Source organism: Deinococcus ficus (assembly GCF_003444775.1).
GTDB lineage: Bacteria > Deinococcota > Deinococci > Deinococcales > Deinococcaceae > Deinococcus > Deinococcus ficus.
The window spans coordinates 580,019-690,177 of sequence record NZ_CP021081.1; the positions used below are offsets into that span (position 1 = coordinate 580,019).

Genomic DNA, 110,159 nt, shown 5'->3' on the forward strand with positions numbered 1-110,159 from the left:
GCGAGGACCCCCGCATGACCCAGCCCACCGCCGACATCACCGACATCCTGAAGTTCGCCGCCGAGAAGGGCGCCTCCGACGTCATCCTGACCGCCGGTCTGGCCCCGCAGTTCAAACTGCACGGCACCTACGACTCGCAGGGCTTCCCGGAAATCGGCCCGACCGACACCCGGAAACTCATGTACAGCATGATGAACGAAAAGCAGCAGCGCACCTTCGAGGAAAAACGCGAACTGGACTTCAGTTTCGCCCTCGGGGAACGCGCCCGCTTCCGCGTGAACGCCTTCATGCAGCGCGGCCACGTGGGCGGCGTGATGCGCCTGATTCCCACCCAGGTCAAGACGGTGGGGGAGATGGGCCTGCCCAGCCAGGTGGTGGACCTCGCGAACGCCCCGCGCGGGCTGGTGCTCGTGACCGGGCCCACCGGGTCGGGGAAAAGCACCACGCTGGCCGCGATGATCGACCACATCAACATCACGAAGAAGCTGCACATCGTGACCATCGAGGACCCGATCGAGTTCATGCACCAGCACAAGGGCTGCATCGTGAACCAGCGCGAGATCGGCTCCGACACCCTGGGCTTCAACGAGGCGCTGCGCGCCGTGCTGCGTCAGGCGCCGGACGTGATCCTGGTGGGCGAAATGCGTGACTACGAGACCATCAAGGCCGCCGTGACCGCCGCCGAAACCGGGCACCTGGTGATGGGCACCCTGCACACCAACAGCGCGCCCGAATCCATCGACCGTATCGTGGACGTCTTCCCGGAAGAGCAGCAGGCGCAGATTCGCGTGCAGCTCGCGAACAACCTGGTGGGCATCATGACCCAGCAGCTGCTGCCCCGCCTGGACGGCGCCGGACGCATCCTGGCGTACGAGCTGCTGATCGCCAACCCGGCCGTGCGCGCCCTGATCCGCGAGGGCAAGACGTACCAGATCACCAGCGTCATGCAGACCGGCGCGCGCGAGGGCATGATCACCATGGACGCGTACCTCGCGAACCTGTACCGCCGCCGCCTGATCAGCTTCGACATCGGCGCGGACCGCGCCGTGGACGCCAAGGAGTTCGCGCGCCTCGCGAACGACCCGAACGCGCCCATGCCCACCCTGGGCAGCGCCTCGAACGCCGCGCAGGCGGGCCTGAGCGTGAACACCCCCAGCGGAGCGCGCGGGTCCACCCCCGCCAGCGCCTACGCCACCGACCCGGGCCTGACCGTGCGGCCGGTGAACGAGACGGGCCGCAACTCGGCCACGCCCGCGCCCGCCGGCGGGAATCCCTTCGGCCGCCGCTGAGCAGCCAGGATCATCAAAGCAAACGCCCCCGCCAAGTGCGGGGGCGTTTCATGTGCTCGGTCCTTACGCGCCGGGCTGGGTGACTTTCGTAACGGCCGGGGGAATGGTGGCCGGTGCGTCCTGCGCGGGGCGGGGCAGCAGCAGCAGGTCCAGCACCTGACCCACGCGCTCGACGGCATGGATGGTGAGGTCGCCGCGGATGCTGTCGGGCACGTCCTGAAGGTGCGGTTCGTTGTCCTTCGGGATGATGACCTCGCGGATGCCGCCCTGGTGCGCGGCGAGGAGCTTTTCCTTCACGCCGCCGATGGGCAGCACGCGGCCGCGCAGGCTGATCTCGCCGGTCATGGCGACGTCCAGGCGCACCGGGCGTCCGGTGATGGCGCTGATCACGGCCGTGGCGATGGTGATGCCGGCGCTGGGGCCGTCTTTCGGGGTGGCGCCGTCCGGGAAGTGCACGTGCAGGTCCAGCGTCTTGTGGAAGTCGGGGTCCGCGCCGTACTCGTGCGCGTGGGCGCGCAGATACGCGATGGCCGCGGCCACACTTTCCTTCATCACGTCGCCCAGGCTGCCAGTCATGTTGATCTTGCCGGTGCCGGGGGTGGCGAGCGCCTCGACGAGCAGCATCGTACCGCCCACACTGGTCCACGCGAGGCCCTGGGCCACACCGACCTGCGGTTCTTTCTCCATGCGGTCGGGCTTGTGCAGCGGCACGCCCAGGAAGTCCGGAATCTGGGCGGCGTCGATGACCTTCACGCCTTCCCAGGGGGTCTCGAGCAGTTCACGGGCAGCCTTGCGGGCCAGCTTGCTGATCTGCCGGTCGAGGTTGCGTACGCCGCTCTCGGCGGTGTACTCCTCCACGATGCGGTTCAGGGCGGCGTCCGTGATCTCCAGGCGCCCGACCAGGCCGTGCGACTTGATCTGCCGGGGCACGCGGTAGCGCTTGGCGATCTCCACCTTCTCCGGCTGGGTGTAGCCGGGAATCTGGATGACTTCCATGCGGTCCAGCAGCGGGCGGGGGATGGTCTGGAGGCTGTTGGCGGTGGTGATGAACATGACCTGCGACAGGTCGTAGGGCACTTCCAGGTAGTGGTCCTGGAAGGTGTGGTTCTGTTCGGGGTCCAGCACTTCCAGCATGGCGCTGCTGGGGTCGCCGCGCCAGTCGCTGCTCATCTTGTCGATCTCGTCGAGCAGCACGACGGGGTTCACGACGCCGGCGGTCTTCATGCCCTGGATGATCCGGCCGGGCATGCTGCCGATGTAGGTGCGGCGGTGGCCGCGGATCTCGCTCTCGTCGCGCACGCCGCCGAGGGCCATGCGCACGAACTTGCGGTTCAGTGAACGGGCGATGCTCTTACCCAGGCTGGTCTTGCCGACCCCGGGAGGGCCGACGAGGCACAGGATCGGCGCGCGCAGTTCGGCGTCGTCGGTGCGTTCCTCGGCGGTGCGTTCCTGGCGCTGCTCCTCGGTCTCCTCGGGGCGGTGCGTGAGCTGGCGCACAGCCAGGAATTCCAGGATGCGGTCCTTCACGTCCCCGAGGGCGTAATGGTCGGCGTCCAGGATCTCGCGGGTGCGGCCGATGTCCAGGATCTCCTCGTCGCGTTTGCTCCAGGGGACATCCACCAGCCAGTCGATGTAGTTGCGCACCACGGTGCTCTCGGGGCTGCCGCCGGGCGTGCGTTCCAGGCGCTGCAGTTCCTTGAGGGCCTTTTCCTTGATGCTCTCGGGCATGCCGGCCGCCTCGATCTTCTCGCGCAGGGCCTCGACCTCGGCGGGGCTGTCCTCGCCGCCGCCGAGTTCCTTGCCGATGGCCTTCATCTGCTCGCGCAGGTAGTACTCGCGCTGGTTGGCGTCCATCTGCTCTTTGACGCGCCCGGCGATCTTCTTGTCCATGTTGAAGCGCTCGGTGTCGCGGGTGAGGAGCTTCAGCACGGCTTCCAGGCGGGCGCGCAGCGTGGCGGCCGACAGGACTTCCTGCTTTTCCTCGGTGGTCCAGGTGGCGTGGTGGGCGACCTGGTCACTCAGGGCGCCGGCGTCGGTCAGGGCCTTGAGGTTTTCGAGCTGGTAGTTGTCCAGGCGCAGGTTCTTGTTCTGGCGCTGGTATTCCTCGAACGCGGCCTTGATCTCGCCGGCGAGCACGACCACCTCGCGGCTGTCGTCCTGCGCGGCCGGCTGCGTTTCGGCGCGCACGCGCAGGTAGGCGCTGGGCACCTCACCTTCGACCTTGGCGCGTTCCTGCGCTTCGACGAGCACCTGGTAGGTGTTGTCGGGCATGCGCACGACCTGCTTGATCACGCCGAGCACGCCCATGTCGTACAGTTCGCCGAGGGTGGGGTCGTCGGTGCGGGCGTCGCGCTGGGTGAGCAGCAGCACGCGGCGGTCGGCGGCCTGGGCCTCGTCCACGGCGCGTTTGCTCTTGGGACGGCCCACGTCGATGTTCTTGGTGACCCCGGGCAGGATCACTTCGTTTCTCAGTGCGAGTACGGGAAGTTCCCAGATCATGCTTGCTCCTTGAGGCTCTTGTGACTGCGCCGGGGCGCAGGGGAGATACGAGAGTGTGGCACGGGCGGGATAACACAAACGGCACCCCCGCCCAGGGTGTCCGGTGATTCTAGGAGCCTGGGCGGGACAGTGCTGTAATCTACGCTGCTATCAGGCAGACTTCTTGAGTCCCTTCGACTCAAGCAGTGTCATGGGCTGGTCGATGTTCTCCGCGTCGAAGACCAGTTCCTCCAGGCCCTCCACCGGCAGCTCGAACAGCAGGTCCGTCATGGCCTTCTCCAGCACCGCCCGCAGGCCACGTGCGCCGGTCCGGCGTTCCTTGGCCCGGTGCGCCACCTCGCGCAGCGCGCCCTCCGTGAACTTCAGGTTCACGTCCTGGAACCCGAACAGCGCCTGGTACTGTTTCACGATCGCGCCCTGCGGCTCGGTCAGGATCCGCACCAGCGCGTCCTCGTCCAGATCTTGGAGCTGCACGACCAGCGGCAGGCGGCCCACGAACTCCGGAATCAGCCCGAACTTCACGAGGTCCTCCGGGAGGAAACGCAGCTCGTCCTTCTCCTCGCCCTTGTGCTCGGCGCCGAAACCCACGCTGCGCACGTTCGTGCGCGCCCGGGCGATCTCGGCCATGCTCTCGAACGCCCCGCCCACGATGAACAGGATGTTCTTCGTGTTCACCTGCACCAGTTCCTGCTGCGGGTGCTTGCGGCCCCCCTGCGGCGGCACCTGCGCGACCGTGCCCTCGATGATCTTCAGCAGCGCCTGCTGCACGCCCTCACCGCTCACGTCCCGGGTGATGCTTGTCCCCTCGGACTTGCGGGCGATCTTGTCGATCTCGTCGATGTAGATGATCCCGCGCTCGGCGGCCGCCACGTCGTACTCGGCCGCCTGCAGCAGACGCACGATCACGTTCTCCACGTCGTCGCCCACGTAGCCGGCTTCGGTCAGCGTGGTCGCGTCGGCAATCGCGAACGGCACCTCCAGCATCTCCGCCAGCGACTGCGCCAGCAGTGTCTTCCCGGTCCCGGTCGGCCCGATCAGCAGGATGTTGCTCTTCTGCAGGTTCACGTCCGGGTGCGCCAGCCGCTGGTAATGGCTCACGACCGCCACCGCCAGCGCCTTCTTCGCCTCGTCCTGCCCGATCACGAACTCGTCCAGGTACGCCTTGATGTCCTTCGGGCTGGGCAGTTCCTCCAGCCGGAACTCACTCCCGGCCTTCTTGTTCTGCTTGACCAGCTCACTGGCGCGCTCCGTGCACTCGTTGCAGATGAACGCCGCGCGGCCCGGCGCCTCGATCAGCTGCGCGATCTGCGGATGCTGCCGTCCGCAGAACGAGCAGCGGTCCCCTCCTTTCGTCATCCTTCGCCCCCCAGTTCCCGCGTGTTCTCGATCACGCTGTCAATCAACCCGTACTTCTGCGCCTCGGCGGGCGACATGAAGTAATCCCGCTCCATGTCCCGCAGCAGCTTCTCGTGCGGAATGTCGGTGTGCTTGTGGTAGATCTCCACCAGCTTGTCCCGCAGGTGCAGCACTTCCTTGGCCTGCACCTCCAGGTCCGGGGTGTTCCCGCGGAACCCGGCCGAACCCTGGTGAATCATGATGCGGCTGTTCGGCAGCGCCATGCGCTTGCCCTTGTCCCCGGCCATCAGCAGCACGCTGCCCATGCTCATGGCGATCCCCACGCAGATGGTGCTCACCGGCGCCTTGATGTAACGCATGGTGTCGTAGATCGCCAGGCCGGCGTACACCTCCCCGCCGGGGCAGTTGATGTACATCTGGATCTCCTGCTCGGGGTTCTGGCTGTCGAGCAGCAGCAGCTGAGCCACGATGGTGTTCGCCATCTGCGACTCGATGGGCGTCCCCACGAAAATAATCCGGTCCTTCAGCAGCCGCGAGTAGATGTCGTACATCCGCTCGCCGCGCCCGGTCTGCTCAATCACGTAGGGAATCACACTCATAACCTCCATTATCGCACGCCCGGCCATGAGCACCGTAAGCGAAGTGCACAGCGGCACTCCTATGGCCGGGAGCATGGAGGCGGCCTGAAGAGCCCAGATATCAGGTCGCCCGGGAGACTGGGGAGGCAGTGGCGTCGGTCAGCGCTTCAGAGGCATGCAGGCGATGGGCATGGGGGCCTCGCCGACGCGGGGGCAGGCGTCCACACCAGTCTTCTGAATGAGTTCCGGGCGGCTCTGGGCGCTGCCGAGGGTGCCGGCCAGGGTGATCAGCAGAAGGGCGGCGAGGGCGGCGGCGGGCAGCAGGGGAGAGCGGGAACGCATGGTGCCTCCGGTACGTGGGGAGCGCTGTGGGCGTTCCGGGCTGGCGAGGTAGGCTATTCATATTACCCGGGAGATATTGACCCAGGGATTTCGCCCGGGTACTATTTACCCATGACCCCCGACCCCACCTACACCGCCTTCCAGGGCCAGCAGCGGCTGATCACCGGCCCCCTGCGCGACGTGCTCACCCACCTCAAAACACTGGTGGATTCCGGGCAGCGCAACCCCAACCACCTGCTGCTGATCTTCAACGACCAGACCGGACGGGTCGCGGACTTCAACCTGAACGGCACCCTCCAGCAGGTCCTGGACCGCGAGGCGCCGCTGCCCCGCACCGGCCCCGGCCGCCCGAAACTGGGCGTGGTGTCCCGCGAGGTCTCCCTGCTTCCCCGCCACTGGGAATGGCTGGAAAGCCACCCGAACGGCGCGTCCGCCGCGCTGCGCCGCCTGATCGACGAGGCCCGCAAGGCCGATCCGGCGGGTGAGCGCCGCCGGCAGGCCACCCTGCCCACCGACCGCTTCCTCACGGTGATGGGCGGCGACCTGCCCGGCGCGGAGGACGCCAGCCGCGCCCTGTACCAGGGGGACGGCCCCACCTTCCGCCGGCTGGTGCAGGGCTGGCCGGACGACATCCGCCAGCACGCCCTGCACCTGTCCGCCGGCGCGTTCGAGGACGACGCATGACCCGCGCCTACAAGGGCTTCACGCCGCGGATGGGCGTGTACCGCGTCACGCACGTGCCCAGCGGCCGCACCCTGCTGGGCCACAGCACGCACGTGGAAGGCCTGCTCAACCGCTTCCGCTTCCAGCTGACGCACGGCTCGCACGCGAACCGGGCCATGCAGCGCGACTGGCAGGCCACCGGCCCGGACAGTTTCACCTTCGAGGTGCTGGACGACATCACCCCGACCACCCCCGGCGAGGAACCCGTGGACGACCTCAAGGAGCTGCTGAGCCTATGGCAGGAGAAACTGAACATTCCCCCCGGCCTCCAGTACTGACCGCGCGGTCCACCGCGGACGAACTCGCCAGCCTGTCCCTCAGCGCCGACCCCGCCGTGCGGGCCGCGGTGGCCGTGCACCCCAACACCACGCCGTACATCCTGGGCACCCTCGCCGCGGACTTCCCGGCCGAGGTGCTGCGCAACCCGGCCCTGCCACTGCTGCGCCTCGCGAACCCGCGCTTCATGACCGGCTGGCCGCAGGCGGGCCTGATCGCCCTGGTGCGCCACCCGGACGCGCCCGCCTGGCTGCGCGCCCTGGCCCTGACCCATCCCCGCACCGAGTACCAGGTGGCGGTTGCCTCGCACCCGGCCCTGACCGCCGCGGAGCGCGCGCAACTGGCCGCGCACCCGGCGTGGCTGGTCCGCGCCCGCATCGCCGCGCGGCCGGACACGCCCCCGGACCTGCTGGACGCCTTCGCGCACGACCCAGATTACGGGGTGCGCCTCGCGGCCGCGTCCCGCCCGGACCTGCCCGAACGCAGCGTCGCGGCCCTGCTGAGCGACCCCTCACGGCTGGTGCAGCAGGTGATGCGCCAGACCCTGGGCGCGCCCAGCGCGTCCCGGCGGCCGGGCTGAGCCGCGCCTCATGCGGCGGCCTACACTGAAAGCAGAAGGGGACGCCGCTCCTCGACCATCCGGGTGGGGACCACGCGCCGCTTCGTTTGCCCTGGAGGAGACTATGACCGCGAAGACCGCCGCTCAGATGGTGCAGGAAGCCAGGCAACGCGTCGAGAATCTCACTGTGGCCCAGGTGGCCCGGGAGATGCAGGAGGACGGTGCCCTGCTGGTCGATATCCGGGAGCCCGGGGAGGACCAGAAGGAAGGCGTGATTCCGGGGGCGATCGCCGCGCCGCGCGGCATGCTGGAATTCTGGGCGGATCCCAGCAGCCCTTACCACCGCAGTGAGTTCAGCCCGGACCGCCGCGTGATCCTGCACTGCGCGTCCGGGGGGCGCTCGGCGCTGGCGGCCGACACGCTGCGGCAGCTGGGGTACAGCCGGGTCGCGCACCTGGACGGCGGGATCCGCGCTTGGGCGCAGGAGGGTCAGCCGGTCAGCCGGCCCGGCACCTGATTTCTTGCACTGATTCCCTTCCGCTGCAACGAAAAACCCCCAGCCCTGCGGCTGGGGGTGCACTCCGGTGGGAGACGAGTTACTTGAGTTCGACCTTGGCGCCAGCGCCTTCGAGCTGGGCTTTCATCTTCTCGGCTTCGTCCTTGGTCACGCCTTCTTTCAGAACGCCGCCCTTCTCGCTCATGTCCTTGGCTTCCTTGAGGCCCAGGCCGGTGATGGCGCGGATTTCCTTAATGACGTTGATCTTGCTGGCGCCGGCGTCGACGAGAACGACGTCGAATTCAGTCTTCTCTTCGGCAGCGGGAGCGGCGGCACCGGCGGCGGGGCCGGCGGCGACGGCGGCGGTCACGCCCCAGGTTTCCTTCAGACCGTCGATGAGGTCCGCGAGTTCCATGATGGTGAGGGTGCCGAGCTGGTCGATCAGAGCCTGTTTGTCGTAAGCCATGTTGTGTTCCTCCGGGATTGGATTGGTGTGGTGCGCTGGAAGGTGAGGCCGGGCCGGTTAGGCGCTCTGGCCTTCGCCTTCGAGTTTGTCTTTGTACGCTTCGAGGATGCCCACGAAGTTGCTGAGGTGCGCGCTGAGCACGCCGACCAGTTCGGCCTGAAGCTGCTGCTTGCTGCCGAGGCTGGCGAGGCGTTCGACGACCTTCACGTCAACCTTGTTGCCTTCCACGAACCCGCCCTTGACGGCGGGGATGCCCTTGTCGTTGCCTTTGGCCGCGTCAGACAGGGCCTTGGCGACGCCGGCGGGGTCTTCCTGGGCGAGCACCAGAGCGCTGGGGCCCTTGAGTTCGCCGGTGAAGTCCTTGCCGCCGTCTTGCAGGGCGAGGTTGATCAGGGTGTTCTTGGCAACGATGAGCTGCCCGCCCTTCTCGCGGATGTCCTTACGCAGTTTGCTCAGCTGTCCGGCGGTCAGGCCCTGGTAGTCGACCACGTAGAACGTGTCGATGCCCGTGAGGCTGCCTTTGAGGCTGCTGAGGGTCTGCTGGTTCTTTTCGTTCGCCACGCAGTACCTCCTTGGTGGTGAACAAGTCCAGGTGCAGGGTCGCAGCCTGGCAACTCGGCGGGATGTTTAAACCTGGCAAGGGTCCCCGCTGTCTTGGGTGCCGGAATGAAAGGGCTTATTGGAAAGGTGCGACTGCACCGGGGTGCCGAAGTTCGGGGTGGGGGAGAGGCGGGCCCTCCCCCGGGGTCACCATAGTGGGCTCAGGCTTACGCCTGGGCGCCGCTGCTCAGGGTCAGCGGAATGCTGGGGCCCATGGTGGTGGTCAGGTACGCGCTGCGCAGGAAGGTGCCCTTGGCGCTGCCGGGTTTGGCGGCTTCCAGGGCGCTCAGCAGCGCACCGAAGTTCGCGCTGAGGTTGCCTGCGTCGAAGCTGGCCTTGCCGATGGGGGCGTGCACGACGCCGGTCTTGTCGTTGCGGAACTCGATCCGGCCGGCCTTGAGGCCCTTGACCATGCCGCTCACGTCGGGACCCACGGTGCCGCTCTTGGGGTTGGGCAGCAGGCCGCGCGGCCCGAGCAGACGGGCGAGCTTCTGGCCGATCTGGGCCATCATGTCAGGGGTCGCCACGACGGCGTCGAAGTCCATGAACCCGCCGGCGATGCGCTCGATCAGGTCCTCGCTGCCGACCACGTCGGCGCCAGCGGCCTCGGCGGCCTGCACGTTCTCACCCTTGGTGATCACGGCGACGCGCACGGTGCGGCCGGTGCCGTGGGGCAGCGCGACGGTGCCGCGCACGTTCTGGTCGCTCTTGCGGGGATCGATGCCGAGGCGGAAGTGCACTTCGACGGTCTCGTCGAACTTCGCCGTGGCGATCTCCTTGACCAGCGCAGCGGCTTCGTCAATGGTGTACTGCTTGTCGCGGTCGACCTTGCCCACCAGGGCCTTGTAACGCTTGCCGTGCTTAGGCATTCGGGGCCCCCTCGATGGTCACGCCCATGCTGCGGGCGGTGCCGGCGACCGTGTTCGCGGCGGCTTCAACGCTGCCGGCGTTCAGGTCGGGCATCTTGGTCTTGGCGATTTCCAGAACCTGGTCCCAGTTGAGCTTGCCGACCTTGGCCTTGTTGGGGGTCGCGCTGCCCTTCTGCAGGCCGGCGGCCTTGCGGATCAGGTAGCTCATGGGGGGGGTTTTGGTGATGAACGTGAAGCTGCGGTCCGCGAAGATGGTGATTTCCACCGGGATGATCGCGTCGCCCTTGTCGGCGGTCTGGGCGTTGAACGCCTTGGTGAACTCCATGATGTTCGCGCCGTACTGACCGAGGGCGGGACCGACGGGGGGGGCCGGCGTGGCCTTCCCTGCCGGGAGTTGCAGCTTGACAATTCCCATGACTTTCTTCATGCGTGTGCCTCCTTAGCTCCCCCAGCCGGTCAATCTCAGGTGGTCTGGGGTGCTGGCGCTAAGTTCCGTCGTTGTCCCGGGTCGGCCCCGGGGTGACAGCAACTTTTCTACTTTACTTCACCCGCCCCCTCCTGCCAAGAGGAGGGGGAAAGGCTTACTTGCTGACCTGCGAGAAGTCCAGTTCCACCGGCGTTTCACGGCCGAAGATGCTGACCAGCACCTTGACCTTCGCCTGCGGAATGTTCACCTCGCTGACCACGCCGCTGAAGTCCGCGAAGGGCCCGCTGGTCACGCGGACCATGTCGCCGGCCTTCAGGTCGATCTTCACGCGCGGCGCGCTGACCTCTTCCTGCACGGGCTGGCGGGCCACGCCCACCGACGCGAGCAGGCGCTCCACTTCCTCCGGGGAGAGGGGCACGGGACGCGTGGCGGTGCCGACGAAGCCGGTCACGCCGCTGGTGCCGCGCACCACTTCCCACGACTCGCCCAGTTCACCGGGCGCGTCGTCGTCTTCGACGTCCATCTGCACGAAGACGTACCCGGGGAAGAGCAGGCGCTCGACCTCTTCCTTCTTGCCGCCCTCGCGCAGCTCGACAGCTTTTTCCTTGGGCTGAAGCACCTGGAAGATCTTGGTGCCGCGCATGCCGAGCTTGGTGGCGCGTTCCATCAGGTGCTGCTGCACGCGGTCTTCCTGACCCACGTAGGTGTGCACGGCGTACCACTCGATGCTCACGAGAGCACCGCCTTGATCGCCGAGCCGAACAGGAAGTCAAGCGCGAAGATGATCAGGGTCAGGCCGATCACGAAGATCAGCACAGCCTGCGTGCCTTCGATGACCTGCTGCCGCGTGGGCCACGAAACGCGGGAGAGTTCCGCACGGGAGTCCCGCAAGTACTGCGTTAAGTTCATGTGGTCACCTTCGAAGAGAGGCGAGGGCCGATGTTACCGCCAGTCGCAGCCGCCCGGAACCCGGGGGCCGCGGGCGGAATCAGACCTTCTTCTCCTTGAAGACCACGTGCTTTTTCGCCACGGGGTCGTACTTGCGCAGTTCCATCTTGGCCTGCGTGTTGCGGCGGTTCTTGGTGGTCGTGTAGTAGAAGCCGGTGCCGGCGCTGCTTTCCATTTTCACGATGATGCGGGGGCCGTCTTTCGCCATGATCGGTGCTCCTTTACGCAGGGTGCCTGCCCCCTGGGGGCGTGCCGCGCCTGCTCCCAGCGCCCACTTCCGGTGCTTCAGTGGGTTGAAGAACGCTGGTAAAAGCCCGCCGTCTGGCGGGCAACATTCGAAGTATACGGGCCCAGGCCCCAGGTGTCCACCACAGACAGGACTTCAGCCGGGATTCGCGCGCTTCCGCCGCCATTCCTCTCCCGATGCAGGCCGCGTTCAGCGGGGTTCACCACGTGAGGCCACTGGACTCCGCCCAGCCAGATCACAGAACGGCTGGCTGGCCTGTGGCAGGGGAGACAGCCTCCGCCATCAACTGACTCTTTCCAATGAGAAAGGAGGCCTCACGGCCTCCTTTCTCGCTGAGAACGTCAGCGTTATTCGAGAACTTTGGCGACGACGCCGGCGCCGACGGTGCGGCCCCCTTCGCGGATGGCGAAGCGCAGGCCTTCTTCCATGGCGATCGGCTTGATCAGTTCCACCGTGAAGGTCACGTTGTCACCGGGCATCACCATTTCCACGCCTTCGGCCAGTTCCACGATCCCCGTCACGTCCGTCGTGCGGAAGTAGAACTGCGGGCGGTACCCACCGAAGAACGCGCTGTGACGGCCACCTTCGTCCTTGCTCAGGATGTACACGCTGGCTTCGAACTTGGTGTGCGGCTTGATGCTGCCGGGCTTGGCCAGCACCTGACCGCGCTCCACGTCGTCACGGGCCACGCCGCGCAGCAGCACGCCCACGTTGTCGCCGGCCATGCCGCTGTCCAGCAGTTTGCGGTGCATTTCCACGCCGGTCACGGTGGTCTTCTTGGTGTCGCGCAGGCCGATGATTTCCACTTCGTCCTGCACCTTGACGATCCCGCGCTCCACGCGGCCGGTCGCCACGGTGCCGCGGCCGGTGATGGTGAACACGTCTTCGACGGGCATCAGGAACTGCTTGTCGGTGTCGCGTTCGGGGGTGGGGATGTAGCTGTCGAGCGCGTCGAGCAGTTCCCAGATCTTGTCCACCCACTGGTTTTCGCCGCGGGCCATTTTGGGGTTGGCCTGCAGGGCTTCGAGGGCCTGCAGGGCGCTGCCCTTGACGACCGGCAGGTCATCGCCGGGGAATTCGTACTTGCTGAGCAGTTCGCGCACTTCCATTTCGACGAGTTCGAGCAGTTCTTCGTCGTCGACCATGTCCACTTTGTTCATGAACACGATGATGTAGGGCACGCCCACCTGGCGGGCGAGCAGGATGTGCTCGCGGGTCTGGGGCATGGGGCCGTCGGCGCTGGACACCACCAGGATCGCGCCGTCCATCTGCGCGGCGCCGGTGATCATGTTCTTGACGTAGTCGGCGTGGCCGGGGCAGTCCACGTGGCTGTAGTGGCGCGCGGGGGTCTGGTATTCGACGTGCGCGGTGTTGATGGTGATGCCGCGGGCTTTTTCTTCGGGCGCCTTGTCGATCTGGTCGTAGGCCAGCGTTTCGATGGTGGGGTCGGCGGCGGCGGCCGTGAAGGTGATCGCGGCGGTCAGCGTGGTCTTCCCGTGGTCGACGTGTCCGATGGTCCCCACGTTCACGTGCGGCTTCGTGCGCTCAAACGTTCCTTTAGCCATGATGCTTTCCTCCTGAGTGTGGAACTGCCTGGGCCTCGTGGCCTGTTCAGGCAAGCCTTGCCAGTTTACTCGCCTGCGCCGCGTACGGCTAGAGCTGCCGCGCTGTGCAGGCAGGCGTGGGCCACTCACGTGGCCTTGAGAGAACCCGCAGCCTGCACGGGGCGGGCTGCGGGTTTCGGTGTGGAGCTTCTGGTCGGGATTGAACCGACGACCTCTCCCTTACCAAGGGAGTGCTCTACCACTGAGCTACAGAAGCGACTTGGAGCGGGAAACGAGACTTGAACTCGCGACATTCAGCTTGGGAAGCTGACGCTCTACCAACTGAGCTATTCCCGCGTGAATCGTGGTGGGCAGGGGCGGATTCGAACCGCCGTACTCTTACGAGAACAGATTTACAGTCTGTCGCCTTTAACCACTCGGCCACCTACCCAGTTGTCACATTCCGCAAAGAACATGTGGAGCCACCCAGGAGAATCGAACTCCCAACCTTCCGATTACAAGTCGGGTGCTCTACCAGTTGAGCTAGGGTGGCACCGATCTGAGGCGGAAACTAAGGCTGGGGTCGCCTCTTAAGCGTCGGAAGTTTCGCGCTCTCGCGGTCACTTCCGGCTGCGAATAGTAGCACCCACCCCCAAGGGTGTCAAACGCCCCACCTTGCCCGCGCCTTCACCCCCTCCAATGGGCTCCGGAGTGCGCCATTTAGCGCATGGGCCCCCTGAGCAAAGCGGCGTATGCTGACCCCACTCGCGGCCCGCCCCTGCCTTCCTCCCCATTCGCCCGGGGTGGGCCGCCGCCTGCCCGCCCTTCCTGCGCCTTTCCTCACGTCCTCTCCCGCCGCTTTTCCTGACCGGTTTCCGCCCTGCATTCCCGGCCCGTTGGACCGCCCACGAGGTTTTCCTTGGACAGTTTCCGCACGCTTCTCCCGTACCTCAGGCTGCACCTGAGGCAGTACGTGATCGGCATCGTCGCCGTGATTATCGCCAACGCCGCCAACCTGCTCCCGGCGTACTTCATCCGCAAGACCATCGACGGCCTCACCGGCCAGACCGACGCCCGGGCGGCCACGGCCGGCATCACGCTGGACCAGGCCCTGCTGTACGCGGGCGGCACCGTGCTGGCCGCCCTGGTCGCCGGGGGTTTCATGCTGCTGATGCGCCGGCAGATCGTCGTGGCGTCCCGGCAGATGGAGTACGAGATCCGGCGCGACATCTTTGCCCACCTGCAGACGCTGGACAAGAACTACTACGACCGCGCCCGCACCGGCGACCTGATGAACCGCCTGACCGGCGACCTGGGCGCCGTGCGCGAGATGATGGGCTTCGGCGGCTGGCAGGTCGTGAACATCGTCGCGTCGTTCAGCACGGCGCTGACCGTCATGTTCAGCCTCAGCTGGAAACTCACATTGATCGTGCTGCTGCTCATCCCGGTGATCGTGGGCATCCTGGGCTACATGGCGCGGCTCATCAACGCCCGCCACAAGGCCGCGCAGGAGCAGAACAGCCTGATCGCCGCCAAAGCCCAGGAGAACTTCAGCGGCGCGCGCGTCGTGAAGGGCTACGCCATCGAGGACCGCGAGATCGCCGACTACCGCGCCATGAACCTCGAGCTGCTGCGGCGCAACATCGCCCTGACCAAGGTGGACGGCCCGCTGCGGTCCTTCACCACCCTGCTGATCGGCGTGGCCTTCGCGGTGGTGCTGTGGACCGGCGGGCGCATGGTGCTGGGCGGCGACCGGACCTTCACGATCGGGATGCTGGTGCAGTTCCTGCTGATGCTCGGGCGCCTCGCCTGGCCGATGATGATGGTCGGCTGGATCACCGGCGTGGTGCAGCGCGGCCTGGCGTCCTGGGTGCGCCTGCGCGAGATGCTCGACGCCCGCCCGCACGTGTACGACGACCCCGGCCGCACCGACCCCACCATCAAGACCCTGCGCGGCGACATCACCTTCCAGAACGTGACCCTCCAGTACGGCCGCACGCCGGTGCTGCAGGACATCAACCTGCACGTGCCGGCCGGCACGTTCCTGGGCCTGACCGGCCCCACCGGCAGCGGCAAGACGGTCCTCACGCAGCTGATCACCCGCAGCATGGACCCCAGCAGCGGCGTGGTGAAGCTCGACGGGCACGACATCCGCTTCATTCCCCTGCAGGTGCTGCGCGAGCACATCAGCGTGGTGCCGCAGGAGCCCTTCCTGTTCAGTGACACCATCGCCAACAACATCGGCTTCGGGCTGAACAACGCCGGCCTGCCGCCTGTGCCCACCGGCGTGAGCGTCGTCGGGCTGCCCATGCCGCCCGAGATACCGCAGCAGCCCGACCCGGCCCGCGTGCAGCGCGCCGCCGCCCTGGCCGGGCTCGCCAGCGACATCAACGACTTCCCGAAAGGCTACGACACCATGCTCGGCGAGCGCGGCGTGACCCTCAGCGGCGGGCAGCGCCAGCGCACCGCCATCGCCCGCGCGATCGTCCGCGACCCCGCCATCCTGATCATGGACGACAGCCTCAGCGCCGTGGACACCGAGACCGAACGCAAGATCATCGACGGCGTGCGCGAGGTCGCGCAGGGCCGCACCGTGATTCTCGTGGCGCACCGCGTCAGCACCCTGCGGCACGCCGACCACATCGTCGTGCTGGAGGACGGCCGCATCACCGAGCAGGGCAGCCACGACGACCTGCTCGCCCTGGGCCGCCACTACGCCGAACTTGAACGCCTGCAGCGCCTCGCCAGTGACCTCGACAACGACGACGGTGACGTGCAGCCCGGCCGCAGCCCCGCCGAGAACGAGACCGTGCGCGCCGCCGCCACCATCGCCACCGCGCAGGCCGGCCGCGACCTGCCCGAACCGGCCCGGCCCGGCGTGGTCCAGGCCGACCTTCTCCCGGAACCCGAGCAGGTGACGAAATGACCCAACCCGACGACGCGCTCAACAAGGGCTTCGACCTGGACCTGACCAAACGCATCCTGCGCTACGTCCGGCCGTATATGAAACTCGCCGTGGGCGGCGTGCTGCTCGCCCTGTTCACCGCCGCGCTGCAACCGGTCCCCGCATTCCTGCAGGGCTACGCCATCGACAATGCCCTGACGCCCTTCGTGAACGGCGAGAACACGGACGCCGCGGCCCTGACCCGCCTGCTGGGCCTGATCGTGATCGGGTACGTGCTTGTGCAGGCCACCGAGTTCGGCCTGACCTACGCCAGCACCCTCACCATCGGGTACCTGGGCCAGAACGTGCTGCGCGACATCCGCGCAAACGTGTTCACGAAACTCCAGCGCCTGCCGCTGGCGTACTTCGACGCCAACCCGGTCGGGCGCCTCATCACCCGCGTGACCAGCGACGTGGACGCCATCAACCAGTTCATCACCGGCGGCCTGATCAGCATGATCACCAGCACCTTCCTCATCATCGTGTACATGGGCGTGATGCTCAGCATCAACTGGAAACTCGCCCTGATCGCCTTCACGGTCCTGCCGGTGCTGTTCGTCGTCACGAACTTCTTCCGGCAGAAGATGCGCGAAACCTTCCGCGAGAACCGCCTGCAGCAGGCGATCGTGAACACCAAACTCAACGAGAACATCACCGGCATGCAGACCGTGCAGCTGTTCGGCCGCCAGCGCCGCAGCGCCCTGGACTTCGACCACAGCAACCGCGCGCTGCTGACCGCCAACAGCAACGGCGTGAAGTGGTTCTCGCTGTTCATGCCGGCCGTGGCCGTGCTCGGACAGGTCAGCATCGCGCTCGTGCTGTACTTCGGCGCCCGCCTGATCCTCGGCGAGAACGCCGTCGGCACCGGCGTGGGCGCCGCCCTCACGGTGGGCACCCTGTACGCCTTCGTGCAGTGGACCACGCAGCTGTTCCAGCCCATCCAGGACCTCGCGGACGTGTTCAACAACCTCCAGGCCGCCATGGCCAGCAGCGAACGCATCTTCGGGGTGCTCGACACCCACGAGGACATCCAGGACAAGGAAGGCGCCCGGGAAATCCAGCACTTCGAGGGCCGCGTAGACTTCGACGGCGTGTGGTTCGCTTACGACGGCGCCGTCACCGCCGACGCCTCCGACACCGACGACCGCTGGATCCTGCGGGACTTCGACCTGCACATCCAGCCGGGTGAGAGCGTCGCCCTGGTCGGCGCGACCGGCGCCGGCAAGACCAGCGTGACCGCCCTGGTCAGCCGCTTCTACGACGTGCAGCGCGGCGCCGTGAAGGTGGACGGCGTGGATGTCCGCGACTACGACCAGCACAGCCTGCGCAAGCACATCGGCCTGGTCCTTCAGGACGTGTTCCTGTTCGCCGGGACCATCGAAAGCAACCTCACCCTGAACAACCCCAACATCCCCCATGAACGCGTGGTGGAGGCCTGCAAGTACGTCGGCGTGCACGAGTACATCCTGGGCCTCGAGCAGGGCTACCAGACCGAGGTCCGTGAACGCGGCGCCACCCTCAGTACCGGGCAGAAGCAACTGCTGGCCTTCGCCCGCGCGCTGATCCAGAACCCGGACATCCTGCTGGTGCTCGACGAGGCCACCGCCAACGTGGACACCGAAACCGAACTGCGCATCCAGGACGCCCTGAAAAAAGTCATGGAAGGCCGCACCAGCATCATCATCGCCCACCGCCTCAGCACCATCGAGCACTGCGACCGCATCATCGTCATGCGCAAGGGCCGCATCGTGGAACAGGGCACCCACGCCGAACTGCTCGCCCGGGGCGGCTACTACGCCAAACTCAACCAGCTGCAGTACGCCCAGGGCGACGCCGCCGACTGAGCGCGGCCGGCGCATGAGGCAGGGGAGAGCGGCGCGTGGCCCTCTCCCCTCGACCATTCCCGGACCCTGATTACAGGTAGTGCAGCGCCCAGTCGGCCGCGCCGTGGTCCACCCCGGCTCGCAGCAGCGCCAGGCCGTCTGGCACTCCGTGATCCAGGTGGGGCAACTCCCCCCGGCCGGCCTCCAGCGCGTCCAGGGCCTGCTTCGCGGGCGGCTGCACCACGCCGGTCACCACGCCGCCGCGCACCTCGTACGTCGCGGCGTACACGTTGCCCTTGCGCGCGTCCAGCGACACCACCTGCCGGCCCTCCCCGCGCACCAGGGCCTCCAGCGTGGGCACGCCCACCACCGGCGCGCCCCACACCCGCCCCAGGCCCAGCGCGTAACTTGCGCCCACCCGCACGCCCGTGTACGACCCGGGCCCCGTGCCGATCACGATCCGGTCCGCGCGGAAGGGCAGGCCCGCCCCCGCGAACAGCTCGCGCGTCGCGCCGGCCAGCCGTTCGGCGTGCGCGCGGCCCACCTCCAGGGACACCTGCCGCTCCCCGCCCGGCCAGGCCAGGGCCAGGGTCAGGAACGGGGTGGCTGTATCCAGCGCGAGGACAACAGGGGCTTGGGCGGCGGTCATCGCCGGGCATTCTAGTGTGCCGGCCACGGCGCACCCACCGGCCCGGAGCGGCCCGGCGCCGCGCCAGACCGGCCTGCCCTGTCACCCTGCCGGGAACGTGACCGGCTCCTGCGCCTCTTCCCCCCGGTGGTATCGTGTTTGAACTATGACGATGATCGCCAAGGGCCTTGAAGGCGTCCTGTTCACCGAGAGCAAACTCACGTTCATCAACGGGGCCGAGGGCGTCCTGACGCACCTGGGCATCCCGATCCAGGAATGGGCGGAGAAGAGCACCTTCGAGGAACTCTCCCTGGCGCTCCTCGACGCCGAACTCCCCACCGCCGAGGAACTCGCCAGGTTCGATGCGGAACTCAAGGCCAACCGCGCCATCCCCCGCGAGGTCGAGGACCTGATCCGCAACATGCCCAAGGGCGTGAACCCCATGCAGGCCCTGCGCACCGCCGTGTCCTACCTGGGCCTGACCGACGCGGAGTCCGAGGACGTCACCCCCGAAGCCCGCCGCGCCATCAGCATCCGCCTGATCGCGCAGTTCGCCACCATCATCGCCGCGATCAACCGCGTGCAGGAAGGCCAGGACATCGTCGCCCCCCGCGCCGACCTGACCCACGCCGGCAACTACCTGTACATGCTCAACGGCAAGGAGCCCACGGCCGAACAGGCCCGGCTCTTCGACATCGCACTGATCCTGCACGCCGACCACGGCATGAATGCCAGCACCTTCACCGCCATCGCCACGAGCAGCACCATCAGCGACATGTACTCCTGCATCGTCAGCGCCATCGGCGCCCTCAAGGGCCCGCTGCACGGCGGCGCCAACGAGCAGGTCATGGTCATGCTGGACGAGGTGGGCAGCCCCGAGAACGCCGTGGACTACATCACCGACAAGCTCAACCGCAAGGAAAAGATCATGGGCGTCGGGCACCGCGTGTACAAGAACTTCGACCCCCGCAGCCGCGTCCTGCGCGACTACGCCGCCCACGTGGCCGGCAAGGAAGGCAAGAGCAACTACTACCAGATTCTCGAAACCATCGAGAAGACGGTCGTGGACCGCATCGGTGACCGCGGCATCTACCCCAACGTGGACTTCTACAGCGGCACCGTGTACGCCGACCTGGGCATCAAGAAGGAGTACTTCACGCCCATCTTCGCCCTGGCCCGCATCAGCGGCTGGTGCGCCAGCGTCATCGAGTACAGCAAGAACAACCGCCTGCTGCGCCCCGACGCGTACTACATCGGCCAGAAAAACGCCCGCTACGTGGACCTGAAAGACCGCAAGTAACCGCCAGCACTCATCAGGAGAGGGACCCCGCCGGTCCCTCTCCTTGCCGTTGCCCGCCCGGACCCCGGACCGTGGCGCCCGGCATGGTCCCTGCGGCCCGGCTGTGCTCTGCTGACGCATGCCCACCCCACACCGCCGGCCCACCTTGCGCCCCCTGCTGAGCGCGCTGCTGTTGATCCCGGCCGTCGGGGCCGGCGGCAGCGCCGCGCAGACCACCCAGACCGCCGCCGAGGCGGGCAGCATCGAGGCGAACGCCCGCGCGGTGCTGGCCTTCGGGCCGCGCGTCACCGGCAGCCCCGCCAACGAACAGGCCCGCGCGTTCCTGGAAACGCAGTTGCGGGCGCTGGGCTACCAGACGCAGCGGCAGACCTTCACGTACCCCCGCTTCGACGACCTGGGTTCCGGCGTGCAGGTGGCCGGCCAGAGCCTGGCGGGCGCGGCGCTGCAGGGCTCGGCGGGCGGCACCGTCACGGCCGCCCTGGTGCGCGTGCCCGGCGCCGGCACCGCCGAGGACTACCGGGGCCTGAACGTGACCGGGAAGATCGCGGTGGTGAGACGCGGCGTGACTGCCTTCGCCGAGAAGGCCCGCCAGGCCCGCGTCGCCGGCGCGGCCGGACTGATCATCGTGAACACCGAGGACCGTGAGCTGCGCGGCACGCTGGGCGACCCGGAGCCGCTGCCGGTGCTGGCCGTGCGCGCCGGCCACGACTCGGCCCTCCGCCCGGGCGCGACCGTCACCCTGAACGTCCGCGTGCGCCAGGGCGAGGTGCTGGCCCAGAACCTGATCGCCTTCCGGGCCGGGACCGCGCCGACCGTGCTGATCGGCGCGCACCTGGACAGCGTGCAGGGTGCCCCCGGCGCGAACGACAACCTGTCCGGCACGCTGGCCGTGGTGGACGTCGCCCGCCGCGCCGTGAACACGCCCCTCTCCGCCCGGGCGTACTTCGTGCTGTTCGACGGCGAGGAAGACGGCCTGCTGGGCGCCCGGGACTTCGTGAAGACCAACCCGGAACTCGTGCGCGGCCTGAAAGGCATGCTGAATCTCGACATGGTCGGCGTGAACGCCGCGCCCCTCACCGCCACCGGCCACCCCACCCTGACCGCCCTGACCCGCGCCCTGCCCGGCGTGACGGCCGTGGAGGGCCGGGAGAGCGGCAGCGACCACGTGCCCTTCGATCAAGCCGGCGTGCCCACCCTGTTCTTCCACCGCGGCATCGACCGCAACTACCACCAGCCCGGCGACGTGATTCTCGACCCGGCCCTGGTGCGCGGAACGGCGGACGCCACCCTGGCGGTCGCCCAGGCCCTGACCGGGCCCGGCAACTGAGCGCTCAGGCGCTCAGGCCCTTGCTGCCGTGCAGGGTGCGCTCCACGGCCTCCGTGACCTCGCCCTCGAAACGCCGCAGGTGCTCCCGCAGCCGGTCCAGTTCCCCGGCGTTCAGGTCCCGCAGCCACAGCACGCTGCGGCCCAGCACCGCGAACGCCACCTCCTGGTCCTCTTCCAGGTCGTCCGGGTCCACCGGGTCCAGGCTCAGGGCGCCGTAATCCATGCCCTGGTTGAGCAGGTTCATGCCCATCAGGATCTCCGGCAGGCTGTCCTCCTCCACGTACAGGTCGAGGTCCAGGTGCAACCGGACGATCACGCCGCCGCGGTGGTCCGCCTCGACGAACAGCGCCACGCGGGACTCGCCGTCCTGCACGAGCGCGCCGTCCTCCACGGCCTCCACGGTCAGACCTCGCTCGGAAAGGGCCGTCATGATCTGCTGCAACTCCGCCTGCTGGCCCGTCATGCGCGCAAGTATAGGGGGAGGCCCGGGGGCCGCAGCGTCGGCCAGATGACGGAGTGACCCGCATGAACCCTGACGCCGGCCCTCATGCCGGCCTCAGGCGTGGTAGGTCCACACCCCGGCCGCCTCGTCCCAGGTGCGGTACAGCTGCCCCAGCAGCCGCAGGTGCTCCAGGTGCGCCAGCGTCTCGGCCAGCGCGAAGCGGTGCCCGCTGACATTCAGGTCCCGGGGGAACATCGCGCGGCTCAGCGCAAAGGCTGTGCGCGGCTCCCGGCCGGCCTCCACCCGCATGAAATCCAGCCGCTCGTGGTGATGGTCACGCAGCGCCCGCGCGCGGGCCTTCACGCCCTCCATGACCGGCCCGTGGTGCCCCACCACCGCCCGCGCCGGGTTCAGCGCCTCCAGTTTCCCCAGCGTCTGCAGGTAGTCGCCCAGCGGGTCCGGGCGCGTGTACGCGTACAGCCCGATGTTCGGCGTGATGCGCGGCAGGATGGCGTCCCCGGCGATCAGGGTGCCGCTCTCCGGGTGCCACAGGCCCAGGTGCCCGTCCGCGTGCCCGGGCAGCCACAGCACCTCCCACGTCACGCCGGCCAGCTCCAGCGTCTGGCCTTCGCGCAGCGGCTGCACGCGGGTGGCGGGCACCACCAGCGGGTTCATGGGGTGCAGGCCTTCCAGCAGTTCTCCCGGCAGGCCGTGGTCCAGCATGTGCTTGCGGTGCCCGGGCAGCCACTCGGCGAGCATGTGCCAGTACCGCTCGCCCCGCCCGATCTCCACGTCCAGCATGTGCACCGCCGCGCCCGCGCGTTCTTCCAGCACGCCCGCCAGCCCGTAATGGTCCGGGTGGTGATGCGTGACGATCACGCGGTCCACGTCCGGCCAGTGCAGGCCCAGGCCGGCCAGGGCGTCCTCCAGCGTCTGCCGGGCCTCAGGCGTGTTCAGGGAGGTGTCCACCAGCGTGACCGGCCCGTGCGCGCGGCCGCCCGGCGCGTCGATCAGGACCGTGACCGTCTTCATCGGGTACGGGATCGGCACCTGCACGGCATGCAGCGACCCCAGGATTGGCGTGAGCACGGGCGGAGGCAGCGGGGACATGCCGCGAAGGCTAGCACCCCGCCGCCGGGGGCCCGCCCCGCCGTCTGGGCGGCCCTGCCCGCTCCCGGGGTCACTTCAGTTGGAGGATCTGCACCACCATGCGGCTATCCGTGCAGGTCAGGGTCACGCGGTACTCGTACCCGGCCTGCCGGAACACCCCGGTCATGCGGTTGCGCTGCGTGGCCCAGGGCGTGACCACCTGCGCCGGGAACTGCGCGGTGCAGCGCTCCCGCGCGGCCCGCACGCTGCCGGGGTAACGGCCGCACACCACCCGCCCGGCCCGGTCCTCGGCCTTCAGGGTCCGGTACTCCGCCTGCGGGATGACCTGCACGCACGGCGCGGCCGTGGCGCCCACCGCCCGGAGCAGGTCGGTCGCCACCTTCTGTTGAGGAGTGAGGGCTAGGCTCGGGCCGCTCAGCAGGCCGACGAGAGCCACGGCGAACGCGGCTGGTCTCAGCATGGGCTCAGCCTAGACCCCCTCCCTGGGAAGCGGAACCCCGCGCGGCGGCTTACCCCCAGCATCGCGGGACACCCGGGCGGCTCAGGCGCGCGAGGCCGTCACCAGCAGCTCGTACTTCCCGGTCACGAACACCCGGAAGCCGTGCTTGTGCAATCGCCGCCGGGCGTCCGTGACGTCCGCCGTGATCAGGCTCAGGTCCGGCCGGCGGTAGTTCCGCGTCCGGGCGCCGTACGACAGGGTGCCGTCCCGGTACCGGGCGTTCGGGAAGCCCAGGATCAGGCCCCCGCCCACCGTCAGGTGCCCCCGCACCAACGCGCTGATCAGCACGTCCTGCCGGATGCCGGGGCTCTGAAGCAGGCTCAGCGCCAGCACCAGATCGAAGCGGCCCAGCGTCTCGTCCGGCAGAGCGCGCACATCCCGCACGTCGAAATGCCCGCCCGGATGCCGGGCCCGCGCGGCCGCCACCGCGTCCGGATCGAGGTCCAGGCCGGTCACGTGCAGCGCCCGGTCCGGGAAGGTCAGCGCCAAGGCGTCCAGTTCCCGCCCGGCGTTCACGCCCAGCGCCAGCACCCGACCGCCCGGCGGCGGGGCCACGCGGCGCAGCGCCTCCTGCAGCGTGAACAGGAACACCGGGTCCTCCAGCTTGTCCACCCGGCCCCACCCGCCCTCCGGGCCGTAGCCGCCCGCGTCCGGGTCGGGCGCCTGCGCCCAGCGGCGCAGGCCCAGCCGCACCCGGCCGCCCGGCAGGGAAACGGGCGTGAGCAGGTGCGCGCCCAGCAGGTCCGCGAGGTCCACCCAGGTGCCCCAGGCGCGGTGCCGGCCGGCGGGGGTGACCTCACCGGCGTAGTGGCCCAGGCCCAGGTCCGGGTCCGGCGCCGTGAAGTGCACGGTCGGCGCGGCCTCCAGCGCGGCCCGAAGCGCCGGCAGGATCACGCTCATGGGTTCGGTGGTGAAGTGCAGGGCCTCGGGGGGCGGGTCGGCAGGCACGCACCGACCCTAACAGAGCCGCCCCCCCGCCGGGCAGGCGAGGGGGCGGTCAGGGAAGGGCGCCGTTACTGCGTGCTGCGCGGGTCCAGCACGTCCCGCAGGCCGTCCCCGAGCAGGTTGAACCCCAGCACGCTCAGGAAGATCGCCAGGCCCGGGAAGATCATGGTCCACGGCGCGTCGATGTAGTACTGCCGGGAGTCGCTGATCATGGTGCCCCACTCCGGCAGCGGCGGCTGCGCCCCGATGCCCAGGAAGCCCAGCGCCGCCACCTCGATGGTCGCCGTGGCGATGCTCAGCGCGCCCTGCACGATCAGCGGCGAGAGGCTGTTGGGCAGCACGTGCCGGAAGATCATGCGGCCCTGCGAGGCGCCCAGCGCCCCGGCCGCCTGCACGAACTCCCGCTCGCGGATGGACAGCACCACCGACCGCGCCAGCCGCATGTACACCGGCACCTGCACCAGCGACACGGCCAGCATGGCGGTCACCAGTTGCGGACTGTTCAGCTGGAACAGCGTGTCCAGCGCCCGGATCGCCACGGGCGGATTGTCACTGCTGAAGATGCTGGCGAACCCGATCGCCAGCAGGATGCTGGGGAAGGCCAGCATCACGTCGCTGAAGTACCCGAGCACGCTGTCCACCCAGCCGCCGAAGTACCCGGCGAACACGCCCAGCAGCGACCCGACCACCAGGGCCAGCACGGTGCTCACCACGCCGACCTTCAGGCTGATCCGGGCGCCGTGCAGCACGCGCGTGGCGATGTCGCGGCCCAGGTTGTCCGTGCCGAACGGGGCCTTCCAGGCGTTCACCCTGCCGGTCAGCGGGTCGGTGTACGTCTCGGCGACGCTCTTGTCCCACAGCGCGGCCACGCTGGGGGGTTTGAGGTTCATGCGGTAGTCGCGGTCGGTGGTCGGGTCGTACGGGCGCATCAGGGGCGCCAGCAGCGCCATCAGCAGGAACACCAGCACGATCACGGCGCCCAGCTTCCCGGGGCCGCTGCGGCGGAACCGGCGCCAGAACAGGCTCTGGGAGCCCCGGCGGGCCTTCACGGCGGCGGGGGTGGTGGTCGTCATGCGCGCACCTGCACGGGGCGGAAGTTACGGGGAGAGTCATTCACGGTCGTCACCTGCTTTGCCGGCCTTCACCGGTAATGAATGCGGGGGTCCAGCGTGGCGTAACTGACGTCCACCAGCAGGTTCACCAGGCTGACCACCAGCGCCGCGAAGATCACGCCGCCCTGGATGACCGGGTAGTCCCGCTGGCTGATCGCGTCGTACAGCCAGGAGCCCAGGCCCGGCCAGTTGAAGATCGTCTCGGTGAGGACCGCGCCGCCCAGCAGCGTGCCCATCTGCAGGCCGATCACGGTCACGATGGGCAGCAGCGCGTTGCGCATGGCGTGCTTGAGGGTCACGTTGCGGCTGCTCAGGCCCTTGGCGCGGGCGGTGCGCACGTAATCCTGCCCGAGCACCTCCAGCAGGCTGCTGCGGGTGATGCGCGCGATGATCGCCAGCGGAATGCTGCCCAGCGCGATGGCCGGCAGCACGAGGTGCTTGGCCGCGTCCCACGCCGCCGCGAGGTTTCCGCGCAGCAGGCCGTCCAGCACGTACAGGCCGGTCACGGGTTCCAGCTGCGTCTCGTTGCCCAGGCGGGCGCTAGGTGGCAGCCACCCGAGCTTCACGGCGAAGAAGTACGACAGCAGCAGGCCCAGCCAGAAGATCGGCATGCTCACGCCCACCAGACTGATGGTGGTCGCCAGGTTGTCCCACACGCTGTTGCGGCGCAGCGCCGCCAGGATGCCGGCCGGCAGGCCCACCAGCAGCGCGAAGAACAGCGCCGCGAGGCTGAGTTCCAGCGTGGCCGGGAAGCGCGCGCCCAGGTCGTCGCGGATGGGAATGTTGCTCTTGATGCCGCTGCCCAGGTCACCCTGCAGCAGCGCGCCCACGTACTTGGGGTACTGCGCGTCGAGGGGATTGGCGGGGTTGAGGAACCAGGGTTTGTTCAGGCCCAGCTGCTCGCGCAGGGCGGCGGCCGCCTCGGGCGTGGCGCGCTCACCGAGCATGGCGGTGGCCGGATCACCGGGAATGGAGCGGACGAACACGAACACCACCACGCTGATGCCGATCAGCACCAGCAGGGTCCGCATCAGGCGGCGGAGCAGGTAACTACCCAAAAGACAGTCTCCTTACAGGAACTTGGGGCGGAGGCACAGGACAGGCGGGCCGGGGGCCCGCGGAACGGGACAGGGAATTGTGACGCTGTGCCAGGGTACAGCGAAATGCCCCGGCCGTGCGGCCAGGGCGGGGGCGGGTGGCTGGACAGCCCACGCCGCTGCGGCGTGGGCGCGCGTCCTGGCCGGCGCTCAGCTGTGGGTCATGTCCAGCGGCACGACCCACTGCGCAAACTCGTCTTCGGTGACGTGCCCGAGTTCCAGCGCGCTTTCTTTCAGGCTGATGCCTTTCTTGTGGGCGTTCTTGGCGATGGCAGCGGCCTTGTCGTACCCGATGTGCTTGTTCAGGGCGGTGACCTGCATCAGGTTCTTGTCGAGGTTCTCCTTGATCTTCGCCTCGTTCGGCTCGATGCCCACGGCGCAGTTGTCGTTGAAGGCCAAGCAGGCGTCGCTGATCAGGCGGATGCTTTCCAGCACGGCGTGCACCATCACGGGCTTGAACACGTTGAGCTGGAAGTTGCCCTGCGAGCCCGCGAAGGCCACGGTCGCGTCGTTCCCGAACACGCGGGTGGCGACCATGGTCATGGCCTCGGACTGGGTGGGGTTCACCTTGCCGGGCATGATGCTGCTGCCCGGCTCGTTTTCCGGAATGTTGATCTCGCCGATGCCGTTGCGGGGCCCGGAAGCCAGCCAGCGCACGTCGTTCGCCATCTTCATCAGCGCGCCCGCCAGCGTGCGCAGCGCCGCGCTGGTCTGCACCAGGGCGTCGTGCGCGCTCAGCGCCGCGAACTTGTTCTCCGCGCTGCGGAACGCGAAGCCCGTCTCCTCACTGAATTTCCGCGCGGCCAGGTCGCCGAACTGCGGGTGGGCGTTCAGGCCGGTGCCGACCGCCGTGCCGCCGATCGCCAGTTCCAACAGGCCCTCGCCGGCATGCTTCACTTCCGCCAGGGCGTAGTTCAGCTGCGCGACCCACCCGCCGATCTCCTGCCCCAGGGTGATGGGCGTGGCGTCCTGCAGGTGCGTGCGGCCCACCTTCACCAGCCCCGCGTACTCCTTGGCCTTGGCGTCCAGGGTGTCGCGCAGCTTGCCCACGCTGCCGTACAGCCGCTCGTTCAGTTCCAGCACCACCGCGATGTGCATGGCGGTGGGGAAGGTGTCGTTGCTGCTCTGCCCGCGGTTGACGTGATCGTTGGGGTGCACCGGCGCCTTGCTGCCCATCTCGCCGCCCGCGATCTCGATGGCGCGGTTGGAGATCACCTCGTTGCTGTTCATGTTGCTCTGCGTGCCCGACCCGGTCTGGAACACCACCAGCGGGAAGTGGTCGTCCAGTTTCCCGGCGATCACCTCGTCGGCCGCCTGCACGATCAGGTCCGCGATGTCGCGGGGCAGCTCGCCCAGGTCCGCGTTCGCCTGCGCCGCACCCTTTTTCAGGATGCCCAGCGCCCGGATGACGGGCCGGCCCCACACGAACGTGTCCCGGCCAATTGGGAAGTTGTGAATGCTGCGCTCGGTCTGCGCGCCCCAGTACCGGCTGGCGTCCACGTCCAGCGTGCCCATCGTGTCCGACTCTTTCCGCGTGTTGGTCATAGCACCCCAGTGTAGGCCGACCCCGCCTGTCACGGACGCGGGGACGTCCCGGCCGGCCGGTCCCGCCGGGACACCGTGCCCGTGAACAGCGCCACCTTTTCCGGCTCCGCGCCCAGGCGCTGCACCTCCACGCGGTACGTCGCCAGCGTGCGGCCCACCCGCTCCGGCGTGGCCACCGCCACCAGCCGGTCCCCGGCCCGCGCCGCCCGGAAGAAACTCAGGTGCGTGTCCACCGCCACCGCCTGCGCCTCCAGGTTGCTGATCACCGCGAACGCCTCGTCCGCCAGGCTGAAGATCACGCCGCCGTGCGCGGTGCCGTGCATGTTCAGGCCGGCGTCCGTCACGGTCATCTCCACGCGGGTCAGGGAGGGGGTCGCTTCCAGCACGGTCATGCCCAGGGTCGCTTGCAGGCTCATGCCCCAGCGTACCGTTCACGCCCCCGCGGGCGCTTAGGCTGTACCCATGTCCCGCCCCCTGCTGCTCGGCCACCGCGGCGTGCCTGCCCGGCACCCGGAGAACACCCTGCCCGGCTTCCAGGCGGCGCTGGACGCCGGGCTGGACGGCGTGGAATGGGACGTGCGCCGCCTCGCGGACGGCACGCTGGTCCTCCACCACGACGACACCCTGAGCAGCGGCGAACTGCTGACCCACCTCACCCGCGACGAGTGGCCGAAACACCTGCCCACCCTGCACGACGGCCTCACCTGGGCCGCGGACACCGGGGCCTTCGTGAACGTGGAACTCAAGCACGAGACCGCCCGCCCGGACGACCGCGTGCCCCGCACCCTGGACGCCATCCGCACCCACGGCCTGACCCGGCGCGTGATCGTCAGTTCCTTCATGCCCACCTTCCTGCGCGCCGCCCGCCGCGCCGTGCCCGAGATCCCCCGCGGGCTGCTCATCCACCGCGCCTACCCGCCCGCGCTGATCCAGGCGGTGATGGCCTGGACCGGCAGCGCCGCCCTGCACCCCGCCCACCCCCTGGTCACGCCCGCCCTGATGGCCCAGGCCCGCCGGCGCGGCTGGCAGGTCAACGCCTGGACCGTGAACGACCCCGCCGATGCCCGCCGCCTGGGCGCCCTGGGCGTGCACGGCCTGATCGGGGACGTGCCCGCCGCCCTCACCGCCGCTCGGGCAGACTGAACGCCCGTCCCGGCCCGCCCGTATCATCCCGTCATGGCCTGCGACCTGGCGTACATCACTGACCGCCTCCTGAACCTCCTGAACACCCCCAGCCCCACCGGGTTCACCGACCGCGCCGTCCGCGCCATTCAGGCCGACCTGGACGCCCTGGGCGTGAAACACGAACGCACCAAGAAAGGCGCGCTCACCTGGGAGATCCCCGGGAAGAAAAGCGGGAAGCACGTCACCTTCAGCGGCCACGTGGACACCCTGGGCGCCATGGTCAAGGCCATCAAACCCAGCGGGCGCGTCACCCTGCACATGCTCGGCGGGTACGACTGGGCCACCATCGAGGGCGAGTACGTGCAGGTCCATACCCAGACCGGCCGGGTCGTGACCGGCACCGTCGTGAACATCCGCCAGAGCACCCACGTGCACGGCCCCGCCCTGCGTGAACTGAGGCGCGAGCAGCCCGTCATGGAAATCCGCCTGGACGAACCCACCTTCAGCGCCCAGGACACCCTGGCCCTGGGCATCCAGGTCGGGGACTTCATCAGCTTCGACCCGCGCGCCCAGCTCACGCCCGCCGGGTACCTCAAGAGCCGTCACCTGGACAACAAGGCCGCCGTCGCCCTGTTCCTGGGCGTCACGCAGGAACTGCTGAAGAAAAAACCCACGCACACCGTGGCCTTCCACATCACCACCTACGAGGAAGTCGGGCACGGCGCCGCCACCGGCATTCCCGCCCACACCGACGAACTCATCGCCGTGGACATGGCCGTCGTCGGGGACGGCCAGACCGGCAGCGAGCACCGCTGCACCCTGTGCGTCGCCGACAGCAGCGGCCCCTACGACCATGACCTCGGCAACCGCCTGCGCGCCGCGGCGAAACAGGCCGGCCTGGACCTGCGCACCGACATCTACCCCTACTACGGCAGCGACGGCAGCGCCGCCTGGCGTGCCGGCGGGAACTACCCCGTGGCCCTGATCGGCCCGGGCGTGGAGGCCAGCCACGCCTACGAACGCACCCACATGGACGCCCTGCGCGACACCGCCGAACTCATCCTCGCGTACGTGAGGTAAAGGTTGTATGTCGCCCACTGAAGATGACATCACCCGACTGTTCCCTGACCTGCGGAGTTGGGATGATGGTAGAGGCATCACAGCGGGCGCTTGGCTGAACATGTTCGGCCGTCGGCGCGACGCTTTGATGCTGACTCCGCTGTTCTGGCCCGTGTTTAAGGAGCATGACGGCTGCCTGCTCTGGGCCGACTTTAGCCTTGACAGCTATGAAAGTTGGATGGAGAGCACCGGACGGAACCGGACGACCGTCGAGTCGGTGATGAATCACCGTCACGTGACTGACCTCTTCCTGAACGATCCGGAAGAGGCCACCCAGGAACAGGTGGAATTTCTGGGCTCAGTGCTGCGCGAGATGTGGGAAGCCAAACTCAGGCGGGATTTCCCTCATCTCCCTGTCCAGGTGGACTTCCACTGGCAGGACCGTGAGGCGAGTGATGACGCGCAGTTATACGTTTATCTGAACCGCGCCTAAACCGCATTCACTGCTTCACGTAGATCTGTACGCTGTTCAGCGTGTCGGCGCCCGCGCCGGGGATGGGGCCGTAGTTGCTGTAGTTCTTGGTGAGGGCGTGGACGACGTTCATGCCGGCCACCACCTGCCCGAACGCGGTGTACTCGCCGTTCAGGCTGGGGGTGGGGGCCAGGGTGATGAAGAACTGGCTGCCCTGCGTGGTGTAGGCCGAGGCGCGGGCCATGGCGAGCACGCCGGGCCGGTCGAATTTCAGGCCGTTGAGGTGCTCGGCCATGAACTGGTACCCGGGGCCGCCGGTGCCCCAGCGGTCCTGCGCGGCGGGGTTCAGGCTGAGGGGGTCGCCGCCCTGCGCCATGAAGCCCTCGATCACGCGGTGGAAGCGGGTGCCGTCGTAGAAGTGATTCAGGGCGAGGAACACGAAGTTGTTCACGGCGACCGGCGCGGCCTGTGGGTTCAGGTCCAGCACGACCGCGCCCTTGCTGGTGGTCATCACGGCGCGGTAGGTCTTGGTGGGGTCGGTGACCTGCTGCGCGGCCGTGAACTGCCGCACCGGGGTGCTGCTCAGTGGCGTGAGCTGCGCGTACCCGCTCAGGAGGGACGTGCCCGTGCTGGCCCCGGTGGTCGGCGACTGGGTGGGCGTGCAGGCACTCAGGGCGGAGGCCAGCAGCGCGGCCGGGAGGAGTTTCAGGGTGGCAGGCATGCCCCCCAGTATTCCGCATGCGCCGGGCGCGGCGGCCGGAGGGGCCTTGACCGGGCGTTGGGGTTCAGCCTGCTCAGCTTTCCAGGGAGAGGCTGGTGGTGTACTTCTCCTGCTTGACCACGATGGTGCTGGCGGTGTTGCGCACGCCGGGAATGGCGGCCAGGGTGTTCACCAGGAAGTGCTGGTAGGCGTCGAGGTCCGGGACGACCACCTTGAGCAGGTAGTCGATGTCGCCCAGGCACAGGAAGCATTCGAGCACCTCGGGGCGGTCCTGCATCTTGGCGGCGAAGTCCTCGAAGCCCTGTTTGGTCTGCTTGTCCAGGGACACGCGGACGAGGACCATCAGGTCGCGGCCCACCTGTTTCTGGTCGAGCAGGGCCACGTACCGCTGGATGATGCCTTCTTCTTCCAGGCGGCGCACGCGGCGCAGGGTGGGGGCGGGCGTCAGGCCGATCTCGTCGGCGAGTTCGGTGTTGGCGATGCGCGCGTCCCGTTGCAGGATGCTCAGGATGTGACGATCGATGGCGTCCAGCTGCGCTTGCGACATAAACACCGGCAATCTAGCACTTTCCCGCAACCTTGTTGCCAGCAATCCCAGACACGTGGGGTGCTGCGGCAATCCTGTCCCGCTGGATTCCTGTTACCATTGCGCCGTACGAACTTCGCCGTCATCCGGTTGCGTCGCCGGGGTGCCCCGCTTCTGGGCTGGCCCTGCCGCGCGGTGCTGGTCAGGTGAGGTCAAGGAGAACTATGCATATCGGACTGCCCAAGGAAATCAAGGTCAAGGAAAACCGCGTGGCCCTCACCCCCGGCGGGGTCGCCACCCTGGTCCGCCGCGGTCACACCGTCAGCGTGCAGCGCACCGCCGGCGTCGGCAGCGGCATTCAGGACACCGAGTACGAACAGGCCGGCGCGAAGATGGTGGACACCGCCGCCGAAGCCTGGGCGGCTGAGATGGTCGTGAAGGTCAAGGAACCCGTCGCCAGCGAGTACGGCTTCCTGCGCCCCGACCTGCTGCTGTTCACGTACCTGCACCTTGCCGCCGACAAGCCCCTCACCGAGGCGCTCATTCAGGCCGGCACCACCGGCATCGCCTACGAGACCGTGCAGGCTGAGGACGGCAGCCTGCCCCTGCTGACCCCCATGAGCGAGGTTGCCGGGCGCCTGAGCGTGCAGGCCGGCGCCTACCACCTGCAGAAACCCGTCGGCGGGCGCGGCGTGCTGCTGGGCGGCGTGCCCGGCGTGCAGCCCGGTCACGTCACCATCATCGGCGGCGGGGTCGTGGGCACCAACGCCGCGAAGATGGCCATGGGCCTGGGCGCCAAGGTCACCATCCTGGACGTCAGCCAGCGCCGCCTCGCGTACCTGGACGACGTGTTCTTCGGCAAGATCACCACCATGATGAGCAGCGAGGCGAACCTGCGCGCCCTGCTGCCGGACACGGACCTGCTGATCGGCGGCGTGCTGATCCCCGGCGCGAAGGCCCCGCACCTCGTCACGCGCGACATGCTGAAGCTGATGCCTGAAGGCAGCGTCATCGTGGACGTTGCCGTGGACCAGGGCGGCTGCGTGGAGACCATCCACGCCACCACGCACGACGACCCCACCTACGTCGTGGACGGCATCGTGCACTACGGCGTGGCGAACATGCCCGGCGCCGTGCCCCGCACCAGCACCTTCGCCCTGACCAACCAGACCCTGCCGTACGCGCTGATGCTGGCCGACCAGGGCGTGGCCGCGCTGAAGAAGAGCGAGGCGCTGCGCCTGGGCCTGAACACCTGCCAGGGCAAGGTCACCTACCCCGGCGTGGCCGAGGCCTTCGACATGCCGTACACCGAGGCTGTGTCCGTCCTGGCCTGAGCCCCACCGCACCTGAGTGAACCGTGCCCGAGTGAGGCGCGTCCTCCTGCCCCCGCCCCTGCCGGCGGGGGCTTTCCCGTGTCCGGCCTGTGTCCCGCCGGGCGCGCGCTAGCCTGCAGCCGATGACGGCCCGCCCCGCGCTCACCCCTGCCCCCAACCCTGCCCGCCGCCAGAAGGACCCCCGGCAGCTGCTGCGGCTGCTGGCCTTCGCCCGGCCGTACCGGGCGGCGTTCGCGCTGGGGGGGGTGGCGACCCTGCTGTCCAGCGGGCTGGGGCTGGTGTTTCCGCTGCTGTTCGGGCAATTGATCGACGCTTCCTTCCTGAAGGTCGGCAGCCGCGACACCACGCAGCTGGACCGCACGGTGCTGCTGCTGCTGGGCGTGTTCGCCGTGTCCTCCCTGTTCGGGGCGGCCCAGTCCTTCCTGCTGGCGCGGGTGGGGACCAGCGTGGTCGCGGACCTGCGGCGCACCCTGTTCGCGCACCTGCTCACGCTCTCCCCGCGCTTTTTCGGGAACCACAAGGTCGGGGACCTCACCAGCCGCCTCACCGCGGACGTGGGCACCGTGTACAGCGTCACCAGCGTGGCACTGGCGCAGCTGCTCGCGCAGATCGTCACGCTGGTCGGATCGCTGAGCCTGCTGGTGCTCACCAGCTGGAAACTCAGCCTGCTGACCCTGGCCGTGATTCCCCTGGTGATCGGCACCGCCGTGACCATCGGCCTGCGCATCCGCCGGGCCAGCCGCGCCGTGCAGGACGCCCTGGCCGACGCGAACGCCAGCGCCAGCGAGGCGATCAGCGGCGTGCGCGTGGTCCAGAGCTTCACCGCCGAACACGCCGAACGAAAGCGCTTCGGGGTGGGCGTGCAGGCGGCCTTCGACGCCGCCATCGGCCGGGCCCGCTGGCAGGCCTGGATGACCGGCCTGATGGGCTTTTTCACCTTCGGTGGCCTGGCCGTGATCCTGTGGTTCGGCGGGCGGCAGGTCATGAGCGGCGCGCTGTCCCCGGGCACGCTCGTCACGTTCCTCTTCTACGCCTTCCAGGTGGGCGGCACGGTCGCGCAGCTGACCGGCCTGTACAACCAGTTCCAGGAAGCGCTGGGCGCCTCCGGACGCATCTTCGAACTGCTCGACGAGCACAGCGACCTGCCCGAGCCGTCCGCGCCCGCCCCGCTGACCCGCGCGGAGGGCCGCGTGACCTTCGAGGCCGTCACCTTCGCCTACGAGGGCCACGCGGTCCTGCGCGACCTGACGCTGGATGTCCCCGCCGGGCAGATCGTCGCCCTGGTCGGGCCCAGCGGGGCAGGGAAGACCACCTTGGTCAGCCTGATTCCCCGCTTCTGGGACGTGAGCGCCGGCACGCTCCGCCTGGACGGCACCGACCTGCGCGACTTCGCCCTGCGGGACCTGCGCGCCCAGGTGGGCCTGGTGCCGCAGGAAACCCTGCTGTTCTCCGGCACGGTGGGCGAGAACATCCGCTATGGCCGCCCCGACGCCACGCCGGCCGAGGTGGAGGCCGCCGCCCGCGCCGCGAACGCCCACGAGTTCATCACCGCCTTCGACCTCGGGTACGACACGGTCGTGGGGGAGCGCGGCGTGAAGCTGTCCGGTGGCCAGCGCCAGCGCATCGCGATTGCCCGGGCGCTGCTGAAAGACCCCCGCATCCTGATCCTGGACGAGGCCACCAGCGCCCTGGACAACGAATCCGAGGCCCTGGTCCAGGCGGCCCTGGAACGATTGATGCAGGGCCGCACGACCTTCGTGATCGCCCACCGCCTCAGCACCGTGCGGAACGCTGACCGGATTCTCGTGATGGACGCCGGGCAGATCGTGCAGGACGGCACGCACGCGCAACTCCTCGCCGCCGGGGGCCTGTACCGCGACCTGTACGAACTGCAGTTCCGGCAGCAGACGGCCCAGGCCGCCGACCTGGACCCTGAACCCGCCCCGGTGACGCCACCGGCCAAACCTCCCACGGTTTAGGCGCCGCTGCTTGGATTTCAGGCTTTGTGAGTGGCTTCCGTCTCCTCACGCCACGCCTCAGGCACATGAGTGCCGGGTTAACGGAACTTCACTCGCGGCGCTGTCTTTCGGCAGTGGCCGGCCCTGGGTGCATTGCCTAAGCTCAACGCAGCTCAATCAACCCAGCCCGCCGCCCTCATCCCGCGTCCCCGGAGGTCCCCCATGAAGCGCACCGCCCACCTGCTCACCGTCACCCTCTGCAGCGCCGCCTTCCTCGCCTCCTGCTCCCAGGCGCCCGCCGCCCCCGAGCAGGCCGCCACGCCGGACCAGGCCAGCACGGCCCCGGCCGTGAGCGTGCGCAGCCAGATCCTGGACCTCGCCCAGCAGCCGGAACTGCAGGACCCGGACATCCAGCGCATCCTGCGCGACAACGCCGACGACGCCGCCCTCCTGGAACGCCTGCAGGGCAAGCGCCCCACCGAAGGGCCCGCCCTGCAGGCCCAGGGCCTGAGCGGCCGCGCGCTGTACACGTACGGCGTTGCCACCGGCAGCGTCAGCTACTACTGGAACGAACGCGCCGCGCCCAACTACAGCGGCCTGAACTGGGGGTACGACGGGTGCAGCGTGCCCCAGTGGATCCTGGACCGCAGCGAAACGGCCCGCACGTACAAGGCCAAGTTCCACCAGCCGTGCATCGTGCACGACTTCGGGTACCGCAACGCCTCGGCCATCACGTCCAACTGGGCGGTCGGCCAGGGCTACCGCCTGCTGGTGGATCAGGCCTTCGGGCGCAATATGGACCGCGTGTGCGCCGGGGTGTCCAACTACTTTTCCCGCGTGAAGTGCTACGCCGTGTCGTACGCCTTCGAGAAGGCCGTGACGCTGGGCGGGTTCAACAAACTCGACCTCTGAGCCCCGCCCCCTGACCTCGGACCCGGACGCCCAGCGGCTCTCCGGGTCTCCGGCATTCCGGTGGGGCCGGTGTAGGCTGGAGCGGTCACCTGCCGCATTCACGCTCCGGGCCGCCCGCCGCGACCCTCCCGGCGCTTATTCCTGCCGCTCCGCCCTGCCGAGGAACGAACCATGACCGTGTCGCTGCCCCTGCTGCCCGAGTCCACGCGAACCTCTCACGCCCCGCCCGCCGCGGCCGTCCAGGAGGCGGCGGGCGAGGTGCGCCGCACGCTTCTGCAGACCAGCCTGCCCATCTGGGCGGTGCTGTCCCTGCACTCCCTGATGATCGAACCCGTCCGGGACCAGCTGTCGCGCGGCGCGGTCCTGACCTGGGGCACGCTGAACCTGGTGTTCCTGGGCACGCTGCTGCTCACCCTGCGGCACCTGAACCGCCTGTCCCCCCCGGCGGCCCTGGCCGCGTTGCTGGGCCAGTCGGCGCTGCTGCTCACCGGGAACGCCTTCCTGAACGGCAGCAGCATCCAGGCCGGGCTGCTGGTCGTGGTGGCCGCGCAGGTCAGCCTGCTGTGGCCCTTCCGGCAGGTGCTGGTGTGGATCGCCGGGCAGAGCCTGGGCCTGCTGTGGATCCTGCACACGAACTGGCAGAGCCTGGACGCCTGGGCCTTCAGCACCGGGTACGTGTGCATCCAGCTGCTCGCGGCGTCCAGCGTGCGCACCGCCATGCGCGAGGTGCAGGCGCGCCGCCAGCTGTCCGTGGTCGTCGAGGAACTCCGCGCCACCCGCGAACTGCTCAGCGAGGCCAGCCGGCAGGCCGAGCGCCTGCACATCTCCCGCGAACTGCACGACGTGCTGGGCCACCAGCTCACCGCGCTGGGCATGCACCTGCAGGTCGGGCTGCACCACCTGCCCCCGGAGCACGCGGCGCGGCCGCACGTGCAGACCGCGCAGGCCGTGGGACAGCAACTGCTGGACGACGTGCGCACCACCGTGCGCGGCATGCGCGCCTCGGCCACCTGCGATTTCGTGCCGGAGGTCCGCCGCCTGACCGCCACCGACGCCCTCAGCGTCCAGCTGGCGTTCAGCCCCGGCTTCACCGTGACCTGCCCGGTCACGTCCCTGGTGCTGCGCCGCTGCGTGCAGGAGATCATGACGAATACCCTGCGGCACGCCCGCGCCGCGCACCTGTGGTTCACGTTCACGCAGGGCGCCCAGGGCATCCGCGTGCAGGCGCACGACGACGGGCGCGGCGCCCCGGACCTGCGCTTCGGGTGCGGGCTGCTGGGCATGCGTGAACGCCTGGGCTGCGTGGGTGGGCAGCTGCACGTGGACTCGCCCCCCGGCCAGGGCGTGCGGTATCTCCTGAGCCTCCCCGCGCAGGAGGGCACGTGATCCGGGTGTGCCTCGTGGAGGACCAGATGCTGGTCCGCCAGGGCCTGCGCAGCATGCTGTCCCTCGCGGACGACATCGAGGTCACCGCCGAGGCCGAGGACGGCCTGCAGGCGCTGACCGTGGTGCCGCAGGCCCGCCCGGACGTCCTGCTGCTCGACCACCAGATGCCGCACCTGGACGGCCTGGGCGTGCTGCGCCGGCTGGGCGAACGGCAGGCCCTGCCGCCCACGCTGGTCCTCACCACGTTCAGCGACGACGACCTGCTGCTCGACAGCGTTCAGGCCGGCGCCCGCGGCTACCTGCTCAAGGACGTGTCGCTGGACGTGCTGCTTCAGGCGATCCGCACGCTGGCCGGCGGGGGCCGCTGGTGGCAGCCGGCCCTGACGACCCGCACCACCCGCGCCGCGCAGCAGGGCCGCCCCCCTACCCCGGATGACCCCGTGTCTCTCACGCAGCGGGAGCAGGAGGTCCTGCGCCTGATGGCCGGCGGGTTCAGCAACCGCGAGATCGCCCGCATGACCACCACCACCGAGGGCACCATCAAGGGCTACGTCTCGAACATCCTCACCAAGATGGGTGTGCGTGACCGCACCCGCGCCGTGCTCAAGGCTATGGAAACCCGCCTGCTGTAAGGGGCAGGAGGTCGGGCTTTTCACGCCGGCACTGAAAGAACGCCCCCAGCGTCAAGGGAAAGACCTGGAGGCGTTCCGGTGCGTTCTGCTCCGGCTCAGTCGTCCATCGCCATGGCGAGTTCGGTCTGGCGGGCGTCGGCGCCCAGGCCACGCAGGCGCTCGGTGAGCTTCTCGTACCCGCGGTTGAGGTACTGCACGCCGTCGATCACGGTCTCGCCCTCGCAGGTCAGGCCCGCGATGAACAGCGCCGCACCGGCCCGCAGGTCGGCGGCCTTGACGGGCGCGGCGTGCAGCCGGCTGCCCTGGATGACCTGCGTGTACCCACTGACGGTGATGTTTGCGCCCATGCGGTGCAGTTCGGCCACATGGGTGAGCCGATCAGGGTACACCGGGTCCTGCACGACGCTGGTGCCGGGCACCGTGGCGAGCAGGGCGCTCATCTGCGGCTGCACGTCGGTGGGGAAGCCGGGGTAGCTCTGGGTGGTGACGTTCACGGGCTTGAGTTCGCCGCGCGTGGCATCCACCAGGATGCTGCTGCCGGATTCCAGGATGTCCACGCCCATCTCCTGGAGCTTGGCGGTCACGGCGCGCAGGTGGTCGGGGCGGACGTTGTTCAGGGTGATGCGGCTGCGCGTGGCGGCGGCCAGCATCATGAACGTCCCGGCCTCAATGCGGTCGGGGATGACGGTGTACGCCCCGCCGCGGAGCGCGGGCACGCCGCGGATCACGATGGTGTTGGTGCCCGCGCCCTGGATGTCGGCGCCGACGCTGTTCAGGAACTCGATCAGGTCCACCACGTCCGTGTCGATGCTGGCGTTTTCCAGGGTGACCACGCCGTCGCCCAGCACGGCGGCCAGGATGGCGTTGTGCGTGCCGCCCACGGTGAGCAGTTCGAACACGAAGGTGCCGTTCAGGCTGCCGGTGCGCCGCGCGTCGAAGTTCCCGCCGTCCTCGACCACCTCGGCGCCCAGGGCGCGCAGGGCCTTGACGTGCTGGTCCACGGGGCGGGGGCCCCAGGCACAGCCGCCGGGCATGGACACGGTGGCCTGCCCGGCGCGGGCCAGGATGGCGCCCAGCACGATGAAGCTGGCGCGCATCTTGCTGACCAGCGCGTAGGGGGCGTCGGTGTTCAGGATTTCGGGGGTGTGGAGTTCCAGGGTGTTCTCGCCGACCCACGCATGCGACGTGCCCAGGTGGTGCATCAGGTCCAGGATGGTGTCCACGTCGCTCAGGCGAGGGACGCCGTGCAGGGTGATCTTCTCGCGGCTCAGCAGGGTGGCCACGATGATCGGCAGCGCGGCGTTCTTGCTGTGCTGGACGGTGATCTCTCCGGAGAGAGGGCGGCCGCCCTGGACGTGCAGTGGGGTCAGTAACATGGGTGATTCCTTTGAACGTGCCGCGGAAGCCCGGGCGCGGGATGGGTCGGGTGCAGGGTGAGGCCGGGACTCCGGGCGGGGCGGCAGAGCGGCACCGTCACGGAACGCCAACGTGGGTGCATGTTACACATCTTGCTCACTGCACGTCTAGGAGAAAGCCCCCATGTGCCGTGAAGGGCCCGCACATGAAGCCGGAGCCTCAGGGGCGCAGCGTTGCCCGGCACCCCGGAGCATTATGAGGTTCTTGAGTGCCGTGCACACGCGTGCTACGCTGCCAGGGCACGCTCAGCCCCTCCCGGCACGGCCGGACCCCCGGGACGCGCACCAGGAGACGCATGCCGAAGAAGGAACGCAAACGCCTGCAGGTGGTCATCAGCGAGGAACAGGACGCCCTGCTGACCCGCACCGCCTATGAACTGTCCAGCCCTGAACGCCTGATCAGCAAGAGCGAGGTCGTGCGGCTCGCCATCGAGAAGATCGCCCAGGAACTCGGCGAGGGCGACCACCTCGACCAGTACCGCGCGCTCCTCGACACCGAAGGCGTCACCGACGAGAGCTGACCCCTGGCCCCTGAGAGAACGCCGCCCAGTGAACCTGGGCGGCGCTCTGCGTTGAAGGAAGGAAAATTCAGCCGGCTGCCTGCCGCACCAGCGCCCGGACGCGCTCCTCCACCGCGTCCGTCCAATCGCGCAGCGCGAACGCCGTGGGCCACATCGCCCCGTCATCCAGCGCGGCCGCGTCCCCGAACCCCAGCGTGGCGTACCGGGCCTTGAACTTCCCCGCCGCCTGGAAGAAACACACGACCTTGCCCTGCCGCGCGTACGCGGGCATGCCGTACCACAGTTTCGGCGTGAGCTGCGGCGCCGCGGCCCTCACGGCCGCGTGCACACGCTCAGCCAGGTCCCGGTCCTCGCCGGTCAGTTCGGCGATCTTCGCCCGCACCTCCGCGTCCGGGTCGGCGGCCTTGCCTGCCCGCTGCTCCTTCACGCGCTCCCGCATCGCGGCGCGCTCCTCGGCCGTGAAGCCTTCCCCGCCTGACCCACCCGGGGCGGCTGTTCTCCTGGATTTCGTCATCTGTTCCTCCTCCGGGCGCGCGGCGCCCTGCATTCCAGGTGCTCAGGGCTGCGCCGGGCGCCGCGCCTGGATGCGCAGCAGGTTCCCGGCCGAGTCACGCACCGCGCCGTCCCGCACCCCGTACGGCTGCTCGGTGGGCTCCTGCACGATCTCCGCCCCCGCCGCCCGCAGCTGCTCGAACACGCCGTCCAGGTCCGGGGTGGCAAGGTTCAGGCCGGCGTACGTGCCCTTGGCCATCATCTCCGCGATCATGCGGCGCTCGGCTTCGGTCACGCCCGGATCGGCCGCCGGGGGGCACAGCACGATGGACGTGCCCGGTTGCCCGGCCGGGCCCACCGTGATCCAGCGCAGGCCGGCGTACCCCACGTCGGCCCGCACCTCGAAGCCCAGCAGGTCGCGGTAGAAGGCCAGCGTGGCGTCCGGGTCCTGATGCGGCAGGAACGTCTCGTGAATCTGCAGGTCCATGCCCGGAGTCTAGGAGCGCCCGGCCTCCTCCGCTTCTCGATTCCTGACCGGCCGGGTCACCCGCCGCGCCACGCAGGGCGGCAACTCTGCCTCGCCGCTCGTCACCTGCTGCCGGTACACGCTGGGCGGCACGCCCACCAGCTCCGTGAAGCGCGTGCTGAAGGTCCCCAGCGACGAGCACCCCACCTCGAAGCACACCTGCGTCACGCTCAGCTGGCCGGCGCGCAGCAGCGCCATCGCCCGCTCGATGCGGCGGGTCATCAGGTACGCGTACGGGGACTCGCCGTACGCCCGTCGGAACAGCCGGCTCAGGTGCCCGGCCGACATGTTCACGCTCCGCGCCAGCGCCGGGACGTCCAGCGGCTGCGCGTACTCCCGGTCAATCCGGTCGCGCACCCGCCGCAGCCGCACCAGGTCGCCCAGGGGCAGGGGCCGGTCCTTCAGAGTTTTGCCGCCATGACGCCCGCCAGCACCCGGCGCGCGCCCACGAACCGCGGCGCCCAGTACCGGTCGGCCTGCAGGCGGTCCACGGTGACCTGCCCGCGGTAACTGTTCGCGCTCACGAACTGGTCGTCACCCAGGTAGATGCCCACGTGCGTCACGCGGCCCTCCTGGTTCACGTCGAAGAACACCAGGTCGCCCGGCAGCAGCGCGTCCGGCGTGACCGGCAGGCCCACCTGCGCCTGCGCGGCGCTCACGCGCGGCAGCTTCACGCCCAGCGGCGTGAACACCTGCAGCACCAGCCCGCTGCAGTCCGTTCCGGTGCGGGTGGTGCCGCCCAGCACGTACGGCGTGCCCAGGAACGACAGCGCCGAGGCTCGCCAGTCGCCGCCAGCCAGGGGGGCGGTGGGCAGCGCGGGGCTGCCGGTCACGGGCGCGGCCCCGGGCAGGGGAAGGCTGAGGGCAGCCGGCGCTGAGGGGGCCGGCGTTGCGGGCGCGGTGACCAGGGCCGGGCCCACGTCCACCGCGCCGGCGGGCAGGGTCAGCACCTGCCCGACCGCGAGTTTCTGCTCCGGGGTCAGGCTGTTGGTGGCCTGCAGGGCGTCCACGGTCACGTGGTAGCGGCGGGCCAGGGCGTACAGCGTCTCGCCGGGCTGCACGGTGTGGCTGGCCGGGGCCGCGCGCAGCAGCAGCACCTGCCCGACCTTCAGGTCCGGCGTCTGCAGGCCGTTCAGGGCCAGCAGGGCGTCCACGCTGAGCCCGGCGCGCCGCGCGATGCTGTACGCGGTGTCGCCGGGCTGCACGATCACCTGCGCAGGTATGCCGGGTGCGGCAGGAAGAGGTGCCGCGACGGGGGCTGCCGTCTGCGCGGCCACGGGGGCGGTCAGGGCGAGGGTGAAGGTCAGGCCGGTCAGGGCGCGGCGCAGGGGGAACGCGGTAGAGGAGTTGGGCATCAGGGAGTCACCAGTCGGGGCAGCTGAGGTGGACATGAAGCCGGAGAAAAGTCCAGATGAAGGATTCCCCCGCACAGTAACACCCCCGGCCCGCCCCTGCCTATCCCCCGGAAACCGGGCCGCGCCCTGTCCCAGCCGGCCGGGAGGTCACGTCAGCGCCCAAATGCGGTCCCTGCCCCAGTGCAGGACCGCTTACGGACAGCGCCCGGGCCGGCGCGCCTATGCTGGGCGGCGTGTGGAAAAGTGCGGCCGCGTGGCGTGAACGAACCTTCCAGGCCCTGCGCCACCCGCAGTACCGCCGGTACTGGTTCTCGCAGCTGCTCTCGCTGGTCGGCAGCTGGATGCAGACCACCGCGCAGCAGTACCTGGTGCTGGAACTCACCCAGGGCAGCAGCGCCGCGCTGGGCTGGGTCACGGTCGCGCAGTTCACGCCCAGCATGGTGCTGTCCCTCTTCGCGGGGGCCATCGTGGACCGCGTGCCGCGACGGCGGGTGCTGCTCACCACCCAGGTCATCCTGATGTGCACCGCCCTGCTGCTGGCCGTCGCCACGCACCAGGGCTTCGTGAGCCTGCCCCTGGTGCTGGTCCTGGCCTTCGTCGGCGGCATGGCGCAGGCCTTCGACATGCCGGCCCGGCAGAGCATGGTCGTGGACTTCGTGCCGCGCAGCGACGTGCCCAACGCCGTCGCCCTGAACAGCCTGTCGTTCAACGTGAGCCGCACCGTGGGGCAGGCGCTGTTCGGCGTGGTGGCCGCCCTGGGCGTGAGCCTGCTGGCCGGCGGAAATGCCGATCAGATCTCCCGGCTGGCCTTCCCGTTCTACCTGAACGTGGCGTCGTTTTTCGTGGTGATCTACGTGCTGTCCACCCTGCCGTTCCCCCCGCGGGAGATCCGGGGTCGGGGCAGCATGCTCGACGACGTGAAAGAAGGCCTGCGCTACGTGCGCGCCACGCCCGCCGTGCGCAACGTGATGCTGCTGGTCGGGGCGCTGAGCCTCACCATCATCAACTTCAACGTGATCATCCCGTACTACGCCCGCGTGGTGTTCGGCGCGCGTGAGGGCGGCTTCGGGCTCCTCTCGGCCGCGTTCGGCATCGGGGCGATGGCCGGGGCACTCTGGCAGGCCAGCCGCCCCAACCCCCTGAAGTACCTGCGGCGCGGCGCGCTGATCCTGGTGGTCGGCGCGGTACTGCTGGCGGCCAGCCCCAACGCGGCGGTCGCCACCCCGGTCCTGGCCCTGTGCGGTTTCGGGATGCTGAGCCTGCTGGTCAGCGCGAACAGCACCGTGCAGCTCACCATCCCCGACCACCTGCGCGGCCGCGTGATGAGCCTGTACTCCTTCGTGCTGGCCGGCATGGGCCCCCCCGGGGCGCTGATCGCCAGCACACTGATCAGCCGCGACTTCCCGCTGGGCTCCCGCTGGGGCCTGGTCACCCTGACCGGCCTGGGGCTGGCGTGCGTGCTGCTGCTGTGGTCCCGCCTGCCGCGCGAACTGGCTGCCACGCCCGCCGTGCAGGCCGTCCCGGCCGACTGATCCCAGCGACTGGGCAGAGGGCGGTTCCGGGCGCCTTGACGGACTGCTGAGACTCCTGTCATTTGTGCCGCGAAGGCGTCCAGCACACAAGTTTTCTGTACCGGGTGCAGGGCGGGTGACGGGCGCCCGCCGGGGGGAATGCACTATGCTGCGGGCATGGGTTCCAGACGTACCGCCCCCCGCAGCCAGGGCCTGCTCACGTGGGCGCTTCTCCTGATCGGCGTCGGCGCACTCCTCGGCATCGGCGCGGCCTCCGCGTACCTGGGCCGGAAGGACCGCCTCCAGCCGGAGGACCCCGACACCCCCCTGTTCATCTGAATCTCCGCCCTGGCCTCATACGCCAGGGCGGTCTGCTTCAGGCCGCTCAGGGCGCGGCGTGGAACGGCCACACCAGCGGGATCACCAGCATCGCCACCACGAAGGTCACCACGGTCAGCCCCAGGCCCACCCGCACGAAGTCCAGGAAGGTGTAGCGCCCCGGGCCATACACCAGCATGCAGCTCGGCTCCAGCGGCGTGATGAACGAGTTGCTTGCCGCGATCGTGATGCCGATCACGAAAGGCCGCGGGTCGTAGCCCAGCACCTTCGCCGTGCCGATCGCCAGGGGCAGCATCACCAGCGCCGCCGCCTGGTTGCTCATCGGCTGCGTGAGGGCCACCGTCACCAGAAACAGCGCCGCCAGCAGCCCGTACGGCCCCAGCGGGTCCAGCACGCCCGACAGCTCCCCGGTGAGCACCTTCGCGGCGCCCGTCGCCTCGAACGCCGTGCCGAACGCCAGCATGCACGCCACCAGAACGATCACCGGCCACTCCACCGCGCCGTACGCCTCCTCCGGCGTGATCAGGCGCAGCATCAGGCTCAGCGCCACGGCCACCACCACCGCCACCGCCAGCGGCACCAGCCCCAGCCCGCCCAGCACCACCGCCCCGCCGAACACCATCAGCGCCGCCGGCGCCCGGCGCAGGTCCGACTGCCGCTGCGTGAGGTCCCCCATCACCACAAGGTGCTCGCCCAGCCCGTCGATGCGGGTGGCGTCCCCCTGCATCAGCAACACGTCCCCCACCCGCACCCGCAGGTCCGCCATGCGCTCCAGCGTCTTCTGTCGGCGGTGCACCGCCAGCACGCTCACCCCGTAACGCTCCCGGAAGCGGGACTCCTTCAGGGTGCGGCCCAGCAGGGTACTGCCCGGCATCACCACGGCCTCCACCAGCCGCACCTCGGCCGGCGACGCGGCGCTCACGCCCTGCAGTTTCTGCTCGCTCTTGCTGACCACGCCCAGCGTGTTCTTCCCGGCCAGGATACGCTCGGTGGGCCCCTCCACCGCCAGCGTGTCCCCGGCCCGCACCAGGAAGTGCGGCGGGGGCGCGTACACCGTCTCCGCGCCGCGCCGGACCGCCACCACCGTCAGGCCGTGGTCGCGGCCCAGGCCCGTCTCCCGCAGCGTCAGCCCGTCCAGCGGGCTGCCGGGCTCGACCGTCAGGTCCGCGAGGTACTCGCGCAGCGACTCCTCCAGATGCGCCTCCCGCGCCGGCAGCAGCCGCGGCGCCACGAAGAACAGGTACAGCAGCCCGATCAGCGCTGTGGGAATCCCCACCCACGCCAGCTCGAAGAACCCCAGGGGCCGCAGACCGGTGGTGGGCAGCGCGCCCGACACCACCAGATTCGTGCTCGTGCCGATCAGGGTGACGGTACCCCCCAGGATGCTCGCGAACGCCAGCGGCATCAGCGCCCGGCTGGCCGGCAGCCCGGCGCGGCGCGACATCCCCGCCACCACCGGCAGGAACACCGCCGTGGTCGCCGTGTTGCTGGTAAAGGCACTCACGCCCGCCACCGTCCCCAGCACCCCGCGCAGCATCCCGTGCGGGTTCCGCGCCCGGCGGGCCAGCGCCGCGCCGATCCACTCGATCACCCCGGCCCGCAGCAGCACCCGCGTCAGGATGAACAGGCCCGCCAGGGTAAGCACCGTGTCGCTCCCGAACCCCGCGAACGCCTCCTTGGGCGTCAGCAGGCCGGTGACCAGCAGCGCCGAGAGCAGGCCCAGCGCAGTGACGTCCACCGGCAGCCACTCGGTGGCGAACAGCAGCAGGGCGAGCAGAAACAAGATCAGCACGATGGTGACCGGGTCCATCAGAACAACTCCTTGAACATCAGGGGGCGGGGCGCCGGCGTGAACCGGGCAGGCCAGAGCGGCCCGCAGACCGGGCCACAGCCCGCGTCGGGCGCGGCCGGACCGGCGAACTCAGGGGGCAGCGGAGCGGGGGAAGGCCGAACCCAACGCCAGCCGCGTCAGGGCGTCGGTGAGCACCGCGACCGCGCGGTCGTACTCCGCGAGATCCAGCCGCTCCTCCGGCGTGTGGTCCAGCGCGCTGTCCCCGGGGCCGTACGCCAGGGTCGGGACCGGCCAGTGCCCGGCCACCACATTCATGTCACTCGTGCCGGTCTTGACCTTGAACACCGGCGTCCCGCCGTGCGCGCGAATCGCCACGCGCATCGCGCGGGTCAGCGCATTGTCCTTCGGGTGCCGCACGGCCGTCTCATGCCCCACGAACTCCAGGTCCAGGCCGGCCAGGTCCGCCAGGGCGCCGCGCACCGCGGCCTCGGCCGCCTCCGGGCTCCAGGCGGGCGGCAGGCGGAACCCGAACGTCGCCCAGGCCTCCTGCGTCACGCCGTCCGAGCGGGCCCCCAGGTCCTGAATGGTGGCCTGCACGCCGTCGAACACCCCGCCACCCGAGCCGGCCCCGGCTGCCCAGGTCCGCACCCGGAACCAGCCCTCGGTCAGGTCGTCGGCGGCGCTGGTGCCCTCACCGGCCGTGTGGAAGTTGTCCTTGCGCACGCGCACGCGCGCCACCAGCCGCCCCTTGTACCCCAGGGTCAGGCCCTCCCACGCGCTCGGCTCGCCGATCAGCACCGCGTCCGGGCGCAGCGCCGTGCGAATGTGCCGCGCGCCGCGGCTGCTGGGCGCCTCCTCCTCGGTCGCGCCGACCACCACGAACCGCGCCGCGGCCAGCGCCCCGGCCGGCAGCGCCGCCACCGCCGCGAGAAAGGCGCACAGCGGGCCCTTCGCGTCCACGCTGCCGCGCCCGTGCAGCACGCCGCGCTCGTCCACGTGCACCGGCAGGTCGCCGGGCACCGTGTCCATGTGCCCCAGCAGCGCCACCGTGAAGGGCCCTTGCCCGCGTTCCCCCACGGCGTTCCCGGCCTCGTCCACCCGCGCGGTGAAACCCCGCGCGTTCATCCACTCCACCAGGAAGGCCGCGACCTCGCCCTCCTGCCCGGACAGCGACGGAATCCGCACCGCCTCCGTCACCAGGGCCCGCGCGTCCTGCCGCGCCGCGTCCGTCAGCGCCGGGGCAGGCGCCGTCTCACTCACCCGCGTCTCCCGTCAGGGCGCGGGTCAGGCCGGCCAGGAGCCGCGCCAGGTCCGCCACCGCCAGCAGCGCGATGCCCGCCACGCCGCCCGCAATGGCCGTCCACAGGCCCGCCAGCGGCGCCCCCTGCGTGAACTGCACGACCGCCAGCGCCAGCGTCGCCAGGAACATCACGCCGCCCAGCACCCGCAGCCGCCCCGCCCAGCCGGCCACCACGTCCGCCTGCCCCCCCAGGCCGGCCACGGTCGCCCGAACGGCGGGAGCAGGGGCGGGGGCCGGGAGGTCATTGCCCACCACTGGTGCGAGGTCAGGCTGAGGGGGCGCCACGGCGGGAGAGGGCGCCGCGGCAGGGGAGAGGAGCGACCGGGCCGTCTCGCCGGGCGTGGCCGGGCGGCTCACGACCGGCTCGGTGCGCACCACCGTCACCTCCCGCAGCGGCGCCTGTGCGGGGGCCGGCGGGGCCACGGGCGTCGGCGCCGGGCGGGTCGGCGTCGGGGCGAGGTCCGCCAGATCGTCCGTCTCCTCGGGCTCCGGCGTGGGCGTGACCGGGGTGACCGCGGCGGCCGGTCCGGGCACGTACCGCGGCTGGTGCAGCGGGCGGGGTGGGGGCGTGCTGCCCGCCTCCGTGGGGGCCGGGTCGTCGCCCAGCACGATGGGCTCGGGCCGTGGGGGGGCGGCGGGCGTGGGCTGCGGCGCCACCGGGGCCGGGCGGGGAACCGTCCGTTCTTGCGTCAGGGGGGCGGCGGCAGGGGGCGCGGCGCGCTGGGGAGCGGCCTGGGCCGGGCTGGCTCCCGGAGCGGCGGCCTCCTTGGCGCGGCGGGTGACGTCCCGCACCTCGTTGAAAAAGCCCTGCAGCCGCGCCGGGTCGAAGCCCACCAGACTGGCGCTCAGGGCCGTACCGGCGGGCGTTTCCACGCGCAGGATGCCTTCGGCGTCGCTGTGAATGCGGGTCAGGTCGCGCAGCGTCACGCGGCGGGTGCCGCCGGCGTCCTGGTACAGCAGGGTGTCGGGGGTCAGGACGAACAGGGCGTCCTCGCGTTCCAGGGCGGAGACGGGGGATTCGGTCAGGCCCACCGCCCGGAGCACCCCGGCGGCCCGCTGCGATACGTCACTCATGCCGCGCAGCATAACGAACGCGCTCGCGGGTCGCGGGCGCCTGAGCCGCATGAGGAAAACATCAAGTCCAGTCTGAAGGCCCCGCCGCCCGCCCCTCACCCGGCCCGCCGGAGTGAAGCGAACACTGCAGGCATGACCGACACCGGCGGAAAGTACGGCGACCATCCTCTGGGCAGAAGCGTGGAGGAGATCGAGCGGGAAAGCGGCAACGTCCGCCAGTCGCCCGTGGAGGGCGAGGCGCAGGGGGGCGCCGGGGTGGTCGTGGTGCCGGCCATCTCGAACATCAACGAGACGGCGGTGCCCGGCGTGATCGTGAACCCGGGCGCGCTGGTGGAACCTGGGGCCGGCCCGGACGACGGCCGCGCGCGGCCTGCCCGGGACAGCAGCGAGGAGTGAACCGGTCCGGGTGGGCGGCGGGAAGGCGGTAAGCTTCCCTGCACGGTGAATACCTCCGCGACTGCCTTCCCGATCCTGCCGGCCGCGCTGTCGGCCGCGCAGTCCGTGCCGGAGTTCGGTGCGGCGCTGTGCGCGTTCGCCTGCGAGTTCACGCGGGCGCACGGCGTGCGGGTGTGGGTCAAGGCCGACGGGCACCTGTCGGACGTGGGCTGCGAGGGCCGCGGGCTGGGCCTGAGTGACGGGGGGCTGGCCGGCCGGGCCCTCACGCAGGGCCGCGCGCAGGAGGAGGGCATGCTCTGCGCCCTGCCGTTCGGGACGGCGCAGGCCGGCGGGGTGCTGGAATTCGTGGGCGCCGACCCGGAGTGCCTCGCGGCCCTGGCCGCCTTGGGGCCCCTGCTGGCCCTGGCGCTGGAAGGCGTGCAGGCCCGCGAGGCGCGGCGGGGCCGGGGCCGCGCGGCGGAGACGGTGGAGCAGCTCGTGCGGCGCCTGGGCGGCAGCCTGGACCTTGCGGAGGTCCTGACCGCCACCGCCGAGAGCGCCGCGCTGGCGCTGGGCTTCGAGCGGGCGTTCGTGGGCCTGTTCAGCCGGGTGGAGGAGGAACGCGCCCACACCGGCGACGTGTTCACCTACGGCTTCGAGGACGACGGGGACGGCGGCTTCCAGGGCGGCATCGGACTGGGACCCGTGTCGTTCCGGCGGGTGGTGAAGCAGGGAGAGGTGATCCTGTACGACCGCGTCCGGGACGCCGGCACGCCCATGGCGCGCTCCATGCAGGAGATGAACCCGGAAGTCGCGCTGATCGCGCCACTCTCCGCCCGCGGACGGCCGCTGGGCGTGCTGTACGTGGACAGCCGCAAGCCCGGCGCCCGCCTGACCGAGGACGACACCTGGCTGGTGCTCACGCTGGCCGAGCAGGCGTCCCTCGCCATCGACAACGCCCGCCTGTACGGGCAGGAGACCCGCAAACGCGAGAACGCCGAGGCGCTGCGCGAGGCCGGCGCCGCCCTGGCCGGCAGCCTGCACCTGCACGACACCCTGACCCGCCTCATGGAGCGCGCCACCACCCTCTTCCGCGCGGACGCGGCCGGCGTGTACGAACTGCAGCCCGACGGGCGCACGCTGGTGATCCGCAACGCCGTGGGCCTGCCCAGCGAGTACGTGCTGCGCGTGCGCGCCAAGGTCGGCGCGGGCGTGACCGGCCGGGCGGTGGAGAGCGGGGAGCGCGTGACCGCCCCGGACCTGCGGACCGCGCACCTGGGCGGCGGCAGCCGTTACACCCGGCAGCTGCTCGCGCAGGGCCGCTACCCGTACCGGGGCGTGGTGGCGCTGCCCCTCAAGACCCGCGTGGGCACCTTCGGGGCGCTCACCCTGTACTGGGAAGACGCCCTGCCGCTGGACGCCGACGACCTCGCCCTGACCGAGGTGTACGCCGCGCAGGCGTCCCTGGCGCTGGAAAACGCCCGGCTGTACGAGGAGGAACTGCGGCGCGAGCGCGAGGCGGCCGTGCTGCTGAACGTCGGCCGCCTGCTCGCCGAGGACCAGAGCGACGCGGCCCTCACCGAGGCGGCGCGGCTGGCGACCCTCGCCCTCAGTGCCGGGCGGGGCCTGATCGCCCTGACCGACAGCACCGGCGCCCTGACGCGCTGCGCCACCTACAACCTGCACCGCCCCAGCCCGGAGGACCTGGACGCCCTGGCCGGGCAGCTCGGCCGTGGCCCGCGGCCGCTCACGCGGCGGCACGCGCTGCCGGTGGCGGGCAGCGCCCTGATCGTGCCGCTGCGCGCCGACCTGGGCGCCGACCTGGGCGTGGGTGCCCGGCCGGGGCCGGACGTGGCGGGGCCGGGCGGCCTGCTGGGCTTCCTGTACGCCGACGACCCGGGCACCGAGCCGCCCAGCGACCGCGTGCTGGCCCTGGCCCGCAGCGTCGCCGACCAGATGGCCCTGACCCTCAGCCGCGAGCGGCTGCTGACCGCCCTGGCCCGCGAGGAGGCCCGCTACCGGCAGCTGTCGGAAAGCGCGCACGACCTGATCCTCAGCGCGGACGGGCAGGGTGTGGTCACGTACGCGAACCCGGCCGCCACCCGGCTGCTGCACGCCCGGGGCCTGGAACCGGTGGGCACGCCGCTGCTGGACCTGCCCACGCCCGACACCCGCCCCGCCCTGAGCGCCGCCTGGATGGCCGCGCACACGCACCTTGCCGGGGGCCGGGCCGACATCCAGATCGGCCCGCACCGCCTGGAAGTCCGCCTGAGTCCGGTGGGGGCCGGGCCGGGCGAGGGCGTGCTGATGGTCGCGCGGGACCTGTCGGAGATGCAGCAGCTGGCCGAGGAGATCGCCCGGCGCGGGCAGGCGCTGGAGGCCGCCACCAGCCGCACCGTGGAGCTCCGCACGTACCTGACGCTGTTCACGCAGGCGCAGGAAGAAGAGCGCCGCCGCATCAGCCGTGAACTGCACGACGACACCGCCCAGGTGCTCACCGCCACGTCCCGCCGCGTGGCCCGTCTGGCCCGCGACCTGGAGGGAGAGCGCCGCGAGCGCGCCGACGACATCCTGGCCGACCTGGACAGCGCCATTCAGGGCGTGCGGCGCTTCGCGCGGAACCTGCGGCCCAGCGTGTTGGACGACCTGGGGCTCCTGCCGGCCCTGGAGTGGCTGGCCACGCAGGCGCAGACGGACACGCGCCTGGAGGTCAGCGGCCAGGACCGCCGCCTCAACCCCACGGTGGAACTCACGGTGTTCCGCCTGGCGCAGGAGGCCCTGAACAACGTGGACAAGCACGCCCGGGCCGGCACCGCCGCGATCCGGGTGGCGTTCACGGAGGAGGGCGTGCGGGTGGCGATCAGTGACGACGGGCAGGGCTTCACCACCGCGCACGCCGAGGCCCGCGCGCAGGCCGGTCACCTGGGCCTGATCGGCCTGCGGGAGCGGGTGGCGCTGGCCGGCGGGCACCTGGACGTGCAGAGCGCGCCGGGGCAGGGCACCACCCTGGTCTTCGACCTGCCCGGGTAAGGTGCATGGAAAAACCCCCTCCACACGGGAGGGGGTCAGGGGTACTGGGGCTCAGTTGCGGGTGATGCGCTGCCGGCCGGTCAGGGCGCGGCCCAGGGTCACCTCGTCGGTGTACTCCAGCGTGCCGCCGGCCGGGATGCCGTACGCGATGCGGCTCACGTCCGCGCCCAGCGGCTCCAGCAGACGCTGCAGGTACAGCGCGGTGGCGTCCCCCTCGACGGTGGTGCCGGTCGCGAGGATCACCTCCATGCCCTCCTGCACGCGCGGCAGCAGCGGCTTGATGTGCAGCCGGTCGGGGCCCACGCCGTTCATGGGGCTCAGCACGCCGTGCAGCACGTGGTACAGCCCGCGGTACTCGCCGCTGCGTTCGATGGCGATCACGTCCCCGGGTTCCTCCACGACGCAGATCACGTTCTGGTCGCGGCTGGGGTCACTGCACACGTCGCATTTCTGGCTGTCGGTGATGTTGAAGCACACCGAGCAACTGTGCAGGTCCCGTTTGGCTTCCAGCAGCGCCGACGCGAGGCGCTCGATGTCCTCGCGGGGCTGCTCGAACAGGTGGAAGGCGAGGCGCTGCGCGCTTTTCGGGCCGATGCCGGGCAGGCGCGACAGTTCCCGGATCAGGGCGACCAGCGAGGGCGGGTACTTCATGCCGGCCCCCGGTTCAGGCGCCCGGTCATCAGAATCCGGGGATGCCCAGGCCGCGCGTGGCGTCCTGCTGCAGGTCCTCGGCCTTGGCGGTGGCGTCCTGCAACGCCACCAGCAGCAGGTCCTCCAGGGCTTCCACGTCGTCGGCGTCCACGGCCTCGGGCTTGATCTTCAGGCCCATCACCTTGCCGTGCCCGTTCATGGTCACGGTGACCAGACCGCTGGCGCTGCCTTCCACGGTTTTCGCGGCCAGTTCCTCCTGGATTTTCGAGGCGGCCACCTGCGCCTGCTGCATCTGCTTCATCAGTTTCTTCATGTCCATTTCCGCAGTTTACCCGGCGGACTGAAGGGCGATGGTGGGGTGTGTCCGGGCGGTGCTTACTGTCCCGGCGCGGCTTCGTCCAGCGGCGGCAGGCTGTCCAGGCCGGGGTCTTCGGGCGTGAACGTGACGTCCCCGGTGGTCTCGTCTTCCGGAACGAGTTCCGGCTCGGGGGCGGGTTCAGGCGTGGGCAGCGGCTCGGGCGGCGCGATCTCGGCAGGCGCGGCCGGGTCCGGCGCCGGCTCGGTCACGACCGGCTCGGTGGGCACCTCCTCGGGCGGCAGGGCGGGAATCTCGCTGACCTCGGGGGTCGGCTCGGCGATCACGGCCGGTTCCGGTTCGCGGATGATCTCGGGTTCCGGCTCTGGCTGCGGCGCCGGGGTGGGCGGGGTGGGCGTGCGGGCCTGTTCGCGGCGCGTGCGGCCGTCATGCTGCACGGGGCCCTGGTCGGCCTCGGCGGTGCGGAAGGCCATGCTGACCTGCCGCACCACGCGGTACGTGATGCCGTCCGGTTCCACGAAGCGGGTGGGGGTCACGCCGCTCAATGCGCCCGCCATGGCCGCCTGCCAGATGGGCGTGGGCACGGTGCCGCTGTACGCCCAGGCGGGCATCACGCCGCCCTCCTGCTTCCCGACCCACACGGCGCCCGCCATGGTGGGCGTCACGCCGGCGAACCACAGGTCCTTGATGTCGTTGGTGGTGCCGGTCTTCCCGCCGACCTCCCAGCCGGGAATGCGCGCGCGGGTGGCGAGCCCGCCCTGCGCTTCGGACAGGTCGTTCACCACGCCGCGCAGCATGTCCAGGCCCAGCCACGCGGTCTGCGCGTCCCACACGCGGCGGGATTCAGGCGCGGCGCGTTTGTACACGGCCTCGCCCTTGGCGTTGTCGAACCGCCGGACCAGCGTGGGCTGGTGGTACAGGCCGCCGTTCACGAAGGTGGCGTACGCGGCGGCCATCTGCAGCGGGCTGGCTTCCAGCGTGCCGATGCTCAGCGAGAGCCCCAGGTTCTTGGGCACGTCGAAGCCCAGGTCGCGGAGTTTGTCCTCGAAGACGGGCACGCCGAGTTCCTGCGCGATGCGCACGGTGGGCAGGTTCAGGCTGTGGTCCAGCGAGTAGCGCATGGTCACGAAGCGGCCGGTCCAGCGGCCGTCGTAGTTTTTCGGCTGGTAGTCCGTGCCGGTGATCGGCGCGTCGAGGATGGTGTCGCTCTGCTTCCAGCCTTTTTCCAGCGCCAGGGCGTACAGCAGCGGCTTGATGCTGCTGCCCACCTGCCGCTTGGCCTGCACGGCGTTGTTCCAGTCGCTGGGCCGCTCCCCGGTGAGTTTCTGCCCGACCAGCGCCAGCACCTCGCCGTCCTTGGGGCTGACCAGCGCGATGCCCAGCGTGGCGCCGTCCGGCAGGTTGCGGGCGTTCAGGCTGGCCTGCTCGGCCGCCTGCTGCGCCTGCACGTTCATGCCGGTGTAGATCTTCCCGCCGGCGTACAGCGCCTTGCGGCCCACCAGCGGCAGCAGTTCTTTCTCCACCGCCTGAAGGTAGTGGCGGTACAGGTAGCGCTCCCGCATGCCGGACTCCATCAGGCGGATGTTCGACTGGATGCGGCCCGGGTTTTCCAGGGCGGCGCTGCGCAGCGTGCCGTCCGTGTTCCAGCCCAGGCGCCACCCGGCCGGGTAGATGGGGGTGCGCCACGCGGCGTCCGCCTCGGCCTTCGTGACCTGCCCGTCCTCGACCATTCGGTCAAGCAGGCTGCGCATCAGCGGGCGGTACGCTTTGAAGTCCTTGTAGCGGCGGTTCGGCGCGGGGATGATCGTGGCGAGGTACACGCTCTCGGCGAGGTTCAGTTCCGAGGCGTTCTTCGCGAAGTAGGCGTGCGCGGCCGTGCCCGCCCCCACGATGTCCGAGCGGCCCCCATCGCCCCAGTAGATGACGTTCAGGTAGGCGTTGAGGATCTTGGTCTTGTCGAAGCTGCGGTCCACCTGGTAGGCGAGCACCGCCTCCTTGAACTTGCGCTCCGGGGTGCGGGCGCCTTCCAGGTCGGCCAGCAGGGTGTTCTTCACGACCTGCTGCGTGATTGAGCTGCCGCCCTCCAGGTCGTTTTTCAGCAGGCCCTTGAGCACCCCGCGCGCGATGCCGATGTAGTCCACGCCGTGATGCGCGAAGAACCGACGGTCCTCGCTGGTCACCACGGCCTTCTGCAGCCAGGGGCTGATCTGCCCGAGTTTCAGCAGGTTCAGGTTCGCGCTGCCGCCGCTGCTCAGGCTGGGCGTCAGCGTGCCCACCAGCGCGCCCGTGCGGTCGTACACCCGGGTCTGGCCGCTGAACTCCAGCACGTCCAGGTCCGAGGCGCGCGGCAGGTCCCGGCCCCACATGACCCACAACCCGGCCACGCCCAGCACGGCCAGGAACAGCGCCCAGCCCAGCAGGCGGAAGAACCACGCCAGGCAGCCGCCCCGCCCGGGCTCCGGCGTGCGGGCGGCGGGGCGGGTCTGTGGGGTGGATTTCGCGGCGGGTCTCCCGGAGGCGGGCGTCATACGCCCAGAGCATAAGGGCTGCGCATGTGAGGGAACGTCCACCCAAAGGCGGAGCGCCCGGCGCCGCCCCGCGCTCACTGTTCGGGACCGGTGCCGGCGGGTACAGTGAGCGCCGCCATCATGAGTGACCCTGCCGCGTCCGCCCCAGACCTCAGCCGCCTCTTCCAGCCCATCGTGAAGGGCGTGGGGCAGGCCATCGGGGACTACCGCATGATCGAGAACGGCGACCGGGTCATGGTCTGCCTCTCCGGCGGGAAGGACAGTTACACGCTGCTGGACGTGCTGCTGCACCTGCAGAAGAAGGCCCCGGTGGACTTCGAGGTGGTGGCCGTGAACCTCGACCAGGGCCAGCCGGGCTTCCCGAAGGACGTCCTGCCCCGCTACCTCACGGCCCTGGGCGTGCGGCACGACATCCTGACGGAGGACACCTACAGCGTCGTGAAGGAGAAGACGCCCGAGGGCAAGACCACCTGCGCGCTGTGCAGCCGCCTGCGGCGCGGCATCCTGTACCGCCACGCCCGCGAGATCGGCGCGACGAAGATCGCGCTCGGCCACCACCGCGACGACATCCTGGAAACGCTGTTCATGAACCTGTTCTTCGGCGCGCGCCTCAAGGCCATGCCCCCCAAACTCCAGTCGGACGACGGCGCGAACGTGGTGATCCGCCCGCTGGCGTACGTGCCCGAAACGCAGGTGATCCGCTACGCCCAGGCCCGCGCGTTCCCGATCATTCCGTGCAACCTGTGCGGCAGCCAGGAGAACCTTCAGCGTAAGGTGGTGGGCGAGATGCTCGAAGGCTGGGAGCGGGAGCACCCGGGCCGCCTGAACAACATCCTGCGCGCCCTGACCCGCGTGACCCCCAGCCACCTGCTGGACCGCGACCTGTTCGACTTCACCAGTCTGTCCGTCACGCCCGCCGAGGGCGACACCGCCTTCGACCACGAGAGTTACCCGGACCGGGAATTCCTGGCGGACCTGGGTGAGATGCCCATGCTCGGCTGAAGCCGGGCGCCGGGAACCTGCCCCGCGCGGCCCAGGGCGTTGGCGGGGGCCGCTGGCGTTTGCCCATGCAGCCACATTCCTGTGCGCGCCGGCCCTCTACGCTGGGCGGACCTTTCCCGGTCCTGCCCCTCCGCCCCTTGTCCCAGGAGTGACCATGTTCCGATCTGCCCGCCTGCCTGTTCCTGCCCGCCTTCTGCTGCTCGCGCCGGCCCTGCTGCTGGGTGGCGCGGCCGCGAAACCCTCCGCGCTGGCCCCGAACCTGGCGGTGCTCAAGCAGGACGCCCTGCCGCTGTGCTACGACGCGGCCGTGTTCGTGAACGACCGCCAGGACACCGCGCTGGAAAAACGTGCGGAGGCAAAGATCGCGGCGCTGCTCACGGACCTCAAGCTCAAGGCCTCCGAGTTCGACACGGCGCGCTTCTGCGACCGGGTGCTGAGCCTCACCTTCGACATGGACAACGCCACCGCGCCCACCCTGTACAACGCGGACTTCGTGCTCGAAACCCTGAACGCCTACGACGAGAGCGTGGACCTGAAGATCGCCGTGATCTGGAACGTGGGCCGCTGGGGCGGAGACCCCGCGAAGTACTCGGCTGATCAGGTCACCCGGCGGCTGGACGACGTGCTGAACGTGTTCGTGCAGGCCTTCCGCGAGGACTTCACCTCGCTGCGCTGACCGGCCTCGTGGGAACCCAGTGGCGGCCCGGCCCGTACTGGTGGTGATGAACCGCTCCCTGATCCTGACCCTGACCACCCTGGCCCTGCTGGGAGGTGCCGCCGACGCCGGTCGGCGCAGCGGCGGGGGGTTCGGCGGCAGCCGGGGCAGCACGTACAGCGCCCCGCGCACGCCCACCTACCGCGCCCCCGCCCCGCGCGTGAACACCGCCCCGCGCCCCCGGACCACCACGCCCGTCACGCCGAACACGACCAAGGCGAACACCCGCACCGCCACGCCCCCAGCCGGAGCCACCAGCCCCCTGAACCGCGCCGCCGCGGCGAAGGTCACGCCCACGCAACTGTCCCAGTGGAGCAAGGTGAAACTCCCGGCCGGCGTGCCGCGCGACGCGATCACCTACAGCGCCGTGCGGGACAGCCGCTACGCGTACCAGCTGCAACCCGGCCGCTACTACCCCTACCCGCAGAGCTACTACCGGCAGCGCGGCATCGGCTCGGACCTCCTCAAGTACGCGCTGATCTTCACCGCGGTGAGCAGCGTCGCCAATGCGGTCACGCCGGACGTGGTGGTCACGTCGGCGGGCGCCACCGTTCCCGTGGCCCCGGCGCCGGGGCCGAACCTGTGGGCGTACGCGGGCGTGGGGTTCCTCGCCGCGGCCGCGGCGTGGTTCCTGGCCGGCCGCCGTCGCCGCTGACCGCCCACGAGAACCAGGGAAGGCCCGCTCCATGTGCCGGAGCGGGCCTTCCCTGGGCCTGGTCTGGCCCTGCTCAGCTCTCGTCGATCTGACGCAGGTTCTCCAGCCGCTGCGCGAGGTCGCCCAGGCCCAGGGCGCGCAGGGCCTTGGTGGCGCGGGTCAGGCCAGGTTCGTCCACGCGGCCCTGGTTCCATCCGGCGATCAGCATCGCGCAGCCCTGCAACGCGTCCGACACGCTTTCCTTGTGGAACATGGCGGCCAGGTTGCCGGGCTGGGCGGGGGTGGTCTGCTGAACCTGCGCCTGGGCGTCCAGGATCACCTGCATGAAGATCTGGTCGAGCCGGGCGCGGTCCTGCGCGCTGATTTCCTTGCCGGCGCTCTGGGGGTCACGGTGCGTCATCCGCGTCAGTGTAGGCGAGCGCCGCCCATGAAAAAGAGGCCCCGCGGGGGGCCTCGTCGGCAGGGGGGCGGGGATCAGCGGCCGAGGCTGAAGATCCCCAGCATGATGGTGCCGATCACGCCGCCCACCAGGAAGTTCGCCACGGCGGCGAGCAGCAGCGTGATGATGGCGCTGCCCTGGTCGCGCAGGTTCATGCTGGACTGCACGGCCAGGTACCCGAAGTACGCCATGGCCAGCGAGATCACGAAGCTGACCAGCCAGCCGAGGATGGGGATGATCCCGATCAGGGTGGCCAGGATGCTGAGCGGCACGAAGAACAGCGCGAAGGAGTAGGCGACCTCGGCGTAGGTCCCGCTGCCGCGGAAGAGGTTCTTGCCGATCAGGTACACGGCGCCCGTGAAGATCAGGAACTGCAGCGGGATGGTGATCAGGCGCGTGAGGAACTGCCCGACCACGGTGACGTCCGAGTGGAACGGCGCGAAGATCGCGGCGATCACGGCGGACACCAGCGCGGCCAGCGCCACGTAGATGAAGGCCTGCGTGGTCCCGCCGCGGCGTTCGAAGCGTTCGAAGGTGTGGGGGCTGGGCTGCGCCAGCACGGCCGTGCTCTGGCCGAACATGTCGCTGACCGTGGCCTGGACCTGCGTGGTGGTCTTCGTCATGCCCCACAGTACGCGGCCGGGGGGCTGTGGGTTGCGCGTGAGAATTTGAACCTGCATCACTCTTTCGTTCAGTGCAAACGGACGGTCTCTGAACGAAGTGCAGTTTTTCCCGCCCGCCCCATGCCACAATGCCGGCCGTGAACACCGCCCGCACCGCCCCCCTGACCACCCGGGACATCGTGTACATCGCGCTCTTCGCGGCCATCATGGCGGCCCTGGCCGTCATCCCGCCCATCAACCTCGCCACCGGCGTGCCCATCACCTCCCAGACCCTGGGCGTGGGCCTGGCCGGCGCGATCCTGGGCGCGCGGCGCGGCGGGCTGGCCATGCTGCTGTTCCTGCTGCTCGTCGCCCTGGGCCTGCCCCTGCTGGTCGGCGGGCGCGGCGGCGCGGGCGTGTTCGCCGGCCCCACCGGCGGCTTCCTGGTCGCGTGGCCCGTCGCGGCGTACCTGATCGGCCTGCTCACCGAACGCTACTGGCAGCGCCTGACCGTCCCGGTCGCCTTCGGGATCATCTTCCTGACCAGCGTGGTCGTGATGTACAGCATCGGGAACGCGTGGCTCAGCTACAGCGCGAACATGCCCTTCCTCAAGGCGCTGCTCGCCTCGGGCCCCTTCCTGCCCGGCGACGCCCTGAAGGCCCTGATCGCCGCGTTCGCCGCCGTGACCGTCAAGCGCGCCAACCCGATCATCCGCCCCGCGCCCGTCGCCGCCGCCCGGTGAGGTGAGGGCCATGCCCCAGGCCCAGCCGACAGGGGAGGCCGCGCCGTGATCTCCCTGGAGAACGTCACCTTCGGGTACGACGGCCGCGCCCCGCTGCTGCAAGACCTGACCGTCACCCTGGGCGAGCGGCGCATCGGGGTGATCGGCAGCAACGGCAGCGGCAAGAGCACCTTCGCCCGGCTCCTGAACGGCCTCCTCACGCCCACCGCCGGCCGCGTCACCGTGGACGGCCTGGACACCCGCACGCACGGCCGGGACGTGCGCCGCCGCGTGGGCTTCGTGTTCCAGAACCCGGACAGCCAGATCGTGTTTCCCATCGTGGAGGAGGACCTCGCGTTCGGGCTCAAGCCCCTGAAGCTCGCGCCGGCCGAGCAGGAGGCCCGCATCACGGAGGTGCTGGCCCGCTACGACCTGCAGGCGTACCGGCAGCACCCCAGCCACGCGCTCAGCGGCGGGCAGAAACAGCTGCTGGCGCTGTCCGGCGTGCTGGTCATGCGCCCCGAGTACCTGATCCTGGACGAACCCACCACCCTGCTGGACCTGCGCAACCGCACCCGCGTCGCGCGCGCCATCCGGGACCTCCCGCAGACCGTGATCGCCGTGACGCACGACCTGGATCTCCTGCACGACTTCGACCGGGTGCTGGTGTTCGACGGCGGGCAACTGATCCTGGACGCCGCCCCGCCCGAGGCGCTGGCCCACTACCGGGCCCTGATGACCGGAGAGGGCGGGACCGCGTGACGGCCCGCGGGCAGGCGGCCGGCCTGCTGGGCCTGTACGTGCCGCGCCCCTCCCCGCTGCACGCCCTGAAGCCCGGCCCGAAACTGCTGGCGCTGCTGCTGGCCGGCGCCGGCGTGTTCGCACTGCGCAGCCCGGGGCCGCTGCTGCTCGTCCTGGCGGCCGTGGTCGGCTTGTACAGCGTCGCCCGGCTGGGCGGCCGGGTCCTGTGGGGCCAGCTGCGGCCCACGCTGGCCCTGCTGGCCTTCTTCTTCGCGGTGCAGGCCCTGACCGTGAACGTGGACAGCGGCGTGGTCACCGTCCTGCGCTTCGCCGTGATGATCCTGCTCGCCTCTCTGCTCACGCTCACCACCCGCACCAGCGACCTGCTCGCCACCCTGGAACGCGCCCTGCAGCCCCTGCAGCGCGTGGGCGTGAACCCGGAGAAGGTCAGCCTCGCCGTGTCCCTCACGCTGAGATTCATTCCCGTGGTGATCGGCATCGTTGCCGAGGTCCGTGACGCGCAGCGCGCCCGCGGTCTGGACGGCAGCGTCCTGGCGCTGGCCGTGCCCGTCATCATCCGCACCCTGCGCATGGCCGACGACATCGCCGACGCCATCGACGCCCGCTCCTGAAGCGCGCCCGGCAGGACGTCACCGTTCCCTCAAGGCCGCCGGACCCGCAACACAGGCGCTCATGAGACAATCAGGGGATGACGGACCCCACCCCCCAGCCCGACCAGACCGAAGCGCAGACCCACAGCGGGTTTGTCGCCATCGTCGGCAAGCCGAACGTCGGCAAGAGCACCCTCCTGAACAGCTTCCTGGGCACCAAGGTCGCGCCCACCAGCCCCCGCCCCCAGACCACCCGCCGCGACGTGCGCGGCATCTACACCACCGACACGCACCAGATCGTTTTCGTGGACACCCCCGGCGTGCACAAACCCAAGGACGCCCTCGGCAAGTACATGAACCACGAGGTCCAGAGCGCCCTGGCCGACGTGGACGCCATCGTCTGGGTGGTGGACCTGCGCCACCCCCCCACGGACGAGGACCGCCTGGTCGCCAACCAGATCCGCGACCTGCCCAAACCCCTGTTCCTGGTCGGCAACAAGACCGACGCCGCCAAGTACCCGGACGAGGCCATGAAACTCTACGGCGCCCTGCTGGAAGGCCGCGAGTCGGAGAGCAGCGAGACCATGCTCTCCGCGCAGAACAACCCGGGCGCCGTGGGCACCCTGCGCGAACAGATCCTGGACGCCCTGCCGGAAAACCCCTTCTTCTACCCGCGCGGCGCCGCCAGCGACCAGACCCGCGAGATGTGGGCGGCCGAGATCATCCGCGAGGAAGCCATGAAAAAACTCCGCGACGAGCTGCCCTACGCCGTCGCCACCCGCGTGAACCGCTGGACGGAACGCGACGACGGCCTCCAGCGCATCGAGGGCGAGATCGTCGTGGAGAAAAACGCCCACAAGGGCATGGTCATCGGCAGTGGCGGCAAGCAGCTGCGCGAGATCGGGCAGGCCGCCCGCAAGCAGCTGGAAGTGTTCCTGAGCAAGAAGGTGTACCTGGGCCTGGAGGTCATCGTGATCCCCGGCTGGCGCGAGGACGAGGAAGCGCTGCGGGAACTCGGGTACGAATAAGAGCCAAGAGCGAAGCCTCCTGGGCCGCCTGATCAAGTCGTGTGAGCGGCCGCCCGCGAGCGGATGGGGCCACCCAACGTTGAACAGCCATCCGCTCCATCGAACGAACCGCCTCCTTTGCAGAGGCGGTTCTTTTCCTCCCGATTCCTCTCCGGTTACTTCCAGGTCGCGGCGATTCGTCCGGCGTTCATGGTCACCCAGGCCATGGTCTGGCTGCTCGGCTGGCTGATGGCGCTGTGGTCGTCCTGCCGGGAGACGTACAGGTGCAGGCCGCGCCGCGTGCCGTCCAGGCGGAGGTTGGGCGTGCGGTCGGCGAGGTAGTTCAGCGGCAGGCCGCCGCCGGGGCCGGGGGAGGCGAAGCGGTACTTGCTGTGCACCTCCAGGTTCAGGGTGACGTTGTCGGGCACGATGTCCTTGCTCAGGCGCGGGCCTTTGGGCGTCGCCTGGTACTGGCAGGCGCTGGGCACGCCGGGCTGCCCGGCCAGCAGGGTGTTCAGGGTGGCCGCACTCGCGCTGACGGCCGCACTGAAGTCCGTCTGGAAGAACAGGCACGCGGCGTCCAGGTCGATCATCAGGTCGTACGTGACCTGCGGGGTGACGCGCGGCAGGTAGTGAATCCACGGGCCGCCCTGCGAGTGGCTGAACAGCACCAGCCGGGGCCGGTCCGGTCCGGGCCAGGTGGCCTGGATGCGCTGCACGTCCGCCAGCAGTGCCAGGAAGCCCCGCTGCGGCTCACGGATGGCCGGGGACTGGGTGGTGGCGGGCAGCTGGCTGGCGTACGCGGCGACCTGCACGCTCAGGCCCTGGCTGGTGAATGCGGCGGCGAGGGCGTCGGTGGTGCCGCGCGCGCCGAGGGTGTCGTGGTTGTCGCGCGGGGCACGGCAGGGGGGGCCGCAGCGGCCGCTGACGGTCAGCAGGATCACGTCCGGGCGGGGCCCCGCGAGGTCCAGGGCGGGCGTCTGGGCGGGCCGCACCGACCGGGCGGGCGGTTGCAGCAGGGGCGTGTGGCTGGGGGCGCAGGCGCTCAGGGCCAGGCTGAACAGCACGGTCAGGGCAGGCAGCAGGGAAGGGCGGGAGCGCATGTGCGGCCAGTGTAGGCAGCGGCGCGTCACGAAACGGTGACTTCGGACCGGGGGGAGGGGCCGCTCACAGCAGTCGGGGTTCGGGGGCGTCCAGCGGGTCGGGCGCCTGGACGGGAATGCCGCGGGCGTTCAGGGCGGCGCGCAGCATGGGAATGTTGTGCAGCGCGTGTCCTTTGGTGGTGTTGGCGAAGAACACGTACAGTTCGCTCAGGTCGCCCTGCACCAGCGCGATCTTCTCGGCCCATTCGTCCATCTCGTCGCGGGTGTAGCGGTAGTCGTGGCGTTCGCTGGCGCTCTGGCCGTCCCACCAGTTGCCCTTGTTGCGGCCGTGCAGGCGCAGGTAGCCCACGTCCCCGGTCACGTGCACCTGCGGTTCGGGCATCCCGCCCACCGGGGGGTAGTCGGGGCTGACCCAGATCACGCCGAGTTCACGCATGCCGTCCCGCACCTCGGGGCGGTCCCAGCCGCCGTGCCGGAGTTCCACGGCGAGCTCGTGCCCGGCGAAGCGCTCGGTGAGGCGCGCCAGGTACCGGCGGTTCTCGGCGGTGCGGTGAAAGGAGTATGGGAACTGCGCCAGGTAGGGGCCCATCACGCCGGCGTCCCGCAGGGGTTCGGGGCTCTGCAGCATGCGGTCGAAGTCGTCGTCGGTGGGCGCGCGGTCGTGCGTGAAGACCTTGTGCAGCTTCACCGCGAAGCGCACCCGGTTCCCGCTCTTGCGGGCCATGCCCTCGAAGGCTTTCAGGCCGGGAATGCCGTAGAAACTGCTGTTGAGTTCCACGGCGTCGAAGTGCGCGGCGTAGGCCGTGAGGTACTCGTCCTTGCGCACGCCGGCGTAGATCAGGCCGTTCTCGGCCCAGTCGTCGTTCGTGTACCCGGCACACCCGATGTAGACCCGCATGCCCGTCAGGCTAGCGTGCGGGTGGGGCGCGAAAGTGCAAGCGGCGTGAAGTTTTCCCGGGGCTCAGGTGGGGCGGCGGTTCAGGTTCGCCCAGAAGTCCGTGATGGTGCGCACCGTCGCGCGGAACTGCGTGAAGTCCAGCGGTTTGATCACGTACGCGGTCGCGCCGTGCCGGTAGCAGTCGGCGATGTCGCGTTCCTCGCCGCTGGTGGTGAGCATCACGACCGGGATCATGCGGGTGCGGGGGTCACTGCGCACGGCGTCCAGCACCGCCAGACCGTCCATGTTCGGCATCTTCAGGTCCAGCAGGATCAGGTCGGGTCTGATGCCGCCGCGCAGCAGCGCGACCGCTTCGGTGCCGCCGGGCGCGACCGCGATGCCCTCGCGGATGCCGCAGGCGTCCAGGGCGTCCAGGGCCAGTTCCACATCGTTTGGGTTGTCGTCAACCAAGAGGATGGTGGGTGCGGTCAAGGAGTCCTCCTGCACGCGGAAAGGGGCCGGGGAGACGGCGGGGGGTCCTGCAACTATGAAGAGTCTATCAGCAAACCGTAAAGAGCACGTGGGGTGAAGCCACGGGTCCATTGGCCCTTCCTCGCCTGAAAAGGGGCCATGACACCGAAGAATTTCTGTTGCGCATTCTTCGGCAGCGGCCTCATCTGGATAAAGGCTCCGCCACCAGATTGAACTCAGTAAAGTATGTTGTCCTGTGCCGCTCAGGTCAGGCGTCCACGCCCACCGCGTCCGCCACCGTGCGCAGGCCGTCGCGGGCCAGCAGCGCCGACAGCCCGCGGTTCAGCCGGCCCGGCAGGCCCGGCCCCTCGTAGATCAGGGCGCTGTACACCTCGACCAGCGACGCGCCCGCCCGGATCTTCGCGTAGGCGTCCTCGGGCGTGAAGATGCCGCCCACCCCCACGATCGGCACGCGGCCCCCGGTCAGCCGGTACGCGTCCCGGACCAGCCGCGTGGAGCGCTCGGTCAGGGGGCGCCCGCTCAGGCCGCCCGCCTCGCTGCGGCGCGGGTGGGTCAGGCCATCCCGGCTCAGGGTGGTGTTGCTGATGATCAGCCCGTCCGCGCCGGCCTCCAGCACGGCGTTCACGCTCGCCTCGAAATCGGCCGGGTGCAGGTCCGGGGCGAGTTTCACCAGCACCGGCGGCGCGCGGCGCGCGGTGCGGACCCGCTGCGCGTCCACCTCATTCACGACCGCCCGCACGAGCGTCGCGAGGTCACCGGCGGCCTGCAAAGCCCGCAGCCCCGGCGTGTTCGGGCTGCTCACGTTGACCACAAAGCCGTCAGCCACGTCGTACAGGCCGGTCACGCAGCGCAGGTAGTCCTGCACGGCGGCCTCGTTCGGCGTGTCCTTGTTCTTCCCGATGTTCACCCACACCGGTGCGGCCCGGTGCGGCACGGCCGCCAGGCGCGACAGCAGCGCGTACTTCCCCTCGTTGTTGAAGCCCATGCGGTTGATCAGCGCCTCGTCCGGCGGCAGTCGGAAGAGCCGGGGCCGGTCGTTGCCGGGCTGCGGCCGGGGCGTGACCGTGCCCACCTCCAGAAACCCGAAGCCCAGCGCCGTGAAGGCCGGAACGGCCACGCCGTTCTTGTCCAGGCCGGCCGCCAGCCCCACCGGGCCGGGGAACGTGCGGCCCCACAGCGTCTGCGTGAGGCGCGGGTCGGCCGGAGCCGTCACGCGGCGCAGCAGGCGCGGCCACCCGGGTAGCACGGAGGCGTGTTCCAGGGCCCGCAGGGTCAGGTGGTGGGCGTCCTCGGCGTCCAGGCGGAACAGGGCCGGGCGGACCAGGCGGCGGTACAGGGCGGGCGGGAGCGGCGACACGCCCCACAGCATAGGCGGTGGGGCGTGCGGGCCGCCGGCGGGGCCGGACGGTCAGGCGCGGGTGAACATGGGTTCCAGCTGCACCAGCCGGGCGTGTTCCATGCGGTCGCTTTCCTCGATCAGGTCGGCAAGCGTGGTGCCGCCCAGGACGTCCCGCAGCGCGGTGTCCACCCGCTGCCAGAGGTGCTGGGTGCCGCACACGTTCTGCTGGTCGCAGACGTGGTTGTCCTCCACGCAGGACACCGGGGCGATGCTGCCTTCCATGGCGGTCACGACGTCGTAGGCGTTGATGTCCCGCGCGGGCCGGGCGAGGCGGTAGCCGCCGTGCGCGCCCCGGATGCTCTTGATGAACCCGGCGCGGCGCAGGTTGCTGGCGATCTGTTCCAGGTAGTGCTGGCTGATGCCCTGGCGCTCGGCGACATCCTTGAGGGGAACGGCCCCGTCCGGGCGGCGGCCGATTTCGATCAGCGCCCGCAGGCCGTACTGAGCTTTCGTCGAGACCCACATGCGCCCAGTCTACCCCGGAATTCCGGGCGGATTGTACGGGATTCCTGATCTGGGCCCGCCGCTGTCCCGGCGGAATGGATTCCGGGCCCTCCGGCCGTCACGGCGCCGGGAACAGGGACAGGACGTCCCGCAGGTCCCGGAGCACCGCGTCCGGCCGCTCCCCGTTCAGGGCGTGGCCGGTGGGCAGGAACGCGGCCCGCAGTTTGGCCGTCTGCGGCCCCGCGACATCGTTCCGGGGTGAATCGCCCACGAACCACGTCTCCGCGGCCGGCACCCCCAGGCGCTCCAGGGCCAGGGCGTAGATGCGCGGGTCCGGTTTGGACAGCCCCACCGCGCGGCTGATGACCACGTCGTCCACCCGCCCGGTCAGGTCGCAGCGGTTCAGGCAGCGGGTCTGGGCGTCCACCCAGCCGTTCGTCACGATGCCCACCTTCAGTCCCCGCGCCCGCAACGCCTCCAGCACCTCGTGGGCGTGTGGCATGGGCCGGGCGTCGTCCAGGGCCGTGTCGAAATCGGCGAACAGCACGTCCGGGGCAAGGTCCAGCCCGAATTCCCGGATCAGCTGTGGGAACACCAGCCTCTTGGACCGGTACCCGAAGTCGTCCAGTTCCAGGAAGCGCGCGGCGTACCCGGCCCCCAGCCCGAAACGGCGGGTGTGCCCTTCCAGCCAGTGGCGCACGGTGCCGGGACGGTCGTGCAGGGTGCCGTCCAGATCGAAGAGAACGGCGCGGACCGGCCGGGGAGTTTCGTCGGGCGTCACAGCGCCTGAAGATACCGGTCCAGCCGGGCATTGAAGGCCTCCGGAGCCTCCAGCGCCGGCAGGTGCGCCACGCCCGGCATCACCTCCAGGGCGGCGTGCGGCATCCGCTGCGCCGCGTGCTCACTGGCCTGCCGGATGTGCGGCAGGTCCAGATCGCCCACCACCACCAGGGCCGGGCAGGTCACCTCCGCCAGCCGGGGGTAGGCGGGCGTCTCCGGCGGGGTGGCGGGCGGCGCCGGGGTGCGCAGCGCGCGGCCGTTCATGTCCAGAAACAGCGTCCGGACCGGGCCCGTCACGCGGCCTTCCGGGCAGCCGGGGCCGTCCAGCCACATCCAGGCCTCGATCTCGTTCAGGCGGTCCAGGTCGCCGGCCGCCTCGGCCGCCTCCCCCAGGGCGTCCACGTGCAGGACCGCGTCCGGCCACGCCGTGAATTCCGGCGCGCCGCCCACCGCCGGCCCGACCAGCACCAGGCCGGCCACGCGCTCCGGGTGGGCCAGCGTGAAGTCCAGCGCGTGCCGCCCGCCGTTCGAGTTGCCCACCAGCACCGCCCGGTCCAGGCCGGCCGCTTCCATGACCGCCAGGATGTCGGCGGTGGGGGAGAAGGGCGTGGGCTCGGCGGTGGTGTGCCCGTATCCGCGGGCGTCGAAGGCGCCGACCCGCCGCGCCCGGGCAAAGTGCGTGAGCTGCGCCTCCCAGGCGCGGGAGTCGGCCACGCCGGCATGCAGGAACAGCAGGGGGAGCGCGGGGCCGCTGCCGCCCTGCACGCCGCGCAACGTGGCGCCGGGCACGCTCACCTCGAAGGGGGTCAGGGCGCTCAGGGCAGCACCATGCGCGGCTCGGGCCCGGGGCCCAGGGCGCGGCGCTGCACCTCGCGCAGGGTGGTCTCGCCGGACTCGTGAATGCCGTGCCGGCGGAAGCTGACCGCCAGGCTCTCGGCGTCGCGGCGCAGCAGGTCACGGAAGTTCGGGTTCTGCCGGGTCGTGAGTTGTGGAAAATCGATCATGATCACGGTGTTCTCCCACCACAGAAGGTTGTAGGTGCTGTAGTCCCCGTGCGCGTAGCCCAGCCGCAGCAGGTCGGCCATGCCCTGCACGGCCTGCGCCCAGGCGGCCCGGGCTTCGTCGGGGGTCAGTCGGGCCTCGCTCAGGCGCGGGGCGGGGTGATCCTCGGTCCCGATCAGGCGCATCAGCACGGCGGGGGGCGTGGCGCTGTACTCGAAGGGCGTCGGGCCGACCAGCGGTTCGGGCACGTTCAGGCCGGCGGCCCACAGGTGCCACAGGCGGGCGTACTCGGCCATCACCCAGTCCTGCTGCAGGAATTCCAGGCCGCGGCGGCTGCGGCTGTCCATGGCGCGTTTGGCGCGTTCGTCCAAGATCACCTGTCCCTCGCGGTACACGGCGTCGTTCTTGAAGCTGCGCGCGGCGAGGTCGCGGTAGATCTTGAGCAGGGCGGTGCCTTTCGGCGTGCGGGCCACGTAGGCGGTCGCTTCCTTGCCGCTCTTGAGTTCCGCCACGACTTCGGTCAGGAGGCCCAGGTCGGTCAGGCGGCGGATGAGGTCGTCGCGGTCGTCGCCGCTCTCGTCATCGTTGGTCAGGTCGGCCAGTCGGCGGCGGCCCTGCGGTTTCGTCCGCTTGCGGCGGATGGTCTGGACGGCGCTGAAGTCGCGGTCGTCCTCGTCCCAGTGGTGGCGGGCGCTCACACGCGCCCCCGTGGGCCCTCAGCCCAGGCGGGAAACTCCGGCGGCAGGGGCTGCGTTCTCGGTGGTAGTGGAATCAAAGTCACTCCGGATAGCGGTGAGAAGTCCTCTCAGGGTCGCGGTCTGGGTATCAGTGTTGATGTCCGTCATAGCAGCACCTCCTTTTCGGTACGTGCGCCTACCGTAGCAGGCCAATGTGGGCAGCGTCACTAGGCCAGGATGCCTAGCACCTGCCGGAGCGCCCGAGAATGCCGGCATGGACATCCTGGTACTGGGCGGTACCCGCTTCGTCGGGCGGCACATCGTGGAAGCGTTCCTGGCGGCCGGGCATGCGGTCAGCGTGTTCACGCGCGGCACCTCCCCGGATAGCGACCTGCCCGGCGCAGAGCACCTGCGCGGCGACCGCAACGGCGGCGACGCCGGGCACGCCGCCCTGCGCGGCCGCACCTGGGACGCCTGCGTGGACGTGAGCGGCTACACCCCACGGCAACTGCACGCCAGCACGGGCCTGCTGCGGGGCCAGGTCAAGCAGTACGTGTTCGTCAGCACCGTCAGCGTGTACGCCGAGCAGGGCCGCCACCCCATCCGCGAGGACGACCCGCTGTTCCCGCCCGCCGCAGACGACGTGACGGAGGTCACCGGCGAGACATACGGGCCCCTCAAGGTCCGCTGCGAACAGATCGTGCAGGAGGCTTTCGGGCCGGCGTGTGTGATCCTGCGCCCGCAGCTGGTCGCCGGCCCCGGCGACTACACCGCCCGCTACCCGTACTGGCCGGACCGCGTGGCCCGCGGCGGGACCGTCCTGGCGGCCGGCGCGGACGCGGACTTCATGCAGGTCATCGACGCCCGCGACCTTGCCCGCTTCGCCGTCACCGCCGTCGAGGAGAACCTCAGCGGCGTTTTCAACATGGCCGGGCCCCGCGTGGGCTGGCGGGAATTCCTGACCATGCAGGGGGCCGTCGACGTTCACTGGACCACCCCTGAGGCCCTGGAACGGGCGGGCGTGGAGTTCACCGAGCTGCCCATCTACCTGCCGGCGAACGGCGAGCAGGGCGGCATCATGGACGTCAGCAACGACCGCGCCCGGGCCGCCGGCCTGACCCTCACCGACCCGCTCGCGACCGCGCAGGACACCCGCGCCTGGAGTGCGCCCCGCGACACCGTCTACAGCTTCACGCCGGAGCGCGAGGCGGAAGTGCTGGCCCTGCTGGGCGTGGAGGACGCACGCACGTCCTGATCCTGGGCGGCACCGGGTTCATCGGCACCCACGTCGCCCGGACCCTGCACGGGTGCGGGCACGCGGTCAGCGTGCTGTCCCGCGGCGGCCAGCCAGCGGCCCTGCCGGACGGCGTGGAGCCCCTGACCGGTGACCGGGAAGGCCCGGATCACGGCGTGGGCGCCTTGCGGAGGCGCACCTGGGACGCCTGCGTGGACCTGAGCGGATACCTGCCCCGCAGCGTGCGCGCCAGCGTGGAGGCCCTGCCGGACGTCCGGCGGTACGTGTACGTGAGTGCCGTCGCCACGTACCGCGACCCGCCCGCCGGCCCCGTCACCGAGGCCTTCCCGCAGCGCGCCCTGGTGCCCGACGACGCTGCGCCTCGCGTGGCAGACCTTGACAACCGCACCTACGGCCCCTTCAAGGTCCGTTGCGAGCGGCTGGTGCAGGCCGCCTTCGGGCCGCGCGCCACGGTGCTGCGCCCACAGGTCGTCACCGGCCCCGGCGACCCCACCCGGCGCTACACGTACTGGCTGGCCCGCGCCGCGCGGCCCGGGCCGATGCTCGCGCCCGGCACCGGCCAGGACCACTTGCAGGTGATCGACGTGCGCGACGTTGCCCGCTTCACGCGGCGCGTGCTGGAAGAGGACCTCGGCGGGGCGTTCAACCTGGCCGGGCCGCGCCTCCCCTGGGCGGAGTTCATCGGCCTGACCGGCGCGCCCGATCCCGTCTGGATCGGCGCGGACCGGCTGGAAGCCGCAGGGTTGACGCTCTCGAAACTGCCGCTGTTCCGCCCGGCCGGCAGCCCCCTGGCGGGCCTGATGCATGTCAGCAGCGACCGCGCCCAGGCGGCCGGCCTGACCCTCACCGACCCGCTCACGACCATCCGCGACACCACGCCCACCGCCCTTAGAACGGACCACCCGGACGCGCTGAGCCCCCAGGAGGAAGCCGCCCTGCTGCGCGCCGCCCGGGACGCCTGAATTACTTCAGGGCGCGGGTGATCAGGGCGTTCGTGTAGAACGCCGAGGCTTTCGTGCCGGCCCGCAGATGGCCCTGCTTGACCAGCGCCGCGATGGCCTTGTCCCACGCGGCCGGGTTGTTCGCGCCCAGGCCGTTCTGGGCGGTGTACGCGCTGCTCATCAGCGGCACGCTGGCCTTCAGGATGTCCAGTGTGCCGCCGCCCGCGCCGAACACCGGCTGCGCCACCTTGAACGCCTGCGCCGGCGAGGCGATCGTGAACTTCATGCCGCGCTGGCTGGCCCGCACGACCCGCCGCGCCAGGTCGGACTTCAGGTTCTGGTCGCGGGTGATCATGCCCACGCCCACCATCGGGTAGGCGGCGGTGGTGTCCAGCGTGTACACCCGCTGCCCGGCGGCGCGCAGCTGCACGACCTCGTTGTTCACGTACCCGGCGGCGGCGTCCACCCGGCCGGCCCGCACGGCGTCCAGCTGCGTGAAGCCCACGCTGGCCAGCTTCACGTCCCGGCCTTCTGTCAGCTTCGCGCTGTCCAGCAGCGCCTTGACGGCGTGGTAGCTGCTCCCGAACGGCCCCGGGATGCCCAGCGTCTTGCCTTTCAGGCTGGCCGCCCCGGACAGCGGCTTGGTGCTGAAGACCGTCACCGGATTTTTCTGGTACATCGCGAGCACGTACTTCACGTCCCGCCCCTGGTTCCGGGCGAACACGGCGTCCTCGGGGTCGCCGACCACGAAATCCAGCCTGCCGCTCAGCAACAGCGGCATCAGCTCGGACACGTATCCATGCTGGAACTTCACGGTGATGCCCTCGGCCTTGAAGTACCCCAGCCGGTCCGCGACGTAGAACGGCGTGAACTGCACGTTCGGCAGGTACCCCAGGCCGATGTTCACGGTCCGCGTCTGCGCGCCCGCGCACGAGGCGAACGTCACGGCGAACCCCAGCAGGAGAGCGGGCTTGATGCGCGTCATGCGGCCGAGTATAGGCTGGGGCCCCCAGACGTGACCGTGGCGCGGGGCGTCTGCCCGGTCCCCGCATGGCAGGCTGGAGGGATATGGACCTGAACTCCTGGACGCCCGACGACAACGCCCGGCGGTTCGCCACCCTGATCGCCACGGCCCTGGGGACCTTCACGTTCATCGCCCTGTGGCTGGGCCTAGGCTGGAACGGCCTGCTCGCCCTGGGCGGGGGCGTCCTGACCGGCGTGGTGCTCCAGCCGCTGCTGCGGGTGCTGCTGCGCACCCTGTTCCGCTGAACTGAAGCTCAAATTTTCCCCAAGTTCACCCCGGGCACCCACGCGGCATCCTGAAGGGGCCATGGGCCACGCCGGCCCTTCACGCCCCGGGTGGTAGACTCGGGGGTACGCCCGCCACGGCGGGAAAAGGAGTAGCACATGACCGATCAGAATGACCTGCGCCCGGACGGGCAGCCCGAATACACCAGCGCGGACGCCCCCCAGGACGTGCAGGCCGTGATTCCCGAGCTTCAGGGCGAACCCGACGAGGACGCCGTCCTGGACGCCGAGGAAGCCGCCGCCGAGGGCCAGGCCGCCCAGACTGCCGGCACCGGTGAGCAGGACGAGGAGTACGAGGAAGAATTCATCGACGCCGACGACCTGCTGGGTCTGCTGGGCGAGATGAAGGAAATGCTCGAAGCCCAGGGCAAGGAAATCCGCGGCCTGCGCCGCGAGATGCGCGAACTCCGCGAGAGCCAGGGCCAGGCGCAGCCCCAGTCCGGCGGCTTCCGCCCCGGCGGCCAGGGTGGGGACCGTGGCGGCTTCCGCGGCAATGACCGTGGCGGATTCCAGGGCCGTGACGGCGGGGACCGTGGGGGCTTCCGTCCCCGCGAGGACCGCGGCGGGTTCCAGGGCGGCGGGGACCGTGGCGGTTTCCGCGGCAACGACCGCGGCGGATTCCAGGGCCGTGACGGCGGGGACCGTGGGGGCTTCCGTCCCCGCGAGGACCGCGGCGGGTTCCAGGGCGGCGGGGATCGTGGCGGCTTCCGCGGCAACGACCGCGGCGGGTTCCAGGGCCGTGACGGCGGGGACCGTGGGGGTTTCCGTCCCCGCGAGGACCGCGGCGGGTTCCAGGGTGGCGGGGACCGTGGCGGTTTCCGCGGCAACGACCGTCAGAGCTTCGGGGACCGCGAGTTCCGTCCCCGCGACAACGCCGAGGGCGCCCGTGAGGGGGGCAGCGAGGGCGGTTTCCGTCCCCGCGCCCGCGCCGACCGCGGCTGGACCAACCGCCGCAACGACGAGGAATAACCCACAGCACCAAATTGAGCTCGGGGCACGGCCCTGAGACAGAACAGGCCGGGAGGGGATCCCGGCCTGTTTCATGTTGGTTCGGACTTTCAGGCCGCGGCGGTCTCCCGGGCGGGCAGTTCCGGCTGCTCCTTCGGGTTCAGCCAGCGGTCCAGCCAGTTCAGGTACTCGTGCAGGCGCGTCAGGCGCCGGTCCGGGCGGCCCGAGCGGCTCAGCTCATGGTCCTCGCCCGGGAAGCGCACGAAACGCACCGGCACGCCGTGCAGCGTCAGGGCGGCGTACCACTGCTCGGCCTGCTCGATCGGGCAGCGATGGTCCAGCACGCTGTGCACGATCAGCGTGGGCGTGCGTACGTTCTCCACATACTGCAGCGGGCTCATCTCCCACAGCCGCGCCTGGTCCGCCCGGCGGTGGAAGTTCAGGCCCAGCTCGTCGTCCCAGAACCGCAGCCCGATGTCGCTGGTCCCGCCGAAACTGATCAGGTTGCAGATGCTGCGGTCCGTCACCGCCACCTGGAAGCGGTCGGTGTGCGCCGTGATCCAGTTCGTCATGAACCCGCCGTAACTGCCGCCCATCACGCCCGTGCGTCCCCCGTCCAGGCGCGGCGCGGCCTCCAGGCAGCGGTCGAAGAAGGCCAGCAGGTCCGCCTGATCCACGGTGCCCCAGCGGCCGTGAATGTCGTCCACCCAGGCCTGCCCGTACCCCACCGACCCGCGCGGATTGCTGTAACACACCGCGTAGCCGCGCGCGACCATCAGTTGGAACTCGTGCGTGAACGCGTGCCCGTAATCGGTGTGCGGCCCGCCGTGAATGTTCAGCAGCGCCGGCACCGGCCCCTCTCCGTCCGGCAACAGCACCCAGCCCTCGCCCTCCCCGAGTCCGGTCGGGAAGGTCACGCGCTGCGGCACCCGCGCCGGGAACGGCAGCGCCGCATTCAGGTCCGTGACGCGCACGCCGTTCAACTCCACCTCCGGGAACCGGGACGCGCTCTCCCGCAGCAGCGCCACCCCGCCCCCCCGCGCCGTGAACGCCGCGATCACGCCCTCCGGATCGTGATCCTGTGCCGCCACCGCCCCGTCCATGCCGATCCGGAACAGCCCCGCGCTGCCGCGCACGGTCCCCAGCACCAGCAGCGTTCCGTCATCCAGCCACGCGGGTGAATCCGGCATGGTCCCCACGTGGCAGTCCCCGCCCACCAGGTTCCCCAGCGGGAAATCCCGCCCGGCATCCACCTCCGCCCACGAACCGTCCGGCGCGAACCGGTACAGGTGCGCGTACCGGGTGTTCCGCTGCCCCGCCTCCCGGCCCACCAGCACGAACCCGCCGTCTGTGTGCGGCACCACCGCCTGAATGGACGCCCGCCAGTCCGTGAGCTGCCGCGCGGCCCCGTCCAGCGGCAGCTCGAACACCTCGTTCCGCCACTGGCTCGCCTCTAGGTCATCCCGGCTGCCCACCAGCAGCACCCCACTCGAATCCGGCCGCCACTGGAACGCACTCAGCCCCACCGCCGGCGCGTACCACTCCCGCACCTCGTTCCCCTGCACGTCGTACAGCCACAGCCGCGCCGGCACCTCCGGCAACCAGTCCAGGCCATTGAAGCGGTACCGCGCCCGGGTGATCACCCGCGCCTCCCCCCGCTCATCCCGCTTGTCCTCATCGTCCGCCAGGGTCAGGAACGCGATGAACCGCCCGTCCGGACTCCACTGCAGCCCCTGCACCCCGTTCCGGAACCCCGTGGCGCGCCTCGCCTCGCCGCCCGCCACCGGCAGCAGATACAGCTGCCCCTGCCGGCCCGCGCCGTCCCGCACGAACGCCAGCGTCTGCCCGTCCGGCGACCAGCGCGGCGAATGGTCCCGTCCCTCCCCGGCCGTGAACGCTCGCGCCGCCCCGCCCCCCGACAACCAGATGTGCGAACGGTAACGGGGCCGCGCCCAGTCCTTCTGCGGCTTCAAGGGTTCTTCTTCCTCCACCCGCGACAGCACGAACGCCACCCGCCGCCCATCCGGCGACACCTGAGGATCACTCGGGAACTGCAGGGCAAGCAGGCTTTCAGGACGGGCCACCGGGGCCACCACCGGGCTGTCGGTCATGGCCCAGTCAAGCACATCCCATGCGCAGGCGTCTGCATTGGCAGGCAGCCGGTGTCCCCAGACCTGCGGCTGAAGAAATGGGCAAACAGGCGGTGCCCTTACTCGTTCGACATTGAAACTTTAATCTTCGGGGGAAAGTAAAATTCCATAAGAAACTCTGGACGCATCACCATCAATCCCCCACAATGGGGAGAATATGAGTCTGGCAATACCGGTCGGGAAGGAGCGCTCCAAGGAATGGGGGAACCGTCCCGGCGGCTCCTTGCCTGGAGGTCCGATGAAGCAACCGCAGTCCACCCAGGGGTTCACGCTGCTGGAAATGCTGGTCACCCTGGCCGTCCTGGGCATCCTTCTCTCGATTGGCTTCATGTCGGCAGCCGGATGGCGCGAGAAGCTCCGGGCTGACAACTTTCTCGCTGAGCTCACCAGTGACTTCAATGTTTCACGTACACGAACCCTGGCGACCGGCCAGGTGCGACGCATCCGGCTGGTGGACGCGCGGAACTACGTGATCGAGACCGCCGCCACCAAGTCCGGCCCCTGGACCGTGATCCGCACCTCCACCTATTCCAAGCCGATCCTGGATTTCCCCAATACGATTACCCGCGAGTACGTCTTCTCCTCCAGAGGGTTCGTGGAGACCTACAACCAGACCGGTCAGCTAACATCCTCGACCACCATCAAGGCGCTGCTGGGCAGCGGACTCAAGACGATCTCGGTCACGGCCCTGGGCATCGCGAGGCGCGAATGAACCGGGTGCCACAGCAGCAGGGGTTTACGGTAGTGGAAGTGCTCGTGGCCATGACCATCGTCCTGGTGGTCATCACTTCACTGAGCACCCTGCTCATCTCGTCCATGCGCACCGACGCGGCCTCACGAAGCAGGACCACGGTGAACTCCGTCGCCGAGAGCTGGCTGGACCGCTACCGCGCCAACCAGGAACCCCTCCAGGCCACCGGCAGCGTCTGCACGGGCACGGCGACCACCTTCAGCTGCACCTACCCGACAGGCCACGATTACGGCACGGACGCCATTCCCTCCCATTCCCTCAGTGCCACCGACATGAACGCACGATTCCAGGCCTTTCGAAGCGTGATCACCGGCACGCGCCTTCAGGCCGGCACGAATCGCGAGCTCTGGCAGGTCTCCGTTCAGGTTAGGGACGAAGCGCGGAAGCAGACTTTGGAGGCAGCCACGTATGTCCTTCAGTAAGCCCCAAAGGTCTACCCCCGCCCAGGTTCAGGCGGGCTTCACCCTGGTCGAACTGCTCGTCGCTGCCGCCCTTTCCCTGATCGTGCTTGGCCTCCTGCTCAACATGCTTGTCACCACGGGGAGCGTGAAGGCCCGCAGCGCCCTGCAGCTGAGCGTGGATGAGAGCATGCGAGCCTCTCTGGAACTGATGAGCATGGACCTGCGGGAATCCATGGGCCCCCGCGTCGTCCGGGCCGGAGGGAGCCTGCCCGGCGGTCTGGCGACGTTCGCTTCCGGGAACACCAGCTTCTCCGTGACGCGGATGGCGGCGGAGAACATCTTCCGTGTGGATGCTCCGCCCGGCTACCCCACCAGCAACGCATACAACAACAGTTCCACCACCCGGATCATCAGCCCGAACTCTGCCAGCAAAGACTGTGACGATGTCTTCACCGGCGGCGAGTATGCCCTGGTCACCACCGGCAGCGCCTCGAACTGGGTCAAACTGCACGACACCAACCCCTGCACCAGTCCCGCCACCCCCGCCGTGCTTCACCCGGCGACCACCATCACGTTCCCGTACACCCCGCAGACGATCCTCGGCCGCGTGGACGTCATTCACTACGCGATCCAGACTGTGGACGGCGTGGCCTCGCTGACCCGTCAGATCGCCGGTGGGGACGTGCAGGTCGTCGCTCCCGACATCACCGCCATGCAGATCGAATACTCGGCTGACGGGGCCACCTTCGCTGCAACGCCCGTGCAGCCTGTCGCTGTCCGGATCACGCTGACGGGCCAACGCAGCAGCGGCCAGCGCAGCTCGGCCCTTACCCTTTCATCCACTGTATTCATGCGGGACATCGCGGTGCCCGCCCCCGTAGGTGCCCCATGAAGCAGCACCCCCCCACCAACCGTCCACCGCGTACCGGCGGCTACGTCGTTGTTACCGCACTCGTCATGATGGTCGTTCTGATGCTGCTGGCGTCCATTATTCTGACCGGAAGCGTCGCCGGTGTGCAGCAGGCCGGCGGTCACTCCGGCCTCATCCGCGCCCGGGCTGCCGCTGAAGCTGGGCAGGCCAGAGCGGCCTTTACGCTCAGTGAGTCCATGGTGCCTGGCATTGATGCTGTCCTCAACCCGTATGCCACGCAGTTCTTGCAGCAGGGACAGAATGCTGCCAACACGCAGATCATCCCGAACCTTCAATTCGGCACGGTGATCACTCAACTCAACGCCATGACCGGCACCTCCCAGAGCGGGACGGTCAACGGTGCAGATTTCACCACCACCATCAGCTTTAGTAACTTCAGATTTGACCCTGGTTCGTACAACCCTCAGGGGCTGGGACAGCAGTACTACGTGGATTACCTGGTGACCTCACAAGGCCAGTCCGGCGCGTTCAACCGCAACGTTGAAGTGAACGGCACCCTTCGGATCAGCATGGGGCGTGCCCCACTCAACCAGTACCTCCTGCTGGCCGACGACGGAGGAAGCCAGGAAGAGAACTTCTTTGGGACTGGCATGAACTACGACGGCCCCGTGCAGATCAACAAGAACTGGATGTTCGCCGGCTCTCCCGTCTTCAGCATGGGCGCCAAGACCGCAGCCTCCACCGTGAAGATGCGTACATGTAATGGCCGGACCGCAAGCTGGGACGCTGTTGCCAAGCAGGCCACGAACTGCACCACGCCCAACTGGGGCGGTTACGGCCTCCAGTACAACGCACCGGAAATTCAGCTTCCTCAGAACAGCTTCTCTCAGGCCCGTGCTTCCTTGGGTCTGCCAGCCACGGTCCTGACCAACCCTTCGAGAAGCGAACGGTGTGTCGCCCTGGGCATCACGTCCTGCACCACCACCCAGCCTGCCGCGGGCGTGTACCTGCCCAACCCAGCCAACGGGAACAAGGCCGGAATCTACGTTCAGGGCAATGCTGAGGTTCGCCTGAGCGTACAGAACGGAAATCAGATCTACACCATCGTGCAGGGCAACCAGACGACGACCATCTCCGTGGCCTACCCGAACGGCCCGACGGTCGTGACCCGGCCCGACGGCACGACGGAAACGCGCAGCAATTACGTTCCCAATGGCCAATTGTTCGTGCAGGGCAGCATCACCAGCCTGAAGGGTCCGGCCCGGACGGGCGCCCTGCCCAACCCGCTCCCGGCCAACAATGCCGTCCCCCCTCAGATCCCCCCCGCCATCGCCTCGGAATCCCAGTTGAACATCGCTGCTGCCACGGACATCGTGGTGCAGGGCGACCTGACCTACCAGACCAACCCCATCACCACCCCGTCAGCCAACAATATCCTTGGGTTGATCGCCGGCAGTGGCAGCGTACGGGTGGGTACGTCCGCCCCTAACGACCTTTACATGCACGGCGCCTTGCTGGCTGGAGCCAACGGACAAGGTTTCAAGGTCGACAACTACGATAGTGGCAACCCGCGCGGAAGCATCCACCTGCTCGGAAGCCTTGCGGAGAGTAAGGAACCGCCACGTGGCAGGGCGGGATTTGCCAGCAACGGCACGGTCACCATCCAGAACGGTTACGGAGACGCCTTCAACTTCGATCAGCGGTTTATCAGCGGTGCGAAGTCTCCTCCCTTCTTCCCCGGGACCTCGATTTTCTCCGCCCAGACCGCCCTGCCCAGCCAACGGGACTGGACCGAAGAATAAGTTGTAGGAGCTTTCTCCCTAATCTTGACGAGAATGACGCCCCCTGGCCTCCGCGCTGGGGGGTTGATGCTTCGTTCACGTCGTGTGGGTGGGCGGGTTCTGCGCTGGTGTGGGGTGGGGGGCGGGCTCTACACTCGCGCCATGCTGGTTTCGGAGCGGGTGCAGGACCTTCTCACGCGGGAGCGCGTGCTGTTGGCGGACATTCAGTCGTTCCTGGAGGGTCAGGGCGCGCCGCCGGAGGTGGTGGAGCACGCCCGGACGGCGGTGCGGGCGCTGGACGAGGCGTTCCTGATGGTGGTGGTGGGGGAGTTCAACGCCGGGAAGAGCAGTTTCCTGAACGCGCTGCTGGGCGCGCAGGTCCTTCCGGAGGGCGTGACGCCCACCACGGACCGCATCTACGTGCTGGTGCATGGGGAGAAGCCGGGGCAGGTGGAGCCCACCCGGGATCCGTTCGTGAGCCGGCTGACGTACCCGCTGCCGAGCCTGGACGGGGTGGCGGTGGTGGACACGCCGGGCACGAACGCGATCATCCGGCAGCATCAGGCGCTGACGGAGGGGTTCCTGCCGCGCGCGGACCTGGTGCTGTTCCTGACGAGCGCGGACCGGCCGTTCACGGAGTCCGAGCGGCAGTTCCTGAGTCTGGCGGCGAAATGGGGCCGCAGCGTGATCATGGTGGTGAACAAGGCGGATCTGCTGGAGACGCAGGAGCAGCGGCATCAGGTGCGGGAGTTCGTGGAGGCGGGCGCGCGGGGCGTGCTGGGCCTGACGCCGCCGGTGTTGCTGATCAGCGCGCGGGGCGAGCAGCGCGGGGGAGATCCGGGGTTCCACGCCCTGCGGGCGGTGCTGAAGATGCGCCTGTCGGAGACGGAGCGCACTCGCCTGAAACTGCAGAATCCGCTGGGCACGGCCGCGGAGTTGCTGGGCGGTGAGGAGACGCGGGCGGCGGCGGCGCGGCAAACGCTGGCGGAGGACCTGCGGGTGCTCACGGACCTGGAGGCGCAGCGGGAGCATCACCGCGGCACCATGCAGGGGGAGCTGGACGGGCAGCTTAACCGTCTGGGCCGGCTTCTGAGCGAGTTCGAGGTCCGCGCGGACCGCTTTATCGACGACAAGCTGCGTTTCTCGAACCTGCGGGGCCTGATGAACAGCCGGGACCTGGAGGAGCAGTTTCGTCGGGAGGCGGTGGGGGACCTGCCGGAGGCCATCGACCGGCAGTTCGGGAACATGATCGACCGGTTCGTGGAGACGAACCTGCACTTCTGGGAGGACGTACAGGCGTTCCTGATCCGCCGGCAGCCGCAGAGCGAGGTGGCGCGCACGCGGTTCAGTTATGACCGGTCGGCGCTGCTGGAGGGCATCGCGGGGAGCGCGCGGGACCACCTGGCGCTGACCACGCAGCAGGAGCTGGCGCGGCAGCTGTCGCAGGACGCCGAGGACGCCATGAAGGGCGTGATCGGGGGGCTGGCAGGCGGCGTGGGGATCGGCGCGGGCATCGGGGCGCTGATCGGCGCGACCGCGCTGGATTTCACCGGGGGCATCCTGGCGGGCCTGACGCTGGGCAGCCTGGGGCTGTTCGTGCTCCCGAACAAGAGATTGCAGGCGCACCGGCAGCTGCGCGCCAAGGTGGGCGAACTGCGCGAGGCGCTGGAACGCATCGTGCGCCGCGAGTACGAGCGTGAGCAGGAGCGTGCCGACGCCCGGCTGCGGGACGCGATCAGCCCGTTCACGCGCTTCACCGAGCAGGAGCAGGCGCGCCTGGAGGGCGCCCGGACCCGGGGTGAGGACCTGCGCGCGCAGCTGGAGGCGCTGACCACGGACGTGAAGGCGCTGAACTGACGGCCGGGGCTCAGCCCTGGAGCTCGGCCTCGTGGACGATCTGCATGACCTTCTCGCGGATGGCGCTTTCTTCGCGCAGGTAACGCTGGGCGCTCATCTGCACGCCGATGGAGGCCACGACCTCGTCGCCGTGGTGGTAGGGCACGGCCAGGGTGCACTGCCCGGGAATCCATTCCTCGATGCTGTAGGCGTACCCGAGGCGCAGGACCTTGGCGACCTCGGTGCGCCACTCGTCGCGGGTGGTGATGCTGCTCTGGGTGCAGTCGGTGAAGTCCTTGGGCTGCACGTCCAGGTGCGCGTACAGGATCTTGCCGCTGGCGGTGGCGGTGGCGGGCAGGTACACGTCGAGCGGCATGTCGATGTCGGCGTCCGGGTGGCGTTCACGGATGGCGGCCACGACGTTCTCGCCTTCCAGCACGCACAGGAACGCCACGGAACGGACCTCCAGTGCCAGGCGGGTCAGCAGGGCGCGGGCGTCGGCGAACCAGGGCAGGGAGCCGGTGAGCTGGGCGCCCATCTCGGCGAGGTGCCAGGACAGGCGGTACTTGCCGGCCGGGGTGCGCCGTAAAAAACCGGCCTCGGTGAGGCCGGCCAGGTAGGCGTGTGCGGTGGCGCGGGGCACGCCCAGGTGGGTGGCGAGGGCGCGGACCCCCCATTCAGGCTGTTCGGCACTGAAGGCACCCAGGATGTTGGAGGCTTTCTGCAGGGAGAGCACGTGTCCATCATACAAAGACGAGCCTGGTTTGTATACCACTTCTGTTCAGTCCGGGCAGACATTGACGCCAGCGTCAGGCCTCTCCCCGGCAACCCTGTCAGCCTATCATTCACGACTGCAACTGTCACTTTTCTCACGATCTGTGCCTGGGTCCAGGACAGGTGGTCGGAGCTTCCGCCTTACCCTCCACACCGGCTGACGGGTTCCTGTTCATCTCGCAGGATCTTCTTTACCTGCCCTCACCCGGCATCAGGCAGCGCGCGGCAAGGTGAGAGCCATGACAAGGTCTCTCCTGACCCGCACCCGTGGCGCCCTGCTCACCCTCGGCCTGGCCGGCGCTGGCCTGACCCTGGCCCAGAGCGGCGTGCCCGCCCTGCCCCCCAGTTCGCCCACCCCGTCCACGCCCACCACGGCGCCCGCAACCGCGCCGGCCCCCACCACCACCAACTCCGGGTACACCATGGAGCAGCTCCAGGCCGTGCTGCCGCTGCTGGAGGGCCTCAAGACCCTGCAGACCAGCGCCATCGACCAGACCCGCGGCCGGGTGGTCGTGGGCGGCCTGAGCGCCGTGGACCGCCTCACGCTGATCCAGCGGCTGCGCGCCGCGAACCTCCCGCTGGGCATCGTGGACTACGGCGCGCCGAGCACCACCGGCACCGTGACCAGCGGTGGCAGCACCGGCACGGTCACGCAGACGCCCACCGCCCCCACCACGCCGCCCGCGACGACCACGCCGGCCCGGCCGAGCGTGACGACGCTGCCTGCCGCGCGCAGCCCGCAGCTCACCCAGCCGCACACCGCGGCCCTGACCGGCCCCACCAGCGTCCGCGCGGGTGAGGGCGGCACCTGGAGCTTCGCCCTGCGCAACACCGGCACCCAGGCCATCCGCCTGCAGCATGGGGCCTGCGACGTGCGCTTCGAGGTGGTGAACGCTGCCGGGCAGGTGGTGCGGCCCGATCCGAAGAACACCCTGTGCACCATGCAGATCGTGATGACCGACGTCGCCCCCGGCCAGAGCCGCGAGGTGCAGAAGATCGTCTGGGACGGCAAGGATGCCAGCGGCCGCGCCGTGAGCGCCGGCACGTACACCCTCCGCGCCGTGTTCAACGGCCCGGCCTACATCCGCGCCACGGACCTGACCGTCACCGTCCGCTGACCACCACACCCCGGCCTTTTCCCCTGCCAGCCCGCGCCTTCCGCCGGGCTGGCCCTGCTGTGTGGGGAACCCGGCCGGCCGGGGGCGCGTACTCCCAGGGCAAGGCGTACGTCCAAAGAAGGACGCCCCCGCCGTCCCCTGACCCCTACTGTGCGGCGTACCCTGGGGACCACACCCGGCCCCACGACCGACCGCATCCCGGAGGAAGCCCCCAATGACCAACCCCAACGATCTGCCCTCCCTCACGCCCCCCGAGCCGCTGCAGGCGCCCGCCGCCGTGCCCCAGGTGAGCCCCGAGCAGTCCGGCGAGATGGTGCACCTGACGCCCGAGCAGCGCAGCAAACTGGACCAGATGGCGCAGGAATTCGTGCAGGGCCTGCTCACCGCCGACCCCAACGGCCCGGAATTCAAGCGCAAGAGTGACACCCTGCACAACCTGGGCGGGCAGGACATCCGCGCGGCCGCGAACGTCAGCAACCGCATGCTGGACCGGCCCATCAAGGCCACCAAGAGCGGCCTGTACGACGAGAACAGCACCGTCACCAAGGGCCTGATGGACCTGCGCCGCACCGTCGAGGCCCTGGACCCCTCCCGGCAGGGCGGCGCGCTGAGCCCCCGCAAGCTGCTGGGCATGATCCCCATGGGCCGCAAGGTGGACGACTACTTCATGAAGTACCAGTCGGCGCAGGGCCACCTGAACGCCATCCTGGAAACGCTGTACCGCAGCCAGGACGAGCTGCGCAAGGACAACGCCAGCATCGAACAGGAGAAGGTGAACCTCTGGAACGCCATGCAGCGCCTGCGCCAGCACGCCTACGTGGGCCGCGCTGTGGACGACGCCCTGAGCCGCCGCATCGCCGAGATCGAGGCCACCGACCCCGACAAGGCCCGCGTGGTGAAAGAAGAACTGCTGTTCGCGGTGCGCCAGCGCGTCACCGACGTGCTGACGCAGCTGGCCGTGAGCGTGCAGGGTTACATGGCCCTGGATCTCGTGCGGCGCAACAACCTGGAACTCATCAAGGGCGTGGACCGCGCCACCAGCACCACCGTCAGCGCCCTGCGCACCGCCGTGGTCGTCTCGCAGGCGCTGGTGAACCAGAAGCTCGTGCTGGACCAGGTCACCGCCCTGAACACCACCACCGGCAACATGATCGAGGGCACCAGCCGCATGCTGCGCGAGCAGTCCGCCGCCATTCACCAGCAGGCCGGCAGCGCCACCATCAACCTCGATCAGCTCAAGGCCAGTTTCGACAACGTGTACGCCGCGCTGGACCAGATCAGCGACTTCAAGGCCCAGGCCCTCGACAACTTCAGCCGCACCATCAACACCCTGCAGGGCGAGGTGGACGGCGCCCAGCGCCGCCTGGACCGCGTGCGCAACGAACTCGCCGAGGACGCCACCCGCGACCTGAACGTGCAGAGCCGCACCCGCGACGACCTCAGCCTGTAAACCCCGCAAGGAAGCGGCCCCGCCCGGTCCTGTGCCCGGCGGGGCCGCCCCGTTACGCCGCTTACGGCGCCCGGTCGGCCGGGAGGCGCGCCGGCCACCACGCACGCGGCCCCAGGTCGTACGCCAGCGCCGGCACGAGCACCGTGCGCACCAGGAAGGTGTCCAGCAGCACCCCGAACGCCACGATGAACGCCAGTTGCAGCAGGAACAGGATGGGAATCACCGCCAGCGCCGCGAAGGTCGCGGCGAGCACCATGCCCGCAGACGTGATGACGCCCCCCGTCACCGCCAGCCCCCGCAGGATGCCGGGCCGCGTGCCCAGCCGCAGCGCCTCCTCGCGCACACGGGTCATCAGGAAGATGTTGTAGTCGATGCCCAGCGCCACCAGGAACACGAACCCGTACAGCGGCACGGACGGGTCCGCGCCCGGCAGGTCCAGCAGCCCGTTGAACACCAGCGCCGACACGCCCAGCGCCGTGCCGAACGACAGGACGGTGGTCGCCATCAGCAGCGCGGGCATCAGCAGGCTGCGCAGCAGCAGCACCAGAATCACGAAAATCACCGCCAGGATCAGCGGAATGATCAGCGTCCGGTCCCGGATGGACGTGTCCGTCGTGTCGATGGCGACCGCAGTGCTGCCCCCGATCCTCGCGGTGGCGCCCAGCTGCTCGCGCAGGCCGCGCACGGTGGCGGCCGCCTCGGCACTGTCGGCGGGGGCTTTCAGCGTGGCCTGAAGCAGCACGTCCCCGCCCCGCACGGTGGGCGTCGCGGGCGGCGCGCCGGGAGGGCCGAAGCCCTGCACGCCGTCCTCGGTGACCGGCGCCGACCCGGACGGCCACTCCTCGCTCAGCACCGACACGGCCGCCACCCCCGGGGCCCGCAGCAGCGTGGCGCCCACCGCGTCCAGGTTGCCCTGCGCGGTCAGCACGTACGCCGGGCTGCCGGACCCGCCCGGGAAGTGCTGCGCCAGGGCCCGCTGCCCGTCGCGGGCATCCGAGACGCCCAGCACCAGTTCGCTCTGCGGCACGCCCCCTGCCCGCAGGGTGGGCACGAACGCCGCGCCCAGCGCCAGCAGCGCCGCCGCCCCGATCCACGCCAGGCGCGGCGCGCGCGCGATCCAGCGTCCGATCCGGGCGTACACGCCGGCCGCACTCTGCGCCTCGTCGGTGCGGTGCGGGTCGTAGACCGGCCGCTGCGGCCAGTACGCGGCGCGGCCCAGCACGAACAGCAGCGCCGGCAGCAGCGTCAGCGCCGCCAGCATGGAGAACACGATGCCCACCGCCGCCACCGGCCCCAGCGAATGGTTGGAGCCCAGGTCGCTGAGCAGCAGGCACAGCAGCCCGGCGATCACCGTGCCGCCCGACGCCAGCACCGGCTCCAGCGCCCCCCGCAGCGCCGCCACCGTCGCGCCGTACTTGTCGGCGTGGCGGCGCAGTTCCTCGGCGTACCGCGCGGTGTACAGCAGGGAGTAATCGGTGGCCGCGCCGATCACCAGGATGAACAGGATGCCCTGCGTCTGCCCGGTCAGGGTGAACACGCCCCACTTCGCCAGCCACCAGTTCACCAGCAGCGCCACGCACAGCGCGAACAGACTGGTCAGCAGCACCACCACCGGCAGCAGCACCGAGCGGTACACCGCCAGCAGAATCACCAGCACCGCCCCCAGCGCCACCAGCAGCAGCAGCCCGTCGATGCCGCCGAACGCCGCCGTGAGGTCCCCGGTGAACCCGGCCGGACCGGTCAGGTACGCGGTCACGCCGGCCGGCGCGGCGGCCTTCAGGTCCCGGCGCACCTCCGCCACCACCTCCGCGATGTCCGCGTCCGCGTTGATGGGCATGAACGCCTGCGCGGCCCGGCCGTCCTCCGACCCGATCAGCGGCGAGACGCCCTGCACCGCCTCCTTTCCGTCCAGGGCCTCCACAGCGGCCTCCAGCGTTTCCAGCTCCTCACCGCTCAGTTCGCGGTCGGCGGTGAACACCGCGATGGCGGGAATCGTCCGGTCCCCCAGGAAGTCCTTCAGGCGCCCGGCGACCCGCGTGGCGTCCGCGCTGGCCGGCAGGAAGGTCGTCTGGTCGTTCGAGGACACCTCCTCCACCCGGCCGAAGTACGGCCCGCCCACCCCGGCCGCCGCGAACCACACCACGATGAGCACCAGCGGCACCAGCAGCCGCACGAACCGCGACGGCCCAGACGGAGAAGAGGACATGTCGCAGGATAGCCCCGCCGCCCCCGGCGACCCGTCCCGACCATGGTCGGTGGCCGGCCCGCCTGGCGCGGGCGAATAATGGGGCATGACCCTCGACCCCGGCCGGAGCCCACGGTCCCCCCGGCCCTGGACCCTTGCGCGGCAGTACAGCCTGGCGAGCCTGCTGGTGCTGCTCGCCAGCCTGCTGGTGCTGGGCTGGTGGGTGGGCCGCCAGATCGAGGTGGGCGTCACCCACCGCGCCGCCGCGGCCGCCGCGCTGTTCGTGGAGAACTACATCGTCACGCCCCTGCAGGGCCTGCCCGCCCGGCCCTGGCTGACCGGCGCCGAGAAGGCCGAACTGGGCTGGCTGTTGTCCAACACGCCGCTGGGTCAGGACGTCGTGAGCATCAAGGTCTGGGCGCCCGGGGGCCGCATCGTGTACGGCGATCAGGCCGGCACGACCTTCGAGGTGGACGACGAGCAGGCCCGCGCCTGGAAAGGCGAGGTCGCCTCCGGCATATCCAACCTGACCGAAGACGAGAACCGGCACCTGAAACGCCAGCACGGCCGCCTGCTGGAAATCTACGCGCCCATCCGCCAGGAAGGCACCGACCACGTCATCGCGGTGGCGGAGTTCTACCACACCGTCGCCGCGCTGGAACGCGACGTCCGGCAGGCCCAATTGCGCAGCTGGGCGGTGGTGGGCAGCGTGATGCTGCTCGCCTACCTGCTGCTGGCCGGACTGGTGCGGCGCGGCAGCGACACCATCGCCCGGCAGCAGTCGGTGCTGAACGCCCAGGTTGCCGCGCAGCAGGCCCTGCTGGCCCAGAACGCCGAGCTGCACGAGCGGGTGCAGCGCGCCGCCACCCGCATCGCCGAGGTGCACGAACGGGTGATGGAGCGGGTGTCCAGCGACCTGCACGACGGCCCCGCCCAGGACGTCAGCTACGCGCTGCTGCGGCTGGACAGCCTGGCCCTGCACGCCGGGCAGGAGGGCGCCCCCACCCGCGCGCAGACCCAGCGGGACCTGGACGCGCTGGAACGCTCCCTGACCCGTGCCATGCAGGCCATGCGGGACCTGGCCGCCAGCGTGCGCCTGCCCGACCTGCAGGGCCTGACCCTGGAAGGCACCCTGGACCGAGCCGTCCGCGACCACCGCGCCCGCACCGGCAGCGAGGTCCGCACCGACTGGCCGGCCCTGCCTGCCGACGCGCCGCTCCCCGTGAAGATCACCGCCTTCCGCATCGTGCGCGAGGCGCTCAGCAACGCCTTCAAACATGCCGGCGGGCAGGGACAGGCCGTCCGCGCCCAGGTGCAGGGCGGCCTGCTGACCGTGCAGGTCACGGACACCGGGCCCGGCTTCGACGCCACTCGGCCGGCGGCCGGGGACCGCCACCTGGGACTGGTCAGCATGCGGGAGCGCGCCGAGAGCCTGGGCGGGCACTTCACCGTCCGCAGCGGCCCGGCCGGCACGACCGTGCGCGCCGAACTGCCCCTGACCGAGTTCACCGGGGCCCCCGCGTGACCCCCGTGCGCGTCGTGCTGGTGGACGACCACCCGCTGTTCCGGGAGGGTGTCGCCGCGACCCTGGGCGCCGACCCGCGCTTCGAGGTGGTGGGGGAGGGCGCCAGCGCCGACGACGCCCTGACCCTGTGCACCGCGCTGCTGCCGGACCTGCTGCTGCTGGACCTGCACCTGCCCGGCGGCGGCGTGCAGGGCGCCCGGACGGTCGCGGCGGCCTGCCCGGTCACGCGGATCGTGATGCTCACTGTCAGCGAGGAGGAGGCCGACGTGCTCGCCACCCTCAAGGCCGGCGCGCGCGGCTTCATCCTCAAGGGCGTGTCCGGGCGGGAACTGCGCAGCATCCTGGCCTCGGTGGCCGACGGCGAGGTGTATGTCACGCCCGGTCTGGCCGCCAGCATGCTGCGCGACATGCCCCCCACCCCCACCCTGCCCAGCGGCCTGGACGAACTCACGCCCCGCGAACGGCAGATCCTGGAGGGCGTGGCGGCCGGGCGCAGCAACAAGGAGATCGCCCGCAGCCTGGATCTGACCGAGAAGACCGTGAAGCACTACATGACGAACGTGCTGCAAAAACTTCAGGTGCGCAACCGGGTGGAGGCCGCCCTGCTGGCCCAGCGAGCCCAGGACCGCGGCTAGCGGACAGAGGAGAAGGCGGACCTGCACGGCCCGCCTCCAAAATGAGGGCTTACTTGTACGTGACGGCCTTCGCGCCGTTCACCACGTTCAGCTTCACGTACATGCCGTTCTGGGCGTGCTTGCCCACACGGCACAGCACGAAGTACGACCCGGGACGGTTCACCACGAACGTGGTGGGCGCCGCGGTCGCGCCGGACGGAGCGACCACCGCGGTGGCGGCGTTCGGGAAGGCCAGGCGGGCCTTGAAGGGATCGGCGGGCAGGGCCGTGCCGGCCACGATGGCCATGTCGTGCGGCATGCGTCCGGCATTACTCAGGCTGACCTCCACCGTCCAGCCGAGCGGCACGGTCAGGGTCTTCTCGCCCTTGGCGTCGCCGTTGTAGTTCAGGCCGTTGTTGTGCGTGCCGTGCCCGGCCACGAAGCTGATCTTCACGAGCTTCTTGGCGGCGTCGGCGGTGATTACGGGCGGCTGGGCGGGCGTCGTGGTCGTGGCTGGCGCAGCGGTCTGCGCGAGGACAACCGAGGTCGAGGCGAGAAGCAGGGCGGTCATCACGGTGTTTTTCATGGCATTCCCCCTTGAACGCCCTCATGGTAGGCAGCCGCCCCGGGCGGTGCCTATGGACCTTGGTCGGAGGATCGCCCGGTCCTCAGGGCAGGGTGTGGCCGTGGTCGCGCAGCCAGCGCCGCTGCGTGGGCCAGTCCGGCATGACCCGGGTCACGTGCCGCCAGTAGCGCGGCGAGTGGTTCAGTTCCAGCAGGTGCGCGGCCTCGTGAAGGGCGACGTACTGCAGCGCGGCCAGCGGCGCGCGGCTGAGCTTCCAGTGCAGCCGGATCACGCCGCCCGACGTGCAGCTGCCCCAGCGCGTCCGGGCGGACGTGACCCGCACGTCCGTGAGGCGGTCCTGCGCGCCCAGCTGCGCGGCGTACTCCTGCACCAGCGCGCGGTAGGGGGCGCGGCAGGCGGCGCGGGTCCAGGCGTCCAGCGCGGCCGCCGGGTTCACTGTGGGCAGGTGCAGCACCGCGCCGTCCCGCCGGGCGCGGCGCACGCCCGGGTCCAGCCGGACCGTCAGCCCCTCGCCCAGGAACGGCACCACCGCCCCGTCCGACAGGTCCAGCGTGGCGGGCACCTGCCGGGCGGCGTACCGGACCAGGTGCCCCTCCGCCCAGCCGCGCCGGGAATTCAGGAAGTCCAGCAGGTGCGTTTCCGGCGTGCGGGCCGGCGCGTACAGCGTGACCGTGCCGGGGCTCACGCGCAGCGTCACCGTCCGGCGCCGCGCGCTGCGCTTCAGAACCACGTCCACCCCCGCGATCACCCAGGGATCAGGGGAAAGGGACAGGCGGGGCGGGACAGGGGAGGGGCGCACGGCCTTTTCAGGAAACCGCAGCCGGCCCCGAAAAGACAGTGAGCAAAGCCCGGACGCCGACGTTCATGGTCGGCGTCCGGGTCAGGGGTGGCTTACAGCTGGTTGTAGGCCGGGGTGAAGCTGTCGCACTGGTTCGGGTCGGCCGACTTGAAGCCCCGCATGAACCAGTTCACGCGCTGCTGGCTGCTGCCGTGCGTGAACGAGTCCGGCACCACGTACCCCTGCCCCTGCTTCTGCAGGTTGTCATCGCCGATGGCCGCGGCGGTGTTCACGGCCTGCCGCAGGTCCTGCTCGGTCAGGTTCGTCTGCTGCCGGGTGCGGCTGGCCCACACGCCCGCGAAGCAGTCGGCCTGCAGTTCAAGGCGCACGCTGTAGCTGTTCGCCTCGGCCTCGTTGCCGCGCGCCTGGGCGCTGCGCTGCTTGCGTTCCACCTGATCGGCGATGCCTAGTTCGTTCTGTACGTGGTGCCCGATCTCGTGGGCGATCACGTACGAGTACGCCAGGTCCCCGCCGCCGCCCAGACGCCGGTCCATCGTCTGGAAGAAGCTGGTGTCGATGTACACGCCGTTGTCCAGCGGGCAGTAGAAGGGCCCCACGGCGCTGTTTGCGGTGCCGCACCCGCTCTGGGTGGTGCCGGAATACAGCACGGTCTTCGGCGGGGTGTAGGTGCGTCCGGCCTGCTGGAAGACGCTGCTCCACACGTCGTTGTTGCTGCGCGCGATGCGGTCGATGAACTGGTAGTCCTCGTCCTGCTGCCCGGGCGTGGTCGTGCCCTGCGGACCCGTCTGCTCACCCTGCGTGGGTCCACCGCCCAGCACCGTGCCCGGGTCGATGCCGAGGAACATCAGCACCAGCGTCAGGATCAGACCCCCGATCCCACCGACCGCCAGTCCGCCGCCGGGCAGGCCACCGCCGCCCCGCCGGTCCAGCACATTGCCACCACCTGGAAGATTCTGCCAATCCATACCGGTCGTTCTCCTTCACGGCCCGCAGGGACGCGCGAGTGCCGCGCGCCACCCCGCCTTGATGTCAGGGTCGTTCTGCCGCCCTGGCCGCCAGGGCCGGGAGGGTGCCTCATTTTAGGTGGGGGTTCCGCCGCGCCTGGTGACGCAAACCTTTAGGTTTCCGCGGTCAGAGGCCTGGACTGAAAGAGGGACCAGGAGGATCCCTCAGCGTTCCTCGAGGGCCAGCTGAATCAGGCGGGTGACGAGTTCGCTGTAGGTGAGCCCGGCCGCCTCGAACAGCTTCGGGTACATGCTGGTCGTGGTGAAGCCCGGCATGGTGTTCACCTCGTTCAGCAGCACCTCGCCGGTCTCGGCCACGTAGAAGAAGTCCACCCGCGCCAGCCCTGCGCAGTCCAGCGCCCGGAAGGCCCGCAGCGCGAGGTCCCGGATCTGTTCGGCGACCTCGGCGGGCAGGCGGGCGGGAATGTGCATCTGCGCCTGCCCCTCGGTGTACTTCGTCTCGTAATCGTAGAAGTCCGCGTCGAAGCTCAGTTCCCCCACCGGACTGGCGATGGGCGTGTCGTTGCCGAGAATCCCGACCTCCACCTCGCGGGGCTTGTGGCGGGTCATGGCCTCCACGATCACCCGCCGGTCCAGGCTGAACGCCAGGTCCAGCGCCGCGTCCAGGCCCGCGCCGTCCTTGACCTTGCTGATCCCCACGCTGGACCCCAGGTTCGCGGGTTTCACGAACACCGGGTACCCCAGGGCCTCCACCCGCTCACGCACCGCCGCCGGGTCCCGCTGCCATTCGCGGCGCACCGCCAGCGCCCACGGCACCTGCGGAATGCCGATGGAGGCCAGGACCTGCTTGGTCATGACCTTGTCCATGCTGGCCGCCGAGCCCAGCACGCCGCTGCCCACGAACGGAATCCCGGCCAGGGTCAGCAGACCCTGCACGGTGCCGTCCTCGCCCATCGGGCCGTGCAGCAGCGGGAACACGGCGTCGTACCCCTCGGCGCTGGCGGCGCGGTGCAGCACGAGGTCCCCGCCCGCCTGGGCCTGCCCGGTCTCCAGCGCGCGCTGCGTTTCGGTGGGCGGCAGCCAGCGGCCCTGCTTGCTGATCACCACCGGCGTCACATCGAACTGGTCGCGCGGCAGCGCGTTCAGGACGCTGCGCGCGCTCATCAGGCTCACTTCGTGTTCTCCGGACTGACCGCCCGCCAGCAGCAGGATGCGCTTCTTCACGCGGCGCAGTATGGCACACCCCTCCCGGCCTCCCGCCCGGCAGAAATGCCCTTGTGCACGACCTGAACCGGACCTGCCGGAACCCGGGGGCACCGGAGTCTGGATGTCTGGTCCTCCCGGGCCGCCGGGCCCCGAAAAGCCGCGCTGAGGGGGGGGCGGTGGGGGGAAATCTGCGGAACTTCACACACGTGCATGAGCAGTCGGTTATGATGCGCGCCGTAGTCCAACTCAGTTTCAGGAACCCAGGGGTCAGAACGGCCCCCCGGACCTGCGCATATCCCCAGGAGGAATATGAAGAAATTTGCTGCCCTCGGCACCCTGCTCATCCTCACCACGGCCCTCGCCGCCGCCCCCAAAGACACCCTGGTCGTCCAGCTGTCCTCCGACATCCCCACCATGGACCCTGGCGTCACCTACGACACCGCCTCCGGCGAAGTCGTGGAAAACATGTACGAAACCCTGATCACCTACAAGGGCGCCAGCCTGAGCCAGCTCGAGCCCCTGCTGGCCACCGCCTGGAAGATCAGCAACAACAGCAAGACCTACACCTTCGACCTGCGCAAGAACGTCAAGTTCCACAGCGGCAACACCATGACCTGCGCCGACGCCGAGTACAGCTTCGAGCGTAACCTGGTCACCAACAGCGCCGAGTCCGGCAACTGGTTCATCGCCGAGAGCCTGCTGGGCACCGGCAGCAATGCCAACGACGACAAGACCATCACCTGGGCCCGCATCGACAAGGCCGTCGAGTGCAACAACGCCGGCCAGCTCGTCTTCAACCTGCCGAAAGTCGACCCCGCCTTCCTGGCGAAGCTCGCCTACGTCGGCCAGAGCGTCGTGGACAGCAAGCACGCCGCCAAGATCGGCGAGTGGAGCGGCAAGGAAGCCGACTGGAAGAGCTGGGTGGGCAAGGACCTGACCGCCAGCAAGCTCGCCAGCCAGCCCAGCGGCACCGGCGCGTACAAGCTCGTCCGCAAGGACGCCAACGCCGCCCTGTTCACCGCGCACGACGCGTACTGGGGCAAGAAGCCGGCCATCAAGAACGTCATCATCCAGAAAGTTCCCGAGCCTGCCGCCCGCTACCAGGCGTTCCTCCGCGGCGACGCTGACCTGATCGAAGGCACCGGCCGCGCCGGTGACACCGACAGCGTCAAGGGCAAGCCCGGCGTCGTGTGGGTTGAAGGTATCCCCAACACCAGCGCCAGCGCGTTCTTCATGAACCAGAACATCAAGGCCACCGGCCTGCTCGGCAGCGGCAAGCTGGACGGCAAGGGCATCCCCGCCAACTTCTTCAGCGACGTGAACGTCCGCCGGGCCTTCAGCTACGCGTTCGACTACGCCGGTTACATCCGCGACGTGCAGGACGGCCAGGGCATGCAGCGCACCGTGCTGCTCCCCGACACCTTCCCCGGCTACGCCGCGAACGTCAAGAAGTACACCCTGAACACCAACCTGGCCAAGGCGTACTTCCAGAAAGCCTGGGGCGGCCAGCTCTGGAAGAACGGCTTCGTGCTGACCGCGAACTACCGCGCCGGCAGCAAGGCCGCCCAGACCGCCATGGAAATCCTCAAGAAGAACATCGAGAGCCTGAACCCCAAGTTCCGCGTCAACATCCAGTCCAAGCCCTGGAGCGAGATGCTGGAATCCAGCAAGAAGGGCCAGGAAGCCATGATCGTCATCGGCTGGGCGCCTGACTACGCCGACCCTGACAACTTCATGTACACCTTCTACAGCAGCAATGGGTACTACTCCCCCCGCAGCAACTTCAAGGACGCCAGCGTCGACAAGTGGCTCGAGCAGGCCCGCAGCACCACCAACACCGCCGAGCGCAACCGCCTGTACGCCCTGGTCGCCAACCGCGCCTACGAGCAGGCCCCCTACATCCTGATGCCCGCCGGCGTCGGCTACCTCTTCCACCGCGACAACCTGGTGGGCGCGAGCAAGGCAAACTTCAACACCATGATCAGCTTCGCCTTCACGGGGACCTTCTGGAAGGAACTCAGCAAGAAGTAAGCGCCCGACTGACCTGCCCCCCTGGGCAGCGTCCGCACTGACCGCGGGCGAGGTGACCACTCCGTCACCTCGCCCGTTTCAGGTTCTGCGAACGGGGTTCTTAAAGTTCACTCTGAATCCTGCGATACTGTGGGGCGGTTACCCATGATCCTGCACACCGCAACCCGACTGTCATTCCCTGCCCGGCCGGCCCTCCGGCCGGGCCACAGAGGAACCCATGCTTAATTTCGTCCTCCGGCGACTCATCCAGGTGCCGATCGTCATCGTGGTGCTGTCCATGATGGTGGTCGGCATGACCACGATGCTGAGCCCCGACCAGCGCGTCGCGCCGTACATCCGCTCCGAGCAGCAGGCCGCGCAGAAAGACAAGATCATCGAACAGCTCGGTTTCAACGACCCCTTCATCGTGCAGTACACCCGCTGGGCGCAGAAGACCCTGTCCGGCGACCTGGGGTACTCCCGCGCGAGCAGCAAGGACGTGGTCGCCACCATCAAGGAGCGCCTCCCCGCGACCCTGGAACTCACGCTGGTCACCGCCATCCCGATCATGCTGATCGCCATCTGGCTCGGGACGCTGGCCGCGCTGCACAAGGACCGCTTCATTGACCAGGTCGTGCGCGTCCTCGCGGTGCTCGGGTACAGCCTGCCCACCTTCGTGCTGGGCATCGTGCTGCTGGCCATCTTCTACGCGAACCTGAACTGGCTGCCCGGCACCGGGCGCCTCGAAGCCATCAACGAATTCTCCGTCGGGGACCTCAGGCGCTACACCGGCCTGCTCACCCTGGACACTGCGCTGAACGGCCGCTGGGACCTGTTCCTCGACGCGATCCGCCACCTGGTGCTGCCCGCCGTGACCCTGATCATCGTGCTGTCGGCCGACATCCTGAAGGTCATGCGCAACAACATGCTCGAGGCGCTCACCAGCGACTACGTGCGCACCGCGCGCGCCAAGGGCCTGAGCGACCGGGTCGTGAACATGAAGCACGCCCGCCGCAACGCCCTGCTGAGCATCGTGACCCTGGGCGGGTTCCTGATCATCGGCCTGCTCAGCGGGTCCCTGATCACCGAAACCATCTTCGCGTACCCCGGCGTGGGCCAGTGGGTCGTGGACGCCGCCCGCCAGACCGACCTGGCCGCCGTGCTGGGCTTCGCCATGCTTTCCGCCGTGATCGTCGTGCTGGTCAGCACCATCGTGGACCTGCTCTACGGCGTGATTGACCCGCGCGTGAGGTTCGACTGATGACAACGACCGCCGCCCCTGACCGCCTGCGCGGCAAATCCCGGTTCCAGCAGTTCTGGGTCAGCCCCGCCATGCGCAAACTGCGCCGCAACCCCCTGGCCATCACCGGCCTGATCATCACCCTGCTGTTCGTGCTGATGGCGATCTTCGCGCCGTTCCTCGCCAAACCCAGCGGGGACTGCATGCGCGACCTGAACATCGCCACGCCCAACGAGGTGTTCAAGCCCGGCGTGGCCCTGCAGGCGATCTTCGCGCCGCCCAAGGCCTGCTACAAGACCGAACGCCTGAGCTTCCAGGCGCAGCCCGGCGCGCCTGACGCCCGCGCGCCCTTCGGCACCGTGAACGGCTACAACATCTACTACGGCCTGATCTGGGGCGCCCGCACCGCCCTGAAGATGGGCTTCGCGATCGTGGGCATCACCCTGATCGTGGGCATCCTGGTCGGCGCCATCAGCGGCTACTACGGCGGCTGGGTGGACAACCTGATCCAGCGCTTCATCGACGTGATCTTCGCGCTGCCGCCCCTGATCATGACCGTGGTCGTCCTGACCATCCTGCGCGCCCGCCTGATGGGCGGCGGCACCGAGTACGACCCGACCTTCCCGATCATCGTGGCGTTCTCCATCACCGGCTGGGCCGGGTACGCCCGCATCATCCGCGGGGAAGTGCTGCGCACCCGCCAGCTCGAGTACGTGGACGCCGCCCGCGCCCTGGGCGGACGCGACATGCGCCTGATCCTCAAGCACGTCGTGCCCAACAGCGTGGCCTCCGTGTTCACCATCGCCGTGCTGAACCTGGCCACCGTGCCCCTCGGCATCGCCGCCCTGTCCTTCCTGGGCCTGGGCTTCGAGAGCGGCTACAGCGAGTGGGGCCAGCTGGTCGACGCCGCCCGCGCCTGGCTGAAGTTCGACTACTGGTACGTGCTGGCCTACCCCGCGGCCTTCATCATCCTGTTCAGCCTGGCCTTCAACCTGTTCGGCGACGGCCTGCGCGACGCGCTCGACCCCAAGACCCGCTGAACCCCGCATCACAGGCGGCCCGCACGAAAGATTCCGTGCGGGCCGCTTCCTTGGTATCTCAGCGCGCGAACCGGTCCAGCCGCGCCTGCCCCCACAGGAAGAACGCCGCAGCCAGAGCGAACAGCGCCAGCGCCGCCAGCGGCTGCGCCAGCAGCGAGCACCCGAACAGGAACGGCACCGCCGGCGCCGACGCCGCCTGAATGGCCGCGCCCACCTGCGCCTGCACCGGCGGCAGGTCCGTGGCCCGCGCCGTGCGCCCCGCCAGCCACAGCGCCCCGCCCGCCACCCCGGCCGCCAGCACTGCCAGGCCTAGCACCACCGTTACCGGCAGAAGCGCCGGCTGACCCAGCAGGGCGTACGCGGCGCCCAGCACCACGCCCGGCGCGGCCAGCACCCCGAACGCCAGCCGGTACGCCCGCCCCGCCGCCCGGCGCCGCGCGGCCGGAGAGCCGTCCCGCAGGTCCAGCAGCAGCGGCTCGATCAGGGACCGCCGCGCCACTCAGCCGCCCGCCGGGTCCGGCCGGGCCTGCACGATGGCGGGCCGGCCGGCCACCAGCACCGCCGTGCCCGGCTCGAGCTCCTTGCGCACCCGGGCCACACTGCGGCCCCCCGCGAAGTGGCCCGCCTGCCCGACCGTCCGGCCGTCCAGGGTCACTTCCGCACCCGCCGGCCAGCCCTCCGGGCCCTCGGCGTCCAGGCGGGCCAGGTGGTAGCGGGTGTTGCCGCGGGCCTCCAGCCGGGCCATGATCTCCTGCCCCACGTAGCAGCCCTTGCGGTAACTGATCGCCGGAAGGGGCCCGTTCACGTCCAGGCCGATCTCCTGCGGGAGCGTGCCGGCCAGGGCGTCACGGCTCACGTCCGGCAGGCCCGCCTGCACGCGCCGCTCCTCCAGCGCCTCCAGGGGAGCCTCCCGGCCCCCCAGCGCGGCCAGGACGGCCGGCTCGTCCGCCAGCAGGAAGTGCAGGTCCAGGCCCGGCGTACCCGTGCGGTTTACCCGTGCGGTCAGCACCGTGCCGCCCCCCCCGGGCAGGGCGAACGCCTGCACGTCCGCCCCGGCCGGATCCCAGCCGGGCAGGTCCGCCTCCTGCCAGACGTGCACTGTGCCCAGCGTGCCCGTCAGGTCCTCCAGCTCCACCTGATCAAAGATCCGGTAGCGTTTCAGGCGCGCCAGCAGCGCCGGGGCGTGCCCCGCGTCCAGGTGCACGTAGATGTCGTCCGCGCGGCGGTACACCCGGGCGAACTGCTCGATCTGCCCGCGCACGTTCAGGAAGGCGCAGGGCACCATCCCCGGCACGGGCGCGCGTTTCAGGTCGCCGGTCATCTGGCCGTGTATGAAGTCCACTCGGTCCGCGCCGGTCACGCGCAGGCTGCTGGAAGGAATCCGGGTCCACATGCCGCCAGTATGCCGTGAGCGCGCGGGCCGGGCCGTCCCGGGCCTCACCTTCCGGCGAGGTCGGCTCAGTCGCAGGCCTGACCGACCAGCTGGGGCTGCCGGGCGGGCGCCAGCTGCGCCTCGCGGGTCAGGTGCCAGCGCGACAGGTCCGCGGCGGCCTCGCGCACGATAGCGCGGGCGTGCGGCAGCGCCGCGCGGCGGGAGTCCAGGTTGCGGCTCACGAGGTCCTGCAGGTCGTCCAGGTTGCGCAGGTGCGCGCCGGGCACGCCCGCGATGTCCGGGTTCAGGATGCGGGGCACGCTGATGTCGATCAGGAACATGCCCCGCGCCCGGCCGGCCAGGGCCGCCTCGACCTCGGTGGCGCCCAGCACGTAGTGCGGCGCGGCGCTGGAGGCGATCACCACGTCCGCCTCGGGCAGCACCTCCTGCAGGTACTCGTGCGCGCAGGCCCGGCCGCCCAGCTTCTCCGCCAGGGCCTGCGCGCGCTGCGCGGTGCGGTTCACCACGATGACGTCCTGCACGCCGGCGGCCCGCAGGTGCGTCATGGTGAGTTCCGCCGTCTCGCCCGCGCCGATGATCAGGGCGGTGCGCTGCCCCAGGTCCCCCAGGGCCTCGCGGGCCAGTTCCACCGCGGCGCTGGACACGCTGACCACCCGGTCGCTCATCCCCGTCTCGAACCGCACGCGTTTCCCGGCGGCCAGGGCGCCCTGCGCGATCTTGTTCAGCAGCGGCCCGCTCAGGCGCAACTCGCTGGACGCCTGCCAGGCGCGCTTGACCTGCCCCTGGATCTGCGTCTCCCCGATCACCAGGCTGTCCAGGCCCGCCGCGACGCGGTACAGGTGCTGCACGGCCGCCTCCCCGCGGTACACGTACAGGTGCTCGGAGAAGGCCTCGCCCCACGCGGCCTCGAAGGCGGCGGTGGCCGAGGTCCGCAAGCCCACCAGGTACACCTCGGTGCGGTTGCAGGTGGCGAGCAGCAGCACCTCCCGCGCGTGCGCCGCGAGGCGGCCCAGCAGGACCTCCTCGAACCCGGCGCGCACGGCGGCCCGCTCGCGCACCTCCACGGGTGCGGTCTGGTGGTTCAGGCCCACCACCACGAAATCCAGGGGGGCGGGCTGGGCGGGCATGGCGGCCAGGAAGCCGCGCGCGGTGGGGCAGGTGAGGGTCACGCTCGGTCCGCCTGCCTGGACGTCGGGACGCGCCTGACCCCGGTGCGGGGGAGGGGCCACGGGACGTGCCAGCACTTCATGAAGACAGCATACCCGACCCTGGCGGGTCACTCGTCCCGGACCGAACGGTCAGAAAGCTGATCTGGACGGGATTTCGTCCCCTCAGACGGCACGGCCCCGAACACCGCCTGCGCCAGTTCATGAAGACCCGGGCGCGCCGCCACGACCACCTGCCCGAAACCCAGCGCCCGCGCCACCTGCGCCGAGGGCTCGCCCATCACCACCACCGTGCCGCCCACGCCCACCTGAGCCGCCAGCCCCCGCACCGCGCTGCCCGAGGCCAGCACCACCGCGTCCGCCCGGCGCAGCGCCGCGCACTCGGCCAGCGTCAGGCGGGTGGGCTCCGTGCGGTAGGCCTCTACGCGCCGGTACCCCACGCCCCGCGCCGCCAGCGCCGCGCCCAGCGCCGGCTCGGACCGCTGCGAGGTCAGGTGCCACACCACCTCGCCGGGCCAGGCGGGCAGCTCGGCACCCAGCACGCTCGCCTCCGCCCGCGACGGCTGGAACGCCGGACGCAGCCCCACGGCCTCCAGCACCGCCGCCGTGCCCGCCCCCACCACCGCCAGCCGCAGGGTGCCCGCTCTCGGCCCGGCCCCCAGGGCGGCCAGCGCCTCCCGCAACGCCCGCGCGCCCTGCGGGCTGGTCACCGCCAGCCACCCCTCGCCGCCCGCCGCCAGCCGCGCCTGCACCACGGCGTGCCATGCCGCGACGTCCGCAGGGGGCGTGAAGCGGATCAGCGGCACCTCCACCACCTCCACCCCTCCCACGCTCAGCAACTCTGCGAGGTCGCCGTTCGTGCCGGCCGCCCGCGTGACCGCCACCAGCGGCCGGTCCGGAGGGGAGGGCGCGCGGGACATGCCCCCAGCCTACCCCGGGCAGGTTGTCCGGTTCTTGGGACTCGGCGCGCGGGCGGCGCGCATCCCCGATAATGCACGGACCGCCGTGAGTCCCCGACCCGCCACCCCGATCCCCCCACCCGGACGACCCGCATGAACCACGCGTTCGTGGACGCCAGCTGGAACGAACAGCCCGACGGCAGCGGCCTGGGCGGCTGGGGGCTGGTGCTGCTGCGCCCCGGGCACCTGCCGGAACGCTACCAGGGGCAGCTGGACTCGACGGACAACAACGCCGCCGAACTGCGCGCCGTGCTGGAAGCCGTGCGGCTTGCGCCGGCCGGGGAGCTGCTGGCCGTGTACACCGACAACCAGGCCGTGATCGCCACCCTGGCGCGCGGCCGCGGCCCGGAACTGCTGCAGGACCCCGCCCGCGAGGTGCATGAGGAGGCCGCCGCCCGGCAGGTGGGGCTGCGCGTGGGGTACGTGCCTCGCACCCGGCGGCACCTGCGGGCCGCGCACGACCTCGCCAACGACGCCCGGCGCGGCACCAGCCCCGCCTCTCTGGTGTCCGGGGCGGAGGTGCTGATCGAGCAGCGGGCCGGGCAGCACGAGGCCCGGGTCACGCTGCGCCGCAGCAACGGGCAGCGCACCGAACGCGTCACCGCGCACGTGCAGGACGATCCCCTGTCGGACATGCCGCCCAGCGCCCGGGCGCTGCTGACTGCCGTGACCCTCGCGCAGCCCGGCGAGACGCTGCACGTGCGCCGCGCCAGCAAGGTCGCGCAGGCACTGTGGCAGCGGCCCGAACGCGCCCTGCGCCCGGCCGTGCAGGCCGAACTGAATCGCGCCCGCGCCGAGGCGGACGGCGCGGGCGTGCAGGTCGTGTTCACGGCCTGAAGGTCAGGGCGTGGGGCTGGGCCGCGCCTCCACCGTCACGCGCTGCTCCTGCCGCAGCCCCCGCAGGCCCACCTGCGCGGCCGCCGTGACCGGCACGCCGACTGCGTCCGCGGCGTCCTGCGCCACCGTCTGCACGAAGAACTCCATGTCCCGCACCACCGGATGCGCGACGAAAGCGTCCATATAAGCGTCCAGGCTGAACAGTTCCAGCAGCTGCGTGCCGGGCCGGTACCGCAGCGTGAGGGTGCTGCCCGGCGCCGGGTTGTGCGTGGCGGGGCACAGTTCCGGCAGGTGCAGCACGTGCTCCACAACCGTGTCCAGGTCCGGGCGGGCGTTCCCGATGGTCCGCAGCCGCGCGGCCGGGGTCGGGACCTCAGGCATCCGCGGGCCGGGCGCCGGCGCGGCGGGCCCGCAGGGCGAACAGGGCCGCGATGGCGTACTTGGCGATGATGTCCGCGAAGATGATCTGCAGGATGTCGCGCGTGCTCATGTCGCCGTAGAAGGCCAGCAGCGTGAAGATCACGCTGTCCAGCGGCACGCTCACCGCGTTGCTGGTCAGCACCCGAGTCCACCAGCTGCGGTGCAGCAGGCGCTGGTACACGGCCGTGTCGGCCAGCTCGCCCACCAGGATTGCCAGGAAGGACGCGCCGATAAACCGCCAGGGCGTGTCCAGGTACAGCGCGGCCAGCGTGTTCACCGCCAGCGCCAGCGCGATCGCCAGGTACACGGCGTTCAGGCCGCCCGCCCGGTGAATCCGGTCGCGCAGCGTGAACACCGCCGCGAAGAAGATGGTGCCCACGCTCAGCAGGCCGAACACCGGCAGCGGAATGAACTGGTTCAGGGTCAGGTTCGCCAGCAGGATGCTCAGCGCGTACAGGCCGATCAGGGCCAGGGGCAACGGAACGGCAAGGTTCCGCGCGTCGGACTTCAACATGAATGACCTCCCAGGTCACGGGTCTTCAGCCGCAGCGACATCACAGGTCACGGGCCGCCCCGCAGGATACGTCATCCGGCTGCCCCGGCCGGGCGCCCCGGCACAATGCGGCGTGCCCGGCCGCGCAGGGCGGGCCGGGCACACAGGAGGGCGGGGTCAGCGGCGGCGCAGGAAGCCCAGCGGCCCCCCCGTGCCCCGCGCCTCGCCCCCGGCCGGGGAGAGCGCCGTGACCGCCTGCGCGGCGGCCAGCAGCCACTCCGGCACGCCCCGCTCGCGCAGTTCCGCGCCCGCCACCCACTCGGCGCCGTGCACCTCCGCCGGGTTGGGGTTCAGAATGCCCGAGCAGTACTCCGCGCCGAATACGAGGTACAGGCGGCTGTCGGCCCGGCCGTCCTCGCTGCCGCGGCCCACGTAACTGCCGACCAGCCGCAGCTCACCCACGCCCAGGCCCACCTGCCGCAGCAGGATGCGGCGCAGCTGCGTCTCGGCGACGGCCTCGCCGGCCTCCTCGCGCAGGGTCAGGCCCGGCAGGCTCAGCGCGCCGCCCGGCAGGATCGGCCGCCGCGGCTGCACCAGCAGGAACGCCCCGCGGTGGTGCACCAGCCCGAACAGGCTGACCTGGAAGGTGGTGGAGGCCGGCGTGGCCGCGGCCGGCCGGGCGGAGGCGGGCGTGGTCAGGGTGATGTTCGGCGGTGAGGCGAACGGCACGCGGCGCGCCGGGGCCGCCGGCCGGGCGTCGGGAAGGTCAGGGGCGCTGAGCGTCGGGTCGGGCAGGGGTGCGGTCAGAGGCAAGGTCGGGTCTCCGGGGGGACCTCCCGGCGGGAACACGCGGCGCAGTGAAGCGGGAGGGCAGGGCACACAGGTTTGTGAGCTTTACCACACCACCGTAGCAGAAGAACGCCGCAGCGGCGAGGACAGCACCTCCCCGCCCAGCGCGCCCGCCACCTCGAAAAACGCCCCGTCGTGCGCCGGACTCGTCCAGGCCGGCGACTGCACGAGCAGCACCGCCTCCACCCCCCCCAGAATCGCCTCCAGGCCCCCCCAAGAGCCTTCCCCGGAGCGAGCCAGCGTGACCCGCGCCAGCACGTCCCCCGGCAACAGATCCGCCAGCTCCGCCTGGGTGCGGTCCAGGTCGAAGCCCTCCGCGACCGGCAGCCCGGCATGCCACGCCGGGTACAGGCAGGTGTACCGGCCGATCAGGCCCCCGCGCAGCCCCAGGCCCGCCCAGTTGCCCGGCCGCACCCGCGTGCCGTCCCCGCTGAAACTCACGAGATCATGGTGACTGTCCACGTTCAGCACGTCCCGGCCCGGAAAGCGCTGCAGCCACGCCCACGCCTCCGCATGACTGAGCGCCACGAACGCCGGCACACCCGCCAGCCCCCGCAACGCCTCCCAGCCGGGGTACAGCGGAAAGTCGTCCTCCAGCACCGACCAGTCCCGCCCGCCGCGCTTCACCGCCCGGTCCCGCCAGGCGTCCAGGCGGTCGTACTCCCGGTCGCGGGTGCCCCAGATGGGCGCGTCGAACACCAGTTCCCGCGTGCCGGAGAAAGCGTCCCAGTCCACCGAGAGCAGCGTGCCCGCCATGCCCGGCAGGATACCTGCCGCTCAGCCCTCGTCCACGCTGCCGCGCCGGAACGAGACCCACGCCGGCCGCGGCCGGAAGCCCAGCCGCTCGTTCAGCGCCAGCATCGGCCGGTTGGTCGTGGCATTCCCCGTCCAGATTTCCGTGACGCCCTGCTCCCGCGCCCACTCCAGCCCGCGCAGTTTCAGGGCCAGCGCCACTCCCTGGCGCCGCCACGCGCGGCGCGTGCCGGTCAGGCCGATCTCCAGGCGGTGCGGCCCGGCGTCCGAGCGCCACAGCTCCGTCAGGGCCACCACCTCGTCCGCGTCCGTCACCGCCAGGAACACGCCCTCCGGGCACGCGCTGGGCTCGGCGGCCCGCTTGGTGAGGTCCTCCAGGGTGAGTTCCGTGGCGGGCGCGGTGCGCGGCACGTCCGCCCGCGCCTCCGCGAACGCGTCATGAAAGGCGCGCATCGCCTCCTCACGGCCCAGCTTCTCCTGCAAAGCCGCGAACGACACGGCCCGCAGACCTTCCGGCAGGTGCCGCTCGGCCTCCCAGGCGGCCATATCAAACGTGCCCAGGTCCAGCACGTTGTCGAAAAAGCGCATGTGCTCCGTGAATCCCCGCGCCTCCAGGAACCGCACGGACACCGGCCAGGTCTCGTACGCCCCGGCCGACAGTTCCCGCGCGCCGCGGGCCTGCAGGTGCGCCTCGACCTCGGCGGCCAGCCGGGTCCCCAGGCCGTGCCCGCGCCAGTCCGGGTGCACGCCCAGGTCCAGCGAGTAGCGGTCCGGGTGGTACTGCCCCGGGAACTGCAGCACCGACGCCGCGCCCAGCACCTGCCCCTGCCACTCGGCCAGGACGTGCCACAGGTGCGGGTTCACGCTGGACTCCCGCAGGAACTTCAGTTCGTTCTCCAGGCTCTCGGCGGTGATGGGGTGGTCGGGGTTCACGGCCGTGAGCAGCGCCGCCACCGCCGCGTGGTCCGCAGGAGTCATCTCCCGGACGGTCACGGCTGCCGGGTCCAGCCGGTTCAGGGGTTCACTCGTCATATGTCGCCTCCACGTCCGCGGGCCCGATCTCGCCCAGGCGGAACTGAATGAGGGCCGGCTGCGGCCGGAAGCCCAGGCGGGCGTTCACGGCCAGCATCGGCGCGTTCGTCAGGTCGTTCTGCGTCCAGATTTCCCGCGTGCCGCGCGCCCGGGCGACCTCCAGGGCCGCCCGTTTCAGCGCGGTCGCCACGCCCCGGCCCCGCCACGCGCGGGCCGTGCCGGTCAGGCCGGTGTGCAGCCGCGCCGGCTCCGCCGGGTCGAGCCACAGCTCGGTCAGGCCCGCCACCTCGCCGGCGCCGGTCACCGCCAGCAGCATCCCCTCCGGCAGGCACAGGGGATGCGCCAGGTACTCCTCAATTTCCTCCGCGGTGTAGGGCGCGGCCGGCACGGTGCGCGGTTCGTCCGCGCGGGCCGCGTTGAAGGTGGCCCGGAAGGCCTCCAGCGCGGCGGTCCGGCCCTGCGCGACGATGAAGTCCGGCAGGGCCACGAGCCGCAGCCCGTCCGGCAGCCGCGCCCGGTCCGGCTCCGGGTGGGCGTCCAGCGTGAGCACGTGGTCCACCTCGCGCGACACCTCCCGGAAACCCCGGCCGATCAGGAACGCCACGGCGTGCGGCTGGTCCTCGGCCGCGGCGGCCCGCACCTCTCGCGCACCGCGGGCCTCCAGGTGCGCGCGCACGGCCCCGGCCAGCGCCGTGCCCACGCCCCGCCGCGCGTGACCGGGCGGCACGGTGATCACCGCGTGGTAGCGGTCCGGGTGGTGCGCGCCCGCCCACTGCGCCACGCCCGCGAACCCCACGACCTCCCCGCCGCGCTCCGCCACCCACTGGTGCAGGTGCAGCCCGCGGGGGCTGCTGCGCACCTTCTGCGCGGAGACCTCCAGCAGTTCGGCGGTCACCGGGCGGCGCGGATCGGCGGCCTGCATCACGGCGGCCACCGCAGGGTAGTCCGCGCGGGTCGCGTCCCGGACGTGCAGGGTCATGCGCCGTCCAGGTGCAGTTCGTAGCGGTAGCGGGTGTTCGTGCGCTGGAAGCCCAGCGCCTCGTTCATGGTCAGCATCGCCACGTTCGGCGCGTCGTTGAAGGTCTTGATCAGCCCGCCGCCCCGGGCGTCCAGGGCGCGCATGGCCGCGATCTTCAGCGCCTTGGCGACGCCCTGGCCGCGTTCGGCGCGCAGCACGCCGGTCATGCCGATGTAGTAGAACCCGCCCGGGTTCAGGCCCAGCGTGCTGTACCCCACCAGCGGCCCGGTCAGGGGGTCCTGCTGCCCGGGCCGCACGGCCACGAAGGACAGCTCCGGCTGCAGGGCCGGGTCTTCCAGTTCGTCCTTCACCCACTGGTCCAGGCTGCGTTTGGTGAGCACCGTGCCCATGGGCACGTCCTGGAACAGCTGCCAGTCGAGTTCATGCAGCCAGCGGCGGCCTTCCGGCCAGCCCAGCACCTCGGACAGCGGCACGAGCTGCACGCCCGCGTCGGCTACCCGGGCCATCAGGGGATCGAAGGTGCCCAGGTCGAGGCTGGCGGTGTGCAGTTCGGACTCGAAGCGCTCCCAGGCCACCCGGAAACCGCGGTGGTCCAGGAAGGCCCGGCCGGGCGCGTCACGGTCGCTGCCGCTGACCATGGTCCGCACCTCCCGCGCGCCCCGCTCCTTTACGCGGCGCAGCAGTTCGTCAAAAAGCGCCGTACCCACCCCCTGGTGCCGGTAATCCGGGTGCACGCCCAGGTTCCCCCAGTAGCGCCATTCCTCGAAGGAGAAGTCGTCGTGCCCGATGGCGCCCGCCCCCAGGATCTGCCCGTCCCGTTCGGCCAGCACCTCGGTGTGAAAGAGCTCCGGATTGCGGGTCGCCTGCCAGCGCAGCAGGTTCTCGGCGGTGGTGGGCCAGTCGGGGCTGGCGGCGGTCAGCACGGTCGCCAGGGCCTCGGCGTCCTCCGGGTAGCGGGGCGCGCGAAGGGTGAAGGAAGGAACAGTCGTCATGCCCTCATGGTGAACCGGGCCGCCTGCCGGGCACATGAGCAACATGGCGGAGGGCCGGGGCCGGGCGGCCGGGCGCCCGTATGCTGAGGCGCATGAGCCTGCCGGACCCCACCCGTGAGCGCCGCCTGAAGCTGCTGATCATCGTGCCCCACCCGGACGACGAGGTGTACGGCGCGTCCGGGACCCTGATGACGTACCTGGATGCCGGCGAGCCCTGCGGGCTGGTCACCCTCACGCGCGGCGAGGCCGGCCGCACCCTGGGCCTGTGCGACACGCCCGAGGAACTTGCCCGGATGCGTGAGGTGGAACTGGCCGCGGCGCTGGACACCATCGGCCTGACCCGGGACCCGGGCAGCGTGTTCGAGCACCACACGTTCCCCGACAAGTACCTGCAGGACCAGCCGCTGGACGCCCTGGCCGGCGTGGCCCGCGAGGCCATCACGCGCCTGAACCCGGAGATCGTGCTGACCTTCCCGCCCAACGGCAGCAACGGCCACCCGGACCACGTGACCACGCACCGCGCCGTGAAGGCCGCCTGGGACAGTCTGCCGGACAGTGAGCGGCCCCGGCTGTGGTACTACGCGTCCGACACGCCGCCCGAGAACGAGGCCCTGCGCGCGGCGTGGCTGCAGCCCACCGTCCGGCACGACGTGACCGCGTACGTGACCCGCAAGCTGCAGGCGATCGGCTGCCACCGCAGCCAGGCGCTGAGCACCGTGGACTTCCTGCGCAAGTTCCCGGAACGCATCACCGAGGAAACCTTCCACGAACTGAGCTGAGCCCTCCCCAGGCATATCGATTAACGCTGCGTGTGTGGGGCACGGGGGAGGGCCGCCCTACACTCCGGGCGGCCCAGCCCGCTCTCCACGTTCCCGTTCCCGCCCGGGCCTGCCCGGCGCCCCCGGAGGTTCCCCCATGCCGACCATCCAGACCCGTCACTTCAAGGCCCCGCAGACCGAGCTGTACTACGAGTCGTACGGCGAGGGCCGCCCCGTGGTGCTCATTCACGGCTGGCCGCTTTCGGGCCGCATGTGGGAACGGCAGGTGGACGCCCTGCGTCACGCCGGGTTCCGTACCGTCACGTACGACCGCCGCGGCTTCGGGCAGTCCGGCAAGACGCCCACCGGGTACGAGTACGACACCTTCGCCGCCGACCTGAACGACCTCCTGGAAACGCTGGACCTGCGGGACGTCACGCTGGTCGGCTTCAGCATGGGCGGGGGAGAGGTCGCCCGCTACGCTGCGCACTACGGCGCGGGCCGGCTGCGCAGCGCCGTGATGATGGGCGCCGTGCCGCCCCTGCTACTACAGACCGCCGACAACCCGGACGGCCCCATGACCCCCGACGCCATTCAGGGCATGGTGCAGGGCATCGCGCAGAACCGCCCGAAGTTCTTCGGGGAGTTCGCCAGGGCCTTCTTCAACCTGGACCGCCACGCTGACCTGCTCGGCGAGGAATACCTGGCGTTCACCGCCGGCCTGATCTACCAGGCGTCCCCGGTGGCGACCCAGGCCTGCGTGCACGCCTTTTCCGAAACGGACTTCCGCGCCGACCTGCCGCACCTGACCGTGCCCACCCTGATCCTGCACGGCGACAGCGACCAGATCGTGCCCTTCGAGAAGAGTGGCGCCCGCATGCCCGAATTCCTGCCGCAGTCCCACACCGAGGTCATCAAGGACGGCCCGCACGGCCTGTACGTGACGCACGCCGACGAGGTCAACCGCGCTCTGCTGGCCTTCCTGAACCGCTGAGCGCCGGGGGGCGGCGCATACTGCCGGGATGCCCGCGCCGCTCCCCGCCTTCCTGCCGGAGGTCGTCCGCGGCCTCCAGGCCGTGCCCGGCGTGCTGGGGGTCGCCCTGGGCGGCTCGCACGCCACCGGCACCGCCACCCCGCACTCCGACGTGGACCTGAGCGTCGCCTACGACGGCACCCTGGACCTGGACGCCCTGGGCGCGCTGTGCCGCGCGCTGGACGACACGCACGAGGCCCAGCCGTCCCCCGTCGGCGGGTGGGGGCCCTGGGTGGACGGCGGCGCGTGGCTCACCATCCAGGGCGCGCGCGTGGACGTCATCTACCGCGACCTGCCCCGCGTGCGGCAGAGCGTGCACGACGCCCTGGCCGGCCGCGTGGCCCTGCACGCCCAGACCGGACACCCGCACGGCATCCACGCCCACCACTACGCCGCCGAACTCGCCTGCTGCGTGCTGCTCTCCGACCCGGACGGGCAACTGGTCGCCCTCCAGCGGCAGGTCGCCACCTACCCGCCGGCTCTCTCGGCAGCCATGCAAAGCCACTACCGCTGGATGAAAGGCTTCTGGCTGGACGCCGCCGCCAAAGGCCTGAAGAAAGGGGACCGGCATTACGCCCGCGGCTGCACGTACGCCGCCGTGCACGCCCTCGCCGAGGAACTCTGCGCGCGGCACGGCGTGTGGCTGCTGAACGAGAAAGGCGCCCTGACGCGCGCCGCCGCCCTGCCCGGCGCGCCCCACGACCTGGAAGCCCGCGCCGAGGCCGCCCTGCGGGCCCTGGACCTTCCGGTCCTGCACGCCCTGCTGGCCGCACCCGAGGGGGCCTGACCTATGCTGGGCGCGTGCTGACCGGCTCCCTCCTGAACAGTGAACTGGCGACCGAACTGCGGCTCGCCTTCGACGACGACCGAGATGCCGAGACGTTCCTGCTGCGCCTGGACCGGCACGGCCCGGAACTCGTCCATCACCTCGGCGCCGTGTACGGCCCCCTGGCCCCCGCACTGCTGGACGGCCTGATCGAATCACTGCTGCACGCCACGCACGCCCGCCTGCCCGACCTGCGCCGCCTGGACGAGACCCGCCTGCTGCGCCCCGACCACTGGCAGCGCCCGGACCAGCTGGGGTACGCCGCGCCCGCCCACCGCCTGGGCGGCATCCTCGCGGACGTGCGCGGCCACGCCGCGTACCTGCACCAGCTGGGCGTGACCTACCTGCACCTGCACGGCGTTCTGGGCCACGAGGGCGGGCAGGCCGGCGACCACCGCGCCGTGCACCCCGCCCTGGGCACCCTGGACGACCTGAGCGCTCTGGCCCGCGACCTGCGCGCCCAGGGCATCAGCCTGGGCGTGGACGTCACCCTGGATTGCATTCCCGCCGCGCACGCCTGGGCTGCCCAGGCCGCGCAGGGCAACGCCCGGCGGCAGGCCATGCTGACCGGCGACGCCGCCGGGGACGGCACGCAGGCCCTGAACTGGGGCACCGCCGCCGTGTTCCGCGAAACGCTGGACGCCCTGCTGGACCTCGCCAACCGCGGCGTGGAGGTCCTGAATCTGCGCGGCTGGCAGCACCTGCACACCCCCCGCCCGGACGACCGCCCGGCCCTGCTGCACGCCCTGCGCTCCGCCCTGCTGGTCGTCGCCCCGGCCCTCAGCATCCGCCTGGACGCCCCCGATCCCGGCTACGCGGCCCTCGGCACCCGCGACCACAGCGGCCTCCTCAGCGACCTGCTGGACTTCCCGGTCCTGACCGGCCCCGTCTGGGTCGCCCTGCACGGGCACGACACCAGCGCCCTGGCCGCGGCGCTGAACGCCGTGCCCCCCCGGCCCGCCCGCCTCACCTGGCTGCCCCGCCTGCGGGACCAGGACGGCCGCACCGCCGCCGACCTCACCGGCCTGCACGCCGCCGCCACCCGCGGCGACGACCAGGACACCGACCGCGCCCTGCGCCGCCTGAACCTCCTGCACGCCCTGATTCTGGGCTTCGGCGGCGTGCCCCTGCTCAGCATGGGCGACGAGATGGCCCTCACCGAAGCGCACATGGACTGGACCCAGGCCGAAGCCGCCCGCGACGACATCCTCACCCCCTCCGGCCGCGCCTACGCCTGGACGCAGCGCATGGTCCAGGCCCGCGCCGCGACCCCCCACCTGCACGCGGGCGCCGGTACCCGCGCCGC

Annotated in this window: 113 protein-coding genes, 4 tRNA genes and 1 pseudogene (1 of these 118 cut by a window edge); 51 read left to right on the forward strand and 67 right to left on the reverse strand. The window is 70.4% G+C overall.

What is annotated here, in order from left to right; genetic code table 11:
• Window positions 1–14 precede the first annotated feature (14 nt).
• Complete coding sequence (locus DFI_RS02905) at window positions 15–1,289, forward strand: type IV pilus twitching motility protein PilT (protein WP_022800180.1); 1,275 nt, start codon at window positions 15–17, stop codon at window positions 1,287–1,289.
• Between the two features lie 63 nt (window positions 1,290–1,352).
• Here DFI_RS02905 and lon read toward each other — a convergent pair whose 3' ends face one another.
• The 4 genes from lon to DFI_RS02925 all read right to left on the reverse strand — a co-directional run bounded on the left by lon (window position 1,353) and on the right by DFI_RS02925 (window position 6,064).
• Complete coding sequence (gene lon / locus DFI_RS02910; protein ID WP_022800179.1) at window positions 1,353–3,788, reverse strand: endopeptidase La; 2,436 nt, start codon at window positions 3,786–3,788, stop codon at window positions 1,353–1,355.
• A 150-nt stretch (window positions 3,789–3,938) separates the two neighbouring features.
• Window positions 3,939–5,144: an ATP-dependent Clp protease ATP-binding subunit ClpX gene (gene clpX / locus DFI_RS02915; protein ID WP_027463383.1), complete on the reverse strand. Its 1,206-nt coding sequence runs from the start codon at window positions 5,142–5,144 to the stop codon at window positions 3,939–3,941.
• Window positions 5,141–5,752, reverse strand: a complete 612-nt coding sequence (clpP, locus tag DFI_RS02920) for an ATP-dependent Clp protease proteolytic subunit (protein ID WP_108912914.1) — start codon at window positions 5,750–5,752, stop codon at window positions 5,141–5,143. The genes clpX and clpP overlap by 4 nt, the downstream gene beginning before the upstream one ends.
• Window positions 5,753–5,881: 129 nt before the next feature.
• Window positions 5,882–6,064: a hypothetical protein gene (locus DFI_RS02925; protein WP_027463384.1), complete on the reverse strand. Its 183-nt coding sequence runs from the start codon at window positions 6,062–6,064 to the stop codon at window positions 5,882–5,884.
• Between the two features lie 111 nt (window positions 6,065–6,175).
• Between DFI_RS02925 and DFI_RS02930 the strand changes: the two genes are divergently transcribed.
• The 4 genes from DFI_RS02930 to DFI_RS02945 all read left to right on the forward strand — a co-directional run bounded on the left by DFI_RS02930 (window position 6,176) and on the right by DFI_RS02945 (window position 8,139).
• The gene (locus tag DFI_RS02930; RefSeq protein WP_027463385.1) at window positions 6,176–6,748 is read left to right on the forward strand and encodes a DUF2239 family protein; all 573 of its coding nucleotides are present in this window, start codon (window positions 6,176–6,178) and stop codon (window positions 6,746–6,748) included.
• Window positions 6,745–7,065, forward strand: a complete 321-nt coding sequence (locus DFI_RS02935; protein WP_043778504.1) for a GIY-YIG nuclease family protein — start codon at window positions 6,745–6,747, stop codon at window positions 7,063–7,065. Before DFI_RS02930 ends, DFI_RS02935 begins: the two co-directional genes overlap by 4 nt.
• Window positions 7,023–7,643, forward strand: a complete 621-nt coding sequence (locus DFI_RS02940; protein WP_155864565.1) for a hypothetical protein — start codon at window positions 7,023–7,025, stop codon at window positions 7,641–7,643. The genes DFI_RS02935 and DFI_RS02940 overlap by 43 nt, the downstream gene beginning before the upstream one ends.
• A gap of 103 nt (window positions 7,644–7,746) precedes the next feature.
• Complete coding sequence (locus DFI_RS02945; protein ID WP_027463386.1) at window positions 7,747–8,139, forward strand: rhodanese-like domain-containing protein; 393 nt, start codon at window positions 7,747–7,749, stop codon at window positions 8,137–8,139.
• Between the two features lie 79 nt (window positions 8,140–8,218).
• Here DFI_RS02945 and rplL read toward each other — a convergent pair whose 3' ends face one another.
• The 12 genes from rplL to DFI_RS03005 form a co-directional block, all read right to left on the reverse strand.
• Window positions 8,219–8,584, reverse strand: coding sequence for a 50S ribosomal protein L7/L12 (rplL, locus tag DFI_RS02950; protein WP_022800171.1), 366 nt, complete (start codon window positions 8,582–8,584; stop codon window positions 8,219–8,221).
• A gap of 57 nt (window positions 8,585–8,641) precedes the next feature.
• On the reverse strand, window positions 8,642–9,145 hold the full coding sequence (gene rplJ, locus DFI_RS02955) for a 50S ribosomal protein L10 (protein WP_022800170.1): 504 nt from the start codon (window positions 9,143–9,145) through the stop codon (window positions 8,642–8,644).
• 206 nt (window positions 9,146–9,351) lie between these two features.
• Window positions 9,352–10,053, reverse strand: coding sequence for a 50S ribosomal protein L1 (gene rplA, locus DFI_RS02960; RefSeq protein WP_022800169.1), 702 nt, complete (start codon window positions 10,051–10,053; stop codon window positions 9,352–9,354).
• Window positions 10,046–10,480, reverse strand: a complete 435-nt coding sequence (gene rplK / locus DFI_RS02965) for a 50S ribosomal protein L11 (RefSeq protein ID WP_022800168.1) — start codon at window positions 10,478–10,480, stop codon at window positions 10,046–10,048. The genes rplA and rplK overlap by 8 nt, the downstream gene beginning before the upstream one ends.
• A gap of 154 nt (window positions 10,481–10,634) precedes the next feature.
• Window positions 10,635–11,213 (reverse strand): transcription termination/antitermination protein NusG, encoded by a 579-nt coding sequence (gene nusG, locus DFI_RS02970; protein ID WP_022800167.1) that lies wholly within the window; start codon window positions 11,211–11,213, stop codon window positions 10,635–10,637.
• A complete protein-coding gene (secE, locus tag DFI_RS02975) occupies window positions 11,210–11,389 on the reverse strand; it encodes a preprotein translocase subunit SecE (protein WP_022800166.1) in 180 nt (59 codons plus the stop codon). Before secE ends, nusG begins: the two co-directional genes overlap by 4 nt.
• Before the next feature lie 79 nt (window positions 11,390–11,468).
• On the reverse strand, window positions 11,469–11,636 hold the full coding sequence (gene rpmG / locus DFI_RS02980) for a 50S ribosomal protein L33 (protein ID WP_022800165.1): 168 nt from the start codon (window positions 11,634–11,636) through the stop codon (window positions 11,469–11,471).
• 386 nt (window positions 11,637–12,022) lie between these two features.
• On the reverse strand, window positions 12,023–13,240 hold the full coding sequence (tuf, locus tag DFI_RS02985) for an elongation factor Tu (protein WP_022800164.1): 1,218 nt from the start codon (window positions 13,238–13,240) through the stop codon (window positions 12,023–12,025).
• A 181-nt stretch (window positions 13,241–13,421) separates the two neighbouring features.
• A tRNA-Thr gene (locus DFI_RS02990) sits at window positions 13,422–13,496 on the reverse strand.
• Window positions 13,497–13,500: 4 nt separating this feature from the next.
• A tRNA-Gly gene (locus tag DFI_RS02995) sits at window positions 13,501–13,576 on the reverse strand.
• Between the two features lie 8 nt (window positions 13,577–13,584).
• A tRNA-Tyr gene (locus tag DFI_RS03000) sits at window positions 13,585–13,670 on the reverse strand.
• Between the two features lie 26 nt (window positions 13,671–13,696).
• A tRNA-Thr gene (locus DFI_RS03005) sits at window positions 13,697–13,772 on the reverse strand.
• Window positions 13,773–14,138: 366 nt separating this feature from the next.
• Between DFI_RS03005 and DFI_RS03010 the strand changes: the two genes are divergently transcribed.
• On the forward strand, window positions 14,139–16,145 hold the full coding sequence (locus DFI_RS03010; protein ID WP_081425689.1) for an ABC transporter ATP-binding protein: 2,007 nt from the start codon (window positions 14,139–14,141) through the stop codon (window positions 16,143–16,145).
• The gene (locus tag DFI_RS03015; protein WP_027461889.1) at window positions 16,142–18,007 is read left to right on the forward strand and encodes an ABC transporter ATP-binding protein; all 1,866 of its coding nucleotides are present in this window, start codon (window positions 16,142–16,144) and stop codon (window positions 18,005–18,007) included. The genes DFI_RS03010 and DFI_RS03015 overlap by 4 nt, the downstream gene beginning before the upstream one ends.
• 70 nt (window positions 18,008–18,077) lie before the next feature.
• Here DFI_RS03015 and tsaB read toward each other — a convergent pair whose 3' ends face one another.
• Window positions 18,078–18,635, reverse strand: a complete 558-nt coding sequence (gene tsaB / locus DFI_RS03020; protein WP_027461890.1) for a tRNA (adenosine(37)-N6)-threonylcarbamoyltransferase complex dimerization subunit type 1 TsaB — start codon at window positions 18,633–18,635, stop codon at window positions 18,078–18,080.
• Between the two features lie 145 nt (window positions 18,636–18,780).
• Between tsaB and DFI_RS03025 the strand changes: the two genes are divergently transcribed.
• Both DFI_RS03025 and DFI_RS03030 read left to right on the forward strand, forming a co-directional pair.
• Window positions 18,781–19,914: a citrate/2-methylcitrate synthase gene (locus tag DFI_RS03025; RefSeq protein WP_027461891.1), complete on the forward strand. Its 1,134-nt coding sequence runs from the start codon at window positions 18,781–18,783 to the stop codon at window positions 19,912–19,914.
• 118 nt (window positions 19,915–20,032) lie between these two features.
• Entirely contained in the window at window positions 20,033–21,241 is a 1,209-nt protein-coding gene (locus DFI_RS03030) for a M28 family metallopeptidase (protein ID WP_027461892.1), read from the forward strand.
• Between the two features lie 4 nt (window positions 21,242–21,245).
• On the opposite strand, the gene DFI_RS03035 is transcribed toward DFI_RS03030, so the two are convergent.
• The 8 genes from DFI_RS03035 to paaI all read right to left on the reverse strand — a co-directional run bounded on the left by DFI_RS03035 (window position 21,246) and on the right by paaI (window position 28,407).
• Window positions 21,246–21,704 (reverse strand): hypothetical protein, encoded by a 459-nt coding sequence (locus tag DFI_RS03035; RefSeq protein ID WP_022800158.1) that lies wholly within the window; start codon window positions 21,702–21,704, stop codon window positions 21,246–21,248.
• Window positions 21,705–21,797: 93 nt separating this feature from the next.
• Entirely contained in the window at window positions 21,798–22,793 is a 996-nt protein-coding gene (locus DFI_RS03040) for an MBL fold metallo-hydrolase (protein ID WP_043776907.1), read from the reverse strand.
• Between the two features lie 70 nt (window positions 22,794–22,863).
• The gene (locus DFI_RS03045) at window positions 22,864–23,253 is read right to left on the reverse strand and encodes a hypothetical protein (RefSeq protein WP_022800156.1); all 390 of its coding nucleotides are present in this window, start codon (window positions 23,251–23,253) and stop codon (window positions 22,864–22,866) included.
• A gap of 81 nt (window positions 23,254–23,334) precedes the next feature.
• A complete protein-coding gene (locus tag DFI_RS03050) occupies window positions 23,335–24,192 on the reverse strand; it encodes a class I SAM-dependent methyltransferase (protein ID WP_051307485.1) in 858 nt (285 codons plus the stop codon).
• A gap of 113 nt (window positions 24,193–24,305) precedes the next feature.
• Window positions 24,306–25,310, reverse strand: a complete 1,005-nt coding sequence (locus tag DFI_RS03055; protein WP_027461895.1) for an ABC transporter permease — start codon at window positions 25,308–25,310, stop codon at window positions 24,306–24,308.
• A gap of 68 nt (window positions 25,311–25,378) precedes the next feature.
• Entirely contained in the window at window positions 25,379–26,407 is a 1,029-nt protein-coding gene (locus tag DFI_RS03060; protein WP_022800153.1) for an ABC transporter permease, read from the reverse strand.
• Window positions 26,408–26,596: 189 nt separating this feature from the next.
• A complete protein-coding gene (fumC, locus tag DFI_RS03065) occupies window positions 26,597–27,991 on the reverse strand; it encodes a class II fumarate hydratase (protein ID WP_027461896.1) in 1,395 nt (464 codons plus the stop codon).
• A 29-nt stretch (window positions 27,992–28,020) separates the two neighbouring features.
• On the reverse strand, window positions 28,021–28,407 hold the full coding sequence (paaI, locus tag DFI_RS03070) for a hydroxyphenylacetyl-CoA thioesterase PaaI (protein ID WP_027461897.1): 387 nt from the start codon (window positions 28,405–28,407) through the stop codon (window positions 28,021–28,023).
• 46 nt (window positions 28,408–28,453) lie between these two features.
• On the opposite strand from paaI, the gene DFI_RS03075 reads away from it, so the two are divergent.
• From DFI_RS03075 to DFI_RS03085, 3 genes are read left to right on the forward strand one after another with little or no spacing between them, the layout of a single operon-like run.
• Window positions 28,454–29,134 (forward strand): glycerophosphodiester phosphodiesterase, encoded by a 681-nt coding sequence (locus DFI_RS03075; RefSeq protein ID WP_027461898.1) that lies wholly within the window; start codon window positions 28,454–28,456, stop codon window positions 29,132–29,134.
• 33 nt (window positions 29,135–29,167) lie between these two features.
• A complete protein-coding gene (locus DFI_RS03080) occupies window positions 29,168–30,196 on the forward strand; it encodes a M42 family metallopeptidase (RefSeq protein WP_027461899.1) in 1,029 nt (342 codons plus the stop codon).
• A gap of 7 nt (window positions 30,197–30,203) precedes the next feature.
• Window positions 30,204–30,668 carry a hypothetical protein gene (locus DFI_RS03085; RefSeq protein WP_155864497.1) on the forward strand — a complete coding sequence of 155 codons (465 nt, stop codon included), beginning with the start codon at window positions 30,204–30,206 and terminating at the stop codon, window positions 30,666–30,668.
• 7 nt (window positions 30,669–30,675) lie between these two features.
• On the opposite strand, the gene DFI_RS03090 is transcribed toward DFI_RS03085, so the two are convergent.
• A complete protein-coding gene (locus tag DFI_RS03090) occupies window positions 30,676–31,368 on the reverse strand; it encodes a peptidylprolyl isomerase (RefSeq protein ID WP_081425690.1) in 693 nt (230 codons plus the stop codon).
• Between the two features lie 73 nt (window positions 31,369–31,441).
• Window positions 31,442–31,915, reverse strand: coding sequence for an Lrp/AsnC family transcriptional regulator (locus tag DFI_RS03095; protein WP_022800146.1), 474 nt, complete (start codon window positions 31,913–31,915; stop codon window positions 31,442–31,444).
• Window positions 31,916–32,118: 203 nt separating this feature from the next.
• Here DFI_RS03095 and ald point away from each other — a divergent pair, with 203 nt between their 5' ends.
• The 5 genes from ald to DFI_RS03120 all read left to right on the forward strand — a co-directional run bounded on the left by ald (window position 32,119) and on the right by DFI_RS03120 (window position 38,116).
• Window positions 32,119–33,228 (forward strand): alanine dehydrogenase, encoded by a 1,110-nt coding sequence (ald, locus tag DFI_RS03100; protein WP_027461901.1) that lies wholly within the window; start codon window positions 32,119–32,121, stop codon window positions 33,226–33,228.
• Between the two features lie 122 nt (window positions 33,229–33,350).
• Complete coding sequence (locus DFI_RS03105) at window positions 33,351–35,207, forward strand: ABC transporter ATP-binding protein (protein ID WP_051307441.1); 1,857 nt, start codon at window positions 33,351–33,353, stop codon at window positions 35,205–35,207.
• A gap of 201 nt (window positions 35,208–35,408) precedes the next feature.
• Window positions 35,409–36,098 carry a phospholipase A2 gene (locus DFI_RS03110; protein ID WP_027461902.1) on the forward strand — a complete coding sequence of 230 codons (690 nt, stop codon included), beginning with the start codon at window positions 35,409–35,411 and terminating at the stop codon, window positions 36,096–36,098.
• 171 nt (window positions 36,099–36,269) lie between these two features.
• Window positions 36,270–37,484 (forward strand): sensor histidine kinase, encoded by a 1,215-nt coding sequence (locus tag DFI_RS03115; protein ID WP_027461903.1) that lies wholly within the window; start codon window positions 36,270–36,272, stop codon window positions 37,482–37,484.
• Window positions 37,481–38,116, forward strand: coding sequence for a response regulator (locus DFI_RS03120; RefSeq protein ID WP_022800141.1), 636 nt, complete (start codon window positions 37,481–37,483; stop codon window positions 38,114–38,116). The genes DFI_RS03115 and DFI_RS03120 overlap by 4 nt, the downstream gene beginning before the upstream one ends.
• Window positions 38,117–38,211: 95 nt before the next feature.
• On the opposite strand, the gene murA is transcribed toward DFI_RS03120, so the two are convergent.
• On the reverse strand, window positions 38,212–39,492 hold the full coding sequence (gene murA / locus DFI_RS03125; RefSeq protein ID WP_027461904.1) for a UDP-N-acetylglucosamine 1-carboxyvinyltransferase: 1,281 nt from the start codon (window positions 39,490–39,492) through the stop codon (window positions 38,212–38,214).
• Window positions 39,493–39,827: 335 nt separating this feature from the next.
• Between murA and DFI_RS03130 the strand changes: the two genes are divergently transcribed.
• Complete coding sequence (locus DFI_RS03130) at window positions 39,828–40,052, forward strand: hypothetical protein (protein ID WP_022800139.1); 225 nt, start codon at window positions 39,828–39,830, stop codon at window positions 40,050–40,052.
• A 67-nt stretch (window positions 40,053–40,119) separates the two neighbouring features.
• Here DFI_RS03130 and DFI_RS03135 read toward each other — a convergent pair whose 3' ends face one another.
• The 4 genes from DFI_RS03135 to DFI_RS03150 are packed head-to-tail and all read right to left on the reverse strand — an operon-like array spanning window position 40,120 to window position 42,425.
• Window positions 40,120–40,566 (reverse strand): iron chaperone, encoded by a 447-nt coding sequence (locus DFI_RS03135; protein WP_027461905.1) that lies wholly within the window; start codon window positions 40,564–40,566, stop codon window positions 40,120–40,122.
• 42 nt (window positions 40,567–40,608) lie between these two features.
• Complete coding sequence (locus DFI_RS03140; protein ID WP_027461906.1) at window positions 40,609–41,031, reverse strand: VOC family protein; 423 nt, start codon at window positions 41,029–41,031, stop codon at window positions 40,609–40,611.
• Between the two features lie 9 nt (window positions 41,032–41,040).
• Window positions 41,041–41,427 (reverse strand): helix-turn-helix transcriptional regulator, encoded by a 387-nt coding sequence (locus tag DFI_RS03145; RefSeq protein WP_244940302.1) that lies wholly within the window; start codon window positions 41,425–41,427, stop codon window positions 41,041–41,043.
• A 44-nt stretch (window positions 41,428–41,471) separates the two neighbouring features.
• On the reverse strand, window positions 41,472–42,425 hold the full coding sequence (locus tag DFI_RS03150) for a C40 family peptidase (protein ID WP_027461908.1): 954 nt from the start codon (window positions 42,423–42,425) through the stop codon (window positions 41,472–41,474).
• A 221-nt stretch (window positions 42,426–42,646) separates the two neighbouring features.
• Between DFI_RS03150 and DFI_RS03155 the strand changes: the two genes are divergently transcribed.
• Together DFI_RS03155 and DFI_RS20065 are read left to right on the forward strand one after the other, a co-directional pair.
• Complete coding sequence (locus DFI_RS03155; RefSeq protein ID WP_027461909.1) at window positions 42,647–43,957, forward strand: MFS transporter; 1,311 nt, start codon at window positions 42,647–42,649, stop codon at window positions 43,955–43,957.
• A gap of 156 nt (window positions 43,958–44,113) precedes the next feature.
• On the forward strand, window positions 44,114–44,275 hold the full coding sequence (locus tag DFI_RS20065; RefSeq protein ID WP_022800133.1) for a hypothetical protein: 162 nt from the start codon (window positions 44,114–44,116) through the stop codon (window positions 44,273–44,275).
• 46 nt (window positions 44,276–44,321) lie between these two features.
• On the opposite strand, the gene DFI_RS03160 is transcribed toward DFI_RS20065, so the two are convergent.
• From DFI_RS03160 to DFI_RS03170, 3 genes are all read right to left on the reverse strand, one after another.
• Window positions 44,322–46,085 carry an SLC13 family permease gene (locus tag DFI_RS03160; RefSeq protein ID WP_027461910.1) on the reverse strand — a complete coding sequence of 588 codons (1,764 nt, stop codon included), beginning with the start codon at window positions 46,083–46,085 and terminating at the stop codon, window positions 44,322–44,324.
• 111 nt (window positions 46,086–46,196) lie between these two features.
• Window positions 46,197–47,327 carry a [LysW]-lysine hydrolase gene (locus DFI_RS03165; RefSeq protein ID WP_244940303.1) on the reverse strand — a complete coding sequence of 377 codons (1,131 nt, stop codon included), beginning with the start codon at window positions 47,325–47,327 and terminating at the stop codon, window positions 46,197–46,199.
• Window positions 47,320–48,441, reverse strand: coding sequence for a hypothetical protein (locus DFI_RS03170; protein ID WP_027461912.1), 1,122 nt, complete (start codon window positions 48,439–48,441; stop codon window positions 47,320–47,322). Before DFI_RS03170 ends, DFI_RS03165 begins: the two co-directional genes overlap by 8 nt.
• Before the next feature lie 132 nt (window positions 48,442–48,573).
• On the opposite strand from DFI_RS03170, the gene DFI_RS03175 reads away from it, so the two are divergent.
• Together DFI_RS03175 and DFI_RS03180 are read left to right on the forward strand one after the other, a co-directional pair.
• A complete protein-coding gene (locus DFI_RS03175; protein WP_027461913.1) occupies window positions 48,574–48,837 on the forward strand; it encodes a hypothetical protein in 264 nt (87 codons plus the stop codon).
• A 45-nt stretch (window positions 48,838–48,882) separates the two neighbouring features.
• Window positions 48,883–51,846 carry a GAF domain-containing protein gene (locus DFI_RS03180; RefSeq protein WP_051307442.1) on the forward strand — a complete coding sequence of 988 codons (2,964 nt, stop codon included), beginning with the start codon at window positions 48,883–48,885 and terminating at the stop codon, window positions 51,844–51,846.
• Between the two features lie 51 nt (window positions 51,847–51,897).
• Here DFI_RS03180 and recR read toward each other — a convergent pair whose 3' ends face one another.
• Genes recR through DFI_RS03195 form a run of 3 tightly spaced genes read right to left on the reverse strand, consistent with a single transcriptional unit; the run spans window position 51,898 to window position 55,341 of the window.
• On the reverse strand, window positions 51,898–52,497 hold the full coding sequence (recR, locus tag DFI_RS03185; RefSeq protein ID WP_022800127.1) for a recombination mediator RecR: 600 nt from the start codon (window positions 52,495–52,497) through the stop codon (window positions 51,898–51,900).
• Between the two features lie 28 nt (window positions 52,498–52,525).
• Window positions 52,526–52,816: a YbaB/EbfC family nucleoid-associated protein gene (locus DFI_RS03190; protein ID WP_027461915.1), complete on the reverse strand. Its 291-nt coding sequence runs from the start codon at window positions 52,814–52,816 to the stop codon at window positions 52,526–52,528.
• A 56-nt stretch (window positions 52,817–52,872) separates the two neighbouring features.
• Entirely contained in the window at window positions 52,873–55,341 is a 2,469-nt protein-coding gene (locus DFI_RS03195; protein ID WP_081425691.1) for a transglycosylase domain-containing protein, read from the reverse strand.
• 120 nt (window positions 55,342–55,461) lie between these two features.
• Between DFI_RS03195 and ttcA the strand changes: the two genes are divergently transcribed.
• From ttcA to DFI_RS03210, 3 genes are all read left to right on the forward strand, one after another.
• Complete coding sequence (ttcA, locus tag DFI_RS03200; RefSeq protein WP_027461916.1) at window positions 55,462–56,343, forward strand: tRNA 2-thiocytidine(32) synthetase TtcA; 882 nt, start codon at window positions 55,462–55,464, stop codon at window positions 56,341–56,343.
• A 154-nt stretch (window positions 56,344–56,497) separates the two neighbouring features.
• Window positions 56,498–57,019 (forward strand): hypothetical protein, encoded by a 522-nt coding sequence (locus DFI_RS03205; protein WP_022800123.1) that lies wholly within the window; start codon window positions 56,498–56,500, stop codon window positions 57,017–57,019.
• A 46-nt stretch (window positions 57,020–57,065) separates the two neighbouring features.
• Window positions 57,066–57,713 (forward strand): hypothetical protein, encoded by a 648-nt coding sequence (locus DFI_RS03210; protein ID WP_027461918.1) that lies wholly within the window; start codon window positions 57,066–57,068, stop codon window positions 57,711–57,713.
• Window positions 57,714–57,786: 73 nt separating this feature from the next.
• Here the strand turns inward: DFI_RS03210 and DFI_RS03215 are convergent, their stop codons facing one another.
• Window positions 57,787–58,113, reverse strand: coding sequence for a hypothetical protein (locus tag DFI_RS03215; RefSeq protein ID WP_027461919.1), 327 nt, complete (start codon window positions 58,111–58,113; stop codon window positions 57,787–57,789).
• 74 nt (window positions 58,114–58,187) lie between these two features.
• Window positions 58,188–58,775 (reverse strand): YIP1 family protein, encoded by a 588-nt coding sequence (locus DFI_RS03220; RefSeq protein WP_027461920.1) that lies wholly within the window; start codon window positions 58,773–58,775, stop codon window positions 58,188–58,190.
• A gap of 137 nt (window positions 58,776–58,912) precedes the next feature.
• Between DFI_RS03220 and DFI_RS03225 the strand changes: the two genes are divergently transcribed.
• From DFI_RS03225 to era, 4 genes are all read left to right on the forward strand, one after another.
• The gene (locus DFI_RS03225; RefSeq protein ID WP_022800119.1) at window positions 58,913–59,497 is read left to right on the forward strand and encodes a biotin transporter BioY; all 585 of its coding nucleotides are present in this window, start codon (window positions 58,913–58,915) and stop codon (window positions 59,495–59,497) included.
• A 45-nt stretch (window positions 59,498–59,542) separates the two neighbouring features.
• On the forward strand, window positions 59,543–60,238 hold the full coding sequence (locus DFI_RS03230) for an energy-coupling factor ABC transporter ATP-binding protein (RefSeq protein ID WP_027461922.1): 696 nt from the start codon (window positions 59,543–59,545) through the stop codon (window positions 60,236–60,238).
• Window positions 60,235–60,849 carry an energy-coupling factor transporter transmembrane component T family protein gene (locus DFI_RS03235; protein WP_244940304.1) on the forward strand — a complete coding sequence of 205 codons (615 nt, stop codon included), beginning with the start codon at window positions 60,235–60,237 and terminating at the stop codon, window positions 60,847–60,849. The genes DFI_RS03230 and DFI_RS03235 overlap by 4 nt, the downstream gene beginning before the upstream one ends.
• 77 nt (window positions 60,850–60,926) lie before the next feature.
• Window positions 60,927–61,856 (forward strand): GTPase Era, encoded by a 930-nt coding sequence (gene era / locus DFI_RS03240; protein WP_022800116.1) that lies wholly within the window; start codon window positions 60,927–60,929, stop codon window positions 61,854–61,856.
• Between the two features lie 155 nt (window positions 61,857–62,011).
• On the opposite strand, the gene DFI_RS03245 is transcribed toward era, so the two are convergent.
• The 8 genes from DFI_RS03245 to DFI_RS03280 all read right to left on the reverse strand — a co-directional run bounded on the left by DFI_RS03245 (window position 62,012) and on the right by DFI_RS03280 (window position 68,630).
• Entirely contained in the window at window positions 62,012–62,938 is a 927-nt protein-coding gene (locus DFI_RS03245) for a hypothetical protein (RefSeq protein ID WP_043777007.1), read from the reverse strand.
• 64 nt (window positions 62,939–63,002) lie between these two features.
• Window positions 63,003–63,836: a DUF72 domain-containing protein gene (locus DFI_RS03250; protein ID WP_027461924.1), complete on the reverse strand. Its 834-nt coding sequence runs from the start codon at window positions 63,834–63,836 to the stop codon at window positions 63,003–63,005.
• Between the two features lie 63 nt (window positions 63,837–63,899).
• On the reverse strand, window positions 63,900–64,307 hold the full coding sequence (locus tag DFI_RS03255; protein WP_027461925.1) for a response regulator: 408 nt from the start codon (window positions 64,305–64,307) through the stop codon (window positions 63,900–63,902).
• Window positions 64,308–64,554: 247 nt separating this feature from the next.
• On the reverse strand, window positions 64,555–65,643 hold the full coding sequence (locus DFI_RS03260; RefSeq protein ID WP_027461926.1) for a quinone-dependent dihydroorotate dehydrogenase: 1,089 nt from the start codon (window positions 65,641–65,643) through the stop codon (window positions 64,555–64,557).
• Window positions 65,644–65,715: 72 nt separating this feature from the next.
• The gene (locus DFI_RS03265) at window positions 65,716–66,171 is read right to left on the reverse strand and encodes an RrF2 family transcriptional regulator (RefSeq protein WP_027461927.1); all 456 of its coding nucleotides are present in this window, start codon (window positions 66,169–66,171) and stop codon (window positions 65,716–65,718) included.
• Window positions 66,172–66,268: 97 nt separating this feature from the next.
• The gene (locus DFI_RS03270) at window positions 66,269–66,931 is read right to left on the reverse strand and encodes an HAD family hydrolase (RefSeq protein WP_027461928.1); all 663 of its coding nucleotides are present in this window, start codon (window positions 66,929–66,931) and stop codon (window positions 66,269–66,271) included.
• Window positions 66,928–67,719 (reverse strand): alpha/beta fold hydrolase, encoded by a 792-nt coding sequence (locus DFI_RS03275; RefSeq protein ID WP_043777009.1) that lies wholly within the window; start codon window positions 67,717–67,719, stop codon window positions 66,928–66,930. The genes DFI_RS03270 and DFI_RS03275 overlap by 4 nt, the downstream gene beginning before the upstream one ends.
• A 26-nt stretch (window positions 67,720–67,745) precedes the next feature.
• Complete coding sequence (locus tag DFI_RS03280; protein ID WP_027461930.1) at window positions 67,746–68,630, reverse strand: RIO1 family regulatory kinase/ATPase domain-containing protein; 885 nt, start codon at window positions 68,628–68,630, stop codon at window positions 67,746–67,748.
• A gap of 253 nt (window positions 68,631–68,883) precedes the next feature.
• Between DFI_RS03280 and DFI_RS03285 the strand changes: the two genes are divergently transcribed.
• Both DFI_RS03285 and DFI_RS03290 read left to right on the forward strand, forming a co-directional pair.
• A complete protein-coding gene (locus tag DFI_RS03285) occupies window positions 68,884–69,864 on the forward strand; it encodes an NAD-dependent epimerase/dehydratase family protein (protein ID WP_027461931.1) in 981 nt (326 codons plus the stop codon).
• A 44-nt stretch (window positions 69,865–69,908) separates the two neighbouring features.
• Window positions 69,909–70,826, forward strand: coding sequence for an NAD-dependent epimerase/dehydratase family protein (locus DFI_RS03290; protein WP_244940354.1), 918 nt, complete (start codon window positions 69,909–69,911; stop codon window positions 70,824–70,826).
• A 1-nt stretch (window position 70,827) separates the two neighbouring features.
• Here the strand turns inward: DFI_RS03290 and DFI_RS03295 are convergent, their stop codons facing one another.
• Window positions 70,828–71,790, reverse strand: a complete 963-nt coding sequence (locus DFI_RS03295; protein WP_081425696.1) for an ABC transporter substrate-binding protein — start codon at window positions 71,788–71,790, stop codon at window positions 70,828–70,830.
• A gap of 83 nt (window positions 71,791–71,873) precedes the next feature.
• Between DFI_RS03295 and DFI_RS03300 the strand changes: the two genes are divergently transcribed.
• Together DFI_RS03300 and DFI_RS03305 are read left to right on the forward strand one after the other, a co-directional pair.
• Window positions 71,874–72,074 (forward strand): hypothetical protein, encoded by a 201-nt coding sequence (locus tag DFI_RS03300; RefSeq protein ID WP_022800106.1) that lies wholly within the window; start codon window positions 71,874–71,876, stop codon window positions 72,072–72,074.
• A gap of 138 nt (window positions 72,075–72,212) precedes the next feature.
• Entirely contained in the window at window positions 72,213–73,082 is an 870-nt protein-coding gene (locus DFI_RS03305) for a hypothetical protein (protein ID WP_027461934.1), read from the forward strand.
• Between the two features lie 89 nt (window positions 73,083–73,171).
• Here the strand turns inward: DFI_RS03305 and DFI_RS03310 are convergent, their stop codons facing one another.
• Window positions 73,172–75,172 carry a S9 family peptidase gene (locus DFI_RS03310; protein ID WP_051307444.1) on the reverse strand — a complete coding sequence of 667 codons (2,001 nt, stop codon included), beginning with the start codon at window positions 75,170–75,172 and terminating at the stop codon, window positions 73,172–73,174.
• Between the two features lie 277 nt (window positions 75,173–75,449).
• On the opposite strand from DFI_RS03310, the gene DFI_RS03315 reads away from it, so the two are divergent.
• From DFI_RS03315 to DFI_RS03335, 6 genes and pseudogenes are all read left to right on the forward strand, one after another.
• Window positions 75,450–75,923, forward strand: coding sequence for a prepilin-type N-terminal cleavage/methylation domain-containing protein (locus DFI_RS03315; RefSeq protein WP_043776916.1), 474 nt, complete (start codon window positions 75,450–75,452; stop codon window positions 75,921–75,923).
• Window positions 75,920–75,973 (forward strand): annotated as a pseudogene (locus DFI_RS21065) (prepilin-type N-terminal cleavage/methylation domain-containing protein); the annotation flags it as partial. The gene DFI_RS03315 and the pseudogene DFI_RS21065, both read left to right, overlap by 4 nt.
• The gene (locus DFI_RS03320) at window positions 75,974–76,384 is read left to right on the forward strand and encodes a hypothetical protein (protein WP_244940305.1); all 411 of its coding nucleotides are present in this window, start codon (window positions 75,974–75,976) and stop codon (window positions 76,382–76,384) included. It begins immediately after the preceding pseudogene.
• Window positions 76,371–77,255: a PilW family protein gene (locus DFI_RS03325; protein WP_027461936.1), complete on the forward strand. Its 885-nt coding sequence runs from the start codon at window positions 76,371–76,373 to the stop codon at window positions 77,253–77,255. The genes DFI_RS03320 and DFI_RS03325 overlap by 14 nt, the downstream gene beginning before the upstream one ends.
• On the forward strand, window positions 77,252–79,036 hold the full coding sequence (locus DFI_RS03330) for a DUF4900 domain-containing protein (protein WP_081425698.1): 1,785 nt from the start codon (window positions 77,252–77,254) through the stop codon (window positions 79,034–79,036). The genes DFI_RS03325 and DFI_RS03330 overlap by 4 nt, the downstream gene beginning before the upstream one ends.
• A 141-nt stretch (window positions 79,037–79,177) precedes the next feature.
• A complete protein-coding gene (locus DFI_RS03335; protein ID WP_027461938.1) occupies window positions 79,178–80,872 on the forward strand; it encodes a dynamin family protein in 1,695 nt (564 codons plus the stop codon).
• 10 nt (window positions 80,873–80,882) lie between these two features.
• On the opposite strand, the gene DFI_RS03340 is transcribed toward DFI_RS03335, so the two are convergent.
• Window positions 80,883–81,587 (reverse strand): IclR family transcriptional regulator, encoded by a 705-nt coding sequence (locus DFI_RS03340; RefSeq protein WP_022800098.1) that lies wholly within the window; start codon window positions 81,585–81,587, stop codon window positions 80,883–80,885.
• A gap of 277 nt (window positions 81,588–81,864) precedes the next feature.
• Here DFI_RS03340 and DFI_RS03345 point away from each other — a divergent pair, with 277 nt between their 5' ends.
• Together DFI_RS03345 and DFI_RS03350 are read left to right on the forward strand one after the other, a co-directional pair.
• Window positions 81,865–82,743, forward strand: a complete 879-nt coding sequence (locus DFI_RS03345; RefSeq protein ID WP_051307445.1) for a BsuPI-related putative proteinase inhibitor — start codon at window positions 81,865–81,867, stop codon at window positions 82,741–82,743.
• Window positions 82,744–82,957: 214 nt separating this feature from the next.
• Complete coding sequence (locus DFI_RS03350; protein ID WP_027461940.1) at window positions 82,958–84,193, forward strand: toxic anion resistance protein; 1,236 nt, start codon at window positions 82,958–82,960, stop codon at window positions 84,191–84,193.
• Window positions 84,194–84,254: 61 nt separating this feature from the next.
• Here the strand turns inward: DFI_RS03350 and DFI_RS03355 are convergent, their stop codons facing one another.
• Window positions 84,255–86,399, reverse strand: coding sequence for an MMPL family transporter (locus DFI_RS03355; protein ID WP_027461941.1), 2,145 nt, complete (start codon window positions 86,397–86,399; stop codon window positions 84,255–84,257).
• Between the two features lie 85 nt (window positions 86,400–86,484).
• Here DFI_RS03355 and DFI_RS03360 point away from each other — a divergent pair, with 85 nt between their 5' ends.
• Both DFI_RS03360 and DFI_RS03365 read left to right on the forward strand, forming a co-directional pair.
• Window positions 86,485–87,903 carry a sensor histidine kinase gene (locus tag DFI_RS03360; protein ID WP_043776918.1) on the forward strand — a complete coding sequence of 473 codons (1,419 nt, stop codon included), beginning with the start codon at window positions 86,485–86,487 and terminating at the stop codon, window positions 87,901–87,903.
• Window positions 87,900–88,538 (forward strand): LuxR C-terminal-related transcriptional regulator, encoded by a 639-nt coding sequence (locus DFI_RS03365; RefSeq protein WP_027461942.1) that lies wholly within the window; start codon window positions 87,900–87,902, stop codon window positions 88,536–88,538. The genes DFI_RS03360 and DFI_RS03365 overlap by 4 nt, the downstream gene beginning before the upstream one ends.
• Window positions 88,539–88,587: 49 nt before the next feature.
• Here the strand turns inward: DFI_RS03365 and DFI_RS03370 are convergent, their stop codons facing one another.
• From DFI_RS03370 to DFI_RS03385, 4 genes are all read right to left on the reverse strand, one after another.
• The gene (locus DFI_RS03370) at window positions 88,588–89,103 is read right to left on the reverse strand and encodes a sulfocyanin-like copper-binding protein (RefSeq protein WP_051307446.1); all 516 of its coding nucleotides are present in this window, start codon (window positions 89,101–89,103) and stop codon (window positions 88,588–88,590) included.
• 82 nt (window positions 89,104–89,185) lie between these two features.
• Entirely contained in the window at window positions 89,186–89,902 is a 717-nt protein-coding gene (locus DFI_RS03375; protein WP_244940306.1) for a M48 family metallopeptidase, read from the reverse strand.
• Between the two features lie 92 nt (window positions 89,903–89,994).
• A complete protein-coding gene (gene ypfJ / locus DFI_RS03380) occupies window positions 89,995–90,867 on the reverse strand; it encodes a KPN_02809 family neutral zinc metallopeptidase (RefSeq protein ID WP_022800090.1) in 873 nt (290 codons plus the stop codon).
• Window positions 90,868–91,071: 204 nt separating this feature from the next.
• Entirely contained in the window at window positions 91,072–92,091 is a 1,020-nt protein-coding gene (locus DFI_RS03385) for a D-alanine--D-alanine ligase family protein (protein ID WP_022800089.1), read from the reverse strand.
• A 291-nt stretch (window positions 92,092–92,382) separates the two neighbouring features.
• Between DFI_RS03385 and DFI_RS03390 the strand changes: the two genes are divergently transcribed.
• The 3 genes from DFI_RS03390 (at window position 92,383) to DFI_RS03400 (ending at window position 96,363) form a co-directional block, all read left to right on the forward strand.
• Window positions 92,383–94,104: an ABC transporter substrate-binding protein gene (locus tag DFI_RS03390; protein WP_022800088.1), complete on the forward strand. Its 1,722-nt coding sequence runs from the start codon at window positions 92,383–92,385 to the stop codon at window positions 94,102–94,104.
• A gap of 217 nt (window positions 94,105–94,321) precedes the next feature.
• Complete coding sequence (locus DFI_RS03395; RefSeq protein WP_022800087.1) at window positions 94,322–95,344, forward strand: ABC transporter permease; 1,023 nt, start codon at window positions 94,322–94,324, stop codon at window positions 95,342–95,344.
• On the forward strand, window positions 95,344–96,363 hold the full coding sequence (locus tag DFI_RS03400) for an ABC transporter permease (protein WP_022800086.1): 1,020 nt from the start codon (window positions 95,344–95,346) through the stop codon (window positions 96,361–96,363). Before DFI_RS03395 ends, DFI_RS03400 begins: the two co-directional genes overlap by 1 nt.
• A 58-nt stretch (window positions 96,364–96,421) precedes the next feature.
• Here the strand turns inward: DFI_RS03400 and DFI_RS03405 are convergent, their stop codons facing one another.
• The 4 genes from DFI_RS03405 to DFI_RS03420 form a co-directional block, all read right to left on the reverse strand.
• The gene (locus tag DFI_RS03405; protein ID WP_118375820.1) at window positions 96,422–96,862 is read right to left on the reverse strand and encodes a hypothetical protein; all 441 of its coding nucleotides are present in this window, start codon (window positions 96,860–96,862) and stop codon (window positions 96,422–96,424) included.
• The gene (gene ygfZ / locus DFI_RS03410) at window positions 96,863–97,756 is read right to left on the reverse strand and encodes a CAF17-like 4Fe-4S cluster assembly/insertion protein YgfZ (protein WP_027461945.1); all 894 of its coding nucleotides are present in this window, start codon (window positions 97,754–97,756) and stop codon (window positions 96,863–96,865) included.
• A gap of 65 nt (window positions 97,757–97,821) precedes the next feature.
• Window positions 97,822–98,925 carry a glutamyl-tRNA reductase gene (gene hemA, locus DFI_RS03415; protein ID WP_027461946.1) on the reverse strand — a complete coding sequence of 368 codons (1,104 nt, stop codon included), beginning with the start codon at window positions 98,923–98,925 and terminating at the stop codon, window positions 97,822–97,824.
• 107 nt (window positions 98,926–99,032) lie between these two features.
• Window positions 99,033–99,842 carry a uroporphyrinogen-III synthase gene (locus tag DFI_RS03420; protein WP_051307447.1) on the reverse strand — a complete coding sequence of 270 codons (810 nt, stop codon included), beginning with the start codon at window positions 99,840–99,842 and terminating at the stop codon, window positions 99,033–99,035.
• Between the two features lie 132 nt (window positions 99,843–99,974).
• Between DFI_RS03420 and DFI_RS03425 the strand changes: the two genes are divergently transcribed.
• Entirely contained in the window at window positions 99,975–100,718 is a 744-nt protein-coding gene (locus tag DFI_RS03425) for an RNase H family protein (protein ID WP_027461947.1), read from the forward strand.
• Window positions 100,719–100,721: 3 nt separating this feature from the next.
• Here the strand turns inward: DFI_RS03425 and DFI_RS03430 are convergent, their stop codons facing one another.
• The 7 genes from DFI_RS03430 to DFI_RS03460 all read right to left on the reverse strand — a co-directional run bounded on the left by DFI_RS03430 (window position 100,722) and on the right by DFI_RS03460 (window position 106,236).
• Window positions 100,722–101,099: a hypothetical protein gene (locus DFI_RS03430; RefSeq protein WP_027461948.1), complete on the reverse strand. Its 378-nt coding sequence runs from the start codon at window positions 101,097–101,099 to the stop codon at window positions 100,722–100,724.
• Window positions 101,092–101,652 carry a VUT family protein gene (locus DFI_RS03435; protein WP_022800079.1) on the reverse strand — a complete coding sequence of 187 codons (561 nt, stop codon included), beginning with the start codon at window positions 101,650–101,652 and terminating at the stop codon, window positions 101,092–101,094. The genes DFI_RS03430 and DFI_RS03435 overlap by 8 nt, the downstream gene beginning before the upstream one ends.
• 156 nt (window positions 101,653–101,808) lie before the next feature.
• Window positions 101,809–102,444: an NUDIX hydrolase gene (locus DFI_RS03440; protein ID WP_118375821.1), complete on the reverse strand. Its 636-nt coding sequence runs from the start codon at window positions 102,442–102,444 to the stop codon at window positions 101,809–101,811.
• A gap of 81 nt (window positions 102,445–102,525) precedes the next feature.
• Window positions 102,526–103,236, reverse strand: coding sequence for a hypothetical protein (locus DFI_RS03445; protein ID WP_043776921.1), 711 nt, complete (start codon window positions 103,234–103,236; stop codon window positions 102,526–102,528).
• 21 nt (window positions 103,237–103,257) lie between these two features.
• Window positions 103,258–104,265: a GNAT family N-acetyltransferase gene (locus DFI_RS03450; RefSeq protein WP_051307449.1), complete on the reverse strand. Its 1,008-nt coding sequence runs from the start codon at window positions 104,263–104,265 to the stop codon at window positions 103,258–103,260.
• Entirely contained in the window at window positions 104,255–105,244 is a 990-nt protein-coding gene (locus DFI_RS03455; protein WP_027461951.1) for a GNAT family N-acetyltransferase, read from the reverse strand. Before DFI_RS03455 ends, DFI_RS03450 begins: the two co-directional genes overlap by 11 nt.
• The gene (locus DFI_RS03460; protein ID WP_027461952.1) at window positions 105,241–106,236 is read right to left on the reverse strand and encodes a GNAT family N-acetyltransferase; all 996 of its coding nucleotides are present in this window, start codon (window positions 106,234–106,236) and stop codon (window positions 105,241–105,243) included. Before DFI_RS03460 ends, DFI_RS03455 begins: the two co-directional genes overlap by 4 nt.
• A 92-nt stretch (window positions 106,237–106,328) precedes the next feature.
• Between DFI_RS03460 and DFI_RS03465 the strand changes: the two genes are divergently transcribed.
• The 4 genes from DFI_RS03465 to DFI_RS03480 form a co-directional block, all read left to right on the forward strand.
• Window positions 106,329–107,015: a PIG-L deacetylase family protein gene (locus DFI_RS03465; protein ID WP_027461953.1), complete on the forward strand. Its 687-nt coding sequence runs from the start codon at window positions 106,329–106,331 to the stop codon at window positions 107,013–107,015.
• Window positions 107,016–107,151: 136 nt separating this feature from the next.
• Complete coding sequence (locus DFI_RS03470) at window positions 107,152–107,988, forward strand: alpha/beta fold hydrolase (RefSeq protein WP_051307451.1); 837 nt, start codon at window positions 107,152–107,154, stop codon at window positions 107,986–107,988.
• A 28-nt stretch (window positions 107,989–108,016) separates the two neighbouring features.
• Window positions 108,017–108,814: a nucleotidyltransferase domain-containing protein gene (locus DFI_RS03475; RefSeq protein ID WP_043776923.1), complete on the forward strand. Its 798-nt coding sequence runs from the start codon at window positions 108,017–108,019 to the stop codon at window positions 108,812–108,814.
• Between the two features lie 14 nt (window positions 108,815–108,828).
• Window positions 108,829–110,159: the 5' portion of an alpha-amylase family protein gene (locus tag DFI_RS03480; RefSeq protein ID WP_051307452.1), read on the forward strand. It continues 223 nt past the right edge of the window; the window shows 1,331 of its 1,554 coding nt (coding positions 1–1,331); its start codon is at window positions 108,829–108,831; its stop codon lies off the right edge, out of view.

Coding starts and splice junctions, on each gene's coding strand:
- fumC (WP_027461896.1), bottom strand. CDS start 27,991: ATGACCAACACGCGGAAAGAGTCGGACACGATGGGCACGCTGGACGTG.
- DFI_RS03250 (WP_027461924.1), bottom strand. CDS start 63,836: ATGCGGGTCTACATCGGGTGTGCCGGGTACACGAACGACGACTGGGCC.
- era (WP_022800116.1), top strand. CDS start 60,927: ATGACGGACCCCACCCCCCAGCCCGACCAGACCGAAGCGCAGACCCAC.
- DFI_RS03475 (WP_043776923.1), top strand. CDS start 108,017: ATGCCCGCGCCGCTCCCCGCCTTCCTGCCGGAGGTCGTCCGCGGCCTC.
- DFI_RS03025 (WP_027461891.1), top strand. CDS start 18,781: ATGACGATGATCGCCAAGGGCCTTGAAGGCGTCCTGTTCACCGAGAGC.
- DFI_RS03075 (WP_027461898.1), top strand. CDS start 28,454: ATGTCCCGCCCCCTGCTGCTCGGCCACCGCGGCGTGCCTGCCCGGCAC.
- DFI_RS03130 (WP_022800139.1), top strand. CDS start 39,828: ATGCCGAAGAAGGAACGCAAACGCCTGCAGGTGGTCATCAGCGAGGAA.
- DFI_RS03345 (WP_051307445.1), top strand. CDS start 81,865: ATGACAAGGTCTCTCCTGACCCGCACCCGTGGCGCCCTGCTCACCCTC.
- paaI (WP_027461897.1), bottom strand. CDS start 28,407: ATGAGCCTGCAAGCGACCCTGGGCATGACCGTGCTGGAAGCGACCCCC.
- DFI_RS02935 (WP_043778504.1), top strand. CDS start 6,745: ATGACCCGCGCCTACAAGGGCTTCACGCCGCGGATGGGCGTGTACCGC.
- DFI_RS03425 (WP_027461947.1), top strand. CDS start 99,975: ATGAACCACGCGTTCGTGGACGCCAGCTGGAACGAACAGCCCGACGGC.
- DFI_RS03170 (WP_027461912.1), bottom strand. CDS start 48,441: ATGAGTGACGTATCGCAGCGGGCCGCCGGGGTGCTCCGGGCGGTGGGC.
- DFI_RS03085 (WP_155864497.1), top strand. CDS start 30,204: ATGTCGCCCACTGAAGATGACATCACCCGACTGTTCCCTGACCTGCGG.
- DFI_RS03030 (WP_027461892.1), top strand. CDS start 20,033: ATGCCCACCCCACACCGCCGGCCCACCTTGCGCCCCCTGCTGAGCGCG.
- DFI_RS03160 (WP_027461910.1), bottom strand. CDS start 46,085: ATGGACCCGGTCACCATCGTGCTGATCTTGTTTCTGCTCGCCCTGCTG.
- clpP (WP_108912914.1), bottom strand. CDS start 5,752: ATGGAGGTTATGAGTGTGATTCCCTACGTGATTGAGCAGACCGGGCGC.
- DFI_RS03420 (WP_051307447.1), bottom strand. CDS start 99,842: ATGTCCCGCGCGCCCTCCCCTCCGGACCGGCCGCTGGTGGCGGTCACG.
- DFI_RS03220 (WP_027461920.1), bottom strand. CDS start 58,775: ATGACGAAGACCACCACGCAGGTCCAGGCCACGGTCAGCGACATGTTC.
- DFI_RS03050 (WP_051307485.1), bottom strand. CDS start 24,192: ATGAGCGTGATCCTGCCGGCGCTTCGGGCCGCGCTGGAGGCCGCGCCG.
- DFI_RS03360 (WP_043776918.1), top strand. CDS start 86,485: ATGACCCTCGACCCCGGCCGGAGCCCACGGTCCCCCCGGCCCTGGACC.
- DFI_RS03035 (WP_022800158.1), bottom strand. CDS start 21,704: ATGACGGGCCAGCAGGCGGAGTTGCAGCAGATCATGACGGCCCTTTCC.
- clpX (WP_027463383.1), bottom strand. CDS start 5,144: ATGACGAAAGGAGGGGACCGCTGCTCGTTCTGCGGACGGCAGCATCCG.
- DFI_RS03175 (WP_027461913.1), top strand. CDS start 48,574: ATGACCGACACCGGCGGAAAGTACGGCGACCATCCTCTGGGCAGAAGC.
- ygfZ (WP_027461945.1), bottom strand. CDS start 97,756: ATGTGGACCCGGATTCCTTCCAGCAGCCTGCGCGTGACCGGCGCGGAC.
- DFI_RS03445 (WP_043776921.1), bottom strand. CDS start 103,236: ATGGCGGGCACGCTGCTCTCGGTGGACTGGGACGCTTTCTCCGGCACG.
- DFI_RS03330 (WP_081425698.1), top strand. CDS start 77,252: ATGAAGCAGCACCCCCCCACCAACCGTCCACCGCGTACCGGCGGCTAC.
- DFI_RS03465 (WP_027461953.1), top strand. CDS start 106,329: ATGAGCCTGCCGGACCCCACCCGTGAGCGCCGCCTGAAGCTGCTGATC.
- DFI_RS03150 (WP_027461908.1), bottom strand. CDS start 42,425: ATGCCCAACTCCTCTACCGCGTTCCCCCTGCGCCGCGCCCTGACCGGC.
- DFI_RS03265 (WP_027461927.1), bottom strand. CDS start 66,171: ATGTGGGTCTCGACGAAAGCTCAGTACGGCCTGCGGGCGCTGATCGAA.
- recR (WP_022800127.1), bottom strand. CDS start 52,497: ATGAAGTACCCGCCCTCGCTGGTCGCCCTGATCCGGGAACTGTCGCGC.
- DFI_RS03135 (WP_027461905.1), bottom strand. CDS start 40,566: ATGACGAAATCCAGGAGAACAGCCGCCCCGGGTGGGTCAGGCGGGGAA.
- DFI_RS03110 (WP_027461902.1), top strand. CDS start 35,409: ATGAAGCGCACCGCCCACCTGCTCACCGTCACCCTCTGCAGCGCCGCC.
- DFI_RS03315 (WP_043776916.1), top strand. CDS start 75,450: ATGAAGCAACCGCAGTCCACCCAGGGGTTCACGCTGCTGGAAATGCTG.
- DFI_RS03210 (WP_027461918.1), top strand. CDS start 57,066: ATGAACCGCTCCCTGATCCTGACCCTGACCACCCTGGCCCTGCTGGGA.
- DFI_RS03470 (WP_051307451.1), top strand. CDS start 107,152: ATGCCGACCATCCAGACCCGTCACTTCAAGGCCCCGCAGACCGAGCTG.
- ttcA (WP_027461916.1), top strand. CDS start 55,462: ATGAGTGACCCTGCCGCGTCCGCCCCAGACCTCAGCCGCCTCTTCCAG.
- murA (WP_027461904.1), bottom strand. CDS start 39,492: ATGTTACTGACCCCACTGCACGTCCAGGGCGGCCGCCCTCTCTCCGGA.
- DFI_RS03305 (WP_027461934.1), top strand. CDS start 72,213: ATGACCGATCAGAATGACCTGCGCCCGGACGGGCAGCCCGAATACACC.
- DFI_RS02940 (WP_155864565.1), top strand. CDS start 7,023: ATGGCAGGAGAAACTGAACATTCCCCCCGGCCTCCAGTACTGACCGCG.
- rplA (WP_022800169.1), bottom strand. CDS start 10,053: ATGCCTAAGCACGGCAAGCGTTACAAGGCCCTGGTGGGCAAGGTCGAC.
- DFI_RS03390 (WP_022800088.1), top strand. CDS start 92,383: ATGAAGAAATTTGCTGCCCTCGGCACCCTGCTCATCCTCACCACGGCC.
- DFI_RS03190 (WP_027461915.1), bottom strand. CDS start 52,816: ATGGACATGAAGAAACTGATGAAGCAGATGCAGCAGGCGCAGGTGGCC.
- DFI_RS03430 (WP_027461948.1), bottom strand. CDS start 101,099: ATGCCTGAGGTCCCGACCCCGGCCGCGCGGCTGCGGACCATCGGGAAC.
- DFI_RS02930 (WP_027463385.1), top strand. CDS start 6,176: ATGACCCCCGACCCCACCTACACCGCCTTCCAGGGCCAGCAGCGGCTG.
- DFI_RS03300 (WP_022800106.1), top strand. CDS start 71,874: ATGGACCTGAACTCCTGGACGCCCGACGACAACGCCCGGCGGTTCGCC.
- DFI_RS03310 (WP_051307444.1), bottom strand. CDS start 75,172: ATGACCGACAGCCCGGTGGTGGCCCCGGTGGCCCGTCCTGAAAGCCTG.
- DFI_RS02905 (WP_022800180.1), top strand. CDS start 15: ATGACCCAGCCCACCGCCGACATCACCGACATCCTGAAGTTCGCCGCC.
- DFI_RS03115 (WP_027461903.1), top strand. CDS start 36,270: ATGACCGTGTCGCTGCCCCTGCTGCCCGAGTCCACGCGAACCTCTCAC.
- DFI_RS03105 (WP_051307441.1), top strand. CDS start 33,351: ATGACGGCCCGCCCCGCGCTCACCCCTGCCCCCAACCCTGCCCGCCGC.
- DFI_RS03155 (WP_027461909.1), top strand. CDS start 42,647: ATGCTGGGCGGCGTGTGGAAAAGTGCGGCCGCGTGGCGTGAACGAACC.
- DFI_RS03395 (WP_022800087.1), top strand. CDS start 94,322: ATGCTTAATTTCGTCCTCCGGCGACTCATCCAGGTGCCGATCGTCATC.
- DFI_RS03245 (WP_043777007.1), bottom strand. CDS start 62,938: ATGCGCTCCCGCCCTTCCCTGCTGCCTGCCCTGACCGTGCTGTTCAGC.
- DFI_RS03285 (WP_027461931.1), top strand. CDS start 68,884: ATGGACATCCTGGTACTGGGCGGTACCCGCTTCGTCGGGCGGCACATC.
- rpmG (WP_022800165.1), bottom strand. CDS start 11,636: ATGGCGAAAGACGGCCCCCGCATCATCGTGAAAATGGAAAGCAGCGCC.
- tsaB (WP_027461890.1), bottom strand. CDS start 18,635: ATGACCGCCGCCCAAGCCCCTGTTGTCCTCGCGCTGGATACAGCCACC.
- DFI_RS03355 (WP_027461941.1), bottom strand. CDS start 86,399: ATGTCCTCTTCTCCGTCTGGGCCGTCGCGGTTCGTGCGGCTGCTGGTG.
- tuf (WP_022800164.1), bottom strand. CDS start 13,240: ATGGCTAAAGGAACGTTTGAGCGCACGAAGCCGCACGTGAACGTGGGG.
- rplK (WP_022800168.1), bottom strand. CDS start 10,480: ATGAAGAAAGTCATGGGAATTGTCAAGCTGCAACTCCCGGCAGGGAAG.
- DFI_RS03295 (WP_081425696.1), bottom strand. CDS start 71,790: ATGACGCGCATCAAGCCCGCTCTCCTGCTGGGGTTCGCCGTGACGTTC.
- DFI_RS03335 (WP_027461938.1), top strand. CDS start 79,178: ATGCTGGTTTCGGAGCGGGTGCAGGACCTTCTCACGCGGGAGCGCGTG.
- DFI_RS03325 (WP_027461936.1), top strand. CDS start 76,371: ATGTCCTTCAGTAAGCCCCAAAGGTCTACCCCCGCCCAGGTTCAGGCG.
- DFI_RS03015 (WP_027461889.1), top strand. CDS start 16,142: ATGACCCAACCCGACGACGCGCTCAACAAGGGCTTCGACCTGGACCTG.
- DFI_RS03370 (WP_051307446.1), bottom strand. CDS start 89,103: ATGAAAAACACCGTGATGACCGCCCTGCTTCTCGCCTCGACCTCGGTT.
- lon (WP_022800179.1), bottom strand. CDS start 3,788: ATGATCTGGGAACTTCCCGTACTCGCACTGAGAAACGAAGTGATCCTG.
- ald (WP_027461901.1), top strand. CDS start 32,119: ATGCATATCGGACTGCCCAAGGAAATCAAGGTCAAGGAAAACCGCGTG.
- DFI_RS02925 (WP_027463384.1), bottom strand. CDS start 6,064: ATGCGTTCCCGCTCTCCCCTGCTGCCCGCCGCCGCCCTCGCCGCCCTT.
- DFI_RS03080 (WP_027461899.1), top strand. CDS start 29,168: ATGGCCTGCGACCTGGCGTACATCACTGACCGCCTCCTGAACCTCCTG.
- DFI_RS20065 (WP_022800133.1), top strand. CDS start 44,114: ATGGGTTCCAGACGTACCGCCCCCCGCAGCCAGGGCCTGCTCACGTGG.
- DFI_RS03205 (WP_022800123.1), top strand. CDS start 56,498: ATGTTCCGATCTGCCCGCCTGCCTGTTCCTGCCCGCCTTCTGCTGCTC.
- DFI_RS03350 (WP_027461940.1), top strand. CDS start 82,958: ATGACCAACCCCAACGATCTGCCCTCCCTCACGCCCCCCGAGCCGCTG.
- DFI_RS03320 (WP_244940305.1), top strand. CDS start 75,974: ATGACCATCGTCCTGGTGGTCATCACTTCACTGAGCACCCTGCTCATC.
- ypfJ (WP_022800090.1), bottom strand. CDS start 90,867: ATGGATTGGCAGAATCTTCCAGGTGGTGGCAATGTGCTGGACCGGCGG.
- DFI_RS03455 (WP_027461951.1), bottom strand. CDS start 105,244: ATGACCCTGCACGTCCGGGACGCGACCCGCGCGGACTACCCTGCGGTG.
- DFI_RS03140 (WP_027461906.1), bottom strand. CDS start 41,031: ATGGACCTGCAGATTCACGAGACGTTCCTGCCGCATCAGGACCCGGAC.
- DFI_RS03460 (WP_027461952.1), bottom strand. CDS start 106,236: ATGACGACTGTTCCTTCCTTCACCCTTCGCGCGCCCCGCTACCCGGAG.
- DFI_RS03045 (WP_022800156.1), bottom strand. CDS start 23,253: ATGCTGAGACCAGCCGCGTTCGCCGTGGCTCTCGTCGGCCTGCTGAGC.
- secE (WP_022800166.1), bottom strand. CDS start 11,389: ATGAACTTAACGCAGTACTTGCGGGACTCCCGTGCGGAACTCTCCCGC.
- rplL (WP_022800171.1), bottom strand. CDS start 8,584: ATGGCTTACGACAAACAGGCTCTGATCGACCAGCTCGGCACCCTCACC.
- DFI_RS03040 (WP_043776907.1), bottom strand. CDS start 22,793: ATGTCCCCGCTGCCTCCGCCCGTGCTCACGCCAATCCTGGGGTCGCTG.
- DFI_RS03215 (WP_027461919.1), bottom strand. CDS start 58,113: ATGACGCACCGTGACCCCCAGAGCGCCGGCAAGGAAATCAGCGCGCAG.
- DFI_RS03195 (WP_081425691.1), bottom strand. CDS start 55,341: ATGACGCCCGCCTCCGGGAGACCCGCCGCGAAATCCACCCCACAGACC.
- DFI_RS03400 (WP_022800086.1), top strand. CDS start 95,344: ATGACAACGACCGCCGCCCCTGACCGCCTGCGCGGCAAATCCCGGTTC.
- DFI_RS03055 (WP_027461895.1), bottom strand. CDS start 25,310: ATGACGACCACCACCCCCGCCGCCGTGAAGGCCCGCCGGGGCTCCCAG.
- DFI_RS03095 (WP_022800146.1), bottom strand. CDS start 31,915: ATGTCGCAAGCGCAGCTGGACGCCATCGATCGTCACATCCTGAGCATC.
- DFI_RS03450 (WP_051307449.1), bottom strand. CDS start 104,265: ATGACGAGTGAACCCCTGAACCGGCTGGACCCGGCAGCCGTGACCGTC.
- DFI_RS03090 (WP_081425690.1), bottom strand. CDS start 31,368: ATGCCTGCCACCCTGAAACTCCTCCCGGCCGCGCTGCTGGCCTCCGCC.
- DFI_RS03435 (WP_022800079.1), bottom strand. CDS start 101,652: ATGTTGAAGTCCGACGCGCGGAACCTTGCCGTTCCGTTGCCCCTGGCC.
- DFI_RS02945 (WP_027463386.1), top strand. CDS start 7,747: ATGACCGCGAAGACCGCCGCTCAGATGGTGCAGGAAGCCAGGCAACGC.